114 protein-coding genes, 1 tRNA gene, 2 pseudogenes and 1 riboswitch (2 of these 118 cut by a window edge) are annotated in these 110,934 nt (G+C 60.2%); of the genes and pseudogenes, 71 read left to right on the forward strand and 46 right to left on the reverse strand.

Going from position 1 to position 110,934, the window contains the following annotated elements:
- The 3 genes from PSCI_RS03715 to PSCI_RS03725 form a co-directional block, all read left to right on the forward strand.
- Positions 1–271: the 3' portion of a mannose-1-phosphate guanylyltransferase/mannose-6-phosphate isomerase gene (locus tag PSCI_RS03715; RefSeq protein ID WP_045482980.1), read on the forward strand. 1,181 nt of this gene lie to the left of the window's left edge; 271 of the gene's 1,452 nt are visible here — the last part of the coding sequence; its start codon lies off the left edge, out of view; its stop codon occupies positions 269–271.
- A gap of 111 nt (positions 272–382) precedes the next feature.
- Positions 383–844, forward strand: coding sequence for a hypothetical protein (locus tag PSCI_RS03720; protein WP_045482984.1), 462 nt, complete (start codon positions 383–385; stop codon positions 842–844).
- 343 nt (positions 845–1,187) lie between these two features.
- On the forward strand, positions 1,188–2,006 hold the full coding sequence (locus PSCI_RS03725) for an SDR family oxidoreductase (protein WP_045482987.1): 819 nt from the start codon (positions 1,188–1,190) through the stop codon (positions 2,004–2,006).
- Between the two features lie 20 nt (positions 2,007–2,026).
- Here PSCI_RS03725 and PSCI_RS29700 read toward each other — a convergent pair whose 3' ends face one another.
- A complete protein-coding gene (locus PSCI_RS29700) occupies positions 2,027–2,506 on the reverse strand; it encodes an RNA-guided endonuclease InsQ/TnpB family protein (RefSeq protein WP_331711512.1) in 480 nt (159 codons plus the stop codon).
- A 612-nt stretch (positions 2,507–3,118) separates the two neighbouring features.
- Here PSCI_RS29700 and PSCI_RS29705 point away from each other — a divergent pair.
- Positions 3,119–3,322: pseudogene (locus tag PSCI_RS29705) on the forward strand (IS200/IS605 family transposase); the annotation flags it as partial.
- A gap of 208 nt (positions 3,323–3,530) precedes the next feature.
- On the opposite strand, the gene PSCI_RS03735 reads toward PSCI_RS29705, so the two are convergent.
- From PSCI_RS03735 to PSCI_RS03750, 4 genes are read right to left on the reverse strand one after another with little or no spacing between them, the layout of a single operon-like run.
- A complete protein-coding gene (locus PSCI_RS03735; RefSeq protein WP_045482989.1) occupies positions 3,531–4,388 on the reverse strand; it encodes an efflux RND transporter periplasmic adaptor subunit in 858 nt (285 codons plus the stop codon).
- 21 nt (positions 4,389–4,409) lie between these two features.
- Positions 4,410–4,610: a DUF1656 domain-containing protein gene (locus PSCI_RS03740; protein WP_045482991.1), complete on the reverse strand. Its 201-nt coding sequence runs from the start codon at positions 4,608–4,610 to the stop codon at positions 4,410–4,412.
- Positions 4,600–6,783, reverse strand: a complete 2,184-nt coding sequence (locus PSCI_RS03745) for an FUSC family protein (protein WP_045482993.1) — start codon at positions 6,781–6,783, stop codon at positions 4,600–4,602. The genes PSCI_RS03740 and PSCI_RS03745 overlap by 11 nt, the downstream gene beginning before the upstream one ends.
- A 24-nt stretch (positions 6,784–6,807) precedes the next feature.
- Positions 6,808–8,307 (reverse strand): efflux transporter outer membrane subunit, encoded by a 1,500-nt coding sequence (locus tag PSCI_RS03750; RefSeq protein ID WP_045482995.1) that lies wholly within the window; start codon positions 8,305–8,307, stop codon positions 6,808–6,810.
- Positions 8,308–8,507: 200 nt separating this feature from the next.
- Here PSCI_RS03750 and PSCI_RS03755 point away from each other — a divergent pair, with 200 nt between their 5' ends.
- The 3 genes from PSCI_RS03755 to PSCI_RS03765 all read left to right on the forward strand — a co-directional run bounded on the left by PSCI_RS03755 (position 8,508) and on the right by PSCI_RS03765 (position 10,997).
- A complete protein-coding gene (locus tag PSCI_RS03755) occupies positions 8,508–9,446 on the forward strand; it encodes a LysR family transcriptional regulator (RefSeq protein ID WP_045482997.1) in 939 nt (312 codons plus the stop codon).
- Positions 9,447–9,497: 51 nt separating this feature from the next.
- The gene (locus PSCI_RS03760; RefSeq protein ID WP_144403188.1) at positions 9,498–9,911 is read left to right on the forward strand and encodes a hypothetical protein; all 414 of its coding nucleotides are present in this window, start codon (positions 9,498–9,500) and stop codon (positions 9,909–9,911) included.
- A gap of 111 nt (positions 9,912–10,022) precedes the next feature.
- On the forward strand, positions 10,023–10,997 hold the full coding sequence (locus PSCI_RS03765) for a 2-hydroxyacid dehydrogenase (RefSeq protein ID WP_045483002.1): 975 nt from the start codon (positions 10,023–10,025) through the stop codon (positions 10,995–10,997).
- Here PSCI_RS03765 and PSCI_RS03770 read toward each other — a convergent pair whose 3' ends face one another.
- A complete protein-coding gene (locus PSCI_RS03770) occupies positions 10,998–11,900 on the reverse strand; it encodes a DMT family transporter (RefSeq protein ID WP_045483005.1) in 903 nt (300 codons plus the stop codon). It lies immediately after the preceding gene.
- A 134-nt stretch (positions 11,901–12,034) separates the two neighbouring features.
- On the opposite strand from PSCI_RS03770, the gene PSCI_RS03775 reads away from it, so the two are divergent.
- A complete protein-coding gene (locus PSCI_RS03775; protein ID WP_045483008.1) occupies positions 12,035–12,955 on the forward strand; it encodes a helix-turn-helix domain-containing protein in 921 nt (306 codons plus the stop codon).
- Between the two features lie 113 nt (positions 12,956–13,068).
- Here PSCI_RS03775 and PSCI_RS03780 read toward each other — a convergent pair whose 3' ends face one another.
- Genes PSCI_RS03780 through PSCI_RS03790 form a run of 3 tightly spaced genes read right to left on the reverse strand, consistent with a single transcriptional unit; the run spans position 13,069 to position 15,358 of the window.
- Positions 13,069–13,398, reverse strand: a complete 330-nt coding sequence (locus PSCI_RS03780) for a DUF3325 domain-containing protein (RefSeq protein ID WP_045483011.1) — start codon at positions 13,396–13,398, stop codon at positions 13,069–13,071.
- Complete coding sequence (locus PSCI_RS03785; protein WP_052483345.1) at positions 13,398–15,014, reverse strand: PepSY-associated TM helix domain-containing protein; 1,617 nt, start codon at positions 15,012–15,014, stop codon at positions 13,398–13,400. The genes PSCI_RS03780 and PSCI_RS03785 overlap by 1 nt, the downstream gene beginning before the upstream one ends.
- The gene (locus tag PSCI_RS03790; RefSeq protein WP_045483014.1) at positions 15,011–15,358 is read right to left on the reverse strand and encodes a DUF3649 domain-containing protein; all 348 of its coding nucleotides are present in this window, start codon (positions 15,356–15,358) and stop codon (positions 15,011–15,013) included. Before PSCI_RS03790 ends, PSCI_RS03785 begins: the two co-directional genes overlap by 4 nt.
- A gap of 193 nt (positions 15,359–15,551) precedes the next feature.
- Between PSCI_RS03790 and PSCI_RS03795 the strand changes: the two genes are divergently transcribed.
- The 5 genes from PSCI_RS03795 (at position 15,552) to PSCI_RS03815 (ending at position 20,775) form a co-directional block, all read left to right on the forward strand.
- Positions 15,552–16,055: a sigma-70 family RNA polymerase sigma factor gene (locus PSCI_RS03795; protein WP_045483016.1), complete on the forward strand. Its 504-nt coding sequence runs from the start codon at positions 15,552–15,554 to the stop codon at positions 16,053–16,055.
- 2 nt (positions 16,056–16,057) lie between these two features.
- Positions 16,058–17,029, forward strand: coding sequence for a FecR domain-containing protein (locus PSCI_RS03800; protein WP_442965442.1), 972 nt, complete (start codon positions 16,058–16,060; stop codon positions 17,027–17,029).
- 97 nt (positions 17,030–17,126) lie between these two features.
- Positions 17,127–19,475 carry a TonB-dependent Fe(3+) dicitrate receptor FecA gene (gene fecA / locus PSCI_RS03805; protein ID WP_045483022.1) on the forward strand — a complete coding sequence of 783 codons (2,349 nt, stop codon included), beginning with the start codon at positions 17,127–17,129 and terminating at the stop codon, positions 19,473–19,475.
- A gap of 264 nt (positions 19,476–19,739) precedes the next feature.
- Entirely contained in the window at positions 19,740–20,165 is a 426-nt protein-coding gene (locus tag PSCI_RS03810; protein ID WP_045483025.1) for an HPF/RaiA family ribosome-associated protein, read from the forward strand.
- Positions 20,166–20,430: 265 nt separating this feature from the next.
- Entirely contained in the window at positions 20,431–20,775 is a 345-nt protein-coding gene (locus PSCI_RS03815; protein ID WP_045493773.1) for a DUF3509 domain-containing protein, read from the forward strand.
- A gap of 63 nt (positions 20,776–20,838) precedes the next feature.
- Here PSCI_RS03815 and PSCI_RS03820 read toward each other — a convergent pair whose 3' ends face one another.
- Entirely contained in the window at positions 20,839–21,312 is a 474-nt protein-coding gene (locus tag PSCI_RS03820) for a phosphate-starvation-inducible protein PsiE (RefSeq protein ID WP_045483028.1), read from the reverse strand.
- Positions 21,313–21,550: 238 nt separating this feature from the next.
- On the opposite strand from PSCI_RS03820, the gene PSCI_RS03825 reads away from it, so the two are divergent.
- On the forward strand, positions 21,551–21,814 hold the full coding sequence (locus PSCI_RS03825) for a YebG family protein (RefSeq protein WP_045483031.1): 264 nt from the start codon (positions 21,551–21,553) through the stop codon (positions 21,812–21,814).
- A gap of 64 nt (positions 21,815–21,878) precedes the next feature.
- Here PSCI_RS03825 and PSCI_RS03830 read toward each other — a convergent pair whose 3' ends face one another.
- Genes PSCI_RS03830 through pdhA form a run of 3 tightly spaced genes read right to left on the reverse strand, consistent with a single transcriptional unit; the run spans position 21,879 to position 25,077 of the window.
- Positions 21,879–22,982, reverse strand: a complete 1,104-nt coding sequence (locus PSCI_RS03830; RefSeq protein WP_045483034.1) for a dihydrolipoamide acetyltransferase family protein — start codon at positions 22,980–22,982, stop codon at positions 21,879–21,881.
- Between the two features lie 18 nt (positions 22,983–23,000).
- Entirely contained in the window at positions 23,001–23,987 is a 987-nt protein-coding gene (locus tag PSCI_RS03835) for an alpha-ketoacid dehydrogenase subunit beta (protein WP_045483037.1), read from the reverse strand.
- Positions 23,980–25,077 (reverse strand): pyruvate dehydrogenase (acetyl-transferring) E1 component subunit alpha, encoded by a 1,098-nt coding sequence (gene pdhA / locus PSCI_RS03840; RefSeq protein WP_045483040.1) that lies wholly within the window; start codon positions 25,075–25,077, stop codon positions 23,980–23,982. Before pdhA ends, PSCI_RS03835 begins: the two co-directional genes overlap by 8 nt.
- 346 nt (positions 25,078–25,423) lie before the next feature.
- Here pdhA and PSCI_RS03845 point away from each other — a divergent pair, with 346 nt between their 5' ends.
- Positions 25,424–26,224: a SirB1 family protein gene (locus PSCI_RS03845; RefSeq protein WP_045483042.1), complete on the forward strand. Its 801-nt coding sequence runs from the start codon at positions 25,424–25,426 to the stop codon at positions 26,222–26,224.
- Here PSCI_RS03845 and PSCI_RS03850 read toward each other — a convergent pair.
- Positions 26,221–26,784, reverse strand: coding sequence for a hypothetical protein (locus PSCI_RS03850; RefSeq protein WP_045483044.1), 564 nt, complete (start codon positions 26,782–26,784; stop codon positions 26,221–26,223). The genes PSCI_RS03845 and PSCI_RS03850 overlap by 4 nt on opposite strands.
- Before the next feature lie 353 nt (positions 26,785–27,137).
- Here PSCI_RS03850 and PSCI_RS03855 point away from each other — a divergent pair, with 353 nt between their 5' ends.
- Complete coding sequence (locus PSCI_RS03855; protein WP_045483046.1) at positions 27,138–27,581, forward strand: hypothetical protein; 444 nt, start codon at positions 27,138–27,140, stop codon at positions 27,579–27,581.
- Positions 27,582–27,677: 96 nt separating this feature from the next.
- Positions 27,678–29,288 (forward strand): hypothetical protein, encoded by a 1,611-nt coding sequence (locus PSCI_RS28150; RefSeq protein WP_144403189.1) that lies wholly within the window; start codon positions 27,678–27,680, stop codon positions 29,286–29,288.
- Between the two features lie 19 nt (positions 29,289–29,307).
- Here the strand turns inward: PSCI_RS28150 and PSCI_RS03865 are convergent, their stop codons facing one another.
- A complete protein-coding gene (locus PSCI_RS03865; protein WP_045483048.1) occupies positions 29,308–29,760 on the reverse strand; it encodes a flavodoxin in 453 nt (150 codons plus the stop codon).
- 257 nt (positions 29,761–30,017) lie between these two features.
- Between PSCI_RS03865 and PSCI_RS03870 the strand changes: the two genes are divergently transcribed.
- From PSCI_RS03870 to PSCI_RS03900, 7 genes are all read left to right on the forward strand, one after another.
- Positions 30,018–30,623 carry a hypothetical protein gene (locus tag PSCI_RS03870; RefSeq protein ID WP_045483051.1) on the forward strand — a complete coding sequence of 202 codons (606 nt, stop codon included), beginning with the start codon at positions 30,018–30,020 and terminating at the stop codon, positions 30,621–30,623.
- A 171-nt stretch (positions 30,624–30,794) separates the two neighbouring features.
- The gene (locus PSCI_RS03875) at positions 30,795–31,361 is read left to right on the forward strand and encodes an antibiotic biosynthesis monooxygenase (RefSeq protein ID WP_045483054.1); all 567 of its coding nucleotides are present in this window, start codon (positions 30,795–30,797) and stop codon (positions 31,359–31,361) included.
- 178 nt (positions 31,362–31,539) lie between these two features.
- The gene (folM, locus tag PSCI_RS03880) at positions 31,540–32,247 is read left to right on the forward strand and encodes a dihydromonapterin reductase (RefSeq protein ID WP_045483056.1); all 708 of its coding nucleotides are present in this window, start codon (positions 31,540–31,542) and stop codon (positions 32,245–32,247) included.
- A 20-nt stretch (positions 32,248–32,267) separates the two neighbouring features.
- Entirely contained in the window at positions 32,268–32,831 is a 564-nt protein-coding gene (gene folE, locus PSCI_RS03885; protein WP_045483060.1) for a GTP cyclohydrolase I FolE, read from the forward strand.
- On the forward strand, positions 32,831–33,202 hold the full coding sequence (gene folX, locus PSCI_RS03890; protein ID WP_045483063.1) for a dihydroneopterin triphosphate 2'-epimerase: 372 nt from the start codon (positions 32,831–32,833) through the stop codon (positions 33,200–33,202). The genes folE and folX overlap by 1 nt, the downstream gene beginning before the upstream one ends.
- Before the next feature lie 29 nt (positions 33,203–33,231).
- Positions 33,232–33,540 (forward strand): DUF1244 domain-containing protein, encoded by a 309-nt coding sequence (locus PSCI_RS03895; protein ID WP_373568499.1) that lies wholly within the window; start codon positions 33,232–33,234, stop codon positions 33,538–33,540.
- Entirely contained in the window at positions 33,533–33,874 is a 342-nt protein-coding gene (locus PSCI_RS03900) for a HopJ type III effector protein (protein ID WP_045483066.1), read from the forward strand. The genes PSCI_RS03895 and PSCI_RS03900 overlap by 8 nt, the downstream gene beginning before the upstream one ends.
- A gap of 86 nt (positions 33,875–33,960) precedes the next feature.
- On the opposite strand, the gene trxB is transcribed toward PSCI_RS03900, so the two are convergent.
- Positions 33,961–34,923 carry a thioredoxin-disulfide reductase gene (gene trxB / locus PSCI_RS03905; RefSeq protein ID WP_045483069.1) on the reverse strand — a complete coding sequence of 321 codons (963 nt, stop codon included), beginning with the start codon at positions 34,921–34,923 and terminating at the stop codon, positions 33,961–33,963.
- Between the two features lie 122 nt (positions 34,924–35,045).
- Complete coding sequence (locus PSCI_RS03910) at positions 35,046–35,645, reverse strand: peroxiredoxin (protein ID WP_045483072.1); 600 nt, start codon at positions 35,643–35,645, stop codon at positions 35,046–35,048.
- Between the two features lie 262 nt (positions 35,646–35,907).
- On the opposite strand from PSCI_RS03910, the gene cysZ reads away from it, so the two are divergent.
- The 4 genes from cysZ (at position 35,908) to PSCI_RS03925 (ending at position 39,685) form a co-directional block, all read left to right on the forward strand.
- Entirely contained in the window at positions 35,908–36,669 is a 762-nt protein-coding gene (gene cysZ, locus PSCI_RS03915) for a sulfate transporter CysZ (RefSeq protein WP_045483075.1), read from the forward strand.
- A gap of 206 nt (positions 36,670–36,875) precedes the next feature.
- Positions 36,876–37,355, forward strand: a complete 480-nt coding sequence (locus PSCI_RS28155; protein WP_052483347.1) for a hypothetical protein — start codon at positions 36,876–36,878, stop codon at positions 37,353–37,355.
- A 261-nt stretch (positions 37,356–37,616) separates the two neighbouring features.
- Entirely contained in the window at positions 37,617–37,964 is a 348-nt protein-coding gene (locus PSCI_RS28935) for a hypothetical protein (RefSeq protein ID WP_144403190.1), read from the forward strand.
- 548 nt (positions 37,965–38,512) lie between these two features.
- Complete coding sequence (locus tag PSCI_RS03925; protein WP_045483078.1) at positions 38,513–39,685, forward strand: glycosyltransferase family 4 protein; 1,173 nt, start codon at positions 38,513–38,515, stop codon at positions 39,683–39,685.
- A 24-nt stretch (positions 39,686–39,709) separates the two neighbouring features.
- Here PSCI_RS03925 and PSCI_RS03930 read toward each other — a convergent pair whose 3' ends face one another.
- Together PSCI_RS03930 and PSCI_RS03935 are read right to left on the reverse strand one after the other, a co-directional pair.
- Positions 39,710–40,192 (reverse strand): glutathione peroxidase, encoded by a 483-nt coding sequence (locus tag PSCI_RS03930; RefSeq protein WP_045483081.1) that lies wholly within the window; start codon positions 40,190–40,192, stop codon positions 39,710–39,712.
- Positions 40,193–40,302: 110 nt separating this feature from the next.
- Positions 40,303–40,788 (reverse strand): FKBP-type peptidyl-prolyl cis-trans isomerase, encoded by a 486-nt coding sequence (locus PSCI_RS03935; RefSeq protein WP_045483084.1) that lies wholly within the window; start codon positions 40,786–40,788, stop codon positions 40,303–40,305.
- Between PSCI_RS03935 and PSCI_RS03940 the strand changes: the two are divergent.
- From PSCI_RS03940 to PSCI_RS03950, 3 genes and pseudogenes are all read left to right on the forward strand, one after another.
- Positions 40,757–41,108 (forward strand): annotated as a pseudogene (locus tag PSCI_RS03940) (DUF3565 domain-containing protein). The gene PSCI_RS03935 and the pseudogene PSCI_RS03940 overlap by 32 nt on opposite strands.
- Positions 41,109–41,198: 90 nt before the next feature.
- The gene (pta, locus tag PSCI_RS03945; RefSeq protein ID WP_045483087.1) at positions 41,199–43,289 is read left to right on the forward strand and encodes a phosphate acetyltransferase; all 2,091 of its coding nucleotides are present in this window, start codon (positions 41,199–41,201) and stop codon (positions 43,287–43,289) included.
- Between the two features lie 61 nt (positions 43,290–43,350).
- A complete protein-coding gene (locus PSCI_RS03950; protein WP_045483090.1) occupies positions 43,351–44,268 on the forward strand; it encodes an acyltransferase in 918 nt (305 codons plus the stop codon).
- A gap of 29 nt (positions 44,269–44,297) precedes the next feature.
- Here PSCI_RS03950 and PSCI_RS03955 read toward each other — a convergent pair whose 3' ends face one another.
- Entirely contained in the window at positions 44,298–45,029 is a 732-nt protein-coding gene (locus PSCI_RS03955) for an OmpA family protein (protein ID WP_045483092.1), read from the reverse strand.
- Between the two features lie 455 nt (positions 45,030–45,484).
- Here PSCI_RS03955 and PSCI_RS03960 point away from each other — a divergent pair, with 455 nt between their 5' ends.
- Entirely contained in the window at positions 45,485–46,663 is a 1,179-nt protein-coding gene (locus tag PSCI_RS03960) for an HD-GYP domain-containing protein (protein WP_045483095.1), read from the forward strand.
- Here the strand turns inward: PSCI_RS03960 and PSCI_RS03965 are convergent.
- The 5 genes from PSCI_RS03965 to PSCI_RS03985 all read right to left on the reverse strand — a co-directional run bounded on the left by PSCI_RS03965 (position 46,656) and on the right by PSCI_RS03985 (position 55,619).
- Positions 46,656–49,340: a LuxR C-terminal-related transcriptional regulator gene (locus PSCI_RS03965; RefSeq protein WP_045483098.1), complete on the reverse strand. Its 2,685-nt coding sequence runs from the start codon at positions 49,338–49,340 to the stop codon at positions 46,656–46,658. The two genes, PSCI_RS03960 and PSCI_RS03965, sit on opposite strands and share 8 nt — an antisense overlap.
- Before the next feature lie 196 nt (positions 49,341–49,536).
- Positions 49,537–50,895: a DUF1329 domain-containing protein gene (locus tag PSCI_RS03970; protein WP_045483101.1), complete on the reverse strand. Its 1,359-nt coding sequence runs from the start codon at positions 50,893–50,895 to the stop codon at positions 49,537–49,539.
- A gap of 25 nt (positions 50,896–50,920) precedes the next feature.
- Positions 50,921–52,858 carry a DUF1302 domain-containing protein gene (locus PSCI_RS03975; RefSeq protein ID WP_045483104.1) on the reverse strand — a complete coding sequence of 646 codons (1,938 nt, stop codon included), beginning with the start codon at positions 52,856–52,858 and terminating at the stop codon, positions 50,921–50,923.
- Positions 52,859–53,201: 343 nt separating this feature from the next.
- Entirely contained in the window at positions 53,202–54,884 is a 1,683-nt protein-coding gene (locus PSCI_RS03980; RefSeq protein ID WP_045483106.1) for a fatty acid--CoA ligase, read from the reverse strand.
- A gap of 105 nt (positions 54,885–54,989) precedes the next feature.
- Positions 54,990–55,619, reverse strand: a complete 630-nt coding sequence (locus tag PSCI_RS03985; RefSeq protein WP_045483107.1) for a LysE family transporter — start codon at positions 55,617–55,619, stop codon at positions 54,990–54,992.
- 101 nt (positions 55,620–55,720) lie between these two features.
- Here PSCI_RS03985 and PSCI_RS03990 point away from each other — a divergent pair, with 101 nt between their 5' ends.
- From PSCI_RS03990 to PSCI_RS04000, 3 genes are all read left to right on the forward strand, one after another.
- A complete protein-coding gene (locus PSCI_RS03990) occupies positions 55,721–56,686 on the forward strand; it encodes a 2-hydroxyacid dehydrogenase (protein WP_045483108.1) in 966 nt (321 codons plus the stop codon).
- Positions 56,687–57,113: 427 nt separating this feature from the next.
- Positions 57,114–58,112, forward strand: coding sequence for a class I SAM-dependent methyltransferase (locus PSCI_RS03995; protein WP_045483110.1), 999 nt, complete (start codon positions 57,114–57,116; stop codon positions 58,110–58,112).
- A gap of 39 nt (positions 58,113–58,151) precedes the next feature.
- Positions 58,152–58,273, forward strand: a riboswitch (yybP-ykoY riboswitch).
- Positions 58,274–58,359: 86 nt separating this feature from the next.
- A complete protein-coding gene (locus PSCI_RS04000; protein ID WP_045483111.1) occupies positions 58,360–58,944 on the forward strand; it encodes a TMEM165/GDT1 family protein in 585 nt (194 codons plus the stop codon).
- A 3-nt stretch (positions 58,945–58,947) separates the two neighbouring features.
- Here PSCI_RS04000 and PSCI_RS04005 read toward each other — a convergent pair whose 3' ends face one another.
- Positions 58,948–59,766 carry a M48 family metallopeptidase gene (locus PSCI_RS04005; RefSeq protein WP_045483112.1) on the reverse strand — a complete coding sequence of 273 codons (819 nt, stop codon included), beginning with the start codon at positions 59,764–59,766 and terminating at the stop codon, positions 58,948–58,950.
- 291 nt (positions 59,767–60,057) lie between these two features.
- Between PSCI_RS04005 and PSCI_RS04010 the strand changes: the two genes are divergently transcribed.
- Positions 60,058–60,510: a methyl-accepting chemotaxis protein gene (locus PSCI_RS04010; protein ID WP_045483114.1), complete on the forward strand. Its 453-nt coding sequence runs from the start codon at positions 60,058–60,060 to the stop codon at positions 60,508–60,510.
- A 3-nt stretch (positions 60,511–60,513) separates the two neighbouring features.
- On the opposite strand, the gene PSCI_RS04015 is transcribed toward PSCI_RS04010, so the two are convergent.
- Genes PSCI_RS04015 through PSCI_RS04025 form a run of 3 tightly spaced genes read right to left on the reverse strand, consistent with a single transcriptional unit; the run spans position 60,514 to position 61,583 of the window.
- Positions 60,514–61,137 (reverse strand): SOS response-associated peptidase, encoded by a 624-nt coding sequence (locus PSCI_RS04015; protein WP_045483116.1) that lies wholly within the window; start codon positions 61,135–61,137, stop codon positions 60,514–60,516.
- A 3-nt stretch (positions 61,138–61,140) separates the two neighbouring features.
- A complete protein-coding gene (locus tag PSCI_RS04020; RefSeq protein WP_045493784.1) occupies positions 61,141–61,401 on the reverse strand; it encodes a putative signal transducing protein in 261 nt (86 codons plus the stop codon).
- Positions 61,401–61,583, reverse strand: a complete 183-nt coding sequence (locus PSCI_RS04025; protein ID WP_045483118.1) for a CPXCG motif-containing cysteine-rich protein — start codon at positions 61,581–61,583, stop codon at positions 61,401–61,403. Before PSCI_RS04025 ends, PSCI_RS04020 begins: the two co-directional genes overlap by 1 nt.
- A 138-nt stretch (positions 61,584–61,721) precedes the next feature.
- On the opposite strand from PSCI_RS04025, the gene PSCI_RS04030 reads away from it, so the two are divergent.
- Together PSCI_RS04030 and PSCI_RS04035 are read left to right on the forward strand one after the other, a co-directional pair.
- Positions 61,722–62,891 carry a 1-acyl-sn-glycerol-3-phosphate acyltransferase gene (locus PSCI_RS04030; RefSeq protein ID WP_045483120.1) on the forward strand — a complete coding sequence of 390 codons (1,170 nt, stop codon included), beginning with the start codon at positions 61,722–61,724 and terminating at the stop codon, positions 62,889–62,891.
- Between the two features lie 148 nt (positions 62,892–63,039).
- On the forward strand, positions 63,040–63,261 hold the full coding sequence (locus PSCI_RS04035) for a hypothetical protein (protein ID WP_045483122.1): 222 nt from the start codon (positions 63,040–63,042) through the stop codon (positions 63,259–63,261).
- A 69-nt stretch (positions 63,262–63,330) separates the two neighbouring features.
- On the opposite strand, the gene PSCI_RS04040 is transcribed toward PSCI_RS04035, so the two are convergent.
- A complete protein-coding gene (locus PSCI_RS04040; protein WP_045483125.1) occupies positions 63,331–63,912 on the reverse strand; it encodes a YajG family lipoprotein in 582 nt (193 codons plus the stop codon).
- 179 nt (positions 63,913–64,091) lie between these two features.
- Here PSCI_RS04040 and PSCI_RS04045 point away from each other — a divergent pair, with 179 nt between their 5' ends.
- Together PSCI_RS04045 and mqo are read left to right on the forward strand one after the other, a co-directional pair.
- A complete protein-coding gene (locus tag PSCI_RS04045) occupies positions 64,092–64,325 on the forward strand; it encodes a hypothetical protein (protein ID WP_045483128.1) in 234 nt (77 codons plus the stop codon).
- A gap of 664 nt (positions 64,326–64,989) precedes the next feature.
- On the forward strand, positions 64,990–66,501 hold the full coding sequence (gene mqo, locus PSCI_RS04050; protein ID WP_045483131.1) for a malate dehydrogenase (quinone): 1,512 nt from the start codon (positions 64,990–64,992) through the stop codon (positions 66,499–66,501).
- A 128-nt stretch (positions 66,502–66,629) separates the two neighbouring features.
- Here mqo and PSCI_RS04055 read toward each other — a convergent pair whose 3' ends face one another.
- Positions 66,630–67,526 carry a homocysteine S-methyltransferase family protein gene (locus PSCI_RS04055; protein WP_045483134.1) on the reverse strand — a complete coding sequence of 299 codons (897 nt, stop codon included), beginning with the start codon at positions 67,524–67,526 and terminating at the stop codon, positions 66,630–66,632.
- A gap of 109 nt (positions 67,527–67,635) precedes the next feature.
- Between PSCI_RS04055 and PSCI_RS04060 the strand changes: the two genes are divergently transcribed.
- Together PSCI_RS04060 and PSCI_RS04065 are read left to right on the forward strand one after the other, a co-directional pair.
- Positions 67,636–68,457, forward strand: a complete 822-nt coding sequence (locus PSCI_RS04060; protein WP_045483136.1) for an ABC transporter substrate-binding protein — start codon at positions 67,636–67,638, stop codon at positions 68,455–68,457.
- Complete coding sequence (locus tag PSCI_RS04065; protein ID WP_045483138.1) at positions 68,454–69,287, forward strand: amino acid ABC transporter permease; 834 nt, start codon at positions 68,454–68,456, stop codon at positions 69,285–69,287. Before PSCI_RS04060 ends, PSCI_RS04065 begins: the two co-directional genes overlap by 4 nt.
- 53 nt (positions 69,288–69,340) lie before the next feature.
- Here the strand turns inward: PSCI_RS04065 and PSCI_RS04070 are convergent, their stop codons facing one another.
- The 3 genes from PSCI_RS04070 to PSCI_RS04080 all read right to left on the reverse strand — a co-directional run bounded on the left by PSCI_RS04070 (position 69,341) and on the right by PSCI_RS04080 (position 70,785).
- Complete coding sequence (locus PSCI_RS04070) at positions 69,341–69,634, reverse strand: PA4642 family protein (RefSeq protein WP_045483140.1); 294 nt, start codon at positions 69,632–69,634, stop codon at positions 69,341–69,343.
- Between the two features lie 65 nt (positions 69,635–69,699).
- Positions 69,700–70,179: a hypothetical protein gene (locus tag PSCI_RS04075; protein ID WP_045483142.1), complete on the reverse strand. Its 480-nt coding sequence runs from the start codon at positions 70,177–70,179 to the stop codon at positions 69,700–69,702.
- A 48-nt stretch (positions 70,180–70,227) separates the two neighbouring features.
- Complete coding sequence (locus tag PSCI_RS04080; RefSeq protein WP_045483145.1) at positions 70,228–70,785, reverse strand: hypoxanthine-guanine phosphoribosyltransferase; 558 nt, start codon at positions 70,783–70,785, stop codon at positions 70,228–70,230.
- A gap of 200 nt (positions 70,786–70,985) precedes the next feature.
- Here PSCI_RS04080 and upp point away from each other — a divergent pair, with 200 nt between their 5' ends.
- The gene (upp, locus tag PSCI_RS04085; RefSeq protein WP_045483148.1) at positions 70,986–71,624 is read left to right on the forward strand and encodes a uracil phosphoribosyltransferase; all 639 of its coding nucleotides are present in this window, start codon (positions 70,986–70,988) and stop codon (positions 71,622–71,624) included.
- A 4-nt stretch (positions 71,625–71,628) separates the two neighbouring features.
- Positions 71,629–72,906 (forward strand): uracil-xanthine permease family protein, encoded by a 1,278-nt coding sequence (locus tag PSCI_RS04090; RefSeq protein WP_045483151.1) that lies wholly within the window; start codon positions 71,629–71,631, stop codon positions 72,904–72,906.
- Between the two features lie 244 nt (positions 72,907–73,150).
- Here PSCI_RS04090 and hemH read toward each other — a convergent pair whose 3' ends face one another.
- Both hemH and PSCI_RS04100 read right to left on the reverse strand, forming a co-directional pair.
- Complete coding sequence (gene hemH / locus PSCI_RS04095) at positions 73,151–74,176, reverse strand: ferrochelatase (RefSeq protein WP_045483154.1); 1,026 nt, start codon at positions 74,174–74,176, stop codon at positions 73,151–73,153.
- An 8-nt stretch (positions 74,177–74,184) separates the two neighbouring features.
- Complete coding sequence (locus tag PSCI_RS04100) at positions 74,185–75,093, reverse strand: TIGR01777 family oxidoreductase (protein WP_045483157.1); 909 nt, start codon at positions 75,091–75,093, stop codon at positions 74,185–74,187.
- A 306-nt stretch (positions 75,094–75,399) separates the two neighbouring features.
- On the opposite strand from PSCI_RS04100, the gene PSCI_RS04105 reads away from it, so the two are divergent.
- From PSCI_RS04105 to PSCI_RS04155, 11 genes are all read left to right on the forward strand, one after another.
- Positions 75,400–76,389, forward strand: coding sequence for an NAD(P)/FAD-dependent oxidoreductase (locus PSCI_RS04105; RefSeq protein ID WP_045483161.1), 990 nt, complete (start codon positions 75,400–75,402; stop codon positions 76,387–76,389).
- A complete protein-coding gene (locus PSCI_RS04110; RefSeq protein WP_045483164.1) occupies positions 76,386–76,601 on the forward strand; it encodes a TIGR02450 family Trp-rich protein in 216 nt (71 codons plus the stop codon). The genes PSCI_RS04105 and PSCI_RS04110 overlap by 4 nt, the downstream gene beginning before the upstream one ends.
- Before the next feature lie 328 nt (positions 76,602–76,929).
- The gene (locus tag PSCI_RS04115; protein ID WP_045483167.1) at positions 76,930–77,892 is read left to right on the forward strand and encodes a YbgA family protein; all 963 of its coding nucleotides are present in this window, start codon (positions 76,930–76,932) and stop codon (positions 77,890–77,892) included.
- 3 nt (positions 77,893–77,895) lie between these two features.
- Positions 77,896–78,828 carry a MerR family transcriptional regulator gene (locus PSCI_RS04120; protein WP_045483170.1) on the forward strand — a complete coding sequence of 311 codons (933 nt, stop codon included), beginning with the start codon at positions 77,896–77,898 and terminating at the stop codon, positions 78,826–78,828.
- A 20-nt stretch (positions 78,829–78,848) separates the two neighbouring features.
- A complete protein-coding gene (gene phrB / locus PSCI_RS04125) occupies positions 78,849–80,288 on the forward strand; it encodes a deoxyribodipyrimidine photo-lyase (RefSeq protein ID WP_045483173.1) in 1,440 nt (479 codons plus the stop codon).
- A complete protein-coding gene (locus PSCI_RS04130) occupies positions 80,288–80,710 on the forward strand; it encodes a nuclear transport factor 2 family protein (RefSeq protein ID WP_045483176.1) in 423 nt (140 codons plus the stop codon). The genes phrB and PSCI_RS04130 overlap by 1 nt, the downstream gene beginning before the upstream one ends.
- Positions 80,707–81,498, forward strand: a complete 792-nt coding sequence (locus PSCI_RS04135; RefSeq protein WP_045483179.1) for an SDR family NAD(P)-dependent oxidoreductase — start codon at positions 80,707–80,709, stop codon at positions 81,496–81,498. The genes PSCI_RS04130 and PSCI_RS04135 overlap by 4 nt, the downstream gene beginning before the upstream one ends.
- On the forward strand, positions 81,495–82,742 hold the full coding sequence (locus PSCI_RS04140; protein WP_045483181.1) for an NAD(P)/FAD-dependent oxidoreductase: 1,248 nt from the start codon (positions 81,495–81,497) through the stop codon (positions 82,740–82,742). Before PSCI_RS04135 ends, PSCI_RS04140 begins: the two co-directional genes overlap by 4 nt.
- The gene (locus PSCI_RS04145; RefSeq protein WP_045483184.1) at positions 82,739–83,545 is read left to right on the forward strand and encodes a DUF1365 domain-containing protein; all 807 of its coding nucleotides are present in this window, start codon (positions 82,739–82,741) and stop codon (positions 83,543–83,545) included. The genes PSCI_RS04140 and PSCI_RS04145 overlap by 4 nt, the downstream gene beginning before the upstream one ends.
- Entirely contained in the window at positions 83,526–84,794 is a 1,269-nt protein-coding gene (locus PSCI_RS04150) for an SAM-dependent methyltransferase (RefSeq protein WP_045483188.1), read from the forward strand. The genes PSCI_RS04145 and PSCI_RS04150 overlap by 20 nt, the downstream gene beginning before the upstream one ends.
- A complete protein-coding gene (locus PSCI_RS04155; protein WP_045483191.1) occupies positions 84,787–85,254 on the forward strand; it encodes a DUF2878 domain-containing protein in 468 nt (155 codons plus the stop codon). Before PSCI_RS04150 ends, PSCI_RS04155 begins: the two co-directional genes overlap by 8 nt.
- Positions 85,255–85,370: 116 nt before the next feature.
- Here PSCI_RS04155 and PSCI_RS04160 read toward each other — a convergent pair whose 3' ends face one another.
- The 6 genes from PSCI_RS04160 to hemA form a co-directional block, all read right to left on the reverse strand.
- Positions 85,371–85,889 (reverse strand): acyloxyacyl hydrolase, encoded by a 519-nt coding sequence (locus tag PSCI_RS04160; protein WP_045493787.1) that lies wholly within the window; start codon positions 85,887–85,889, stop codon positions 85,371–85,373.
- Positions 85,890–86,004: 115 nt separating this feature from the next.
- Positions 86,005–86,820, reverse strand: a complete 816-nt coding sequence (gene murI, locus PSCI_RS04165) for a glutamate racemase (protein ID WP_045483194.1) — start codon at positions 86,818–86,820, stop codon at positions 86,005–86,007.
- On the reverse strand, positions 86,817–87,563 hold the full coding sequence (locus tag PSCI_RS04170; protein WP_162484332.1) for a molybdopterin-synthase adenylyltransferase MoeB: 747 nt from the start codon (positions 87,561–87,563) through the stop codon (positions 86,817–86,819). Before PSCI_RS04170 ends, murI begins: the two co-directional genes overlap by 4 nt.
- Entirely contained in the window at positions 87,557–88,390 is an 834-nt protein-coding gene (gene prmC / locus PSCI_RS04175; protein WP_045483200.1) for a peptide chain release factor N(5)-glutamine methyltransferase, read from the reverse strand. Before prmC ends, PSCI_RS04170 begins: the two co-directional genes overlap by 7 nt.
- Positions 88,391–89,473: a peptide chain release factor 1 gene (gene prfA, locus PSCI_RS04180; protein WP_045483203.1), complete on the reverse strand. Its 1,083-nt coding sequence runs from the start codon at positions 89,471–89,473 to the stop codon at positions 88,391–88,393. It abuts the gene before it with no gap.
- Positions 89,470–90,747, reverse strand: a complete 1,278-nt coding sequence (hemA, locus tag PSCI_RS04185; RefSeq protein ID WP_045483205.1) for a glutamyl-tRNA reductase — start codon at positions 90,745–90,747, stop codon at positions 89,470–89,472. The genes prfA and hemA overlap by 4 nt, the downstream gene beginning before the upstream one ends.
- A 214-nt stretch (positions 90,748–90,961) precedes the next feature.
- Between hemA and PSCI_RS04190 the strand changes: the two genes are divergently transcribed.
- The 8 genes from PSCI_RS04190 to ychF all read left to right on the forward strand — a co-directional run bounded on the left by PSCI_RS04190 (position 90,962) and on the right by ychF (position 98,243).
- Complete coding sequence (locus PSCI_RS04190; protein WP_045483208.1) at positions 90,962–92,689, forward strand: tetratricopeptide repeat protein; 1,728 nt, start codon at positions 90,962–90,964, stop codon at positions 92,687–92,689.
- 208 nt (positions 92,690–92,897) lie between these two features.
- Positions 92,898–93,515, forward strand: coding sequence for a lipoprotein insertase outer membrane protein LolB (gene lolB / locus PSCI_RS04195; protein WP_045483211.1), 618 nt, complete (start codon positions 92,898–92,900; stop codon positions 93,513–93,515).
- Positions 93,516–93,519: 4 nt separating this feature from the next.
- Entirely contained in the window at positions 93,520–94,368 is an 849-nt protein-coding gene (ispE, locus tag PSCI_RS04200; protein ID WP_045483214.1) for a 4-(cytidine 5'-diphospho)-2-C-methyl-D-erythritol kinase, read from the forward strand.
- A 39-nt stretch (positions 94,369–94,407) separates the two neighbouring features.
- Positions 94,408–94,482: transfer RNA gene (locus PSCI_RS04205), tRNA-Gln, on the forward strand.
- A 45-nt stretch (positions 94,483–94,527) separates the two neighbouring features.
- Complete coding sequence (locus PSCI_RS04210) at positions 94,528–95,469, forward strand: ribose-phosphate pyrophosphokinase (protein ID WP_002552145.1); 942 nt, start codon at positions 94,528–94,530, stop codon at positions 95,467–95,469.
- Between the two features lie 139 nt (positions 95,470–95,608).
- On the forward strand, positions 95,609–96,205 hold the full coding sequence (locus tag PSCI_RS04215) for a 50S ribosomal protein L25/general stress protein Ctc (RefSeq protein WP_045483216.1): 597 nt from the start codon (positions 95,609–95,611) through the stop codon (positions 96,203–96,205).
- A gap of 190 nt (positions 96,206–96,395) precedes the next feature.
- Complete coding sequence (pth, locus tag PSCI_RS04220; RefSeq protein ID WP_045483219.1) at positions 96,396–96,977, forward strand: aminoacyl-tRNA hydrolase; 582 nt, start codon at positions 96,396–96,398, stop codon at positions 96,975–96,977.
- Between the two features lie 165 nt (positions 96,978–97,142).
- Positions 97,143–98,243 carry a redox-regulated ATPase YchF gene (ychF, locus tag PSCI_RS04225; RefSeq protein WP_045483222.1) on the forward strand — a complete coding sequence of 367 codons (1,101 nt, stop codon included), beginning with the start codon at positions 97,143–97,145 and terminating at the stop codon, positions 98,241–98,243.
- A gap of 475 nt (positions 98,244–98,718) precedes the next feature.
- On the opposite strand, the gene PSCI_RS04230 is transcribed toward ychF, so the two are convergent.
- Positions 98,719–99,306, reverse strand: coding sequence for a TetR/AcrR family transcriptional regulator (locus tag PSCI_RS04230; protein WP_045483225.1), 588 nt, complete (start codon positions 99,304–99,306; stop codon positions 98,719–98,721).
- Positions 99,307–99,471: 165 nt separating this feature from the next.
- Between PSCI_RS04230 and PSCI_RS04235 the strand changes: the two genes are divergently transcribed.
- The 4 genes from PSCI_RS04235 (at position 99,472) to PSCI_RS04250 (ending at position 103,782) form a co-directional block, all read left to right on the forward strand.
- Positions 99,472–100,572, forward strand: a complete 1,101-nt coding sequence (locus tag PSCI_RS04235; RefSeq protein ID WP_045483228.1) for an alkene reductase — start codon at positions 99,472–99,474, stop codon at positions 100,570–100,572.
- 52 nt (positions 100,573–100,624) lie between these two features.
- Positions 100,625–101,407 (forward strand): SDR family NAD(P)-dependent oxidoreductase, encoded by a 783-nt coding sequence (locus PSCI_RS04240; RefSeq protein ID WP_045483231.1) that lies wholly within the window; start codon positions 100,625–100,627, stop codon positions 101,405–101,407.
- A 219-nt stretch (positions 101,408–101,626) separates the two neighbouring features.
- On the forward strand, positions 101,627–102,625 hold the full coding sequence (locus PSCI_RS04245; protein ID WP_045483234.1) for an NADP-dependent oxidoreductase: 999 nt from the start codon (positions 101,627–101,629) through the stop codon (positions 102,623–102,625).
- A gap of 149 nt (positions 102,626–102,774) precedes the next feature.
- Positions 102,775–103,782, forward strand: coding sequence for an aldo/keto reductase (locus PSCI_RS04250; RefSeq protein WP_045483237.1), 1,008 nt, complete (start codon positions 102,775–102,777; stop codon positions 103,780–103,782).
- A gap of 114 nt (positions 103,783–103,896) precedes the next feature.
- Here PSCI_RS04250 and PSCI_RS04255 read toward each other — a convergent pair whose 3' ends face one another.
- The 3 genes from PSCI_RS04255 to PSCI_RS04265 all read right to left on the reverse strand — a co-directional run bounded on the left by PSCI_RS04255 (position 103,897) and on the right by PSCI_RS04265 (position 105,561).
- Positions 103,897–104,133: a helix-turn-helix domain-containing protein gene (locus PSCI_RS04255; protein ID WP_045483240.1), complete on the reverse strand. Its 237-nt coding sequence runs from the start codon at positions 104,131–104,133 to the stop codon at positions 103,897–103,899.
- Positions 104,134–104,906: 773 nt separating this feature from the next.
- On the reverse strand, positions 104,907–105,158 hold the full coding sequence (locus PSCI_RS29415) for a hypothetical protein (protein ID WP_045483242.1): 252 nt from the start codon (positions 105,156–105,158) through the stop codon (positions 104,907–104,909).
- A gap of 115 nt (positions 105,159–105,273) precedes the next feature.
- Entirely contained in the window at positions 105,274–105,561 is a 288-nt protein-coding gene (locus PSCI_RS04265; protein WP_045483244.1) for a helix-turn-helix domain-containing protein, read from the reverse strand.
- Between the two features lie 128 nt (positions 105,562–105,689).
- Here PSCI_RS04265 and PSCI_RS28945 point away from each other — a divergent pair, with 128 nt between their 5' ends.
- The 4 genes from PSCI_RS28945 to PSCI_RS04285 all read left to right on the forward strand — a co-directional run.
- The gene (locus tag PSCI_RS28945) at positions 105,690–106,022 is read left to right on the forward strand and encodes a hypothetical protein (RefSeq protein WP_144403193.1); all 333 of its coding nucleotides are present in this window, start codon (positions 105,690–105,692) and stop codon (positions 106,020–106,022) included.
- Between the two features lie 225 nt (positions 106,023–106,247).
- Positions 106,248–107,888 carry a methyl-accepting chemotaxis protein gene (locus PSCI_RS04275; RefSeq protein WP_045483246.1) on the forward strand — a complete coding sequence of 547 codons (1,641 nt, stop codon included), beginning with the start codon at positions 106,248–106,250 and terminating at the stop codon, positions 107,886–107,888.
- Between the two features lie 216 nt (positions 107,889–108,104).
- Complete coding sequence (locus PSCI_RS04280; RefSeq protein ID WP_045483248.1) at positions 108,105–110,195, forward strand: AAA family ATPase; 2,091 nt, start codon at positions 108,105–108,107, stop codon at positions 110,193–110,195.
- Positions 110,196–110,286: 91 nt separating this feature from the next.
- Positions 110,287–110,934: the 5' portion of a helix-turn-helix transcriptional regulator gene (locus PSCI_RS04285; protein ID WP_084709838.1), read on the forward strand. It continues 417 nt past the right edge of the window; only the first 648 of its 1,065 coding nucleotides appear in the window; the start codon lies at positions 110,287–110,289; its stop codon lies off the right edge, out of view.

The raw sequence follows: 110,934 nt of genomic DNA on the forward strand, positions 1-110,934 counted from the left end.
CCACCACCGCGCCGAGCACTGGATCGTGGTCTCGGGCACCGCCCAGGTGACCTGCGACGAGAACGTGTTCCTGCTCACCGAAAACCAGTCGACCTACATCCCGATCGCTTCGGTGCACCGCCTGAAAAACCCCGGCAAGATCCCGCTGGAAATCATCGAGGTGCAGTCGGGCAGCTACCTGGGTGAGGACGATATCGAGCGCTTCGAGGATGTCTACGGGCGCACCGACTCCATCGAGTCGGGGGTCAAGACCCAGACCATCGCACGCTGATTCAGCACCGCAACACCTGCAGCATCTGATAACGCCCTGCCTTTGTGCAGGGCGTTGTCGTTATGCCGATGGTAGGATGACCCGCATCATCACGTGCGAGGACACTCTTCCATGCTGATCGGCATCCTGTTGATCCTGACCTGGTTCATCTTGCTACTGCGCTATCCGGCCAAGGCTTTGCCGGTATCACTGGTGGCCGCCGTGGCGCTGGGTATCGTGGCCGCCACGGTCATCTGGCAAGACAGCCGGGAAACCCGCCAGCTGGAGCGCCTCGACCTGCGTTTGAATCTAGCGCAAAGCTGCCCGGCCGACCGGCCGTTGCAGGTGAGCATCACCAATACCAACAAGACGCCGCTGCGTGAGTTGCGCTGGCGGGTGGCGGTTTATGTGCCGGGCGACACGGTCAACCTGGCGGATAACACCTACAATTCGGCGCGTTATCGTGGGCCGGGTGAGTTGCAGGCTGGCGCTTCGTGGCAGGAGTGTTTGCCATTGCCGACATTGCGCAGTGGCTATCGGGCGCAGACCCTGGAGTTTCGGGCCGAGCATTTGCAGGGGAGTTTTTCCAACTGATTTGAGTGGCCAGGTAGGAGCGGCTTTAGCCGCGAATTGGTCTTTAAACTGGTGCATGGACCATTATTGCGGTTGCCTATTCGTCAGGGTCCGCCCTGGGGCGAACTTCCCTGCGTCCGGCATCGATTCGGGGGCCGGCGCGATGGGCGTCCTGCCCAGCGCACCTGCCCTTCATATCAAGAGCAGTGGCATCCCTGCCAGTTTCTCCCCCGAATCGACGCCTACCCTCGGCCAGCGCCCAAGTCGCGATTCGCGTCGTCTGTGCCATCTCGGTTTGAAAAGCAAGAGCAGATCGGCAGCGGCAACGGCAGACATTAAAAGCAGTATTTTATAAGGACTCTATATGCCCATTACTCTGATCACCGGTTGTTCCAGCGGCATTGGCCGTGCGTTGGCTGATGCGTTGCATGCCGCCGGTCATGAGGTTTGGGCCACGGCGCGCAAGGCTGAGGATGTCACGGCGCTGGCCGCTGCGGGTTTCACTGCTGTGCAGCTGGACGTCAACGATGCCGCCGGGCTGGCGCAATTGGCTGCACGGCTGGAAAACCACGGGCTGGATGTGCTGATCAATAACGCCGGTTACGGTGCGATGGGGCCGTTGCTCGATGGCGGTGTCGAAGCGATGCAGCGTCAGTTCGAAACCAATGTCTTTGCGGTGGTTGGGGTGACCCGTGCGCTATTCCCGGCATTGCGGCGCAATCGCGGCCTGATAGTGAATATCGGCAGTGTCTCGGGTGTGCTGGTGACGCCGTTTGCCGGTGCCTATTGCGCCTCCAAGGCGGCGGTGCATGCGCTTAGCGAAGCGTTGCGGCTGGAGCTGGCACCGTTTGGCATTCAGGTGATGGAAGTGCAGCCGGGCGCGATTGCTTCAAGCTTTGCGAAAAACGCCAGCCATGAGGCCGAGCAGTTACTTGATGAACAGTCGCCCTGGTGGCCGATCCGCGAAGGCATCCGCGCCCGTGCGCGTGCCTCCCAAGACAAGCCGACACCCGCCGAAGACTTCGCCCGTGGTGTGGTCGCCGCCCTGCAACGCCCTCGCCCGCCGCGCCTGTTACGGCTTGGAAATGGCTCGAAAGTCATGCCGCTGATGGCCTGGCTACTGCCTGGCAGCTTGCTTGGGTTTGCCTTGAAGAAGCGTTTTGGATTGGATCAGCGGTTGTAGCACTTGACATCCTCCCCGCCCTAAAGAGCGGGGATTCCTACAGCTAGACGGCGATGCCCCGCCGCAAGAATGTTCCGGGCCGCGTTCACATCGCGGTCGTGGGCTGTACCGCAGCACACGCAAGTCCATTCTCTTATTCGCAAACCGGCTCTACCTTTCGGACTGCTGGTGGAAATGCTTCCACAGCACGAACACGTCTGGGTGGTATAGCGCTCGGCTACAACCTCAAAAACAACGCCTGCCCGTTGGCACTTCTGCTCCAGCATTGTCTTGAGTTGGCCCCATCCTGCATCAAGCGTGGATTTGGCCATTTGAGTCTTTACGAGTTTTGCGCTGGCTACATCGCCAACGAAAATGGCGGCGCAGCACTCAACCAGGGCGGTTGAGAACTTGTGTTGCGCATCTTTGCGCCGGTTCCTGATCCTGGCATGGAGGGCGCGAACACGTGCCCTCTTGCCAGCACGCTGAGCGATGCCCAGCTTCTGCTCCAGGTGCGATATTGGCGCCCTATCAGCACTTGGCCCTCAGACGTTGTCGCCGCCGCTTTAAGGCCCAGGTCGATGCCAACTGCGGCAGTGCCGATGCACAGCTTGCTCTGAACCTGCACGCAGATATTGAGATACCAGCGCCCCCTGGCATCTTCACTGAAACTGCCGGCCCGCAGGGCATACTGACTTAAACCGTAGCTGTCCCACAGGCCAAACCTGAACCCGGCGAACTGAATCTGAGCATTCTTGTATTGCAAGGCACGCGCCTTGAATGGAATCCAGCCCAGACTGTATTTGGGGTTGCTCCTGCTGGACACCCGCCAATTGAGCCTGGAACGCTTGAACTGCTTACGGACCTTGGCGTAGTCCTCGCAAACCTGCTGCACGGTGGGCGAGCCGATCTGCACGCCGTCGCATTTGCTTAATCCATTGGTCAGCTTTTGCAGGTCAAAACCGGAGAGCCACTGGTGGCGTTCCCGGATGGCGCGATGACTCGTTTCATTGCAGTAGTTCCACACCAGATTGACCTCGCGCGCCATCGCAAGCAGCGTTTTCGCGTGCTTGTCTTTGATTCGGAGCTTGAGGGTCCTGGTGTGGTTCATGGCATGAATTATGGTTTGGTCTTTCAAGCCATGGGTGGCGTTGTCGAATCGGGTGGCTTCACTCAAGAGGGTATCATCCAGACTGCTGCGTAAGCAGTTCGGGGATTTCCACCCTTGGCTCAAGCGAAGGGGTGTCCTCTGGTCGCCATCCTGCTTCGCCTCTAGCTGCGGCGGTGCGCCGATTGAAATCCTGCGCCAATACATCGAAGAACAGCAGACTCCCAACCAGGACGCCTGCGGCGTCCGCGCTCTCGACCTCGGGCTAAACCCCGAGGCTTCTCGCGCATATGGTGACGGGGGCGACAGTCATTGCTTCGAACAGCTTCGTGGGCAAGCCGACTCCCACCGGATGAGAGTCGTGCTTGCTAATCGCGTTACACACAAACTCTGTGGGAGGCTCTGCTGGCGAACAGCATTCAACGCCGATACGTGCTTTACGGCCCCGCCTTGAGAATCACCGTACACGTCATCCCCGCCGCCAGCACAAAATCCTCCGGCCACGGATCAAGCCGGATGCGTACCGGCACCCGCTGGGCCAGGCGTACCCAGTTGAAGGTCGGGTTGACATCGGCCAGCAGCTCACGGCTTTGCGGGTTGTCGCGGTCGTAGATGCCGCGGGCGATGCTGTCGACCCGGCCGGTCAGGCGCTCGCCGCTCATCATCTCCAGTTCTGCCATATCGCCGACCTGCACATGGGGCAGTTTGGTTTCTTCGAAGTAGCCGTAAACCCAGAACGAATGCCGGTCGATCAGCGCCAGCTTGGCCTCGCCGGCATGGGCATAGTCGCCGCGATGCACGTTGAGGTTGGTTATGTAGCCGTCCACTGAAGCGCGCACCTGAGTGCGTTGCAGGTTCAGTTCGGCGATTTCCAGACGGGCCTGGGCCTGCCGGTAATCGGCTTCGGCGCTCAAGGCCAGATGCCCTGTATCATCGCGGTTTTCGGCAGAGATCACCCGTGTATCCATGTCGGCGCGGCGCTTGGCATTGCTGGCGCGCATCTGCCAGGCGGCCTTGCGCGCAGCCACTTCGGCGCGGGCCTGCTTGACCGCCAGTTGGTAATAATCGGGGTCGATCTGCAGCAGCAGATCGCCCTTTTTCACTGTCTGGTTATCGCGCACCGCAACATCAACTACTCGCCCGGACACCTCCGGCGCCACGTTGATGATGTCGGCCCGCACCCGGCCATCGCGGGTCCAAGGGGTCTGCATGTAATGCACCCACACCGCACGCCCCAGCGCAATCGCCACGGCCAGGATCAACAAGGTAGCGGCGACACCGAACAGCTTTTTCATCCCAGGTTCTCTCACCAGGCATCAACGATAGAGGCCCAGCGCCAGAGCGCCGAACACACAGACAAACAGGCTCAGGCGCAACAACGCCGGGTGCCAGAACAGGCGGTACAGGTCCAGGCTCGCCAGCAACCGGTCCAACAGCCAGGCAAACAGCATGGCCAGCACAAACAGCAAGCCCATGCCCGGCATGTACAGGTCGAACACAGCGATCTCACGCAGCATCTGGCCCCCCCGCAACAGGCAGTGGCTGACCGAACCCCGCCAGCGGCGATTGCGGATCGAGCAGGCAGGTGCGAATAAAGTGCAGATAACTCTCGACCCGGCGCAGTGGCGAGGTCTCGAAATGCGAGGCAAATGGCTCTTCGGTGTGCCTGACCCTGGCAATCGCCCGGTCCACGGCTGCCAGGCTGTGTCCCAGGTTGCGTGCATCGGGCTGGATGAACAGGCGGATCAGCGCACGGCCCATGACCCGGATCGACAGCCGCCACGAGCGATGCTGCGCATAGCTGGGATGGACCGGCAGCAGCGCCTGTTCGCGGCGCAGCTCGATGATCGCGTGGCCGATCTCCAGCACCACGAACATCCAGCGCAACAACTCGCGCTGCACCTGCGGCTTACCAGCGGCCAAGGCGTCAGCCTGGTGCATCACGTCGCGGGTCTGGCTTTCGAAGCTCGACCCCAGACGCTTGAGCGGCGCGCTGATGGCAAACACCACCTGGCGGCGCAGGTCGTCCTCCAGATGGCGCCACATCCAGCGGCTGTTGGGCGGCAGGATCACTGCGCCGGCCGCTGTGCAAACCAGCATGGCCACCAGCATGGCGAGGTAATCATTGATAAACGCCGACGGGTCGTAATGGGCCAGATTGCCCGGCAGTGAACCCATGCAGAAAAACAGCAACAGGCCCAGACCATAGCCGCTCCACTGCGCCCGTGAGGACAGAAAGGTCCCGACCACAAACACTGGCGCCAGCACCATGCATAGCAGCGCGAAACCGTCGATATGCGCAAAGACCACAAAGGTCTCGACAAAGCCGAGCAGCGCCGCCAGTGCCGTACCGCAGCCGATCTGCAGCGACAGACGCCAGGGGTTGGCGTTCATCGAGGACAGCGCCACGGTCACCGCCGCGACCACGATCATGGTCGCGCCACTGGGCCAGGCGGTCAGCACCCACCCGGCACTGAGCAGGCCGACCACCAGGCTGGCGCGAACCCCGGCGCCCCATGCCGCCATGGCGTTAGTGCGATTGACGAAGGGTTCTTGCCACTGTTCACGCACGTGGTTGTGGTCGGCCAGCGAGGCGTGGGTCTGCGCATAGTTGTGCAGGTCGCAGACCAGCCGGTACAGCAGTTCGAACGCCGTGTGAAAGTCCAGCCGCTCGGCTTCACTGGGGCTATCGGCCTCCAGTTCGCGGCGCATCTGCCGTACCCGTGGCGGCAGCTCTTGTTTCCAGTATTCCAGGCCAATCACCAGCCGCGCCGCCGCTTCCAGAGTCAGGGCATGGTCGGCGCAACTTTCCAGCAAACTCGCCAGGCTGAGCACGCCCGGTTCGATGCGTTTGAGCACCCTCGTCAGTTGCTGGCTGCGCAGGCGCTCCAGCAACTGATGCAGAGCATTGAAGCGCGTGGTGACGGCCATGAACTCGCTGTTAAGGCGGTTGATCCGGCCATTGCGCCGCCGCATGTACGGGTCTTCGAACAGGGTCACACTGCGCAGCCCTTCCAGGCCGATAGCCTCTGCAACGAAGCGCAGATTGCCGGCCTCGAAGGCGTCTGGCGGATGGCCCTCACGCAATCCGTCCACGGCAAAGCGGGCAAAGCGGCCAAAGCGCTGGAACAAGCTGTTGCGCAGCGCGGCGCCAGCGCTCTGCGGCAGGATCGCAGCGCTGACCAGGGTGGAGCAGACGATGCCGAGAAAAATCTCCAGCACGCGCCAGACCGCCGCCATGAACGCGGCCTCCGGATGCGCCAGGCTCGGCAGGCCGATCAACGCGGCGGTGTAGCCGGCCAGTACGAAGGCGTAGGCGCGAAAGTTGCGAAAGCGCGCAGCCCCCGCCGCACACAGCCCCACCCACAAGGCCAGGCAACCGAGAAACGGCACTGAGTCCTGCCCGAATAGCGCCATGAGCAGCACCATCATGCTCGACCCCACCAGGGTGCCGAGCAGCCGATAGAAGCTCTTGGCAAACACCTGACCACTTTGCGGCTGCATGACCAGAACCACCGTGATTACCGCGATGCGCGGCTGCGGCAACTCCAGACGCAAGGCCAGCCAGTAAGTCAGATACACCGCCAGCAAGACCTTGGCGATATACACCCAGGTAACGCCGTCGCTGCGCAACCACACATCAAATTCCCGGCGCCAGGGCAAGGCAGCTTCGGGCACGCTAACGCTCATCAGGTCTATGTCCAGAGGTGATTTCTAGTTGTGGTTTGTCGCCAGGCCGGCAGGTATCTGCGGGGCCTTTAACTGCGGTTCGGCAGGAGAATCCTGGCCGGCCTGCAGGCCCCCACCCAAAGCGATCGACAAGTCTGCATAAGCGCTTAACCGCGCGGCCTCGACCTGTTGCTCGATACCCTGCAGGCGCCACAGGCGGGTCTGGCTGTGCAGCACACTCAGGTAGTCGACCAGCCCGCGCTGCCAGGCCAGGCGCGCCAGGGCGCACAGCTCATTGGCCTTGGCCACTGACTCGGCAGCCAGACGTTGTTGCTGCTCAAGGGAGTGACGCCGCACCAGTTGGTCAGCGATGCCTTGCAGGGCGCTGACCAGGGTCTGCCGGTAATGCGCCACCGCCAGGTCGTAAGCGGCGCTGGCCTGACCCAACTCGCCGCGCAGACGCCCGCCGTCGAAGATCGGCAGGCTGATGGCAGGGCCTGCGTTGTACGCCAGCTTACTGGCGGTCAAGAACTCCAGCATGCCGCCACCGGTGGCCATATAGCCGAGGCTGGCAGTCAAATCGACATTGGGATAGAAGCCCGCTTGCGCCACGGCGATGCCCCGCGCCTGGGCGGCGACCTGCCAGCGGCTGGCAACCACATCGGGGCGCTGACCCAGAAGTTGCGCAGGCACAGCAGTGGGCAATGGCAACGGCTGGTGGAGTGTCAGTAACGGCCGCTTGAGGCTCGCCGCGTGCTCCGGCCCAAGCCCGGCCAGCGCGGCCAGTTGGTGGCGGCTCAGCTCAATGGCTTCATGCACGCCGTCGATCTGCCGATGAGTCTCCGGCAGCGATGCTTCGGCCTGGCTCACCTCCAGTTGGGTGCCGATACCGGCTTGCAGACGCTGCCGGGCCAGCTCGGCAATCTGCACCTGCTGGGCCAGCGTCGCCTCAAGAATGTCGAGCTGCGCATATTGCAAGGCCAACTGGATATAGGCGTGGATGACATTGCCCTGCAATTGCAGTTGCGCCTGACGCTGCTCGGCGGCGCGTTGCTGAGCGATATCCAGTGCCCGCTCGCTGGCGTTACGCTCACGCCCCCAGAGATCAAGATCCAGGCTCAGGTTCAGGCCGGCATTGTTGTCCCAGGTGTGGGAGTCAGCCAGATTGCCAGGGCCATAAAAGCCATCGTCGGGCCAGCCTCTACGGGCCAGGCGGCCACCGCTAGTGAGCTGCGCAGCCTCACGTGACTGGGCAACACCGGCCATGGCCTGAGCCTCGCGAACCCGCGCAGTTGCCGCTTGCAGGCTCGGGCTGCCACGGCTGGCGCGTGCGATCCAGGTGTCTAACTGCGGGTCGCCATAGGCACGCCACCACTGCGTCGCCGGCCAGTGGGCGTCACGGTTGGCCAGGTCAATGGCCAGTTCGGCGGTGGGTAGCAGATCGGTGTGCGGCTGGATGCCTTGGGTGGAAATGCAGCCGTTGAGTAACACGGATACTGCCAGGACATTGAACGTTTCAAGCGCTCTGATGAGGCAACGCGGCAAGGCTGCAAATTCCCGGAGAAATAACGCGACTGTCTGAATGACGGCGATTCTAGGGCGGGCTCAGGAAAGCGATAAGCAGGGTAAAAAGGGAATCTTTGTTACCGAAACGGAAATAATCGCCAAAGGAGGATGGACAGAGGCTGGTTACTTCGTGTCACAATTTGCTACAACCGTGATTGACGTTGCTTCCGAGAAGTTCCATGGACACCCTGCAAAACATGCGCGCCTTCAGTTGTGTGGCGCAAGCGGGCAGCTTTACTGCGGCCGCTGCACAACTGGACACTACCACTGCGAATATTTCCCGTGCGGTCTCCAATCTCGAAGCGCACCTGCAGACCCGCCTGCTGAACCGCACCACGCGGCGCATCGCGTTGACCGAAGCCGGCAAGCGCTACCTGCAACGCTGCGAGCAGATTCTGGCGTATGTCGAACAAGCCGAAGCCGAGGCCAGTGATGCCCATGCGCGACCGGCCGGGTTGCTCAAGGTGCATTCGATGCCTGGTATTGGCCAGCACTACGTGATCGACGCCATCGCCCGCTACCGCAGTGACCATCAGGATGTGGCGTTTGACCTGACCCTGACCAATCGGGTGCCGGATCTGCTGGAAGATGGCTACGACGTGTCGATCGTGCTGGCCAGTGAATTGCCGGACTCGGGCTTTGTATCGCAGCGTCTGGGCATCACTTACAGCATCGTCTGTGCCTCACCTGCGTACATCAGGGCGCGGGGCATGGCGCATAAGCCCGCAGACTTGCTGGGGCATGACTGCCTGCGGCTGGTGAGCCCGGTGTTTCCGCTGGACAAGTGGCCGTTTACCGGCCCGGATGGCCAGGAGATGGTCACGCTGAAGAGTTCACCGTTTCTGGTCAATTCGGCCGAAGCGATGAAGACAGCGATTGCCAGCGGCATGGGCGTGGGGATTCTGCCAATCTACTCGGCCATCGACGGCCTGCGTGACGGCACGCTGGTAAGGGTCTTGCCGCGCTATCGCTTCCAGGAGCTGAATCTGTATGCGGTGTATCCATCGCGGCAGTACCTGGATGCCAAGATCAAGACCTGGGTGGAGTATCTGCGCAGCACCTTGCCGGAGATTCTGGCGGCCGATGAGGCGGATTTGCAGGTGTATACGCTGGATTGAGGCTATGCGGTGCGCTGGCCGCTTTCACAGAGGCGGCGTGATGAGTACCTCTTGAGTACGACACAAGTCCGGTGGGAGTGGCCGGCCGGCGCTCCGGTTGCCGACGAAAGCGCCGAAAAGTTTGCAGTCAGGTTCTTTGCCGCGGTTGTCTGGACTGCGGGTTTCGCCCCGACGGGCGACCCCATTTTGAAAGCAGCAAAATGGGGGAAAACTGCTTGCTCCTGGTTTGGGTCCGCCCTGCGGGCGGACTTCCCTCTGTCCGGCGCCGATTCGGGGGCCGGCGCGATGGGCGTCCTGCCCAGCGCACCTGAAACCGACATCCATGTCGGTTTCTCCCCCAAATCGACGCCTACCCTCGGCCAGCACCCAAGTCGCGATTCGCGTCATCTGTGCCATCTCCGCTCGAAAAGCAAAAGCAACATCAACGGCACCAGCACAAGCCCTGAGGTTGTCGCAGCAGCTTGAGGTCCTCGATGTGTTTTGCCACTCATCGGTTGTACGACAAGAAAACGGCTGACCTGTGCGCGGGGGAATGTTAGCGTGCTACTCATTCATCCGCTCAAGAGTGAACGCACAATGAAAAAAACCGTACTCGCCTTCAGCCGTGTCAATCAGGAGATGGCCGAACGCCTGGCGCAGGACTTCAACGTGATTATTCCCGACCCGAAGAAGGGCGATATCAATGCTCAGTTCAACGAGGCATTGCCCGAGGTGCACGGGTTGATCGGTTCGGGGCGCAAGCTGGGGCGTGAGCAGCTGGCGACGGCTGAGCGTCTGGAAGTGGTGTCGAGCATTTCGGTGGGTTACGACAATTATGATGTCGAGTACCTCACTGAGCGCGGTATTGCGCTGACCAACACCCCGGACGTGTTGACCGAAAGTACCGCCGACCTTGGTTTTTCGCTGATCATGAGCAGCGCCCGCCGCGTTGCGGAGCTCGATGCCTACACCAAGGCCGGTAACTGGAAGCGCAGTATCGAGCCGCCGCATTTCGGCACTGATGTGTACGGGAAAACCCTGGGTATCGTCGGCATGGGCAACATCGGCGCAGCCATCGCCCGACGCGGTCGGCTGGGTTTCAACATGCCCATCCTGTACAGCGGCAACAGCCGTAAAAGCGCACTGGAACAAGAGCTGGGCGCGCAGTTCCGTAGCCTGGATCAACTGCTGGCCGAGGCTGATTTCGTCTGCCTGGTGGTGCCGTTAAGCGACAAGACTCATCACTTGATCGGCAAGCGTGAGCTGGGGTTGATGAAGAAAAGCGCCATTCTGGTGAATATCGCCCGTGGACCGGTCGTAGACGAGCCGGCGCTGATCGAAGCCTTGCACAACGGCACCATTCGCGGCGCAGGCCTGGACGTCTACGAGAAGGAGCCGCTGTCGGAGTCGCCGCTGTTCAAGCTCAGCAACGCGGTGACCCTGCCGCACATTGGCTCGGCCACCACCGAGACCCGCCAGGCCATGGCTGACCTTGCCTACCAGAATCTGCGCAGCGCCCTGCTCGGTGAGCGGCCGCAGAATCTGGTCAACCCGCAAGTGTGGAAGGGCTGATCAGGCCAGCTTGCCCGCCGCCGTGCCCGGCACGGCGCGCGGCTTGCTGAACACCAGCACGTTACCGGCCATCACCAACACCAGCCCGAACAGCGCCGGCAGGGTCCACTGGTAGCCTTCGACAAACACCGAGATATTCAGCGCCACCACCGGAAACAGCACGGTGCAGTAGGCCGCGCGCTCCGGGCCCATGCGGCCGACCAGGGTCAGGTAAGTGGTGAAGGCAACCACCGAGCCTGGGATGACCAGATACAGCAGTGAGCCGACATAGCGTACGTTCCATTCGAAGTGCAGCGGCACACCGCTGACCAGGCAATACAGGCTCAGCAGCAACGCGCCATAGAGCATGCCCCAGGCATTGGTCGTCAGCGGCTTGAAACCGGCCTTCTGCTGCAGGCTGGAGAGCATGTTGCCGGCCGAGAAACACAAGGTGCCCAGCAAGGCCAGGCCCAGGCCGATCAGGGTCTCGCGGCTGGCCGTATGCCCGACCAGCTCAGGCCAGAACAGACACGCCAGACCACTGAGGCCCAGCAGCGCGCCCAGCAGCACATTACGGGCAATGCGCTGGCCGAAGAACAGCCGTGCATTGAGCGCGTTCCACAGTGTGGAGGTGGAGAACACCACGGCAATCAGGCCGCTGGGGATCCACTGGCTGGCCGTGTAGAAGCACAGGAAGTTCAGGCAGAACAGACAAAGACCTTGAGCCATGCAAATGCCTTGTCCGCGACGGCTCAGTGGTTGCAAGCGGCCGCTGAGCAGCAAAAAGGCGAACAGCACCAGCGCGGCCAGTGCAAAGCGATAGGCAATCGACAGGGCAATTGCCACTTCGCCCAGTTGCAGCTTCAAGGCGATCCAGGTGGTGCCCCAGATCAGTACGGTGGCCAGATAAAGCGAGAGATTCATGACGCAGACTCCTGAATGAGCCTTGAGTCTGCGTAGCGGCGAGCTGACCCGCTTGCACAATCTTGCGCATTTGTACGAAGGCCCGATGGCAAGCACCCACGTGCGGCGTAGGATAGCGCCATAGAGGAGTCATCATGTCCGCGCTCGACACCATTCAGGTCTTCCAGTCATTGAACAGTTCACCCCACGCCCGCCTGGAGCGCAGTGCGTGGCTGGGCGACGGTTTGATTGCGGCGCAATGGAACAACCACCATGACCTGCGCGAATACCACTCGCCAAGCCACCACACCCTGTCGTGCTATATCGCCGATGGGACTGGCACCTTTCGCCGGGATCAGCCCGACCAGAAGGGTGCACCGGGCAAATTATGTGTGCTGCCGGCTGGCCACGAATCAGCGTGGGTCATCAACGGCCAGATCCGCCTGGCGCATCTGTATGTCAGCCCTGAGCAATTGGCGCTGGGCTGCGTCACCCTGCTGGACCGCGAACCTCGGGAGCTGCAACTGCAGGAAAACACCTTTCTCGATGACGCCCGGCAGACCGCGCACTTTCAACAGTTGATCAGCCTCAACTGGCAAGAACCGGGCGAACGTCTGCTGACCAGCAGCCTGGCTCATGAAATGCTCAGCCATGCGGTACTGACCCAGGTCGGCCTGCGTGCAGGGCTGCAACTCAAAGGCGGTCTGGCTCCGCACCTGCGCCGACGTGTACGCGAGTTCATTGAAACGCAACTGGACCAGCCCCTGAGCCTGGGGCAACTGGCCGGGCTGTGCGCCCTGTCGGAGTATCACTTTGCGCGAATGTTTCGCGAGAGCTTCGGCACGCCACCACATCGCTATGTATTGCAGCGTCGTTTGCAGCGGGCTTGCCGGTTATTGCGCGAGACCACCCAGCCGCTGGGTGAGGTGGCGCTGGCCTGCGGATTTGCCAGTGCCAGCCACTTCACCAACCGGTTTCGTCAAACGCTGGAGGCAACACCGGGTGAGTATCGCCAGGTCTTTCGCACGTCCTGCGAAAGGACCTTGCAGACGCACACAGACGGCGCTCCGCTCTAGCCGCGAAGAGGCCAGTAAAGTCACAACATCTGCTACCAATGCAGTGTTCTTACTGGCCTCTTCGTCGGAATGCCGCCCAGACCAAGGTCGCTCCCACCGACGACATGAAGCACTTAAGTGACCAGTATTGCGGCTAAAGCCGCTGCTACCAGCAATCCGGCGCTCGCCAGCGGCAGGATCCAGCGCGGTTTGTAGGGCATCAGAAACACCAACAGCACTGCGCTGCCCATCAACGCTGCCGTCCATTCGACCAGCCCCATCGCCCAGCCACGGGTAGCGACTGCCAGCCAGCCGGCCACGACCAGCAACAGCCAGCCGGTGATTTTCAGGCCACGGCGTCGCTGCATTGAAGGTTTGCCAGCCAGCAGGTCGCTGTAATGGCGCTCCATGGACAGGCACAGCGCCGTAAAGCCCGAGTAACACAGCAAGGCAGGCAGCAGCATCAGTTGGCCTCCTTGATCACGGCACCGGTCATGTCCGTCGGCTCCGGTAACGCAGCCGCCGGGCGTGGGGCCTTGCGCACCTTGGCCGCAGCTTCAGGGCGGTTCCTGAATTTCAGCGCCGCCCAGCCGAGCAGCAGGCCGGTGGCCAAGGCCGTCAGGTCGAAGCCGATCAGCACCCAGCTGCCGCCTTTGAGCGAGGTCAGCAGGTACTGGCTGCTGGTCACAATATCCAATAGCGGCAACGCGCCAAACAGCAACGCGCCCAGCCCCAACTGCTCACGCCAGGCGGTTTGCCCATTGCGTAATGCGGCGTGCAGCACTGACAGCGCCCAGATGATGAAAAATGCATTGACCTCCCAGTCTTCGCGCCCTGGCATGCCCACCGGCAATAGCCGATTGGCCCAGAACACCACGACCACGGCAAGCATCAGCCCGGCCATGCTGGAGATATTGAGGATCTGCACCAGCCGCAACTCGAACGGCAGCACACCGCTCTTGGCATGTTTAAGCACCCGCTTGCCGAGCCACATCACCAGCCCCGTGCCGATCATCGCGGTGCCGGCGATGCCGAATACGAAGTACAGCCAGCGCACCACGATATTGGCGAATTGCCCCATGTGCAGATCCCAGAAGCCTTCGGTAATCAGCGATGGTGCGGCTTTGGCAGGGAGGCTGTCAGACAACAGCGCACCGCTGGTGGCATCGAAGACCAGGGTATCGCCTTGCTGGCGGGTCACTCGGTCATGGCCGTTACGGTAGAGAGTCGCTCTGGCATTGGCATCACCCGGATTGTCGATGGTCACCCGGGAAATCATGTTCTCGCCCCAGCGCTCGTCGGCCATGCTCAGCAACGAATCCAGGCGAATCAGCGGTGCCGCCACACCTTGCGCCTTGGGGGCCGCCGAGGCCGGGTACAACTCGTCATAGAAGGCTCTGGTGTTGTCACCGTAGGTGGTGATGATGCTCGCCGGCATCACCAGCGAGGCGAAGAACAACAGGCTGCTGTAGGTGATCATCAGGTGGAACGGCAGCACCAGAACGCCTAACGCATTATGGCCGTCCAGCCAGGAGCGCTGGCCCTTGCCGGGCCTGAAGGTGAAGAACTCCTTGAAGACTTTCTTGTGCACGATGATGCCGGTGATCAAGGCGATGAACATCACCATGGCCGCGATCGTGGTCAGCCAGCGGCCCCATGGGTAAGGCATTTCCAGTTGGTAATGGAAACGGTAGAAGAAATCACCGCCACGGGTTTCGCGTGCCTGTATTTCAGTGCCGGTCAGCGGGTCGAGGGTCACCCGCTCGAACTTGCCACGCTCACCCGGCTTGGCGGGCTTGCCGACCGCGACCACGTTCATCGTCGGATCGCGTTGTTCGGGCAGGTTGATGAACCAGCGCACGGCGCTCGGCGATTTCTCCTGCAGATAATCCTGGGCCACGCGGACACTTTGCGCGGAGTCCAGCGCCCGCACCTCAAGCTCCGGGGTCATCCAGTGAGTGATCTCGGCACGAAAGTACGACAGCGTTCCGGTCAGGAAAATCGCAAACAGCAGCCAGCCAAAGATCAGCCCGAGCCAGGTGTGCAACCAGGCCATGGCCTGACGCAAGCCCTCTTTCATGACAACCACCGCGTCGCAGCCCAGGCCGCCCCCAGCAATGCGCAAGGCAGCAGCGTGCCGACCCAGGCATGCCAGGCGCTGCGGCACGAGAAGCACCAGATGAACGCGCCCAGATACGCGAGAAACGACAACATCATCCCTGCCAGTACCGCCTCGGCACGGGGCAACGGCAGCCAGAGGGCCAGGCAGATGCTCGACAGCGAGGCCAGCAGGTAGCCACCGAATGTTGCGACAATAAAGCGTGAAGCCACGGCCAGCCGGTAAGCAACCGGGACGCCGGTCTGTTTCGGCCGGGGCGCGCGGGCTGCGGCCTTGGGCGCAGGGTTGGTAACGGTGCCGTCCATCTAAGGGGCTCGCGACAGAGATGAATAAGGATCCAGAACAGCATTCACAAGTGCCTGTTACTGGCCGGTCAAACACACCACACCCATAAAGAATGCGGAAAAAACCCGGCAATAGTAATGATAAATATTCTCACAAGCAAAAGAGTCTGACAGAATCGCCACCCTTTCTCGCTCGTCGTGGATTGTCTACGCCATGCCCATCGCCCAGCCCAGCGTAAACCAGACTGTCGCAGGCCTGTATCAGGAGCATCACGGCTGGCTGACCGGCTGGCTGCGGCGCCGCCTGGGGTGCCCGGACAATGCCGCCGACCTGGCCCAGGACACCTTCGTCAAGGTGCTGCTGGCCCGTGACACAGCGCAGTTGGTAGAGCCCCGGGCGTTCCTGACCACCATTGCCAAACGGGTGTTGAGCAATCACTACCGCCGTCAGGATCTGGAACAGGCCTGGTATCAGGCGCTGGCCGACTTACCCGAGTGCTACGCGCCGTCTGAAGAAGAGCGGGCAATCATCTTTGAGACCCTGGTCGAGCTTGATCGTCTGCTCGACGGTCTGGCCATGCCGGTCAGGCGCGCGTTCCTGCTGTCGCAGATCGACGGCCTGAGCCATGGTGAAATTGCTGCCCAGCTGGGCATCTCTATTGCCACGGTCAAACGCCACCTGAACAAAGCGGCGCTACGCTGCTATTTCGCGCTCTGAACATGAACGGCGAATCGCTCAATCGCTCCGACATCTCCCCCGCCGTGGCGCAGCAAGCGGTCGGCTGGCTGATTGAAATGCAGGACGGCGCGCTCAGCCCGACACGCCAGCTAGCCTGGCAACAATGGCTCAACGGCCATCCCGAGCATCAGCGTGCCTGGGCGCATATTCAGCGCGTCAATCAGCGCCTGGGCGGGCTGTCGTCGCCACTGGCCCATGCCACCCTCGGGGCGCCGAAGTCCGCCGGGCGGCGCCAGGCGCTGAAACTATTGATACTGCTGGGCGGCGGCAGTGCGCTGGGCTGGAGCCTGCGTGATGAGTTGCCGGTGCAGGCGTTGCTGGCTGACTATTCCAGCCGCGTGGGTGAGCAACGCAAAATCGCCCTGGACGACGGCAGCCAGTTGCAGTTGAACACCGCCAGTGCCGTGGATGTGCACTTTGATACGCAAGCGCGGCTGATTCGCCTGCGCCAGGGCGAACTGCTGATCAGCACCGCCGTCGATCATCGCCCGCTGAATCTATTGACTGCCGAAGGCCGCATCGAGGCTGGCAACAGCGCCAACCGCTTCAACCTGCGCCAGCTCAATGGCCGTACGCACCTGGCGTTGCTGGCCGGCAGCGTGCAGATCATCCCGCATGAGCATCCGGGGGCGCCGCTGCTGCTCAAGGCCCGTCAGCAAGTAAGTTTCGAAGCGAACGGCTGGGGCAAGGTGCAACCGGTGGATGCCGGCAACGGCGCCTGGGCCGACGGCATGCTGGTCGCTTCGCGCATGCGGCTGGCCGACTTTCTGCTGGAGCTGGGGCGTTACCGCCATGGCCGCCTCAAGTGCGACGAGCGTATCGCCGACCTGCTGATTTCCGGCAGTTACCCGCTGGCCGACAGTGAACGCATTCTCGACATGCTCGAAGTAGCACTACCGGTGAAGGTGCGGCGTTACACCCGTTATTGGGTGAGTGTGCAGGCCAACGTTTGAAGGCCGAAAAATAGATGAAAAAACCTGAGCCGTTTTGCCCGGCTCGCGTGACAGACAGGGAAAGCACCACTCAATCCTCATCAAAAGGACACCCCGAATGTCTGCCCGCCCTGCCCCTTTGCACCCATTGGTACGCACCCTGCGCCACGTCATCTTTGGTGCCAGCCTGGCGCTGACCGGTGTGTTGCCGGCCTACGCCGAAGCACCCGCCAAGACTTACCACATCGCCGCCAGCGAACTGGAAAGTGCGCTGAATCAGTTTGGCCGTGAGTCCGGCGTGCTGATTTCCTATGGCTCGCAATTGACCAATGGCCTGCGCAGTCAGGGCCTGCAAGGCCAGTACACACCGCAACAGGGGCTGGCCGCGTTGCTGCAAGGCACCGGCCTGCAAGCCCAGGCCGATGGCCAGGGCGGTTTCACCCTGCAAGCGGCCAGCCCGGCAGTCAGCGGCCCGATCGAACTGGGCGCGTCGAGCATCGTCGGCGACTGGTTGGGCGAAGCCAAACAAGACAACGTTTTCGAGCATGCCGGTGCCCGTGATGTGATCCGCCGTGAGGAATTTGAGCGCAGCGGTGCCAGCAGTGCCCGCGAAGTGCTCAACCGCATTCCCGGCGTCAACGCCCCGGAGAACAATGGCACCGGCAGCCACGATATGGCGCTGAACTTCGGCATTCGTGGTCTCAACCCGCGCCTGGCGGCACGCTCCACGGTATTGATGGATGGCATCCCGGTGCCGTTCGCGCCCTATGGCCAGCCGCAGTTGTCGCTGGCACCGGTCAGCCTCGGCAACATGGACGCGGTGGACGTGGTGCGTGGCGGCGGCGCGGTGCGCTATGGCCCGCAGAACGTCGGCGGGATCGTCAACTTTGTGACCCGTGCGATCCCCGATGAGCCGACCGTCAAAGCCAGCGTGCAGACCCAGGTCAGCCCGTCGTCCAGCCAGGACGGCTTGAAAACCACCGGCAACCTGCTGGCCGGTGGCACCGCTGAAAACGGCCTGGGGGGCGCGATTCTGTACTCCGGCGTGCGCGGCAGCGACTGGCGCGAGCACAGCGATACGCAGATCGACGACCTGATCCTCAAGGGCAAGTACCAGATCGATGAGGCCAACAGCCTCAACGCCATGGCCCAGTACTACGAAGGTGAAGCCGACATGCCCGGTGGCCTGAGCACGGCGGCCTACAAGGAAGATCCGTACCAGTCGACACGCCTGAAAGACAAGTTCTGGGGCCGCCGCACGCTGGTGAACTTCGGTTACCGCTATGAGCAAGACGCCCGGGTATTCACTGCCAATACGTTCTTCACCAAGACCCTGCGCAGTGGCTATCTCGACCAGGCTTCGTTCGTCTCGCTGTCGCCGCGCGAGTATTGGGTGCGCGGCCTGGAAACCCGCTTCTCACAAGGTTTCGCACTGGGCGAAAGCTGGCATGAAGTCGGTGTGGGCTATCGCTATGTCAACGAAGCGGGCCATGAGTTGCGCTTTCGCGAACCGGTGACCGGCGCCCTGCCGACCACCGCCAGCCGCAACGACCGTGATACCCGCGGCGCCACCGAAGCCAATGCGTTCTACATCGACGACCGTATCGACATCGGCAAATGGACCATCACGCCGGGCATCCGCTACGAGATGATCGACACCGCGCAGACGAACAAGCTGACCAGCGTCAAATACCAGGGCGATTACAATACCGCGCTGCCGGCCCTGAACGTGGTGTATCACGTCACTGACGAGTGGAACCTGTATGCCAACACCGAAGGCTCGTTCGGCAGCGTGCAGTACAGCCAGATGCCCAACCGGGTCGCCGGTGGCGAAGTCAAACCCGAGAAAGCCCGCACCTGGGAGCTGGGCACGCGTTACGACAATGGCCCTCTGCGGGCCGAGATCGGCGTGTTCCTGATCAACTTCGACAACCAGTACGAGAGCAACCAGACCAACGACAGCGTGATCGCCCGCGGCGAAACCCGTCATCAAGGTATCGAGACCAGCGTCAACTACGCGCTCGACGCGCTCAACCCGGCGCTGGCCGGCTTCGACGTCTACGCCAGCTACGCCTATGTTGACGCGACCATCCGCGAAGACGGGCCGAACAAGGGCAATCGTGTGCCGTTCTCGTCCAAACACAAAGGTACGCTGGGCCTGAGCTATACCGAAGGTCCATGGAAGCTCAATCTCGACAGCGCGTTCCAGAGCGACCAATTCGCTGACAACGCCAATACCTCAGCCGAAAGCGCCGACGGCAGCACCGGACGGATTCCGGGTTACATGCTGTTCAGCACCCGCGCCGCCTATGATTTTGGCCCGAAACTGTCTGACCTGAACGTGGCAGTAGGGGTGAAGAACATCTTCAACCGCGAGTACTACACCCGCTCGTTCGACGACAACAACAAGGGCAAATACGTGGGCGAACCACGCACGATTTACCTGCAGACTTCAGTGGCATTCTGACGCAGCTCGTCTCCAGGCGCAGGAGCGGCTTTAGCCGCGAATTTAGGTTTTTTTGCCGAATTTAGCGGCTGAATCCGCTCCTGTGGAGACAGATCTTAAGCCATATGAATTTTTTGCAGCGAAATATTTCTTCCACACAGGGGCTTGAAATATGAATCGATTAGCGCCAACACTGTGATTGAGCGCGGCCGAAATGTGACTGATTGCTCAGGAGCAAACGTGCCGCCTCGCTCAAGCACGAGTTAGCCCTAGTAAGGATCGACTATGCAAATCCAGGTCAATAGCGACAACCACATCGAAAGCAGTGTCCGACTGGAGAGTTGGGTTCGTTCTACCCTTGAAAGCACGCTCGAACGCTACGACGATTACCTCACTCGCGTTGAAGTCCATCTGCGCGATGAAAACGGCGACAAATCCGGCCCTGATGACATTCGCTGCCAGATCGAAGCTCGCCCCAAAGGCCATCAGCCTATTTCCGTGACCAGCAAAGCCGGCTCTGTCGATCAGGCCGTTGAAAGTGCTGCGACCAAACTCGACAGTGCCCTGGAGCATCTGATCGGCAAATTGCGTGACAAACACCGTAGCGCTGCGCAAAACGGATTCCCGCTGGCATCTGAAAACACCGATGCTCTGTTGCAGGAAGAATTCCTCGAAAAAGAACAGGAAAAAGAAGCCGAAAAACTGGTCTGATCAATTCACCGAGCAGCCAGAAGCGGGCCCGCAAGGCCCGCTTTTTTGTGCCTGCGATTTACCGGCACCGTTGGTCGCAACTGGCTTGAAGCATGCATGCTGTTACGTCGTCTGCGGCATCAAACCGGTCGCTCATGTGCCACTGCATCATGAACATTACCGCTACCTTGCCATGACGGCCAATTGCTGACCGCTTATCCGTCGCTGAGAACCAAAGGATATGAGCCCGGTCAACTTATGCAGAATCCATGAGCAGGTACCGATGATGGACACCCCCGACAATCCCTTTCAGTTGATCACTGACACGTTTGCCCCGCAGTACCGGGTGAACCTCAGCATTCAAGGGCTGGATGGCAGCATCATGCTGACCCTGTCGAACGAGTCTGGCGTGGTCGCCAAGCGGCTGATCAGCCCGCAGCAGCGCAATGAACCCAAACGCCTGCAGCGGCTGATAGAAAGCGTGCAATTCGGCATTGCCATCGAACAGGGCCACAGCGCCGTGACTCTCCTTGAAGCCATGACCGACCAGGACCGCCTCAAGCAACTTGCAGCGCCAGCTCCACAGCGCAACTGGCTGAGCAACCGCCCAAGCCTGGCGGTCGGCGTCTGAAACCATGCTCCATAACAAAGCCCGCTGCTCCAACAGCGGGCTTTTGCTAAAGGTGATCGTGCCTCACTTCTCCGTCACGTTATCGCCCACCTCTTCTCCCGAGGCATCGATCGCCTTGCTCGACGGGAATTGATAGGACGCATAACGCACCGCCAGCACCGACAGCGCCAGGAAGAAAATACCGCCACACAGGTACAACAGACCGATGTCCGGCGCCTTGTGGTGGGACACGTCGCCAATCAGGTAGCGGGTCAGCGCGGTGATGGCGATGTACAGCAGAAAGCGGATTGGCAGGTGGTTGGTCTTGAAGTAAATCCCGACCATCGCCCCCAGCTCCAGATAGATGAACAGCAGCAGGATGTCATCGACACTGGCGTGGCGTTTGTCGACCATGTCCATGAACGCCATGATCGAAGCCCATGCCGTCACGGCGCCAATGGCAAACAGACCGAGATAGTGAAACCCCTCCACCAGCAGGTTGCCGATGGAGTTGGCACCATCGTGCATACGTTTACGGCTGTTGTTCGCCCATTTCATGCTCTGTTTCCTTAAAAACCAATCACAGTGTTGGCGCGGGCTTTGTAAAGCAGGAACAAGGCCATATCCAGTCCTTTGGGCGCGGTCAGTTGTCGCAAGGCAAAGCTTTGCCTATAAAAAGTGGTGTCTGGAAAAGAATGCACGGGCCACTTTCCACAAACGCAAAGATGGCTTATTCTTACCACTGTATAAAAATACAGTTAACCCATATCTGTCTGGAAGGCTTGTGAGGTGGTGAATGGCCGTCGAAGTGGTATACCGCAGCAGCCGAGATCTGGAGCGCCTGTTCATGGATAAAGCCGAAGCTGATCGTCATGACAAGATGCTCGAACTCGCCGAGTTGCTGGCAACAGTGTTGAGCAAAGCCGTACCTTCGCTGAGCGAAGATCAGGTAGAAGAGGCCGGTATCTACATGGCCAAGAACCGTGATGTATTCGCCCGCGCCTTCAAGAGCCAGCCGGACGCCTTGAACGAGCTGTTCAATGATGCCGAATCCGAGTGACGGTTTGGCGACACGGTTGATCCGTCAGCGTCACACTGGCTGACGGATCAACTGGCCATGGCCGTTACTCAGGCTGCTCCAGAGCCTGCACCAGCGCTTTGAAGAACCGCGCGGCCTCGCCGCCAGTCACTGCCCGGTGATCGAAAGACAGCGATAACGGCAGGATTGGATGAATCACCACAGCCCCGTCAACCGCCACCGGTTCATCACGAATGCCACCGGCGCCGAGTATCGCCACCTGTGGCGGCACCACGACCGGGTTGGCGTAGCGGCCGAACAAGGTGCCGAAGTTCGACAGGGTGATGGTCGCGCCCATCATTTCCTGAGGCGGAATAGAGCGCGCCTTGACGTCTGCACGCAACCGGCTCAGCCCCTCCTTAAGGTCATCCGCCTGGCGATTGCCCACATCACGCAACACCGGCACGAACAAGCCATCCGGCGTGTCCACGGCAATGCCCAGGTCCAGATGCTCGTGCTGGCGAATCGACAATGACTTGCCATCGAACCAACTGTTGAGCACCGGCTCGACCTTGCACGCCTCAGCCATGGCCTTGCCCAGCCGCACCAACGGGTCACGGGCCTTGTCCCAGCGATGCAGGTCAGCATCGGCATACAGGGTCACTGGCACCACTTCAGCATGCGAGCGAGCCATATTGATCGCCATGCTGCGCCGTACGCCGCGCAGCTTCTGGCCACCAAAGCGGTCACGCTCGGCCTGGGCGGCGCGTTCAACATCGGCGCGGCTGATCAGCCCGTCGCCACCAGTACCTGTCAGGCTGGCCAGTTCTACCCCCAATTGCCGGGCCAGTTGGCGGACTGCCGGCGTGGCGCGGGTGGCCAGGTGTTCACGGGTAGAGGGCGCCGCGCCGACAAAGAATTGATCCTCAAGGCTGCCACCGGCTTCAAGCTTGCCCACCACCGTACCGTTATCGCCCTCGCCTTCAAAGCCGATCAACGGTTCGCCCACATGCAGAATGTCGCCATCGCCACCAAACAGTTTACCTACCACGCCGTCATAGGGCGCCGGAATGTCCACCAGCGCCTTGGCAGTCTCAACCGATACCAGCAACTGGTCAGCCTTTACGCTATCGCCCACCTTGACGTGCCACTGCACCACTTCGGCTTCTTGTAAACCTTCGCCCAGATCGGGCAGTTTGAAAAATTTCATCGCAAACCTCCTCGGGTCTCAGGCGTATTCCAGCGCGGTGTCACAGGCGTGAAGAATGTCCTCGACACCAGGCATGTACAGCTGTTCCAGCCGGTACAGCGGCGGCGGGATGTCCGGGGCGGTGACGCGCTGGATCGGCGCATGCAGGTCGAGCAAGGCCCGTTCGTAAAGGCTGGCGGCGATCTCGGCGCCGACCCCGCAGGAACGCGGCGCCTCGTGAACAATCACACAGCGGCCAGTCTTGCGCACCGATGCTTCCAGAGTGTCGAGGTCCAGTGGCTTGATGCACGCCACATCAATGACTTCCGCCGACACCCCGCGCTCGGCCAGCGCCTGGGCGGCCTGCAGGGTCTCATGCACACTGGCGCCCCAACTCACCAGGGTGATATCGCTGCCCTCACGCAGGGTGAAGCAAGTGTCCAGAGGCAGGCGTTTGCCGTCATCGACCAGTGCTTGCGGGTTCATGCGATAGAGCCGGGTCGGCTCCAGGAAAATCACCGGGTCCGGGTCGTCGATAGCGGCCAGCAGCAGCCCGTAAGCGCGAGCCGGCGAAGAAGGAATCACCACGCGTAGACCGGGAATGTGCGCAAACAGCGCCTCGGTGCTTTCACTATGGTGTTCCGGGGCACGAATACCCGCGCCCATTGGCGCACGCAGCACCATCGGGCAGGTCAGCCGGCCACGGGTACGGTTGCGCAGCCGGCTGGCATGGGACACCAGATGTTCCATGGCCGCATAGATAAAGCCCAGAAACTGGATTTCCAGCACCGGCTTGAGGCCCTGCGCCGCCATGCCCACGGCCAGACCGCCAAGCATGGTTTCGGCCAGCGGCGAGTCGATCACGCGCTTGAAGCCAAAGCTCTCGCGCAGCCCTTGTGTGGCACGGAACACCCCGCCATTGACCCCGACATCTTCGCCCAGCACCACAATGTTTTCGTCTTCTGACATGGCCCGGTGCAAGGCCAGGTTGACCGCTTCGAGCAAGGTGATTTTTTCATTACTCATGGTGTTCGCCTCCGCCACGCCGTGCGACCCGCTCCAGGAACCACTCACGCTGCTCGGCCAAGGCTGCCGGCCAGCGGGCATAGACGTGGTCCATCGCCGAAATGGCAGGTTGCAGCTCATGCGCCTCATAAGCATTGACCGCCTCCTGGATCAGCGCCTGGCACTCGCTGACCAGCGCCTGCTCACGGCCTTCGTCCCAGATGCCCTGGACGGCCATGAAACTCTGCAGACGCTTGATCGGCTCTTCGTTCCAGGCCTGGCGCACTTCATCAGCCGAACGGTAACGGGTGGCATCGTCGGCCGTGGTGTGGTCACCCAACCGATAACTCAGGCATTCCAGCACCACCGGGCCCTTGCCCTTGCGCGCCCGGTCGAGCGCCACCTGCATACGGTCGTAGACCGCGAGGATGTCGTTGCCATCGACCTGTTCACCCTGAAAGCCGGCGCCTATGGCCTTTTGCGCCAGGGTCGGTGCGCCGCACTGAATGCGCCGCGGCACAGAAATCGCCCACTGGTTGTTATTGATCACGAACACCACCGGCAACTGCCAAGCGCCAGCCACATTAAGCGCTTCTAGAAAGTCGCCCTTGCTGGTCGCGCCGTCACCACAGGTGGTGACCGCCACTCGATGCTCGCCACGCACCTTGAAGGCGCTGGCCACGCCACAGGCATGCAGCGCCTGGGTCGCAATCGGCACGCACAGCGGAAAGTCCTGGGCGACGCTGGGCTCGGCGTAGGCGCTACCGCGCTCGTCACCGCCCCAATACAGCAAAATCTCATCCATGCGCACCCCGCGCATCAGTTGCACGGCGGTGTCGCGGTAGTAAGGCACCAGCACGTCTTCGCCGCGCATCAGGCTGCCAATGGCCACGCCGATGGCTTCCTGACCAAGACACGGGGCAAAGGTGCCGATCCGGCCAGTGCGTTGCAAAGCGATGGTTTTCTGATCGAACAGCCGGGTCAGGACCATCTGCCGATAGAGGCGGGTCAGCAGATTGAAGTCGTCAGCCCAGGCGGGTAAAGGGGCAGTCAGTTGGCCGTCGGGGGCCAGGTAGCGGGTGTACGCCAGCTCACTCTTGTTATTGGACATTGCCTACTCCAGACACGCAGGTCATGCGTGATAGTCGTGGTTCGCGGCTTGTGGCTGCATGGAACCGTCGACAGCACCGGGTAATGGCGCCAGCCGACACTCATAAGGTGTTATGCCAAGGCCTGAGTGCTGCGCGCTTGGGAATCGGCATAGACCTATGTCAATCGTAGTCCGGTTCGGAAAATATGCGCGCTGGTGCTTGCGTCGAGATCCGCACGAGGCCTGATTCAGCGCACAACTTTTGAAAGCATTTAAACGCCGTGCTGAATGCATCTGGCGCTGGACGAATATTGACCAGAGGACTAAAACAGAGGCGTGTCTGCAAACAATCACTGGGGGAACGGTCATGACGCCACGCCAACACTGCCTGAGGTGTTTGCAACGGACCCCGCCTGCGGTGTTCGAAGCCGCGCTATGGATCGGCGCCGAACACGACCCGACGTTTCTTCCCGACCATATCAATGACGATATGGATCATCTGCTGCACGACATCAGCGTTGCATTGCCGGCGTTGCCGGCGGCAGAACTTGCCCAGCCACTGCTGCGTGAAATGAGCCATCTGGGCTTTCAGCGTGACGAATGGAACCCGCCCAAAGCCGAGTCTGCCCTGCTGCACCGGATCATCCAGCGGCGTCGCGGTCAGCCCTTGGGTATCGCCCTGATCGCAATGGAAATCGCACGACGCTTGAACATCGAGCTCGAAGGGGTGAATTTTCCCGGACACTTCCTGCTGCGCGTGCCGGGTGCCGATCATGTACTCGACCCATGCAATGGCCGACGCCTGTATCCCAAAGATTGCCGTGAGCTGCTGGTCCGCCAGTTCGGCCCGGACATGCCGCTGCGCGCCGAACACATGATGCGCGCCAGCCCTTTGAGCCTGTTACAGCGCATGTCACGCAACCTGCGTCACCTGCATCAGATCAACGACGACTTTCTGGCCTCGCTGATGGATGCCAACCGGATCATGGAACTGGGCCAGGCGACCAGCAGCGACCACATGGCCCGCGCCAGCCTGTACCAGACCCTCGACTGTCCGCAGGCGGAACGCTTCGACCTCGAGCATGCCCTGCTGCTGAGCGAAGACCCGTTGCAACGCCTGCGGCTGACCGAGCGTCTGAGCCAGCTGCCGGCCAGCCGCCTGCATTAAGGCGCCGTGGCATTGCGCGTCACCGGCCTCGTGCCGTTGCGCTCCTGTGCCTTGATCTTGACCATCTCCGGGCTATCGCCGGACTCGGCAAACACCCGCAGGTTCTGGACGATGTGAATGGTGCGGATGTAATCGGGCAACAGCGCCTCGGCATAGCGATCACCCCAGAGTGTTTTCTCCTTCATCTCGACGATGCGCTGGGCCAGAAACTCCAGAGCATTGATCGGCTGATCGGCATTGATCACCTTGCCATTCTTGTCGAACTCCGCCCCGGCGCGGCTCATCAGGTCGGCAGTCAGGTTGTCGATCAGCCCGAACTTGTACAACACCATGCCGGCTTTGCTGAGCTCTTTGGGAGTGATCTGTTCAGGATTGAAGTCCTTGAACAACGGCTTCATTCGTTGCCGCTCCATGGCCGGGGTATTGAGTGCAATCGCGTTTTCACCGATTTCACGTAGTACCTGTCGGGCCTGTTCAGAAGAAGCGACGGGGGCGGTTTCGCGTGCCTTGGGCGTTCTGATCTCGACTTGCGGCATTTCACCCCATATGGAACTCACCATGAGAGCACTCCTGATCGCTAAAAGGATTCTCCTGTTCTATCGGCGCTTAGTACTTTTCGTGAACGCCACTTTTAAAATCAAGACCGTACGTACAGCCCCGCCAGAAACTTCCCACGCAAAAACCCAGCCCACAATAAAAACCACCTGAACACGAAGCATGCCAAGTCTTTTGATAAGCACTGCACAACATCTAAAATCGAAGAATATTCCTACTAAATCTTCAGAGAGCGGACTACAACATTTTTTCGGAGAATATGTTTAAAGATAAATTATCTCTCGACGCAAATAATTGCGTTGATCTATCCCCCGCCCACTGATGGGCCTGCAGCGCGAATAAAAACAAGGCATAAAAAATGAAAAAAGCACTGTTCATCACATTGATTCTCGCATCGACTTACGGCCACGCCGCCCAAGACCGCATTGAAAAAGTCGCCAATCCCGGACAAATCAACATTGTAAAGGACGGTAGTAGCGTCTCTCTCTTTTACATTCGGGTTTCAGACTTCCCGAAAGGAGTCGGAAGCAAGCCCAAAAAACTGAGCAAGATCGAGTGGCACACAACTCATTACCCGGAAAACCTGAATGAAAAGGTCGAGCTTTGCTATTACCCACACGGCAGTACAACGGTAGAACTCTGTGAAAATATTAGCCCCAATGCCTCTGACCATACCGAAATCTTCAACCAGCATGTCTTTGACTACTACTCTCGAGCAATGATCAGGCACAAGATAAAGGGAGGAAAAAAACCTGGGCGACCTGCCGGACAAGACAAAATTGTTTTCCATTATACCTATTGACTCACCCCGAGGCCCGGTAGCTTTACCGGGCTTCATTCACAAGTAGTGCCACCAAAAATCTCACAAGGGTGCTCCCTTCATCAATGAGTAATCACAATGATAAGAATCAATGGCGATACCTCATCCGTCACCCGAACAACATCGCAGCCAGTGCCCACAAGCTCTGATACCGGAAATATAGAGAAATTCGAACGCTCGCCCCATGAATCAAATACTTTCTCAAGTCTCGCCCAACAACTGAGTGCAGCGGCCACGCACGCTTTAAACCGAGAGAGTCGCCTCACAAACGATGAGGTAAAAGCCGAATCTCATCGTTTAGTTTTACAACTTACTGACCGTAATGACCAAGGCCACCAAACCAGATCAGTGGACGGGATGACTGCCACACTATCGGAGCAAGCGCGTCGAGCAGTAAATTTTCTTGCCGGCAAAGGCAGTAATCCGTTTCAGGGTCTACCCAACAGCAGCCTGACACTGATTATCTGGGACGACAGCCAGACGTTCAGCCTGAGTGAGCGCAAGGCTGCCTGGCAAGAATACAAAGCGTTGCAAGGTGCGCAGCAGCAAACGTTCGTGCGCGCGGCACAAATGGAACTGAGCGTACACGGCCGGATTGGTGACACGACACGCCAGGCGCAGAATCACTTCAGACAACTGTCGGCCATGGCGCAAGCACAATACCCGGAAGATTATGCCCAGCGTCTGGAGTCGATTGGCAGTCAGAAGAACCTTTCAGATAAGCTTGAGCACGATAAGACGGACACTGGCCGCTTAATCGAGCAGATGTTCACATCAGACCGTTCTGAGCCAAAAACAACTGAAATCTCAGCGACCGTGGTTACATCTGGAAAGTCAGCTAATGCGCAGCAAAAAACTGGCTATCAAACGTTGATATTGCGTCTGTATGGCAATTTTGAACATCCATTGATCGAGCCCGGCCAGCGCAGAAGCGAAGTCAATATGCGGCGTGGCACCTATGACTTTCTGACCAAAGAAGATCGTACCCTAGTAGCCGATATGTATGAGTACAGTCAGCGACAAGGCGTCGATCTAAAGTTTGTCGATGACTTGGCCTATGACCTCGCGGAGTATCGACAGTTGGACAATGGCCGGGTTTTGATCAACCAGAATCACATTAACAAATTTGATCGTGATGGGTATCGGATTTCATTCAGCCACAACAAAGAAAATGCTCTGACAATCAAAAACATCCTGAACAGCACTCATTTCAAAAGCACTCGTCTTGATAAGGGTTTTCTAAAATTCGCATTTGATCCCGGCTTCCAGCCTTACAGCAACGGCAGTGATCTGCAGTTCATGGCACAGATGATCAACCACTTTTCAGCGCAAGGCACTGAACATGACCAGCTCGATCGCCGTTTCGAGAAATATGATCGGGATACGCGTATCAAAGACAAGATCGTACACAGGTCCAGCACCGTTCAGCGCCAACCGTTACCGGAGCCCGACTACGCCCATAACAACGGCGTCTGGACCATCACGCCCAAAGGCAAAGCCGCCGGCTACGTCATGGATCCGCTGACCGGCACTCCCATGCTGGCCAAGCCGAGTGCCAACGCCGAGAGCAAGCCCGGCCATGTTCTAGACGGCTTTTTCGACACCGCAAGCAACAAGCGCAGCCTGCTGACCCCCTTCAACCTGTGGTTCATGAAATACAAACTGCAGGGCCGGGTACGCAGGCCCTGAGTCTGGAGCAGGCCCGCCGTCAGGCGAGTTTGCCAATCAGCTCAGCCAGCCAAGGCTCGGCGTCGGTGTCCGGGGTGACGCTCTCACTGGCATCCAGGCGCAGCATAGGCTGCACCTCATTGACGCCCAGCTCGCCGAACAACTCGCGCAGTTGTTCGCCACCGCCACAGAACGTGTCATCGTAGGCGCTGTCACCCAGCGCGATCACTGCGCCCGGCAGGCCGCGCAGGCTGGCGGGCAGTTCATCGCGCAGCTGGTAGTACAGATCCTGGATATTGTCGGGCAGTTCACCCATGCCGGTGGTGGAGGTCACCGCTAACAACGCCTGAGGGGCAAAGCCCAGCAGTTCGGCCTGGGTCAGGCGCGAATTGAGCAGCACTTCGTGGCCGGCACTGCGCAGCAGGCCGCTGGCATGCCGGGCAACGTCTTCTGCTGCGCCGAAGACAGAACCGCAAAGGATGGCAATTTTCATAAGTAGTCCCATGACCCGGTAAAAATTCAGGCATTATGCACCATCACGTCGGCCTGTTTGTTCAGCCAGGATGCAAAGCATGACTTGCCGACTTTAATGATGAGCACCGGGCCTGCGTTCTGACGTACGGTCAGCCCCCTCAAAACCATGTGATCCGGGCCTGAGACAGAATCGCCGGTGCTTTACGACCAACGGTATGAACATTACCGGGAATCAATGGTCTCCTTACACAATTGCGGACTCGTCCGAGCTTCGATATGAACCCTGACGCCTTACTGACGCAGGATGAACTGGATTTCATCCTGGACATGCAGCACAACCCGAAACTCAATGTGCGTGACAACACGCGCAATTTGATGATGAACGGTGGTGCCCAGATTCAGGAACTGTTGGCGCGCTTGGCGGCGAGCGAGCAGGTGACCATCCAGGCGCAGTTCAATAACCAGCAGATGACCTTCCCGCTTCATCTTGTGGAAGACGAGTTCCATGCCTTGCACCTTGAGCTGGGCACGCCGAGTATCTACGAAGAAGGCCCGCAGATTCGCCCATGGCGTCTGATATTGCCCAAACCACAGCCGCTGGAAACCGAGGATGGTGCGCTGACGGCCCTGTGGATACACGAAATATCCTTTAAAGGCGTATTACTGGAGCAGCGCCGCCCCGGTGATTTCCCCCAGCGTTTTTCAGCCTGGTTCGCCCCTGATGATTACGAGCCGATACCGTTGCGCGGCCGTTTCGAACGCCTGACCGAAAATGGCATGGCAGCCTATCGGCTGAGCCAGAGCAATCCGTTGCATGCCGAGCGCCTGCGCCAGTACATGCTTCATGAGCATCGCAAGGCCAATCCCGACCTGCACGCCTGAACATACCTTGGGCGCGAACTCAGCCGACCCAAACTCCCTCTGGATTGTTTTGCAAATTCAGGAATAATCCTTGCTTGCTTTCAAGCGAAGCCGTCGCGGTTCCACCACCCCGGAGCCATGACTTGTGCGCGTCCCTACCCGGGAGGCTCATGCATCTATTGGAGATACACAATGTCTACTGCTCCCGTCACCTTGATGGTGGCCCGCCGTGTGACCCACGGTCGCTATCAGGAGTTAATCGCCTGGCTGCATGAAGGCGAACGCCTGGCCACTGATTTTCCCGGTTACCTCGGCTCTGGGGTGTTGGCACCGCCACCGGGCGATGATCAATTTCAGATGATATTCCGCTTCACCGACGCGCAGACCATGCACGCCTGGGAGCATTCTGCGTCACGACGCGCCTGGTTGGTGCGCGGCAGCGGCCTGTTCGACAGTCCATCGGAGCAGCGCGCCAACGGTATCGCCGGCTGGTTTGGCAGCGCCGGTACACGCCCGCCGCGCTGGAAACAGGCCGTGGCCATCTGGCTGGCATTTTTCCCAGTGTCGCTGCTGTTCAATTATGTTCTCGGACCGCTGCTGAGCCAGCTTGAACTGATGCCACGCATCATGCTCAGCACCCTGATGCTTACACCGTTAATGGTCTATCTGTTCATTCCACTGTCGACCCGCCTGCTGTCCAGCTGGCTCAATGACAGCCCGCAGCGCAGCAATCGCGCCGGATCGACGGCTCCGCACTGAGAGACCACCCACCACGCCTGGAGCCGGCACAGCCCTCCAGGACGTGCAAGCCTGCCCCGCAGGTTGTACAGCGCACGGCATTGGTATAACTTCGCTCGTTACACCAGTTTCCAACCTGTACGCAGATGTGATCCTTGTATCTCATCCTGCTGCGCAGATCTGACTCCGTGAGCTGTCCATGGCCTCCACTGCACCGATACTGATCACCGGCGCCAGCCAGCGCGTCGGCCTGCACTGTGCGCAGCGCCTGCTCGAAGAAGGTCAGGCGGTGATCATCAGTTACAGAACGCCACGACCTGCAGTCGAGCAGTTGCGTGCGGCAGGGGCTGTTACCCTGCACGCCGATTTTTCGTCGCAGACCGGCATCATGGCGTTTATCGACACCCTGAAGCAGCACACCGACTGCCTGCGGGCCATTGTGCATAACGCTTCAGAGTGGCTGGCCGAAACACCGGGGGACGAGGCCGAGGTCTTCACCCGGATGTTCAACATTCACATGCTTGCGCCCTACCTGATCAACCTGCATGGGGCCAGGCTTTTGCAACGCAGTGCGGTCGCCGACATCGTGCATATCAGCGATGACGTGACCCGCAAGGGCAGCAGCAAGCACACCGCTTACTGTGCCAGCAAGGCTGGCCTGGAAAGCCTGACCCTGTCGTTCGCCGCGCGCCTGGCGCCGCAGATCAAGGTCAACGGCATTGCCCCGGCGCTGCTGATGTTCCAACCCGATGACGACGCGGCATACCGCGCCCAGACCCTGGCCAAGTCGGCCCTGGGCATCGAGCCTGGCCCGGAGGTGATCTATCAGAGCCTGCGCTACCTGCTCGACACGCCCTACGTGACCGGCACCACCCTGACCGTAAACGGCGGACGGCATCTCAAGTAAGCCGCCCCGAGGACCCTGAAATGAGCGAACCCCTGTCACAGCAGTACCGAGACATTCTCGTGGGCCTGGGCGAAGATCCGCAGCGTGAAGGCCTGCTCGATACCCCCAAGCGGGCCGCCAAGGCCATGCAGTACCTCTGCCACGGCTACAATCAGAGCCTGGACGAAATCATCAATGGCGCGCTGTTTGCCTCGGACAACGACGAGATGGTGATCGTCAAGGACATCGAGCTGTACTCGTTGTGTGAACACCACCTGCTGCCCTTCATCGGCAAAGCTCATGTGGCCTATATTCCCACCGGCAAGGTCCTGGGCCTGTCGAAGATCGCCCGGGTGGTGGATATGTTCGCCCGCCGCCTGCAGATCCAGGAAAACCTGACCCGACAAATCGCCGAAGCCATCCAGAGCGTCACCCAGGCCGCCGGTGTGGCGGTGGTGGTCGAAGCGCAGCACATGTGCATGATGATGCGCGGTGTCGAGAAACAGAATTCACTGATGAACACTTCAGTCATGCTCGGTGCATTCCGTGAGTCGAGCACCACGCGCATGGAGTTTCTGCAACTGATCGGACGGAGCAAGGGCTGATGGCGAAACTGGAACCAGGCACCGCGCGCATCCGGGTCAAGGACCTGCGCCTGCGCACATTCATCGGCATCAACGAAGACGAGATTCTCAACAAGCAGGACGTGCTGATCAACCTGACGATCTGCTACCCGGCCCAGCAAGCGGTGCGCGACAACGACATCGATCACGCGCTGAATTACCGCACCATCACCAAGGCAATCATCCAGCACGTCGAAGGCAATCGCTTCGCCCTGCTCGAACGCCTGACCCAGGAAGTCCTGGATCTGGTGATGAGTAATGAAGCGGTGACCTACGCCGAGGTTGAAGTCGACAAACCTCACGCCCTGCGTTTTGCCGAGTCGGTGTCGATCACCCTCTCTGGCCAGCGCTGATATCATCGCGCGCTTCAACGGAGCCCATCATGACCGAGCCACAATTGACCGAACAGCAACGCCTGGAACTCGAAGCGGCCGCCTTCCGCCGCCTGGTTGCCCATCTGGACAGCCGCAAGGACGTGCAGAACATCGACCTGATGAACCTCTCGGGTTTTTGCCGCAACTGCCTGTCGAAGTGGTACAAGGCCGCCGCTGACGAGCGCAGCATCGAGGTCAGCCTCGACGACGCCCGCGAGGTGGTCTACGGCATGCCGTACAACGAGTGGAAATCGCTTTACCAGAAACAAGCCAGTGCCGAGCAACTTGCGGCCTTCAAGGAACCCAAGCATGACTGATCTGAACACCCTGCGCGCCAGCCTGCGCAGCGGCCAACACGCATTCGCAGAGACCCTGGCATTCATTGCCGAAGGCTACGACTACCAGCCACAGGCCTTCCGCAATGGCGAGGTGGAAAACGTTGCCGGGCAGAACGAGGGTTCGTGCAAGACCCTGGGCCTGGCCCTGCTTGAAGGGCTGAGCGACGAAGAAGCCCTGCTGGCCTTCGGCGAACACTATCGCTCGGTACAGGCCACTCCTGAAGGCAGCGACCACGGCAATATTCGCGCCCTGATTGCCCATGGCCTGGCCGGCGTGAAGTTCGAAGCCGAACCGCTCAAGCGCAAAGCCTGATCTGCGCCGCTGAAGCGGCTCTTACGGGCGCGCAAGGCACAAAAAAACCGGCTATCGAAGCCGGTTTTTTTGTGGGTCAGACGCAATCAGAACGAGGCGTTGGCCAGGCCGTCCAGGTAGCGTTCGACGTCCAGGGCCGCCATGCAGCCGGCACCGGCCGAGGTGATCGCCTGACGGTACACGTGGTCAGCCACGTCGCCCGCCGCGAACACACCCTCGACACTGGTCGCCGTGGCATTGCCTTCACGGCCGCCATTAACCACCATGTAGCCGTCCTTGAGCGCCAGTTGGCCTTCGAACAGCGAGGTGTTCGGTGTGTGGCCGATGGCGATGAACACACCGTCAACCTTCACATCTTCCTGACTGCCGTCGTTGTTCTTCAAGCGCGCACCGGTCACGCCCATGTTGTCGCCCAGCACTTCGTCCAGGGTCGCGTTGAGCTTGAGTTCGATCTTGCCCTCGGCGACGCGGGCGTGCAGCTTGTCGATCAGAATCTTCTCAGCGCGGAAGGTATCGCGGCGGTGTACCAGCGTGACCTTGCTGGCGATGTTGGCCAGGTACAGGGCTTCTTCCACAGCGGTATTGCCACCGCCGACCACCGCCACAGGCTTGTTGCGGTAGAAGAAACCATCACAGGTCGCACAGGCCGAAACGCCCTTGCCCATGAATGCTTCTTCGGACGGCAGGCCCAGGTAGCGGGCGCTGGCACCGGTGGCGATGATCAGCGCGTCGCAGGTATAGGTGCCGCTGTCGCCCTTGAGGCTGAACGGTTTGCCGGCCAGGTCCACAGAGTTGATGTGGTCGAAGACGATCTCGGTCTCGAAGCGCTCGGCGTGCTCACGCATACGCTCCATCAGCGCCGGGCCGGTCAGGCCGTGGGGGTCGCCCGGCCAGTTGTCGACTTCAGTGGTGGTGGTCAGCTGACCGCCTGCCTGCATGCCGGTGATCAGCAGCGGCTTGAGGTTGGCACGGGCGGCGTAGACCGCAGCACTGTAACCGGCAGGGCCGGAGCCGAGGATAATCACTCGGGAATGACGGACATCGGACATGACACACTCCTGTCGACCGGCCACTAACGCCGGAGTTGCAACGATTGAACGGGTGGGGCCCCGCAACGCATGCGCTGCCCCTGAATTCGGTTGGCCGCAACCGGGGTCACGGCCAGAGGGCCTTACAGGCCTTTGGCGTTCGAAGCCAGGTAATCAGCAACGCCCTGGGCGTCTGCTTTCATGCCTTTCTGGCCTGGGCGCCAGCCGGCCGGGCAAACTTCGCCGTGCTCTTCGGTGAACTGCAGGGCTTCGACCAGACGGACCATTTCGTCGACGTCACGGCCCAGTGGCAGGTTGTTGACCACCTGGTGCTGAACCACACCGGACTTGTCGATCAGGAACGAAGCGCGCAGGGCCACGCCAGCGTCGTGCTCGATGCCGTAGGCGCGAGTGATCTCGTGCTTGACGTCAGCGACCATGGTGAACTCGACTTCGCCAATGCCGCCCTTCTCGACCGGCGTGCTGCGCCAGGCGTGGTGAGTGAACTGCGAGTCGATGGAAACGCCGACCACTTCAACACCCAGCTCGCGAAAGCGCGCAATGCGGTTGTTGTGGGCAATGATTTCCGAAGGGCAAACGAAGGTGAAGTCCAGCGGCCAGAAGAACAGCACCACGTATTTGCCACGCAGCGAAGACAGCTTGAAGCTGTCGACGATCGAACCGTCGCCCAGCACTGCTGCGGCATCGAAATCAGGGGCTTGCTTGTTTACCAGTACGCTCATGGATGACTCCAGTCAGAAATGGAAAAGGATAGGTGAGGAAATTGGTCATCAGCCTATCGGGGTGGCGAAGATTAAGGAAATTTCGTTTCACAATCCACCTCATAGACTTCTCCTATTCAGAAAAGTACCGAGGCCATTACTTTAACCCCTGCTACGTCGTAGCGGCGAATCCGGGCCATGCCGGACACACAGGCTGGCCAGCCTCTTTAACCACTGCCACAAAGCCGGTAAGGTCGCCGCAGACCCTGATTCGGAGGCTGTCATGCCCGCACCCGCCCTCACCGGCCCGCAATACCTCGCCGAAGGCCTGAAACTGATCCTCAGTCCTGGCCTGCGCCTGTTTGTCCTGCTGCCCTTGAGCATCAACCTGCTGCTGTTCGGGGGCCTGGTGTACCTGGCGGTGCATCAGTTCGGCATGTGGGTGGACACCTTCATGCCGACCCTGCCGGACTGGCTGAGCTTTCTGAGCTACATCCTGTGGCCGCTGTTCGTGTTGCTGGTGCTATTGATGGTGTTCTTCACCTTCACCATGCTGGCCAACATCATTGCCGCACCGTTCAACGGTTTTCTGTCGGAAAAGGTCGAGGCCGTGGTGCGCGGTGAAGACACCTCACCACCGTTCAGTTGGGGTGAACTGGCCGCCATGATTCCCCGCACTCTGGCTCGTGAAGCTCGCAAGCTGGGTTACATGTTGCCGCGGGTTATAGGGCTGTTCATCCTGTCGTTCATTCCGGTGGTCAACCTGATCGCGACCCCGCTGTGGCTGTTGTTCGGTGTATGGATGATGGCAATCCAATACATCGACTATCCCGCCGACAACAACAAAATGAGCTGGCAGGACATGCTCGCCTGGCTGCGCAGCAAACGCTGGGCCTGTTTGAGTTTTGGCGGCACGGTGTATGCCGCGTTGCTGATCCCGTTCGTCAATATTTTCATGATGCCGGCAGCGGTGGCCGGGGCGACGTTGTTCTGGGTCCGGGAGCGGGCCGAGGCAGGTTTGTCACAGGCTAATACTGGCCGTTAAAGGCAGATTGTTGCCGGGCAGCACAGGGGTGATCACCCGCTGCCCGGCAGCTTTACAGGGCCCCAGCCCTCTTACGCCACTATGGCATCGGTCTTGCTCAAGGGATCCGGCGCAGGGAACCAGATTGCCACGGCGGCGTTACGTGCTGTCATCGTCAGCCGCCTCCTGGTCACACCCGGCGCGCCCACAACCATTGAGGACAGAACATGCGCATTGATGCCACTTCACCCATTGCCGCGCTCACCGGCCAGCAAAACCCGACAAGAAAATCCGAGGCTGATACGCAACAATTCAATGTCCAGGCTGTGCAAGCACAAGCCGCCCTGCCGACAGACAAGCCAACTGACAGTGTCAAATCTGAAAACATGTACGTAAAAATGGCCAGGCAATCCCCGGACAAAGCCGAAGAAACCGCATATTCACTGGTCAACGACTCCATGAAAGATCCACTGCTGAACATTTCCAGCTGGCCGGTGATTCGCTATTCGGTCTCAGGGCAGTTGGTGACAGATGAGTCCAACGCCTACTTCCAGAAACTCTCGGCTGATTCATTGAAACTGCGTACCGACCTCTACAACTCGGAAAAAGCCAAAGGCACTTCCGCACTCGAAATTGTTGAAAAGCTGGTCGCATTAAATAGCAGTTTGCCCAAAAGTTTTCAGGACATGGCCAACTGGCAAGCATAACGCTGTAGGCAAGGCGGTTTTCGCTTCGGCAACCGCCTATCGCCCCACAAATCCAGGAACATTCTTACATTGCTTGGGGAACAATTCGATTTTCCGGCAACGCGTAATTAATAGCGGCAATCGATCTCCAGCACTGGCAAATAGTTGCCATCAGAAAAACACCAAAGACATGTAAGAATATTCCCAACCAGACCAACCAGCGCACTTCCCACTCTTTATTTATAGCCCCATCGCCGCGACAGCATAAACCTGGCATTCAGTTTGCTCTTCACTATCGTGTCCACAGAAGAGGAACTGACCATGACAACTGATTTATCCATTTCGAATTCATCCGGCTACACCCGTGCGCCCGCAGCGCTTGAGAGCGTTCCGTCATCACGCGCAGGCCGATTCAGCCAGATCCTGAAAAATGCCAGTAACGACGCCCCCAAGCCACCGCCAGAACCTGCCGCCGCTACGCTCATACCTCTTCAGCTAATGCGCCCGGCGACCTTCATGCAGAACAAGAATGTGCAACAACAAGGGTCGGTCGTGCAGGACGACAACTTTGTACCGGCGCCAGCGGCATTGGAGCGTATCCCTGGCAAAGGGCGAGTGCTCAAAAACTAGCGATGCACCACCCTGGTTTGTTTGACGCACATCGCAAGAGGATCTTTTCCATGTTCTTTTCCACAACCGCCGGTTCTGACCGCCTCATTCACGCCCACTCAATTCTGAAACACTATAAGTTGAAGGGCGCAACCTTGAGGGACAATGACCGACGAGCAATCAAGGCAGCAGAATGAACTCATGAAAGGCACGCCTGCCATCAGAACTCTGGAAAAAACCTGAACTTCAACAATGTGCTGTCTCAACGATATCCGTGACATGGCCAATTGGTGAATAATGGGGCTCTGGGTGTTGCCAGAGCTCCACACTTTTTAATCAAGCCAATTATTCGATAATACAACGCTATTCAGAATAGCTTTCACGCCCCCCAAAATCCCTAACTGAAACTCACAGAAACGTCCTACAACATCTTCAGCGCTTGAAAAGTTTTATGTAGTCCTGCTGCCGTCTTCAAGAAATTTGACGGGCGCATACCTCTCACCCTGCCCGTCATAAAACCACCACAAAAACCTCACACAAACGCAACCGCTCAGGTCAACACTGAGGTAATGAGCACATTCCTGCATGTCACCCTGGTCACCGAAACCTATGCTCCCGAAATCAATGGCGTGGCCAATACCCTCGGGCGGCTGTGTGAAGGTTTGCGTCTGCGCGGTCACAAGGTCGAACTGGTCCGGCCCCGTCAGGGTCACGAGCCGGCACCTGCCGAGCCTGATGAGCTGATGCTCTGCCGTGGCTGGCCGATTCCGGGTTATCCGGGGCTGCAATGGGGCCAGGCCTCGATGCACAAGCTGTTACGCCGTTGGCAGCGCAAACGGCCAGACGTGCTGTACATCGCCACCGAGGGTCCTTTGGGGCTGTCTGCATTGCGCGCGGCAAGGCGGCTGGGTATCGCGGTGGTCAGCGGTTTCCACACCAACTTTGCGCAATACACCCAACAGTACGGCATGAGCTTCATTACCCGGGCGCTGACGCATTACCTGCGCTGGTTCCACAACCGTTCGCACTTCACCCTGGCCCCCAGCGTCAGCCAGCGCCTGGAGTTGCAACGCCGTGGCTTCGAGCGGGTCGAGCTATTGTCGCGTGGCGTGGACAGCCAATTGTTCAACCCGTCGCGGCGTTCGGCCGCCTTGCGCGCCGAATGGGGCCTTGAAGAAGATGCAATCGCCGTGCTGCACGTCGGTCGGCTGGCAGCGGAAAAAAACCTCGGTTTGCTCAAGACCTGCTTTGAGGCGCTGAGCCAGAATTATCCGCAGTACACGCTGCGTCTGGTGATCGTCGGTGATGGCCCACAGCGTCAGTGGCTGCAACGCGAACTGCCTGAGGCCATTTTCTGTGGGGCGCAACGCGGAGAAGCGCTGGCCGAGCATTTCGCTTGCGGCGACATGTTTCTGTTTCCCAGCCTGACCGAGACGTTTGGCAATGTGGTGCTTGAGGCGCTGGCGTCAGGACTGGCGGTGGTGGCTTATGACGAAGCGGCAGCCGGTCAGCACATTCGTCATGGACATAACGGTGCGCTGGCCATGCCGGGCGACGAGGATGCTTTCGTCGATGCCGCCTGCTGGCTGCTCGAAGACAGTGAAACCCTGCGCCGGGTGCGGCTTAACGCCAGGCAGCACGCCAGCCGCCAGGGCTGGAACAGCATCATTGATCAGTTCGAAGGGCAGTTGTTGAATGCCTGCGCGCAAGACAGTGCAGTGCCGGTAAAGCCCGTGCCTTGAGGGCGCGGGCCATTGAGCGCGGACTCAGGCCAGGGCCTTCTCGATCGCCTGAATGACAGCCTGATCATCCGGCGCAGTGCGCGGCGAAAACCGCGCGACCACCGCGCCTTTGCCATTGACCAGAAATTTCTCGAAATTCCAGGTGATGTCACCGGGAAACTCCGCTCCTTCGCCGGCCAGCAGACGGTACAGCGAATGACGATGCGCGCCGTTGACCTCAAGCTTCTCACCCAGCGGGAAGGTCACGCCGTAATTGAGCTGGCAGAACGACTGGATCTCGGCGTGGGTGCCTGGCTCCTGCCCGGCGAACTGGTTGCACGGCAGGCCCAACACGCTGAAGCCTTGGTCTTTATAGTGCTGATAGAGCGTTTCAAGCGCTGCGTACTGAGGTGTCAGGCCACATTTGGAGGCCACGTTGACCACCAGTACCACCTTGTCCTTGAACGGCGCCAGAGGCAGAGCCTGCCCGTCGAGCCCGGTCAGGGTGATGTCGTGAAAAGCACTCATGGATGGAACCCCCCTTCAAGCCATACCCGCAAAAAAGGGCGGCCCGCAGGCTGCACAACGCGCAGAACTGCCGGGACGCCCTTGCGGTTATCTGAGCTTAGCAGCCCAAATCAGTGGTGATGGCCACCTTCGCCATGAATATGGCCGTGGGCCAGTTCTTCCTGGCTGGCATCACGAATATTGATGACCTTGACCTTGAAGTTCAGGCGCTGACCGGCCAGCGGGTGGTTGCCGTCGACCGTCACGTCGTCGCCGTCCAGATCACGGATGGTGACGATCTGCATGCTGCCGTCCGGGCCGGAAGCGTGGAACTGCATGCCAACTTCCAGTTGGTCGACACCTTCGAACATGCTGCGGCTCAGGGTGCTGATCAGCTCGGCAGAGAACTCGCCGTAAGCGTCTTCAGGCTCGATGGAGACGCTCAGCTCGTCGCCTACATCTTTGCCTTCCAGCGCTTTTTCCAGGCCTGGAATGATGTTGCCGGCACCGTGCAGGTAGACCAGCGGCGCGCCGCCGGACGAGCTGTCGATGACCTCACCAGCGTCGTTGGTCAGGGTATAGTCGATGGAGACAGCCTTTTGGGCAGCGATAGGCATGAGTGCAAGACCTTTGCTTGATATGGATGAACGCCCAAGTCTAACCAAGCCATGCCCTGAAAGCTAACGCAACACCGACAGGAGGGTTTATGAACACGACACCGGTACTGACAATCCTGACCGGCTGGCGCCAGGATGAAGAAGGTAACTGGGTCGCGATCCTGGCTTGTGGCCATACCCAACACATGCGCCATCAGCCGCCATGGCAATCGCGTGCCTGGGTGCTGGACCCGCAGTTGCGCGCTGAAAAAATCGGCGAGCCGTTTGCTTGCGGATGGTGCGCACGCCCCCCCGATGACGATAGTCTTGGCTCCAGTTAGAGCGCTGCGACAGACAGCGTCGGTATTTTCGGGATCATCCGGCAGCCATAAGTGCCGGGGACCCTTGCACTGCTCAATTCGGAAGCCCCCATGCAGACTTTTTTCATTGCGCCCACGGACTTCGGCGTGGGACTGACCTCCATCAGCCTGGGTCTGGTCCGGACCCTGGAACACGCCGGGCTCAAAGTCGGGTTCTTCAAGCCCATCGCCCAGCCACACCCTGGCGACACCGGCCCGGAACGCTCCACCGAACTGGTCGCCCGTACTCACGGCCTCAAGCCGCCCACTCCACTGGCGCTGTCGTATGTCGAGCGCATGCTGGGCGACGGCCAGCTCGATGAGCTGCTCGAAGAAATCATCCGCCTGTATCAACAGGCCGCAGTCGGCAAGGATGTACTGATCGTCGAGGGCATGGTCCCGACCCGGCACGCCAGCTACGCCGCACGGGTCAACCTGCATCTGGCCAAAAGCCTGGATGCCGAGGTGATACTGGTATCGGCACCGGAAAACGAAGTGCTGACCGAACTGTCCGGCCGGGTTGAATTGCAGGCCCAGATGTTTGGCGGCCCGAAAGACCCGAAGGTTTTAGGCGTGATTCTCAACAAGGTGCGCACCGAAGAAAGCATGGAGGCTTTCGCTGCCCGCTTGAAAGAGCACTCGCCCTTGCTGCGCAGCGGTGACTTTCGCTTGCTCGGCTGCATTCCTTATCAAGCCGACCTGAATGCCCCGCGTACCCGCGATGTGGCTGAACTGCTCGGCGCCGAGGTGCTCAATGCCGGCGATTATGAGCAGCGGCGCATGGCCAAGATCATCATTTGCGCACGCACCGTGGTCAACACGGTGCACTTGCTCAAACCTGGCGTGCTGGTGGTCACCCCTGGCGACCGCGACGACATCATCCTGGCCGTCAGCCTGGCCACCATGAACGGCGTACCGCTGGCCGGCATGCTGCTGACCAGCGATATCGTGCCCGACCCACGCATCATGGAACTGTGCCGTGGCGCGCTGCAGGCTGGCCTGCCAGTGCTGTCGGTGAGCACCGGCACCTACGACACCGCCAACCGGCTGAACCAGCTCAACAAGGAAATTCCTGTCGATGACCGGGAGCGGGCCGAGATCATCACCGATTTCGTGGCCGGCCATCTGGACGCCGAATGGCTGCATCAGCGCTGCGGCACGCCACGGGAACTGCGTCTGTCGCCGGCGGTATTCCGCTATCAGTTGATCCAGCGCGCTCAGGCCAGCAACAAGCGCATCGTATTGCCTGAAGGCAGCGAGCCGCTGATTATCCAGGCGGCGGCCATCTGCCAAGCTCGCGGCATTGCGCGCTGCGTCTTGCTGGCAAGGCCCGCTGAAGTCCAGGCCGTGGCCAAGGCGCAAGGTATCGAGCTGCCAGCGGGGCTGGAAATCATTGATCCGGACCTGATTCGCCAGCGTTATGTCGAACCGATGGTCGAGCTGCGCAAGAGCAAGAGCCTCAATGCACCGATGGCCGAGCAGCAACTGGAAGATCCGGTGGTGATCGGCACCATGATGCTGGCCCTCGATGAAGTCGACGGCCTGGTCTCGGGTCTGGTGCACTCTACCGCCAACACCATTCGCCCGGCCCTGCAACTGGTCAAGACCGCACCGGGCTGCAGCCTGGTGTCTTCGGTATTTTTCATGCTGTTCCCGGATCAGGTGCTGGTCTATGGCGACTGCATCATGAACCCGCACCCCAGTGCCCAGGCGCTGGCTGAAATCGCCCTGCAAAGCGCCGACTCGGCGCAAACCTTTGGCATTGCGCCACGGGTGGCGATGATCAGCTACTCCAGCGGCCACGCGGATAACGATGAAGAAGTGGCAAAGGTCCGCGAAGCCACGCAATTGGCCCGTGAGGCGCGCCGTGGCCTGCTGATCGACGGCCCGTTGCAGTACGACGCAGCGGCCAACGAAAACGACGCCCGGCAACTGGCGCCCAATAGCCAGGTGGCAGGGCGCGCCACGGTGTTTGTGTTTCCCGATCTCAACACCGGTAACACCACCTACAAGGCCTTACAACGCAGTGCTGACTGCGTGACGCTGGGGCCGATGCTGCAAGGCCTGCGCAAGCCGGTCAATGACCTGCCGCGTGGTGCACAGGTCGATGATATTGTGCACACCATCGCCCTGACCGCCATTCAGGCCGACACATTGTCCTGATACACCGAGTGATGCCGGAACGCTCCGGCATCATCTTCAATACCCGGAGTTGTTCACTACCATGGCTTTCCTGCCTGCCCCTTTGCGTGGCGTTGTTGCCGCGCTGCTGTTGGCGCTCAACACGCTGGCCTGCTGTATTCCGCTGTTTGTGGTGACCGTGTTCAAGCTCTGCCTGCCGTTCGCCGCTGCCCAGCGCTTGAGTAACAGGGTCATGAATCTGATCCAGGAAAGCTGGATCGCCAACAACAACGCCTGGATTCGCCTGCTGACCGGCACCCGCTGGCACCTGAGCGGCCTGGAAGGTCTGGATTACCAGCACTCCTATCTGGTGACCAGCAATCACCAGAGCTGGGTCGACATCATGGTGCTGCAATTCTTGCTTAATAAACGCATTCGGCCGTTGAAGTTCTTTCTCAAGCAAGAGCTGATCTGGGTGCCGGTGATCGGTCTTGCCTGGTGGGCACTGGGCTTTCCGTTCATGAAGCGCTATTCCAAGGCTTACCTGGCCAAACACCCTGAAAAGCGCGGCAAAGACCTGGAAACCACGCGACGCACCTGCGCGAAGTTTCGCGACAACCCGGTAAGCATTTTCAACTTCGCCGAAGGCACCCGCTTTACCCCGGCCAAACACGCCGAACAGCAGTCGCCGTTTCGTCACCTGCTAAAACCCAAGGCTGGCGGTATCGCCTTTGTGCTCGATGCGATGGGCGAACAACTTGAGTCGATCGTCAACGTGACCCTCTATTACCCCAATGGCCAACCTGGCTACTGGGACCTGCTGTGCGGGCGGGTCGGTCAGGTGGTCGCGCATTTCGATGAGGTGCCTATCCCGGCCGGGTTCATCGGCAAAAGCTACGATCAGGATCAAGCCTACCGCCAGGCCTTCCAGCAGTGGATCAATGCATTGTGGGAAGAGAAAGACCGGCTGCTGGATCAATTGGCAATCGAGCACCCCGCCACAGGCCGTCAGCGCCGATAAGTCACTCGGCGCTGGGCAGGCTGCAGCAATTACTGCTGATACTGATCGTACTGCTGGCCCGGAATCGGCTTGAGATTGACCTCGACCCGGCGGTTCTGGGCACGGCCATTGGCATCGGCATTGCTGGCAATCGGTGAGTCAGGGCCGGCACCGCGCACCGACAAGTGCGTCGGATCGACCCCTTGGGAAGTCAGGTAAGTCGCCACGCTCTGCGCGCGCTGCTGGGACAGGTCCATGTTGTGCTGGCGGCTGCCGGTGCTGTCGGTGTAACCGATGATCTCGATATTGTTCTGGTTGAACTGCTTGAGTGAGCCCGCCAGGTTATTAAGCGGCGAATAGAAGCTGCTGGCGATGGCGGCCGAATCGGTGGCGAAGGTAATGTTGCCAGGCATGATCAGCTTGATCTGGTCACCCTGACGCTGCACCTCAACCCCGGTATTGGCCATCCGCGCGCGCAGCGCAGCTTCCTGACGGTCTGCGTAGTAGCCGTAGCCGGCCGAAGCGGCACCGACCACCGCCGCACCGATCAGCGCCCCCTTGCCACGGTTGTTATGGTCAATGGCAGCACCTGCCACAGCGCCTGCGAGGGCGCCGAGCCCGCCATACTTGGCGGTACGGCTCATACCCTGTTGCTCCTGGTTGCCGTAACCGCCTTGATTGCCGCCATAACCTCCCTGGTTATCGTAGGGGTTGGGCGAGGCGCAGCCGGCCAGCAGGGCAACGGCAGTGGCGGCAATAATCAGTCGGGGCGTGATCAACATTCAATGTGCTCCTGATTTTTTACATTTCTTTGTACATTGCAACGAACGCTTATTGCCGATTTAGAACGCAAAAGGTGCGGAAAATTCCTGGCCGAACGGCATCATTCGAGGTTGGCCAGGCGGCACTGACGGCACATTGATTGAAGCAAAAACGGCCACCCAAAAGACCTTGTAAAAAAAATTTAAGCCAGCCTCTGACGCCATTAAACCAGCACGTTACAACAAGCTGATTTATCTAAGAAAATCAAATACAGCAAGGCGTTGACGCCTGAACATTGTCATACAAACTCATTAATTGCTCCGTATACTGGCATAACGCGACCATCGGATTTTATGGTCTTGAGAACAAGGCAGATGTGAGGTTGCCAACCGCACGCGCCTCTCTTGCTTTACACCATTTTCTGAACGACCCGGCACGGACCGCTGCATCCACCTCCTAGAAAGGGTGACCAGCCATGCTAAGAAAAATACTGGTATCCGACCTCGCCCTGGGCATGCATATCCACGAATTCTGCCGGCCCAGAACCAACGATCCGTTCTGGATCGGACAGGTCGAGGCTGTGCTGCGTGATATCGAAGTTCTCGAACGCATCAAGCGTTCTGACACGCTGGAAGTGTGGATTGACACCTGCCGCGGCAAAGCCCCTGACACTTGCTCGCCTGTGCAGAATGCGGATGTCGCACCGGTCAGCCTCGATAAAGAGCTGCTGCGCGCCAGATTGATTTGCGGACGTGCGAAAAACGCCGTCATGTCCATGTTTGCCGAAGCCAAGATGGGCCACGCACTCAATACCGACGATATCGAACTGCTGATCGAGGAGATTTCCGGCTCGGTCATGCGCAACCCGCATGCGCTGATCAGCCTGTCGCGCCTGAAAAACTCCGATGAATATACCTACATGCATTCGGTGGCGGTCTGCGCCCTGATGGTCGCACTGGCCAGGCGCATGGACCTGCCCGAAGACCAGGTGCGTGACGCCGGGGTTGCCGGTCTGATGCATGACGTGGGCAAGATGATGATGAACCCGGACATTCTCAACAAGCCCGGACAACTGACCCGCGAAGAGTTCGAGGCGATGAAATCGCACCCGGAAGCCGGGCTGAAAATCCTTGAAGGCAGTTGCCAGGTTACCCGTGCAGTGATGGACGTCTGCCTGCATCATCACGAGAAATTCGACGGCAGCGGCTATCCCCATGGCCTGGTGGGTGAAGAGATCAGCTTGTTCGCCAGAATGGGCGCGGTGTGTGATGTCTACGACGCCATAACCTCTGACCGGCCCTACAAGAAAGCCTGGGGAGCCGCCCGGGCGATCCGTGAAATGGCCACCTGGAAAGGCCATTTCGACGACAAGATCTTCCAGCACTTCGTCAAGACCGTGGGCATCTACCCGGTGGGCGCGCTGGTGCGCCTGGAAAGCGGGCGGCTGGCAGTGGTCATGGAACAATCCGAACAGTCGCTGCTGACCCCCAAGGTCAAGGTGATCATGTCGGCGCGCACCGGCAAGCCGCTGGAGCACCGCATCGTGCACCTGGGCAAGAGCCAGGAAGCCGACAGCATCATCAAGTTCGAATGCCCCCATGAATGGGGGATCGAGAAATTCAACGAATTGTGGGCCGGGGCGCCGCTCAACTAAGCAACCCCAACGCCTTGGCCCGGGCCACCGCCTGGGTACGTCGTTCGACACCGAGCTTGCCGTTGATATGGCTGGCGTGGCTCTTGACCGTGTGCAACGAGATGAACAACCGCTCGCTGATCTGCTGATTGGAAAAGCCCTGGGCGATCAACTGTAGAACACCCAGCTCACGTGCACTGAGGCTCTCGCCCGACAGCGTTGTGCATTGCGGGTTATCCCCGCCAGGCAGGTGCTCCAGCAGCGTGTCACGGACCTCGCTGACCGCCACCTTGTGCAATTGCTGACGTAACCACGCCGCGTGCCGCTCGATCAAGGGCTCAAACGCCAGTAGCCCGCCACGTTCACTGATTGCCAGACTGCGAGCCAGCAACCGCGTGGCACATTCCTGTCGCCCCTGATCAAGCAGCACCGCCATGCGTCTGGTCAGGGTATTGAGCACCAGCCACTGGGCGTCGATGTCCGCCGCACGTTGCTCGAGCGCCTGCAAGGCGCTCAGGGCAGTCTCCCCATTGGCCAGTTCAGCACGCTGCAGCTCGACCTGTAGCGGCAATTGCGGCTGACATTCAGGCGCGGCCAGCGACAGCCCGGCACTGTAGGTCTGGCTCAGGCGTAACAACCACGGGCCGGCCAGGCCAATGCGTCCTTGGCCCTGCCACAGCTCGCATTTGACCAGGGTTATCATCGCCAGATAGTGCACCGGCGGCACGCCCCAGCCATGCATCAGGCGCTCGACCTCGGCCAGTTCGGCGAACGCTTCGGCGTGGCGCCTGGCGCGTCCGAGCAGCGAAGCCAGGGTGCAATAACCGGTCAATACACTGATGTCCCGACAATCACGGGCTTCGGCCAACCCGCTGCGCAAGGTCTCGAAGGCCTCATCGGTCCGCAGGCACAGACTCAGCAGATAGCCATGGTAAAGAGTCAAGCGGGCACGAATGGGATAACGTCGCGCAGGATCCAGTTTGGTGAGCAATTGCAATCCCGTGCGCACCTGTTCCAGGGCGCGGAAAATCTCGCCACGGGCCTGTAGAACCTGCGCACGGTCGTGGCAGGCCAAGGCTTCGAACAACGGGTTGGCGAGCCGCTGCGCCAGCTCCAGCGCATCGCGACTCAAGGCCCGGGCACGCAGCAGGTCACCGTCGGTGATCGCCAGGTTGACCAGCGTCGACAGACACACCAGACGTTGCCCATAGCGTCTCTCTGGCAAGCTGAGCAAGGCTTCGCTGCAATAACGCCGCGCCGTATCGGCATCTCCCCTGCCCCGGGCAATGATGCCGCTCAGCGCCAGCCATTGGGCGAGCATTGATTGTTGCGCCGTGGCCGAAGGCGCCGGCAGAAAACGCGCCAGATGGCTGGCCAGTTCTTCGGCAGCATCAGGCTGGCAAGCCAGCCCCAATGCCCAGGCATACAGCACGATCAGGCGCGGCGTGCTGGCCAGCAGGCTGTCGGGCAAGTCCATTTTCCAGCGCAACAACATGACCACGTTCTGTTCGGCCAGCAGCTTTTCTTCGGCCAAGTGCTGCGCCAGGCTGGCTGCAGTATCGGCATCGCCGGCCAGCAGTGCCTGTTCAACCGCCTCGTCGAGCATGCCGTGTTCATGGAACCAGCGGCAGGCATTGAGATGCAGGCGCGTGGCGGCCTCCGGGCGGCGGCTGCGCAAAAAATCAGCAAACAGATGGTGGTAACGCAACCACTGCCCCTGCTCATCCAGCGGTATCAGGAAAACCTGGTGAAGTTGCAGGTAATCGAGCATCGCGGCGCTGTCATCACGATCACGCAGGGCGTCACACAGCCCGCTGCAGAAACGCTCCAGACAGGCCGTGTCATACAGAAATGCCTGCACCTGCTCTGGCAGGTAGTCGATGACTTCCTCAAGCAGGTATTCGCTGACCAGCGCCTCACTGTCTTGTGCGGCATGCCCCTGAGTGGCCAGCAACCAGAAACGCAGCCCCGCTACCCAGCCTTCGTTGCGTTCGATCAATCGCTGCCGGGCCGGGCCATCGGCAACCAGGGCATGGCGCGCCAGCAAGGCCTGCGCTTCAGCGCAGGTCAGGCGCAGATCCTGTTCGTTGAATTCCAGAATATGCCGCGCCAGGCGCAGCCGAGACAGCTGCCAGTCCGGACGCTGGCGGCTGGTGACCAGCAATACCAGCCCGCCTGGCAGATGATCAAGGAGCATTTGCAAACAGCGATCCAGCACCGGCCCCTGAACCAGGTGATAGTCGTCCAGCACCAGCAGCAGCGGCCGGCTCAGCACCAGGTGCATGGCCAGTTCGTCGAGCAAGGCATCGAGCCAGGCTTCCAGCGCCTGTGGCTCCTGGGCGTTGCGCAACCTCAGCGAGGCCAGCGGCTGGCCACCGAGCTGCGGAAAAAAGCCCTGCAGCGCACACAGCAGCCGCTCCATGAAGCGTCCGGGCTCTGCATCTCGTCTACCCAGTCCCAGCCAGGCACTTTGCCATGGTGCCGGCAATGATTCGCAGAACTCCACTGCCAGCGAACTCTTGCCGAACCCGGCGGGCGCGCCGACCAGGATCAGCCGCCCGGACAACCCTTGGCGCAGCCGCTCGCACAGACGCGGGCGCGGCACATGGTCTTCGGATAACGGGGGACGAAAGAAACGCCGCTCCAGCGTATGGGTGGCGTGATCGACGAATCCTTGCATGCGGGACAGATCAGTCATGGCCGGCTCTTGTAATTGTCTTGGCAAGACATTTATTCGGCATCGCAGATGTCCGCAGCCTAACGGCTGCTTGAGCGCTTTTGAAGGACATACCCTAAAGATTCGTAACAAAATTCCTACAAGGATTAAAAAACGTCTGCGCCGCCAATGAAAAAGCCCCCTGACGGGGGCTTGATCACAGCGAACGTTCAGATGCTCAGCGCACACCGTCCTGACGCAGGGCGCCAGAGCTGAATTCGCTGGCGCTGGCCTCGAAGCCGAACTCGTAGGCGCGACGCTCTTCGTTCTTCATGCCCAGCGCCATATAACGGCCGGACTGCAGATCGTACAGGGTTTCGATCACGTACCACGGCACTTGCTTGTCGTAGTAGTTGACGGCATGAGCCTCGGCCACCCGCCACAACTGACCACGACCGTCGTAGTGGTCGATGACCGCAGCCTGCCAGGTGTCTTCATCAATGAAGAAGTCACGTTTGGCATAGATATGCCGCTGGCCGGATTTCAGGGTTGCCGTGACATGCCAGACCCGACGCAGCTCATAGCGGGCCAGGTCCTGATTGATGTGCCCGGCCTTGATGACGTCGTCGTACTTGAGCGAGGTGTCATCGAGCTTGTGACTGTTGGCGGCGATGTACATCTCCTGCTTGCCTACCAGCTTCCAGTCGTAGCGGTCCGGCGCACCGTTATACATGTCCAGGTTGTCCGAGGTCCGGGTGCCATCGGCCGCAGTACCCGGACCATCGTAGGAAACCTCCGGCGCCCGGCGTACACGCCGCTGACCGGCGTTGTACACCCACGCCATGCGTGGTTCCTTGACCTGGTCGATGGTCTCGTGGACCAGCAGCACACCACCGGCCAGCCGCGCAGGCGCGGTGACCTGTTGCTTGAAGTAGAACAGGATGTTCTCGGAAATACCGGTGCCCTTCATCTGGTCACGGAACACGAACTGGTCACTGAACTTGACGATCGAGTAAGAGCCGTTGGGCTGCGGAGTGGCCTGAGTGACCTGACGTTTGACGGCACCACCGCGATAACGGGTGATGTGGTTCCAGATCACCTCGACGCCACTGGCGGGGATCGGAAACGGAATGGCGGTCTGGAAGTTCTCCAGACCGTTGCCGCCAGCGGTCAACTTCGCGTTGGTGGCATTGCGCTTGGCCGCAGCGGCGACTGAATCGGGCACCGTCGCGCCACGGTGGCCGGGGTAGACCACAATCTTGTAGCTCTGCGGATAGCGCTTGAACAGCGCGTACTGCCCCGGCGCGAGTTTTTCCTTGTACTGCTCGACATTGCTCGCGGTGATGGTGAACAGCGGCTTTTCACTGGCATAAGGGTTGGCCAGGAAACCCTTGCCATCGATGGCCCCGGCATTGGTCGGCATCGGGCTCCAGGCCGGGATGCTGTTGTCGGCATTACCGGCCTTTTCCCCGCCCAAGGGAGTCAGGCTGGTCCCCAGCTTGGCGGCTTCGGATTCCGATACCGCCGCCATTACCCCGGTCGCCAGCATCGACAGCCCCAGCACACTGGCTTGCAACAGACCTTTGGTCATTTTCATGTTCGTCGTCCTGAAATACCGATTCTTAGAAGTTCACACCAAAGCTCAGTGCCACAAAGTCGCGGTCGTCGACCGTGGTGTACTTGCCATCGAAGAAATTGGTGTAGGAAAGGCTTGCGGTGTAGGTGTTCTGGTATTCGGCATCCAGACCAAGGCTGACCGCCTTGCGACCTTCCTCGAAGTTGCCGCCAGGACCTGGCGAGTAGCCTTTGACGTCATGCGACCAGGCAACGCTGGGCCTGAGGTTGACCCCGGCGAAGACGTTGTTGTAGTCCCAGATCGCCCGGGCGCGGTAGCCCCACGAGTTGCTGGTCGTGAAGCCGTCGTTCTCGCAGTAACGGCTCAGGTTGTTTTGCGCAGCACCAGTCAGAGTACCCGAGTTGAGAATGCCGCACTGACCGCGTGGCAGCGGACCAGGCCCGTACACCGGGTCGCGGCCATAACGGATTTTCGAGGTGCTCTCCAGCCCGCCGACGTGGGTCCAGCCCACCTCGCCCACCACGGTCAGACGCTCGGCGCCCATTACCTGGTCGAAGAAGTGCGTGAAGGTGGTCTGCAGCTGGGTGATTTCCTTGCGCCGGTAACCCGGCTGGTCGGTGTTGGGCCGACCGGTCAGCACTGACACATCAGGGTTGAGCGGCGACAGCCCGGAATACAGGATGTCAGTGGTGTTGATCTGCACCGGCGCGTTGGGCCGGTAGCTGATTTCACCGCTCCACGCCGTGCCGGTAGGCAACGAGGTCGAGAAGCTCAAGCCATACAGGCGGATGTCTTCGGGGTACTCGACGTAGTAGCTGGAGTTGCCCGCCACCACCACAGGCAGCAGGGTCGGAGCCAGCGCCGTGGCGGTGGCCAGCGGAATACCGTTGCCCACCAGCGAGCCGACCAGGCCGGAGGCGCTGAAGGATGACGGCGCACCACCGCGACCGCTGAAGATCGGCGCACGGCTGTGGTAGTTCATCATGTAGGCACCGAACTCGGTGTTCAGTGGCTCGAAGTTGTAACGCACGGCAAAGCCGAACTGGCCGCTGTCGCGGGCATCGCGATCCGGACCGCGCCGCACGATGGCGCCTTCGTCGGGCGATCCGAACAGCACGCCCTGCTGGGCCAACGAGTTGAATATCGCGCCGCGGGCTGCTGCTGGCAGGCCCGATGCGGCCAGCCCGGCGTTCAGGCCATTACGGCTACGCAGCACTGCCAGGTTATTGTTACAGCCGTCGGCGATCACATCCGGCTGAGAGAAGAAGGTACCGCAGTTATCCACTACGGTCTGGTCCCACTCCAGCTGATAGAAGCCCTCGACGGACAGATTCTGGGTAATGCCCTGCGACAGGTAGAACATGTTGACCGGAATCAGGCCTTCCTTGACCTCGGAACCGGGCCGGCGGAACGCCGAAACGTCGATCGGGTTCACGCTGTTGATGCCGCCACCAATGAAGGTACTTTCACCCCAGCTGACCACCTGCTTACCGAACCGCACCGTGCCAGGCTCATCGCCAATCGAGTAACGGTGGTAGATAAAGGCATCGAGCAACTGTGCGCCAGACGACTTGGCGCCTTCCTTGCGGTTGGAGTCGCTGATGTCCTTGAACTCGCGGCCTTCGTCCTTGAGCTCAAAGTCATACCAGTACTTGCCACGCACGAAGACCCCGGTGTCCCCGTATTTCAGCTCCAGGTCGTGGATACCTTTGAAGACCTTGGAAAAGGTCTCGCCGCGCTTGAAGTTCAGGTGGCCGTCGTCGGAAGTCTGGGACAGGCCACGCCCGCCGTTATTGGCACCGATCAGGTTCTTGTTGGGGCTGGCGGTCGACCAGCTTGCCCCCACCGAAAGCGAGGAGTCGAAGCTGCCTTCGATTTCGCCAATATTGAAACTGACACCGAACGCGGGGCCAGCGAGCGTAGAGGCGAGGCTGACCGCCAAAGGCAGTCTGGCCCTGCGCCAGAACGGGGTTGCTGTAGTCATCAACGCTACTCCATGTGCTTTTATTTTTATGGCAAGAGGGACTTCGAAAACGACTCGGTGCTCCAGACATATCCGAGTGGCAGCGCGTAGGTCTGGCGTGGGCTCCACCACGCCGTTGCGCTTTGATGCCAGATCCCCTGTGCCGACTATAGCCAGCCGTCTGTAATGCTTGATCACTCTAAAGTGTGATTTAGGGCATCAGACTCTCTGGCCCGCCCATTCCCGCCCGACAGCGTGACAGGCTTCGGGGAGAATGGCTGGTTTTGGCAATTTGGCAAGCCACGCGTGTGGCTGGCCAGACAGAATGCCTGCCGCCCTTGATACAGACGACAGGCATTCGACCTCAGAGTGTAGACAGCAAAACGCTATTACTGCTTTGCCATTCGACGATATCCAGACGCATACGTTTTTTGTCGAGTTTGCCAACGCTGGTCTTGGGGATTTCCGGCACCACGGCAATCTGCTGCGGAATCGCCCATTTGTTGATATGCCCCTGCTCAACGAACGGCGTAAGGTGCGCCTTGAGCAGCGCGGCATCGATAGGCTGCCCTTCATGGGCAACGATCAGGGCAAACGGACGCTCGCCCCATTGCGGGTCAGGAATGCCGACCACCGCCACTTCACGCACGGCGGCATGGCGACTGCAAAGGTCTTCAAGGGCCAGGGATGACAACCATTCGCCGCCGGTCTTGATCACATCCTTGATCCGGTCACGAATATCGATGAAGCCAAAGCCGTCGAGGGTGGCGACATCGCCGGTGTGCAACCACCCGCCGGCCCACAGCTCAAGGCCCTTTTCCGGCTCACGGAAGTAATTCTCAGTCAGCCAAGGTGCGCGTAGCACCAGTTCACCTTGGGTCTGGCCATCAGCCGGCAGGAAATTGCCCTGTTCGTCGACGATCGCGGCCTCCACCAGCATGCCCGGCACACCGGCCTTGATCCGGAAGCGGATCTGCTCGTCATCACTGCTGGCCAGCAGCTCTTCGTTCAAATGCGCCACGGAAATCAGCGGCCCGGTTTCCGACATGCCATAGGCGGCGGTCAGTTGTATGCCCTTGGCCTTGGCTGCCTGATACAGGCTACGGTTCAGCGAGCTGCCGCCGATGATGATCTTCCAGCCGCCAAAGTCCTTGTCCTTGGCCGACTTGGCATTGAGCAACATCTGCAGGATGGTCGGCACACAGTGTGAGAAGGTGACTTTCTCGGTTTCCCACAGCCGGACCAGAAACTCAGGGTCGTAACGTCCGGGATAGACCTGTTTGACCCCGAGCATGGTCGCGGCATAGGGCACGCCCCAGGCGTGCACATGGAACATCGGGGTGATGGGCATGTACACATCATTGGTGCCCAGCAGCCGCACACTGTCGATACTGCCCATGATCGCTGCCACGCCCATGGTGTGCAGCACCAGTTGCCGGTGGGTGAAATACACGCCCTTGGGGTTACCGGTGGTGCCGGTGGTGTAGAAGGTGGTGGCCACCGAATGCTCGTCGAAATCCGGGAAGTCGTACTCCGGGCTGGCCGCTGCCAGCAACGCTTCGTACTCGCCGATCAGGCCTGGCAGCTCGACGGGCTGATCCGGCGTGTCGGTCAGCAACAGGGTCTTCTCCACCGTGGTCAGATGCCCGGCAATCCCTTGATACAAGGCGGCGAATTCGCTGTTGACCAGCACGAGCCGGTCATCGGCGTGATTCATGGTGTAGACAATTTGCTCCGCGGACAGACGCACGTTGATGGTATGCACCACCGCGCCGATCATCGGGATGGCGAACATGCACTCAAGATAACGATGGCTGTCCCAATCCATGACTGCCACGGTGTCGCCGGCCTTGACGCCGGCCTCGGTCAAGACATTGGCCAGGCGGCGCACGCGCTCATTGAGGGTCGGATAGGTGTAGCGGACCAGGTCGCGGTATACGATCTCGCGGGTTCTTTCATAGCGAGTGCCGGAAAGCAGCAGGCTTTTGATCAACAGAGGATATCGATAGGCGCCTTCAGCGGGCGCCAGAACGCGAGTCTGCAACATAAGAGTCCCTTTCCAGAGTTCACAGGCGAAGATCCAATATGGACGCTAGAGCGCTTGCTCGCCAGTGTGCATCAGTCAAAGGGACGATTTATCGACCAATACCCGTCATTGGCTCTGGGTGAACGCCAGCTTGACCCCAAGGGCCACGAGTACGCCCCCCATCGCACGATCAAACCAGTGCCCCATGCGCGCAAAGCCAGCGCGCACCCGCGCCTGGCTGAACAGTCGCGCGACCATGACGAACCAGGCCGCGGTAGCAATCGCCAGATACACGCCGTAACCGCCCTGCACCGGCAGCGGCGTGTGCGGATCGATGACCACGGTGAACAGCGACAGGAAAAACAGCGTGGCCTTGGGGTTGAGGCCGTTGGTGACAAAGCCGCTGACGAAGGCGCCGCGTGCCGAACGTTGCACGGCACCGGCCGCCAATGGCTCGGCCGAGGCACTGGCCGGTCTGGCGCGCAAGGCCCTGATGCCGATGTACAGCAGGTAGGCCGCCGCCGCCCATTTCAGGGCATTGAACAGCACGATCGACTGAGACACGATGATGCCGATGCCCAGCAACGAATAGCCCACGTGGAGGAAAATCGCCGAACCGACGCCCAACGCGGCCCAGGTTCCAGCCTTGCGTCCATGGGCCACGCTCTCGCGCACCACGACGGCGAAATCCGGACCGGGACTGGCAACCGCCAGCAGATGAATCAGGGCAACGGTGAGAAACTCGGTCCAGTACATGCAGCGCTCCAACGAACAAAACCGCCAGCGCCAGGCGCAGCGTGTGATAGAAAAGATTGGTAACACTACAACCCTCAACCCCGACACGGAAGGTACAGCTGATGAGTAATAACGGCAGAGCAGTTTTTCTCGACCACACTTCACTGGATCTGGGCGATCTGGACCTTGGTATCCTGCGCGACAGCTTTGCCGATCTGATCCTGCACGCCAGCACCACCCCTGACCAGGTGATCGAACGCCTGCAAGATGCACAGGTGGCGATTACCAATAAAGTGTTGATCGACGCAAAAACCTTTGCCGCCTGCCCACAGCTCAAACTGGTCCTGGTCGCCGCCACCGGCACCAACAACGTCGACCTGGCAGCGGCCCGTGAACACGGGGTGAGCGTATGCAACTGCCAAGGCTACGGCACGCCATCGGTGGCGCAGCACACCCTGCTGTTGCTGCTCGCTCTGGCGACACGTCTGCCGGATTACCAGAACGCTGTACAGCAAGGGGCGTGGCAGCAATCTTCGCAGTTCTGCCTGCTGGATTTCCCGATCGTCGAACTGCAAGGCAAGACCCTCGGCCTGCTGGGCCACGGCGAACTGGGCGGTGCGGTGGCGCGCCTGGCCGAAGCCTTCGGCATGCGGGTACTGAGCGGCCAGTTGCCCGGCAGGCCGGCCCGTGCCGACCGCCTGCCATTGCATGAGCTGCTGCCGCAGGTCGATGCTTTGACCCTGCACTGCCCGCTCAACGAGCACACCCGGCATATGCTCGGCGCCCACGAACTGGGCCTGCTCAAGCCTCATGCACTGGTGGTCAACACGGCACGTGGCGGGCTGATTGATGAACAGGCGCTGGCCGATGCCTTGCGTAATGGCCACCTGGGCGGTGCGGCCACTGACGTGCTCAGTGTCGAGCCGCCGGTCAATGGCAACCCGTTGCTGGCGGGCGACATTCCGCGCCTGATCATCACCCCGCACAGCGCCTGGGGCGCCCGCGAAGCGCGGCAACGGATCGTTGAACAGATCGCCGAAAATGCCCGCGGGTTCTTTACTGGTGCACCGCTGCGGGTTGTCGCGTAGGACGTTGGCTTATCGGCGATGCTCTTTCGAGCGATGGAAAATCCCTGATCGAGTTGTCTGAACTGCAGGTTTCGCCCTGCTGGGCGATCCGATTTTGTCTTGGCAGAACCGGGGAAAACCGCTTGCTCCTGGTTTGGGTCTGCCCTGCGGGCAGACGTCCCTCCGTCCGGCGCCGATTCGGGGGCCGGCGCGATGGGGGTCCTGCCCAGCGCACCTGAAACCAGCTTCCCTGCTGGTTTCTCCCCCAAATCGACGCCTACCCTCGGCCAGCACCCAAGTCGCGATTTGCGTCGTCTGTGCCATCTCGGCTCGAAGATCAAGATCAACGGCAACGGCAACGGCAACGGCACTTGCAGCTTATGGCTTGAAGCTTGCGGCTAGCGCCTGCGGCGCTGTTAAACTGCGCCCTTTTTTCAGGAGTCAGGACATGGACCCGCGCAGTGAGGTGATTCTTCGCCAGGCCGAGTTGTTTCAGGGCAATCTGCTGCTGGCCGGGCTGCCGGCCGACGACTTGCTCGGCAAACTGCCGAATGCGCAGGGCTGGTGCTGGCATGCCGGTGACATGGCCGCGCTGGAGGGTCGCTTTGCCGGGCGCCTGCATTTCGGAGTCGAGCCGCCGGCAGCGGACTTCGATGCCGCCGTGGTGTTTCTGCCCAAGGCCCGGGACCTCAGCGACTACCTGCTCAACGCCCTGGCAGCACGCCTGAGCGGCAAGGATCTGTTCCTGATCGGCGAAAAACGCGGCGGGATCGAAGCGGCTGCCAAACAACTGCACCCACTGGGCAAACCGCGCAAGCTCGACAGTGCACGTCATTGCCAGCTCTGGCAGGTGACCGTTGAACATGCACCACAAGCCAAACCGCTGAACAGCCTGGCGAAGACCTTTGAAGTCGCTCTGGAGGACGGCGTGCTGAACGTTGTCAGCCTGCCGGGCGTATTCAGCCATGGCCGACTCGACCGCGGCAGCGCACTGCTGCTCAAGCATCTGGCTAACCTGCCAGAGGGCTCGTTGCTGGACTTCGGCTGTGGCGCAGGCGTGCTCGGCGCTGCGGTCAAACGTCGCAACCCGGCCCTTGAAGTGGTCATGCTGGATGTCGACGCGTTTGCCACTGCCAGCTCCGCGCTGACCCTTGCCGCCAATGGCCTGCAGGCACAAATCATCACTGGCGACGGTATCGATGCCGCCCCGGACGGGCTCGATACTATCCTCAGTAACCCGCCGTTCCATACCGGCGTGCATACCGACTATAAAGCCTCGGAAAACTTGCTGAAAAAAGCCCGGTTACATCTGCGAAAAGGCGGTGAACTTCGGTTGGTCGCCAATAGTTTCCTGCGCTACCAACCTCTGATCGAGGAGCATGTCGGCGCCTGTGAAACCCTGGCCGAGGGCGATGGTTTTCGGATTTATCGCGCCAGACGCAACTGAAAATAAGCGCTTGCCCAAACCGTGCGAGCTAGGCAGAATCCGCTCCGTCCTAGGGGAGTAGTCTCCCGCGAGCCACCGGCTCGTCCGGCATGCATCAACATACTTGGCCCGCAGGCCATGGTGCGTGCGACCCGCAATCCGCGTCAGACGGAGCAGGGTTTGACAAGACCTATGACACGCACAACCTTACCCAGGGCGGGGAGGCTGTACGTGTCATTAGCCGTGTCGACCCGCCCTTGGAAACCTGATGCTGGAATCTCTTCTTATCCCCACCGCCATCGTGGCTCTCGCCGAAATAGGCGACAAAACGCAACTGTTGGCGCTGATCCTTGCCGCACGATTTCGCAAACCCTGGCCGATCATTGCCGGTATCGTCGCTGCGACCCTTGCCAACCATGCCGCAGCAGGTGCCGTAGGCGCCTGGGTCGGGCAGTTTTTCTCGGATGTCGTACTGCACTGGATCCTGGCTGCCAGCTTTGCCGCCACGGCGCTGTGGACCCTGGTACCAGACAAACTGGACGATGACGAAACCAGTACCGCGCGCAAGTTCGGCCCGTTCATGACCACCCTGATTGCCTTCTTCATCGCCGAAATCGGCGACAAGACCCAAATCGCCACGGTGATGCTCGCGGCCCAGTACAGCTACCTGTGGCTGGTGATTCTGGGCACCACCCTCGGCATGTTGATCGCCAACGTGCCGGTGGTGCTGGCCGGTAATTTCGCCGCCGAGAAACTGCCCCTGACCCTGATTCGTCGCCTGGCAGCCAGCGCCTTTCTGGTCATGGCGCTGGTTGCGGTGTACAAGGCGATGCAGATCAGCGGCTGGCTGTAGTACTCAGGACTTCTTCGCTTGCTCATAAAGCGGCATGACCTTGGGAATTGCCGCCTGCAGCGAGGCAATGCGGTTCTGCGAGGCCGGGTGGGTACTCATGAATTCCGGCGTCGAACCGCCGGCCTTCTGGGTCATTTTCTGCCACAGCGTGATCGCCGCGTTGGGGTTGTAACCGGCGCGGGCCGACAATTCCAGGCCCAACAGGTCGGCTTCATTTTCGTTGCTGCGGCTGTTGGGCAGGGTCAGGCTGTAATTGACCACGGTATCGGCCAGCGCCAGGCTGTCCTGGCCCAACCCCAGCAACGCGCCAGCGCCCTGTTTGGCCATCGCCACACCATAGGCCTTGGACATCGCCTCGCGGCCATGTTCACGCAGGGCATGGGCGATTTCATGGCCCATAACGGCTGCGATCTCATCGTCAGTGAGGTTAAGGTTCTCGATCAGCCCGGTATAGAAAATGATCTTGCCGCCCGGTCCGCAGTTGGCATTGAGTTCGTCGCTTTTGATCAGATTCACTTCCCACTGCCACTGCGCCGAATCGGCACGCAACTTCGGCGCCTGGGCGATCAGCCGGTCAGCGATGGCATGCACGCGCTTGGCATTGCTGCTGGTGGTATCCAGCACGCCCTTGCTTGAGGCCTCACCGACCGTCTGCTGATAAGACTGGGCATACATGTTGTTGACCTCTTCGGTCGACAGCATGCTGAACATGTACTGCTTGCGCTCTACCCCTACCGAGTCACCGGTGGTGGTGTTAACTGCCTGGCAGCCGCCCAGCAGTACGGCAGCGCCAACGGCGCAAATGGCAAAAGACTGACGCATCACGTAACTCTCCTTACAGGCTTGGCGGTCATCCTAGGCCGTACAGAGCTTGTGCGCCAGCGCTCCGCCAATCGCCCCTTGGTCCGCAAAAAACGCCCGATAGTTCCCTGGCCTGTAACAGACTTGCTGGATCATGCTGCCAGGGTTCGTCGTCGGCCAGGCTTCATGATTTTCCGGCAGCGGGCGATAGTACTAAGAGGGTGTTTACAAAATAGGCGAACGCCGTATTGCCGAGTGCAGCCATTTTGTGGACACCCGCTAAAGAACGGGGCTGTTCGGTCTGGAGTTGCCATGAAGCGCAAGTCGATCCGGTTTTCCATCGCGTCACTGACAGGCACACTGACGCTAGGCATAGCGGCGTTGCCCGGTAGCAGCCTGGTCGGGCTGCTGCCCGGTGTGGCAGGGTTGCTGCTGATCTGGCTGGCCGCCAGCAGGGTCGCGCGCCGCCCACAGCAACAAGCCGACCGCCATGAGGGCATCGCTGATGCCATGAACCTGATACAGCGCCTGCCACACACAGACGTCAATGCTGACGCCCTTCGCCCCCGGATGCGCAACCTTGCCGACCAGGCCAACCTGCTGGCCCTCAACAGCGCCATCCACGCCGCAACGCGGCAGGTACAAGGCCGGGATGTTACCCAAACGCCCGGCCGCACGCGCCCGGTGGTGCCGCGTCAGGACGACACCGACCCGATCCGCCTGGCAGAGCAGCAACGGCGGTTGATCAATCAGTTCAAGGTCTGAAAGCTAGAGAGGCGTGAGGCACTGCGGCCCATTCAGAGCCGGATCATTGATCAGGTTGGCCAGCGGCCGCTCGCGCAGTTGCGTCTGCCGCGCAGCCAGCAAGCCTTGCAAGACGTGCTCCGGGGTCTTCGGGTCTAGCCAGGCGCGCTGGCCGTCTTCGTCGAGTATCAGCGGCCGGCGCTGATCCATGGCCGGCTGAGTGACCACCGCAACGCTCAGCCACTCCTGCTCCTGCACCGGGTAGCGTTCCCAGATGGCCGCGAAAAACAGCGAAGAGCCTTCGGCGGGCGTCAGCCAGAAGGGCTGCTTGCGGGCATTGCCGCGCCATTCATAGAAGCCGTTGGCCGGCAGCAGGCAGCGCCGCTGAGAAAACGCCTCACGAAACATCGGCTGCTCGGCCACGGTTTCGGCGCGGGCATGGGCCGGGGTGCGGCTCAAATCGGTCAGCCAGGCCGGCGTCAGCCCCCAGCGCGCGCGCGCCAGGGTAGGAGCGCCCTGTTCATCGGCACGCAGCATCAAGACCCATTGCGTCGGGGAGATGTTCCACTGTGGCTGCTGATCGGATGGAAACCCCGGTATGGCGGCAAAGTCACGATTCCAGCGAAACAGGGCATAGCGTCCACACATAGTTCAGCACACCAGTACATCAGGAAAACTGTCGGGCTCGTCAGCGTCGACAGGCAAGGCGGCATTGTACGCATTGATCAGCTGCAGTGCCTGTTGCACCTGTTCATCGCAGACCACAATGCCCAGCAGGCCGCTGACCGGCAGATGCCCTGCCCCACCGAGCAGGTCACGGCCGGTCATATGCGCCTCGATGCCCTCGCTGGCCAGCATCGCCAATAGCAGCTCCCCTTCCAGCAAATGCTCAGGTTCGTAGATTCGCTGCATCATTCATTCTCGCTGCGCACATCCAGACTCCAGTGCTCACCATCAGTGCGCAGGTCGAAAACAATCGGCCGACAGCACACCTGGCAATCTTCTATGTACTGCTGATCACCACCAGAAAGATCCAGCAGCGTCTCGACCGGCTCGCCACAATAGGGGCAGTCATAACTCTGTAATTCCTGCATCAGGTCTGCTCCGTAAGATTTGCGTATAATCAGCGTCCGTTCGAAGGCTGATCCTTTTTTGAATCCGGATTTTGCTATCTGTTTATTTCAGACCAGCCTTTTCATACCTGTATCCGTTCCCACCCCCTACAAGAGAGCATGATGGGCGAATTTGATGCCATCCGACCTTATGACGACGCCGAGGTGCCTGCTGTACTGGCGCGTCTGCTTAGCGACAAGGCCTTCCTCGCGACCCTGACCAAGTTCCGCTTTCCGCGCCTGGCCAACACCTTCGGCTGGTTCCTGCAACCGGCCCTGGCCCGCAAACTGCGCAAGGAGTTCGCCGGCATCAATTCGGTGGCGACCCTGCAGGACAAGATCGAGGTGTACGTCGATCACACCATCGAGCGCGCCACCGACGGCGTGACCTACGCCGGCGTTGAACAGCTCAAGTCCGGCAGTGCCTATCTGTTTTTGGCCAACCACCGCGACATCGTGATGGACCCGGCCTTCGTCAACTATGCGGTGTATCACGCCGGCCTGCCCACGCCGCGCATCGCCATTGGCGACAACCTGCTGCAAAAGCCGTTCGTCAGCGACCTGATGCGCCTGAACAAAAGCTTCATCGTGCACCGCTCGATCAGCGGCCGCCGCGAAAAGATGGCTGCCTACCAGTTGCTGTCGGCCTATATCAACCATTCGATCACTCACGATACCCAGTCAATCTGGATCGCGCAGGCCGAAGGGCGGGCCAAGGACGGCGACGACCGTACCGAGTCGGCAATCCTCAAGATGTTCCACATGAGCCGCAAGGACGAGCCGTTCGGTGAGGTGATTCGCTCCTTGAATCTTAGCCCGGTATCGATCAGTTACGAGTACGACCCGTGCGACCAGGCCAAGGCCCGTGAGCTGTACATCCGTGCCACCACTGGCAGCTACGCCAAGACCCCGGGCGAAGACGACATCAGCATTGCCCTGGGCATTACCGGCTACAAAGGCCGGGTGCATGTGAACTTCGCGCCGCCGATCAGCGACCAGTTCGAAGACACCAAACAACTGGCCGCAGAAATCGACCGGCAGATTCTTACCGGTTACCGGCTGTTCCCGGTGCATTACCTGGCTTGGGCGCAGTGGAGCGAGCGCGACGCAAGCCTCAGCGTGCCGCAGGCTCATGAGCTGTTTGGCGCCGAAGAACTGGCCAAGGCCAAAGCTGAGTGGGAAACGCGCCTGGCAGGCTGCCCTGCCGAGCATCGCCCGTATCTGATCCAGCAATATGCGACTCCGGTGCGCAATCAGTACCGGATCAAGGCCGGTCTGGCCCTGCCTTGAGGCTCAATGGCAGCCGCCCGGAGGCTGCCATTTTCTGCTCCGCTGTCACCGGCTTGTCATCCAGCCACGCCATTGTATGGCCCTTCAAAACGGAGCCTGGCACTTGCCAGGCATTTTGCAGGGAACGCCCGTACATTCTGGAGTCGACATGCTGCACGCCAACAATCAGGACCGTCTCTACCTCATCGCCCAAAGCGATGAGCAGCAGGAGCTTATCGACGGCCTGGCCTTCAATGTCCACGACCGCCGCTGGCTGGTCTATTGCGCTCTGGGCGGTCATCAACATCACGACCTGCCTGAGCAAGACCCGGACACCGGCCTGAGCTTTCTGGATTTTTCCGTGGCCACCGCAGCGGCGGTGAATCACTGATCAACGCAGCCAAAACGAAAAAGCCCGGCCTCTGATCGAGAGCCGGGCTTTTTTACATCTGCAGCACGGTTACTGAGACAGCGTGCTACCGATGGTCGGGTCCTGGAACACCCGGGTCAGGGCATCGCTCAACACATCGCCAACCAGCTTGGTGTTGGTTTCCTGGTTCGGCGCCATGCCAAAACGCTGGTCCAGCGACGCTGCATAACGGCCGTTGTAGCTGCGGCCGTTGTTGCGCACGTCAGCGCGGAACGTCGAGCTGATGGTCGCCTCGGTTACATACATGCCTTCTTTGGGCGACTGGTAACGCAGGTCGGCCAGGGTCACGGTCAGTTGCGGGGCGTTACCGCCCTGGGTCGGAGTGAAGCCCAGCAGGCGGACGGCGGCTTCGGCCTGGGCCTGCAGTTTAGGCAGCAGGTCGGCGCCATTGACGGTGATCGAACTGGTTTCAGGGTACATGCCGCCGCGCGTGCCCAGAGTCTGGCTCTGACGACCATCCACCACCCGTACCACGACCGGCTGGCCATGCCCCACCGGCGCCAGTTGCGCGGTGATACGCGGCTGCGGGCTCAGTTGTTGCGGGCTGTGGGCACAACCGACCAGAGTCAAACTGCTTACAGCAAGCAGACCAAACAAAACGCGACGCAGCATGTTTATTTCTCCATGGGGGCCAGCAATCGATGCCGGGAGTATAGCGGCGCACCGCAACTGCCTGATAGCTGAAAATCCGACCACCGGTTCGCGCTGATGGTTCCGGTCTGGCCGGGCTGTAATCAGGGTGTCACGTCAAGCCGCCAAGCTAGCCTCAATCAACAAACGAGAGCACCGTCATGGGCTTTTTCCAGTCTCTGTTCAGCGTCCGCCCTGCCCTTCGCCACTATGCCCGCATCGACCAGCAGGGTATCTGCCGTGCACTGAAGCACTGCAGCCAGGCTCCAGCAGGCAATGAATGGGTCGAAGTGACTGAACAACGCATGGCGTGGCTCGGCCAGCCACTGCCCGCCAGCGCCCGGATTGCACCGCGTGCAGACCGTTTGGTAGCACGTGAGCTGCTGGCTGCCTGAATTAATCGCGATAAAAGTCAAACAGGCCGATCAATTCCCGATGTTTCATCGCTATAATCTCCCCCCGATTATAAGGACGTCTCCTGATCGGGCCTCGCTGCATCGCTAATCCACGAAATTAGCTCCCCCGCAACGCCCACAGAGAGCCGCCCACGCAGTCCGCTTGCATCGCGATAATTCGATGGCTGGTAGGCAATGGCTCGAATCCGATCGAACCTTTCCCGCCGCCGCCGTCTCATCTGTGATAGCCGGGCATGCCAGAGCTGCCCTCGCAGCCCTTTTTGAGGTTTGGTTCGCGTGTCCAAAAGAGCGCGAAATAACGGGTTTCACAACTTCCAAGAGTGTGGCGAGCACATGAACAGGTTTGAAGATGTACCTTTAATGTTTCCGTCGGCCTCACCCGGCAGGGTCGAACGTCGCTGCGCAGCGTCCTGACGATGGTCGAATGGCCCGGCATGCTGGAAAATGCGTTCATAGTCATTATGAACCCTTGAACAGTCTGACCGGGGCCTGCGCGAGAGATGCAAAACATTGCGAAGAATCGGACCCTCGATCCCGGCCAGGACGTGCGTAGCATGAATGCGGTTCATGCCCTCAATACCTGGCATCCAGCCTCGGGATCGCAGGCCGTCAATTGGGTGCAGCAGATTTTGGAGACGCGTTAATGGCGCATAACGAAGCAGTCGACGTGGTATTGGTCGGAGCCGGCATCATGAGTGCCACTCTGGCGGTACTGCTCAAAGAGCTCGACCCCAGCCTGAAACTGGAGGTCGTCGAACTGATGGACTCCGGCGCTGCGGAAAGTTCCAACCCGTGGAACAACGCCGGCACCGGTCACGCCGGGCTGTGCGAACTGAACTACACCCCGCAGGCTGCCGACGGTTCGGTCGACATCAAAAAAGCCGTGCACATCAACACCCAGTTCGAGGTTTCGAAGCAATTCTGGTCCTATCTGGTGCGCAAGGGCAGCTTCGAAACGACCCGCACCTTTATCAATCCCGTCCCGCACCTGAGCTACGTGCAGGGCGAGAAAGACATGTCCTTCCTCAAGGCGCGTTTCGAGGCCCTGCGCCAGCATCACGCCTTCGCCTCGATGCAGTACACCGAAGACCACAGCAAGATGACCGAGTGGATGCCGCTGATGATGGCCGGCCGCCCAGCCGATCAGAAGCTGTCCGCCACCCACATGGCCAATGGTACTGACGTCAACTTCGGCGCTCTGACCAACCAGCTGCTCAAGCACCTGGCCAGCGAGCCCGATGCCCAGGTCAAGTACAACAAGCGCGTCACCGACCTGACCCGCAATGGCAAGGGCTGGACCGTCACCGTCAAGGACGTCAACAACGGCAGCAGCCGTGAGATCGACGCCCGCTTCGTATTCCTCGGTGCCGGTGGCGCTGCGCTGCAACTGCTGCAGATGTCCGGTATCGAAGAAGGCAAAGGCTTTGGCGGCTTCCCGGTCAGCGGCCAGTGGCTGCGCTGCGACAATCCTGAAGTGGTCAAGAATCACCAGGCCAAGGTCTACAGCCAGGCCGCCGTAGGTTCGCCGCCGATGTCGGTTCCGCACCTCGACACCCGCGTGGTGGACGGCAAGACTTCGCTGCTGTTCGGCCCGTTCGCCGGCTTCACCACCAAGTTCCTCAAGCACGGCTCGTTCATGGACCTGCCGTTCTCGGTGCGCCTGTCGAACATCAAGCCGATGCTGTCGGTGGCCCGCGACAACATGGACCTGACCAAGTACCTGATCAGCGAAGTGCGCCAGACCATGGAACAGCGCCTGGATTCGCTGCGACGCTTCTACCCGCAGGTCAAGGCCGAAGACTGGCGCCTGGAGATTGCCGGCCAGCGCGTGCAGATCATCAAGAAAGACGCCAAAAAAGGCGGCGTGCTGCAATTCGGCACCGAGCTGGTCTCGGCCGCTGATGGCTCGCTGGCCGCCCTGCTCGGTGCGTCGCCGGGTGCATCGGTGACCGTATCGATCATGCTCGACCTGATCGAACGCTGCTTCCCTGAACAAGCCAAGGGTGCGTGGAGCGCCAAGCTCAACGAGATCTTCCCGGCTCGCGAAAAAGAGCTGGCCAGCGATGCCCAGCTTTACAAGCGCATCAGCACCCAGAGCGACAAGGCCCTGGGGCTGATCGAGCAGCAGCAGACCGAGGCACAAAGCATCGCCTGATGCCTTTAAAGCCTGATAAACAAAACCCCGTGCGCTCAGTGAGCCACGGGGTTTTGTTTTTTATGCTGGATTCGCGGCTGAAGCCGCTCCTACCAGACCCGAGTGAGCGCCTGTCACATCGCGGGCTTTCAGAGGCTCTCGGATAACACAGCGATGTGCTCCGGGCCGATTCCGCAGCAGCCGCCGATATGGGTCGCGCCCCGTTTGACCCAATCGGCGGCCCATTGCTGGTAGCCCTGCGGGTCGAGGTCTTCGCGCAGTTCATCCAGACCATCGTTGGCGGTGGCGTCCTTGGGCTGTGGCGGGAAGGCGTTGGCATAGGCCCCTACCCCGATTTGCACATTCAGCTCGGCAAACACCGCGCGGGCGGCATCAATCGCCGCGCCGATCACTTCCGGCTGGCTGCAGTTGAACAGCAGAGTCGCCGCACCCAGCTCGGCCGCCGCTCGCGCGGCATCGGCCACCGGCTCGCCGGAGCGCAGCCGCGGGGTGTCATCGGTGTCTTCATCCTGCAGAGTGAACGACAGCCAGAACGGCTTGCCGTCAGCCGGCAGGCCAGCGCGGATAGTCCGCGCTTCGACAATTGCGCTCTGGGTTTCTGCCAGCCACAGGTCGACGTGCGCCGCCAGGCCACGCACCAGTGGCTGGAGGATCTCGTCGGCACGGCTGGCATCGAACAGGTCCGGACGGTAGGAGCCAAACAGTGGCGGCAAAGAGCCGGCCACCAGTGCCCGGCCGCCAGCGGCATCAGCGGCCTGGCGCGCCAGTTGCCCGGCGGTGGTGGCCAGCGCCTGGCCTTCACGAGCGAAACGCTCCTCACCGATATGAAACGGCACCACCGCATAGCTGTTGCTGGTAATCACCCGCGCACCGCTCTGGATGTACGCCGCATGCACCGCCACTACCGCCTCGGGCGCCTCGGTCAGGGCCAGCGCCGACCACTCCGGCTGACGGAACGGCGCACCACGACGTTGCAGTTCCCGGCCCATGCCGCCATCAAGAATTACCATCGAACCTTGAGTCATATTTGACCTGCTTATATACATATGAAAAAGACTCATTAGAATTGAGCCCTATATAACGTATTTAATACGCGCCTTTATCCAAACAACAACCATTTTTTGAGGATCTGACGTGAAACTACGTGCGCTTGCAGCTATCGGCCTGTTTGCCCTGACCGTCTCCAGCCAGGCTCTGGCGGGCGCCACTCTGCAACGGGTGCAGGACAACAAAGAGCTGGTCAATGTGCTGATGGAAAGCTACCCGCCGTTCTCGTTTCTCAATGATCAGAACCAGCTTGATGGTTTTGACGTCGATGTCGCCAAGGCCGTAGCCGCGAAGCTGGGCGTCAAGGCGCGCTTCGAGACCCCCTCCTGGGACGTGATCGCCGCCGGCCGCTGGAGCGGTCGCTATGACATCTGCATCTGCTCGATGACCCCGAGCCAGGCCCGCGCCGAGGTCTTCGACTTCCCGGTGGAATACTACGCCTCGCCAGCGGTAATCGTGGTCAACGCCAAGGATGAGCGGATTCATGAGGCCAAGGATCTGAGCGGCAAGAAAGTGGGCCTGACCAGCGCTTCGAGCTACGAAAGCTACCTGAACAAGAACCTGGTGATTGAAGGCAGCACCGGCAAGCCGCTGGAGTACCCATTCGAAAACGTACAGATCGCCCCTTATGACAACGATAACGTGGCGTTTCAGGATCTGGGCCTGGGTGCCGGCAAGCGCCTGGATGCCGTACTGACCAACCTGGTTACCGCCCAACCGCGTCTGGATCAGGACAAGCGCTTCAAGCTGGCCGGCGCGGCGCTGTATGAAGAGCCGAATTTCGTCGCCATCGAGAAAGGCGATGCCGAATGGAATGCCAAGGTCCGCGAGGTGTTCGAAGAACTCAAGAAGGACGGCACCCTGAGCAAGCTGTCGCAAAAGTGGATCGGCGCCGATATCAGTAAATGACCCAGTTTCCTTCACAACGCCCACCTGAGCAGGCCAAGACCAGCCTGCTCAAGCGCGTGTTCGGCTTCCGGACCCGGCTGTACCTGACCTGGGCGACGATGTTCGCCCTGTTTGCCGGTTTTTTCCTGAGCTTCGATCTGAAGTTCTCGATCATCCTCGACAAGTTGCCGAACCTGATCGGCCTGAGCCTGGCCCCTAACGGCTTTCTGCAAGGCGCGGTGCTGACTCTGTTCGTGTGCCTCTGCTCGATTGCGGTGTCGGTGCTGCTGGGTTTTGTTGCCGCGCTGGCGCGTTTATCGCGCAGTGCGGTGGCGTTCGGGATCGCCAGTTTCTATGCGTCGTTCTTTCGCGGCACACCGCTGCTGATCCAGATTCTGTTGATTTATCTGGGGCTGCCGCAGATTGGCGTGGTGCCGGGGGCGGTGACCGCCGGGATCATTGCGCTGTCGTTGAACTACGGCGCGTACCTGAGCGAGATTTTCCGGGCGGGCATCATCGGCGTTGCGGCCGGGCAGCGTGAAGCAGCCATGGCCATGGCGCTCACGCCACTGCAGGTGTTCTGGCTGATTACCCTGCCTCAGGCGATGCGCACGATTATTCCGCCGACCACCAATCAGTTCATTTCGATGCTCAAGGATTCATCGCTGATTTCGGTGATGGGGGTTTGGGAGGTGATGTTTCTGGCGCAGTCGTACGGGCGGTCGAGTTATCGCTACATCGAGATGCTGACCACCGCGGCGGTGTTGTACTGGATCATGTCGATCGGGCTGGAGTTGTTGCAGGCAAGGATGGAGCGGCATTACGGCAAGGCGTATCAGCCGCGCAACTGAACGCTTGCAGAAGGGGCTTGAGCTCAAGCCCCTGCCACGAGTCCGCCTGCCGCTCAGGCTGCTGCGCGGGCTTGTTCGATCAGGGCGATGTAGTCGTCGGCGTTGCGCTGGTCCTTGATCAGGTCGACGAAGGTGTTGCCTTGTTCGTCTTTGCCGTTCAGGTCCAGGCCAGCTTCGCGGAAGAACACCAGAAACCGCTCGAAGTCGTCGATACGCAGGCCACGATAGGCTTTGATGAGTTTGTGCAGCGACGGCGAAGTGGCGTCGAACGGTTTAAAGTCGAGGAACAGTTTGATCTGCTCGTCGCCGATTTCGTCACCAATGATCTGCTTCTTGTCTTTACGCATTGCGGGCTCCAGCTGTCGCGCTCACTTTCACGGGGCAGGCAGTTTATATCTGCCAGCCAAACCACTCAACGCGGCTTTGTGCCTGCGGTATGCAGATCGGCCCAGACGTGGCCGTTGGCGTAGGTCAGAAACTGGCAATAGACCTTCTCGTTGCGCAGCAGGTCCACCAGAGTGCGGTAGTGCGACTGCGGGTAAGACAGGGTCAGGGTACGGGTCGCCGGATCAAAGCTGGGCTTTTTCAGGCTTTTGCTTTCACCGTCGAAATGAATCTGCACCTCGCTAAGGGTCGCGCCTTTATTAAGCGGTTTGCCTTTGAGGCTGATCGACAGCGGCGCGGTCACAGGTATCGGCTGCTGATTGGACGGTCGCTGGTTGCCGACCACCACCGAGTACTCAGTGACCAGCATCAGCTGTTGCTGCTCCGGCTGCCCCTCACGCAGGTTCAGGTCGTCAGGCGGCAGGTATTGCTCGTGCATCGGCGCGGCCAGTGCCGCATCCGCCAGCAGGGCCAGCGTCAGTGCACCGGTCATCATCAACGATTTCATTTACCTGTCTCTCCTTATCCCTGACCTGCCATGCAGTCAGGCCGTCAATTACATTCCTTTGACCGCATAAATGCCTGCGGCGTTACGCCAGTAGCCTTTGTAATCCATGCCATAGCCAAAGATATAGCGGTCAATGCACGGCAGGCCCACATAGTTGGCTTTCAGGTCAGGCCGTGCTTTGCGGTCATGATCCTTATCGATCAGCACGGCAGTGTGAACTGCACGGGCACCGGCATGGCGACAGAAATCGATGATTGCGCCCAGGGTGTGACCTTCATCGAGGATGTCGTCGATGATCAGCACGTCACGGTCGATGAACGACACTTCCGGCTTGGCCTTCCAGAACAGCTCGCCGCCGCTGGTTTCGTTGCGGTAGCGGGTGGCGTGCAGGTACGACGCTTCCAGCGGGAAGTTCAGGTGAGTCAGCAGTTTGCCGGAAAAGATCAGGCCGCCGTTCATCACACAGAACACCACGGGATTGCTGTCGGCCAGTTCGGCATTGATCTGCGCGCCGACCCGGGCGATGGCAGCCTCGACTTCGGCTTCGGTGTACAGGCAGTCAGCCTCGCGCATGATTTGACGGATATGCTCGAGATCAGCGGACATGAATCGCTCCAGATAACAATGAGAAAAACCGGCAAAGGTACGCAAGCAGGTGACTCGGAGCAAGCAGATATCGACTAACGTTGCCGATGTTGCTCAATTGAAGGCCAAGTGCGTCAGACAATACTGCAAGCGGCGTAAGACAGTCACCGCTTGATCGATTAATCTAGGCCGTTTTTTGCCCGTATCCAGGAGCCTTTCCCATGCCCATCCGTGAAATCCGTCATCCGCTGATCCGTCACAAGCTCGGCCTGATGCGCCGCGCCGATATCAGCACCAAGAATTTCCGCGAGCTGGCTCAGGAAGTTGGCGCTCTGCTGACCTATGAGGCAACCGCCGACCTGCCGCTGGAAAACTACGAAATTCCGGGCTGGGCCGGCCCGGTGCAAGTCGAAAAGATTGCCGGCAAGAAAATCACCGTCGTGCCGATCCTGCGTGCCGGTATCGGCATGCTCGACGGCGTGCTCAGCCTGATTCCCGGTGCCAAGGTCAGTGCCGTAGGCGTTGCCCGTAACGAGCAAACCCTGCAAGCGCATACCTATCTGGAGAAGCTGGTCGACGGCATCGACGAGCGTCTGGCGATGATTATCGACCCGATGCTGGCCACTGGCAGCTCGATGGTCGCCACCATTGACCTGCTGAAAAAGGCCGGTTGCCGCGAGATTCGCGCCATGGTCCTGGTCGCCGCGCCAGAAGGCATTGCCGCCGTCGAAAAGGCTCACCCGGATGTGCTGGTGTACACCGCCTCGATTGACGAGCGCCTGAACGAGCACGGCTACATCATCCCGGGCCTGGGCGATGCCGGCGACAAGATCTTCGGCACCAAGCAGAAGGACGCCTGAGCCGATGAAACACGATGAGTTCAACGACCCGCTGTGGCGCACGGTGCTGTCTGGGGCGCAGATGCTGTTCGTGGCGTTCGGCGCCCTGGTGCTGATGCCGCTGATTTCAGGACTCGACCCGAACGTTGCGCTGTTTACCGCAGGTTTGGGCACCCTGCTGTTCCAGCTGGTCACTGGCCGTCAGGTGCCGGTGTTCCTGGCGTCGAGCTTTGCCTTCATCACCCCGATCATTCTTGCCAAGGGCCAGTTCGGCCTGGCGGCGACCATGGGCGGGGTCATGGCGGCAGGCTTCGTCTACACCTTCATGGGCATCGCAGTAAAGATCAAGGGCACCGGTTTCATCGACCGCATGCTGCCGCCGGTGGTGATCGGCCCGGTGGTGATCTCCATCGGCCTGGCCATGGCGCCGATCGCGGCCAACATGGCGATGGGCAAGGCCGGTGACGGCGCCGAACTGATTCATTACCAGACGGCCATGTGGATCTCCATGCCGGCGTTGCTGACCACGCTGATCGTGGCGGTGTTCGGCAAAGGCATCTTCCGCCTGGTGCCGATCATCGCTGGCGTGCTGGTGGGCTTTGGCATGTCGTTCTGGTTTGGCGTGGTCGATACCGCCAAGATCGCCGCCGCACCTTGGCTGGCGATGCCGCACTTCACCGCGCCGGAATTCAACTGGCAGGCGATCCTGTTCATCGTTCCGGTGGCCCTGGCTCCGGCCATCGAGCACATCGGCGGGGTGATCGCGGTGGGCAGCGTGACCGGCCGCGACTACCTGAAAAAGCCCGGCCTGCATCGCACTCTGCTAGGTGACGGTATCGCCACGACCTCAGCCGGCCTGTTCGGCGGTCCGCCCAACACCACCTATGCCGAAGTAACCGGCGCAGTGATGCTGACCAAGAACTACAACCCGAAAATCATGACCTGGGCGGCGATCTTTGCCATCAGCCTGGCGTTCGTTGGCAAATTCGGCGCGCTGCTGCAGAGCATCCCGGTGCCGGTCATGGGCGGTATTTTGTGCCTGCTGTTCGGATCTATCGCCGCGGTGGGGCTCAACACCATGATCCGCCATCAGGTGGACATGGCCGAAGCACGCAATCTGGTGATTGTCTCGGTAACGTTGGTGTTCGGTATCGGCGGCGTACTGATCGGCACCGGCACCGGCCCTGATGATTTTGGCCTCAAGGGCATCGCCCTGTGTGCGATCACCGCGATCTTCCTCAACCTGATCCTGCCGGGTAATGACGGCTGGAAGAAGAAGCCGCTGGAAGACCAGGCACCCTGAAGGCGCTGAGCGATAGCCTCGTAGGAGCAGCTTCAGCTGCGAAAGCTTCGCGGTTAAAACCAATACTGGTCAGTTAAGTGCCTTATGTCCCCGGTGGGAGCTACCTTGGTAGCGAAGAGGCCGGCACATTCGCAGCAGATGCTGTGACTTTACCGGCCTCTTCACGAGCAAGCTCGTTCCCACAAAGATTTGCGGCGCCTAAACGAACGGTATTGCGGTTAAAAACGCCCCTGCGGCCGCGCGCTTACAAAGGCGCGGCAGTTCGCTCACAGAGCGCATTGAGCGCCACCGCCCAACGCTCATCGTCGTTCAGGCACGGCACCAGTACCAGTTCATCACCGCCAGCTTCCTTGAACTGTTCGGCACCGCGGTCGCCAATTTCTTCCAGGGTCTCGATGCAGTCAGCGACAAACGCCGGGCACATGACCAACAGGCGCTTGACACCTTTGCTGGCCAATTCATCCAGCCGTTGCTCAGTGTAGGGTTCAATCCATTTGTCGCGCCCCAGACGCGACTGGAACGACACTGACCATTTGCCATCCGCAATGCCCGCCAGTTTGGCAAACGCCGCTGCCGACTGGATGCACTGCGCCCGATAGTTGGTGGCCAGTACCTCAGCCGGGGCATTCATGCAGGCTTCATCATCCTGAAAGCGGAATTTACCGGTAGGGTCGAGCTTGCGCAGGTGGCGCTCCGGCAAGCCGTGGAAGCTCAGCAACAGGTGGTCGTAAGGCTGCTCGAGGTACGGACGGGTGGTCTGCACCAGTGCCTCAAGGTATTCAGGCTGGTCGTAGAACGGCGGCAGCAGGTTGAACTGCATGTCCAGACCTTTGTCGCGCACCACCCGCTTGACCTCTTCAATCGCCGTGGTCACCGTGCTGTCGGCAAAGTGCGGGTACAGCGGCGCCAGCGTCACCTGGCGGATGCCCTGGCCGGCCAGGCGCTCAAGTACCGACTCAATGGACGGCTCGCCATAGCGCATGGCCAGTTCAACCGGGCCATGCTGCCACTGCGCCTGCATCTTCGCCTGTAAACGCTTGCTCAGCACCACCAGCGGCGAGCCCTCGTCCCACCAGATCGACGCATAGGCATGCGCCGACTGCTCGGGCCGCTTGATCAGGATCAGCGACACCAGCAGGCGGCGGATCGGCCACGGCAGGTCGACCACATAAGGGTCCATCAGGAACTGATTGAGGTAACGGCGTACGTCAGCCACGCTGGTGGAGGCTGGCGAGCCCAGGTTGATCAGCAACAGCGCATGATCGGTCATGCAAGGTCCTATTTCGAAGAGGAAGCCAGCACGTTACCCAAGGCATCGTGCAGTTCAGTAAAACGGAAAACAAACCCGGCCTCGTGCAGGCGTGCCGGGCGCGTGCGCTGACCGCCGAGCAACAGGTCAGACATTTCGCCCAGCACAATACGCAGGGGCAGCGCCGGCAGCGGCAGCAACGCCGGGCGGTGCAGCACTTTACCCAGGGTCTTGGCGAACTCGCGGTTGCGCACCGGGGCTGGCGCGCAGAGATTATAAGGACCGCGGGCTTCGCTGTGGTTCAACAGAAAATCTATCGCCGCAATCTGGTCGTCGATATGCACCCACGGCATCCACTGCCGGCCATTGCCAATCGGCCCGCCCAGACCGCAACGAAACGGCGGCAGCATGCGTTTGACAAACCCGCCGTCAGCCGACAACACCAGCCCGGTGCGCAGCAGCACCACCCGCATCCCGAGCGGCTCGGCACGCTGGGCAGTTTCTTCCCAGGCCTGACACAAATGACTGGCAAAATCGTCCTTGACCGGTTGCTGGCCCTCGTCCAGTTCACGCTCGCCGCCATCACCATACCAACCCACCGCGGAACCTGAGAGCAGCACTCGCGGCCGCTGCGTCTGGCGTTCAAGCCAGGCCAGCAACTGTTCGGTGAGGCCAATCCGGCTTTCCCAGAGCAGCAAGCGCCGCTTGCGCGTCCAGGGCCGGTCGGCAATCGGCGCACCGGCCAGGTTGACCACCGCATCCACCGTCTGGCCATCGAGTTCTGCGAGCTTGGCGATACCTCGCACCCCATCACCGCACACCTTGCGCACCTCGGCGGGGCGACGGCTCCAGACCGTGAGTTGATGTCCTTGCTGCTGCCAGAACTGGCAAAGCGCTTTACCGATCAATCCTGTACCACCGGTCAGCAAGATGTGCATGAGGGGTATCCTTGAGTGGCGTTAATGGCCTTGAAGTAGTCTATTTCTTGCAGGCTGTGCTTGTTGATGTTCTGCAGTGAACCCTTTTGCTGAACCATAGGCCACACCTGAAAGGATTGGAGCTTTACTGCCCGAACCGTGGCAGTTGGCCCATTGTCTATTAGCTACAGACTGACCGTTACGGACCGTACGAGTTGCAGTGCCTTCATGCCCTTATATGTGAACGGCTGCAACTTATACCAACGAAGAAGATTGTACAGGTTTTCAGGACGGCGTAGTCTGTGCAGACAAGGTAACGAGGCCCCTATGACTGTACCTATCGCAATCATCGGTACCGGTATCGCCGGACTCTCCGCCGCCCAGGCCCTCTCCAGCGCCGGGCATGCCGTTCACCTTTTCGACAAAAGCCGCGGCAGCGGCGGACGCATGTCCAGCAAGCGCAGTGATGCCGGCTCGCTGGACATGGGCGCGCAGTATTTCACCGCCCGCGACCGTCGTTTCGTCGCCGTCGTCAACCACTGGCAAGCCAATGGCTGGGTCGAGCAATGGAAACCTTCGCTGTACAACTACCATGGCGGGCGGCTCAGCCCGTCCCCGGATGAACAGGTACGCTGGGTCGGCAGCCCCGGCATGAGCACCATCACCCGCGCCATGCTCGACGATCTGCCGGTGACGTTTTCCTGCCGCATCACCGAGGTATTTCGCGGCAGCCGTCACTGGAGCCTGCAGGATGCCGAGGGCAAGACTCATGGCCCGTTCAGCCACGTGATCATCGCCACGCCAGCGCCGCAGGCCACCACCTTGCTGGCCGGGGCACCGAAACTGGCCTCGGTTGTGGCCGGGGTCAAGATGGACCCGACCTGGGCGGTGGCACTGGCGTTCAGCACGCCCCTCGACACCCCGCTGCAAGGCTGCTTCGTGCAGGACAGCCCGCTCGACTGGCTGGCCTGCAACCGTAGCAAGCCAGGGCGTGAGGGCCAGCTCGATACCTGGGTGCTGCACGCCACCAGCACCTGGAGCCGCGAGCACGTCGACATGCCCAAAGAGCAAGTGATCGAGCACTTGCATGGCGCCTTTGCCGAACTGATCAGTTGCGCTATGCCAGCGCCAGTGTTCAGCCTCGCGCATCGCTGGTTGTATGCGCGGCCTTCCGGTACGCATGAATGGGGCGCACTGTCCGATGCCGACCTGGGCATCTACGTGTGTGGCGACTGGTGCCTGTCGGGCCGCGTCGAAGGGGCCTGGCTCAGTGGCCAGCAAGCGGCAAACCGACTGATTGAGCATCTGGCCCGTTGAACCGCATCAACCCCCGCAAACTGCTGCTGTCGAAGTGGACGGCAGCAACCCCGCAGAATCGCGAAAAGCACTTTCTGGTCACCGAACTGTTCCGTGACGAGGAAGGCACGGTGCTGGAGATCGAGTTGCAGGCTGTGCTGACTCAACGTACTGAGCGCCTGGCCTGGCAGGTGTTGCAGGATGCGCAGCGCTGGCGGATGGGTTGGAAGTAGGAGCGGCCGGGCGGCGATTCGCTTTAGCCGCGAATTGGTATTTAGACCGATGGAAAATCCTGCATCGCGTTGACTGATCTGCTGGTTTCGCCCTGCTAGGCGAGAAGCTGGCTTCCCTGCCAGTTTCTCCCCCGAATCGACGCCTACCTTCGGCCTGCACCCAAGTCGCGATCTGCGTCGTCTGTGCCATCTCGCTTCGAAGATCAAGATCAACGGCAACAACCGCACCCTGTACAAAAAATTTGACTTGTACAACCCCACATCTAAGATGAACTCAGATTGTACAAGCAATGTCATCTGTACAAGTTCTTGAGTTCTGAGGTGTGCAATGCTCCAGCCTGTGACCGATAAACCCAAACTGGGCGTCAGTGCCTGCCTGATGGGCGTTGAAGTTCGTTACAACGGTGGCCACAAACAATCGGACCTGTGCACCCGCACACTCAGCGATTACTTCGACTTCATCCCCGCCTGCCCGGAAGTGGCGATCGGCATGGGCATCCCGCGCGAGACGATCCGCCTGGTCGGTGACCCCGACGCGCCGCAGGCGGTGGGCACCGTACACACAGACCTCAACGTGACCCGTGAGCTGGCCGAGTATGGCCAGCACATGGCCGGGGCAATGACCGGGATCAGCGGCTACATCTTCATGCAGAAGTCGCCCTCCTGCGGCCTGGAGCGGGTCAAGGTCTACCGCGACAACGGCGCGCCATTCGAGACCGGCAGCCGGGGGATTTACGCCCAGGCATTCTGCGCGCAGCATCCCGACCTGCCGGTGGAGGAAGACGGCCGCCTCAATGACCCGGTGCTGCGCGAGAATTTCATTACCCGGGTTTACGCCTACACCGCCTGGCAGCAATTGCTCGCACAGGGCCTGAGCCGCCGCGCCCTGACCGAATTTCACTCACGCTACAAGTACCAGCTCATGGCCTGTGACGTGCAGCAATACCGGGCGCTGGGCAAGCTGCTGGGCAGCATGGGCCGCAGCGACCCCGACCAGGTCGGACCGGATTATTTCAGCCAACTGATGCAAGCCCTGAAGAAGTGCGCCACCCGCGGCAGCCACACCAACGTGCTGCAGCACCTGAGCGGCTACCTCAAGCAGACCCTGGATGCCGATGCCCGGCAAGAATTGCACGACCTGATCCTCCAGTACCGCCAGGGCATCGTGCCGCTGATCGTGCCGCTGACCCTGCTCAAGCATCATTTTCGTCAACACCCGGACCCGTATGTGGCGCTGCAGGTTTATATGCAACCGCACCCGGAACCGCTCAGCCTGCGAAACGCTATCTGAATCATGAACACACTCGCACTCGACGACGCCGCGCAACAACCGCAACCGGAGCACTTGCCCAACGACTGGCTGCCCATTCGTGAAGTGGCCCGCCAGACCGGGGTCAACGCTGTGACCTTGCGGGCCTGGGAGCGACGCTACGGGCTGATCGTGCCGCACCGCACCGCCAAGGGTCACCGGTTGTACTCCGATGAACACGTGCAACGGGTCATGGCCATCCTCACTTGGCTGGACCGTGGCGTGGCGGTCAGTCAGGTCAAGGCCTTGCTCGACAGTAAAAGCCCGGCCCCGGTCAGCCCCGGTAACGACTGGCAAACGCTGCGTCAGACGCTGCTGCAGGCCATCAGCGAACTGGCCGAACGACGCATCGATGACCTGTTCAACCGGGCCATGTCGCTGTACCCGCCACGCACCCTGTGCGAGCAATTGCTGATACCACTACTGGCCGATCTGGAACAGCGCTGGCAAAGCCAGTTCGGCAGCCAGATGCAGCGGATGTTTTTCCATTCCTGGCTACGCAGCAAGTTCGGCGCCCGCATCTATCACAACAACCGTCAGCTCAGCGGCCCGGTGGTGTTACTGGTCAACCAGTCGGACCGGCCCATGGAGCCGCACCTGTGGCTGGCGGCCTGGCTGGTCAGCAGCGCCGACTGCCCGGTGGAGGTGTTCGACGGCCCGTTACCGGTGGGTGAACTGGCCCTGGCCTGTGAATACCTGAGCCCTCGCGCCGTGCTGCTGTATGCCAGCAAAACCCTGAACCTGCCACAACTGCCCAAACTGCTGGGCAACATCCATTGCCCAATCCTGCTCAGCGGGCCGGCCGTGGTGATCCATCATGACCAATTGCCCGTATACACCCACGGGATCGCCAATCTGAGCCTGGCCCGTGACCCGCTTGAGGCTTATGGCGAGTTGAACAGACTCGGCCTTATCTAACCCGATCCTGAGGACTTTTCATGCAACTGCTCTGGCTGCGCAGCGACTTGCGCGTACATGACAACACTGCCCTGAACGCTGCGATGGCTAAAGGCCCGACTGTGGCGCTGTTCCTGCTCAGCCCTGCCCAATGGCAGCGCCATGACGATGCCGGCTGCAAAGTGGATTTCTGGCTACGCAACCTGGTCGAGCTGGAAAAAGCCTTGGGCAAGTTGAATGTACCGCTGCTGATTCGCCAGGCCGATACCTGGGACAAGGCGCCGCAGGTGCTGCTCAAGTTGTGCGAAGAACTCAAGATCGAGGCCGTGCACGCCAACGAGGAATATGGCGTCAATGAGAGCAGCCGCGACCAGGCGGTGCGCCAGGCGCTGGAAAAAGCCGATATCGGCTGGCACAGCCACCTGGACCAGTTGCTGTTCCCGCCGGGCAGCGTTCTGACCAAAAGCGGGCAGTATTTTCAGGTCTATAGCCAGTTCCGCAAGGTGTGTTACGCACGCCTGCACACCTCGATCCCCCAGCCGCAGCGCCTGCACAAGGCGCAGCCGCCGTTGCAGATCAGCAGCGATGCAGTGCCGGACCAGGTCAAGGGCTTCGACACCCCCTCGCAGGCACTGCGCGAGCTATGGCCGGCCGGCGAGGCCGAAGCCCGGCGGCGGCTTGACCAGTTCAGTGACGAGCAAATTCACTACTATCTGAGCGAGCGCGACTTTCCGGCCAAGCCTGGCACCAGTCAGCTCTCGGCGTATCTTGCCGCCGGGGTAATTTCCCCCCGCCAGTGCCTGCATGCCGCGCTTAACAGCAACCAGGGTGAGTTCGAGAGCGGTAACGAAGGCAGCGTCACCTGGATCAACGAATTGCTGTGGCGCGAGTTCTACAAGCACACCCTGGTGGGTTACCCGCGGGTGTCCAGGCACCGCGCCTTCCGCCTGGAAACCGAAGCCCTGCGCTGGCGCAACGCGCCCAGGGATCTTGAAGCCTGGCAGCAGGGCCGCACCGGGATACCTATCATTGATGCGGCGATGCGCCAATTGCTGGAAACCGGCTGGATGCACAATCGCCTGCGCATGGTCGTGGCAATGTTTCTGACCAAGAACCTGCTGATCGACTGGCGCGAGGGCGAGCGGTTTTTCATGCGTCATCTGATCGACGGCGATCTGGCCGCCAATAACGGCGGCTGGCAGTGGAGTTCGTCCACCGGCACTGATTCGGCGCCGTACTTCCGTATTTTCAACCCGCTGTCGCAGTCAGAGAAATTCGACCCCGAGGGCCGCTTTATCAAACAGTGGTTGCCGGAGCTGGCCGGGCTGAACAAAAAAGAGGTGCATAACCCCTCGGCGGCAGGCGGCCTGTTTGGCGTGCAAGGCTACCCACAACCGATTGTCGACCTGAGCGCCAGCCGCACCCGCGCCCTGGAGGCATTCAAGAATCTTCCTCACCGGCAGGTCAGCCAGGAGCATTGATGAGCGATTTCCTCCAGCAGTTCGCCCACGGCTTTGCGGCGCTGAACAAAGACAACCTCGACCGCCTTGGCCAGTTGTACAGCGAGGACGTGTGCTTCAGCGACCCGTTGCACAACCTGCAGGGGCTGGGACAGATGCGCGAGTATTTCGACCAGTTGTACGCCAATGTCAGCGAGCTGAGCTTTGACTTTCATGGCTTCGATGAAGTGCGCCCCGGCGCCGGTTATCTGCTGTGGACCATGCATTACCGGCATCCGCGCCTGGAAGGCGGCAAGCTGCTGCAGGTCGAAGGCTGCTCGCATCTGCTGTGGCACGACAAGGTGTATCGCCACCGCGATTACTTCGACGCCGGCGCCCTGCTTTATGAACACCTGCCAGTGCTGGGCGGGGTGATTGGCTGGTTGAAGCGGAGGCTGGCATGAAGCGGCGTGTCTGGTTGACCGGTGCCAGCAGCGGCATCGGCCATGCGTTGGCGGTGCAACTGCTGCAAGACGGCCACCAGTTGGCCTTGACCGCGCGCAACGTCGAGCCGCTGGAGGCATTGGCGCGGCGCTTTCCCGGCCAGACGCTGCTGGTGCCCGGTGACCTTACCGATGCCGCCCAGGTAAAGGCGATGGGTGAGCGTATCCAGCAGCACTGGGGCGCGCTGGACAGCGCCATCCTCAACGCCGGCACCTGTGAATACCTCGAGACGTCCAGCTTCGACGCCCGTCTGGTGGAACGGGTGATCCGCACCAACCTGATCGCCACCAGCCTGTGTATTCAGGAGGCGCTGCCGCTGTTACGTCAGGGCCAGCGGCCGCATCTGGTCGGTGTCGCCAGCGCGGTAACCTTTCTGGCCCTGCCAAGGGCCGAAGCTTATGGCGCGTCCAAGGCCGGCCTGCGCTACCTGCTCGAATCGCTGCGCGTCGACCTGGCCCATGAGCAGATTGACGTCACCGTGGTCAGCCCAGGTTTTGTCGACACGCCACTGACTGCCCGTAATGACTTCCCGATGCCGATGCGCTGGTCGGTCGAAAAAGCCGCACGGCACATTGCCCAGCGCCTGCAACGGCCCCGCCGCCCACTGGAAATCGCCTTTCCGTGGCTGTTTATCTTCAGCCTGCGGCTGCTCGGGTTGCTGCCGGCCCGCCTGCGTCTGATGCTGGGCAAACGCATGGCCCGGCCAGCCGCCTCGCCCTCTTCGTCTGAGAATAAGGACATTCAATGAAAATTGCCGTGATCGGCTCTGGTATTTCCGGCCTGACCTGCGCCTGGCTGCTTGACCGCCGCCATGAAGTGACGGTCTTCGAAGCCTCCAGCTGGATCGGCGGGCACACTCACACAGTGGATGTGCAGGTCGGCGGCCGTGATTACGCCATCGATACCGGCTTCATTGTGTTCAACGACTGGACTTACCCGAACTTCATCCGCCTGCTCGGCCAGTTGGGCGTGGCTTATCAACCGGCAGAAATGAGTTTTTCGGTGCATGACCCGAAAACCGCCACCGAATACAACGGTAATAACCTCAACAGCCTGTTCGCCCAGCGCAGCAACCTGCTGTCGCCGGCGTTCTGGGGCATGCTGCGCGACATTCTGCGGTTCAATCGCGAGGCCATTGCCGACCTGGAGCAACAGCGGATCGCCGCCGACACCACGCTGGGCGAGTACCTGCGCGCCAAGGGCTATGGCACGCGCTTTATCGAGCACTACATCGTGCCCATGGGCTCGGCGATCTGGTCGATGTCGCTCAACGAGATGCTCGGCTTTCCGTTGCAGTTCTTTGTGCGTTTCTTCAAGAACCACGGTTTGTTATCGGTGACAGATCGTCCGCAGTGGCAAGTCATCCAAGGCGGCTCGCGCAGCTACATCGAGCCCCTGACCGCCCGTTTTCGTGAGCGGATCCGCCTGGACTGCCCGGTCCAGCGTGTCGAGCGCGACGATGGCGGGGTGACCGTGCACAGCGCCGCCGGCATTGAGCGGTTCGATCAGGTGGTGTTTGCCTGTCATAGCGACCAGGCGCTGCAAATGCTGGCCGCACCGACCGCGGCCGAGCAGCAGATCCTTGGCGCCCTGCCCTATGCCGAGAACGACGTGGTGCTGCACACCGACACCCGCCTGCTGCCCGACCGCCGCCTGGCCTGGGCCAGCTGGAACTACCGGCTCGGCGGCGACCCGCAGCAGATGGCTGCGGTCACCTACAACATGAACATCCTGCAAGGGCTGCACAGCGACACCACGTTCTGCGTCAGCCTCAACCAGACGAGCGCCATCGATCCGGCGAAGATCCTCGGCCGCTACCGCTACGCCCACCCGCAATACAGCCTGGCCGCCGTAGCGGCGCAAGCACGCTGGGCCGAACTCAAAGGTGCCAACCACAGCTGGTATTGCGGCGCCTACTGGGCCAACGGGTTTCATGAGGACGGCGTCAGCAGCGCGCTGCGGGTGGCCGAAGCCTTTGGGGAAACGTTGTGAACAGCGCCCTGTACAGCGGCTGGATCGCCCACCGGCGCTTCGTGCCGCGCGGGCATCAGTTTCGCTACCGGATCGGGCTGCTGTACCTGGACCTCGACGAGCAGGACGCGGTACTCGGCCTTTCCCCGCTGGCCGGCAAGCGGCGCTTGATGCCGTTCTCGTTCCGCGAAACCGATTACCTCAAGGCCTGGACCGGCCGCGGCGTACCGCTGATCGATGCGGTACGCGAGCGCGTCGCAGAGGCGCTGGGCAAAGTGCCCGACGGGCGCATCTGCCTGCTGACCCAGGCGCGCAGTTGGGGCCTGGCGTTCAACCCGGTGAGTTTCTTCTATTGCCATGACCGCAACGGCGCCTTGCAAGCGATTCTCTGTGAAGTCAGCAATACGCCCTGGCGTGAGCGTTATCACTATGTACTCCCGGCTCAGGGTACGGGGCATCAACAGTTTGCCGTGGCGAAGGCCTTTCATGTCTCGCCGTTCATGCCCCGCGATCTGGAATACCGCATGAAATTCAGCCCGGCCGGCGAACGCCTGGGCGTACATATGGCCGACTGGCAAGGCGAACAGAAGGTCTTTGATGCAACCTTGACCCTGCAACGCCAGGCGCTCAGCCGCAGTGCCCTGCACCGCTACCTGCTGGCCTTTCCATGGATGACCGCCAAAACCTGCCTGGCCATCTACTGGCAAGCCCTGCGCCTGCTGCTCAAACGGATCCCGATTGTCGACCATCAACCTGCCGAAGGCGATTACCGCACGGCCACAACGCCTCCCAAGGAAAGACCTCATGAAAAGCCTCAGCAGTAGTTTTTCCGCGTCACGGACCACCTATGGCCTGACCGCAGGTCTGTTGCGCAAGGGCGTACTGCGCCAGTTGGGTAACTTGCGTCAGGGCCAACTGGTGATCGTCGAAGGCAATGAGCGTCAGGTATTCGGCCGCGCCGGCGCGTTGCTGCAAGGCGAGATTCAGGTGCTCGACAGCGCGCTCTGGGGCATGGTCGCCAGCAATGGCTCGATTGGTGCCGCCGAGGCGTTTATCCACGGCTATTGGACCACCCCGGACCTTACCGCCGTGGTACGCATCTTCGTCAGCAACCTCGATGTGCTGGACGCCATGGAAGGTGGGCTTGCGCGCCTGACCCGACCACTGTTGCATGGCCTGCACTGGCTCAACCGCAATACCCGCCAGGGCTCGCGGAAAAACATCGAGGCGCATTACGATCTGGGCAACCGGCTGTTCGAACAGTTTCTCGACCCGACCATGATGTACTCGGCGGCGCAGTTTCGCAGCGCCGACGACACTCTGGAACAGGCGCAGCTCAACAAGCTGGAGCGCATCTGCCAGAAGCTTGACCTCAAGCCCGAAGATCATCTGCTGGAGATCGGCACCGGCTGGGGCAGCATGGCGATCTATGCCGCGCAGCACTACGGCTGCCGGGTGACCACCACCACCCTGTCCAAAGAACAGTTCGCCTATACCGAACAGCGCCTGATTGATCTGGGCCTGCAGGACCGGGTGACCCTGCTGCTGGAGGACTACCGCGACCTGAGCGGCGAGTACGACAAGCTGGTGTCCATCGAGATGATCGAAGCCGTGGGCCACCGCTTTTTGCCTACCTATTTCAAGCAATGCGCCAGCCTGCTCAAGCCCGACGGGCTGATGTTGCTGCAGGCGATTACCATCCGCGAACAACGCTACGAGCAGGCACGGCGCAATGTGGACTTTATCCAGCGCTATATATTTCCCGGCGGCGCGCTGCCTTCGGTACACAAGATGCTGGAAATCGTCGGCAGCGACACCGACATGAATCTGCTGCACATGGAAGATTTCGGTCTGCACTACGCCCGAACCCTGCGCCTGTGGCACGACAACTTCCGCCAGGCCCACGCCCAGTTGAAAGAACTCGGCTACGACGATTACTTCCTGCGCCTATGGGAATTCTACCTGTGCTACTGCGAGGGCGGCTTTATCGAACGAACCATCGGCACCGCACAACTGCTGCTGGCCAAGCCACAGGCACAACGCTCGCCACTGCTCGGCAAACTTGATGCGTGACAAGCTCATCAACGGGCTGCTGTTCCAGGCGGGCTGGTTCGCCTGTGTGCTGGGCTGGTTGTGGCTGGCGGCGCTGATTCTGGGCGTGCACATTCTGCGTCACGGGCAAATACGCCTGCTGCTCAGCGTAATGCTGTTCGGCACCTTGCTCGACAGCGCCCTGACCTGGCTTGGGGTGTTCGATTTCAGTACGGGCAGCCAATGGATACCGCTCTGGCTGATGCTGCTCTGGGCACTACTGGGCACGACCTTGAACCACTGCCTGGCCTGGACAGCAAAGCCGTGGTGGCTGGGGAGCTTGTTGGGTGCAGTGAGCGGGCCACTGTCGTATTACGCCGGGGCGCAACTGGCGGGGGTGGGGTTGCCGCTGGGGCTGTGGCCGAGCCTGTTGCTGCTGGCCGCAATCTGGGCGGTAGTGTTGCCGTTGCTACATGGGCTGGCGCGGCGTGTTCGCGGTTGAAGCGGTTCGCTGCCCGGCTGTTACGGGGTTGCGTGTAAACCCCGCAGGAGCGGCTTCAGCCGCGAAAGCTTTCGCAGCTGAAGCTGCTCTCCTACAGAACCGGGCAACGGGCGGTATCAGAACGGCAGCTTGTAATGCAGCGCGTAGCTTTCAATCCCGTCGTTCGGCTGTTTGAGGCCGGCGTTGGAGTAATGAGTGGCGCGGATGCCCACTTCATGACCACCGGCAAAACGCAGGCCGAAGCCGATGCGGTCTTCAAAGTTGAACGAACTGCCCAGCTTGTTACCTTCGATCTGGGTATTGGAGAAGCCCGCAATACCAATACCGGCCTCAATGTAAGGCTTGACGCTGTTGCCGGCGAATTCATACACAAACACTGGCGAGAACGACAGCGAGTGGTTGTCCTTGTATTTGTCACCGTCCCAGAACGTATAGGCCGCATCCCAGTAACCGGTCAGGCGGCCGACATCGCTTTGCAGCCAGCTCTTGTCCCAATCGAACTGCACGCCCAACCGATAGGTCATGGTCGACTCACCGGTATAACCCACGGAGAACTCCGCACCATCAGCCTGTGCAACGCAAACCTGCCCCATCATGGCAGCTGCAAACACAGCCACGCTAAAAAGTCGTTTCATCAGAAACATCCCTGAATAATCACGCCGTTATAGTTTTTTGAAGCTTGCAGACCGGTAAATAGAAATCTGTAACCAAACATTAGTTCAGTCGCGCCAACAGAATTTCACATTTTTTTTACAAGTTGAAGCTTTGCACACTGTCGGCGCTTTTCCATAGGGTAGGTAAGATTTTTCTGAAATTGTCCGAATCGCCACTGGTCCAGAACCGGGTTGGCCGAGCCGGCCCCTGCGCCGTCAGCTCACGCTGCTCCAGCAGGCGCTGCAACTGGCGGGCAACCGCAGCCCCGGTGTCGATCAGGCTGATGTGCGCTGGCAGCATCTGGCGCAGCAGCGGTTTGAGAAACGGGTAGTGGGTACAGCCCAGAATCAGAGTGTCACAACCTTGTCCCAGCAGCGGCTCGACATAGCGCTGCAGCAGCCGGGTAATGGCCGGGCCATGCAGCTCGCCGGTTTCGATCAGCTCCACCAGTCCGGGGCACGGCTGGGTCACGACCCGCACATCCCCGGCAAAGCGGTCGAGCAAGGCGGCGAATCGAGCACTCTGCAACGTACCGGTGGTCGCCAGCACCCCCACCACGCCACTGCGGGTCGCGGCGGCCGCCGGTTTGACGGCAGGCTCCATGGCCACCAGCGGCCAGTCCGGGTAGCGCTCACGCAGTTGCGCAGCAGCGGCGGCAGTGGCCGTGTTACACGCCAGCACCAGCGCCTTGGCGCCCTGGGCATGGAAAAAACCGGCGATGCTCATGCAGCGCTGGACAATGAACTCGGGGCTTTTCTCGCCGTAGGGCACATGCCCGGCATCGGCAAGGTAATACAACGACTCGGCCGGCAACAGGCGGCGGATCTCGGCCAGCACCGACAGGCCGCCAACCCCGGAGTCGAACACCGCCACCGGCGCTTGGCGAGCATGGCTCATCTGCACCTCAGTCATGAACCACACACGGCACAAGCCGGATCACGGCGCACTTTCAGCTCGCGAAAGCGCGTGCCCAGCGCGTCGATCAACAACAACCGGCCGACCATCGGCTCGCCAAAGCCGGCCAATAGTTTCAGCGCCTCAAGGGCTTGCAGGCTGCCGACCAGCCCCACCAGCGGGCCGATGACCCCGGCTTCGCTGCAGGTCAGTTCGGTATCGCTGCCGTGGCCGTACAGGCAGTGGTAACACGGACTCTCGGCACGGCGTGGGTCAAATACCGAAAGCTGCCCTTCCTGACGAATCGCCGCCCCGCTGACCAGCGGTTTGCCGGCGGCGACACAGGCGGCATTGACCGCCTCGCGGGTGGAGAAGTTGTCGCAGCAATCGAGTACCAGATCGACCCCGGCGATTACGGCCGCCAGCGAATCGGCATCCAGTGCCTGACGATGCGGCACCAGCGTGACCAGCGGATTGATCGCCGCCAGCCGGGTCATTGCCGAGTCAACCTTGAGCACCCCGACACTGTGGCTATCGTGAATGACCTGGCGTTGCAGATTGGTCAGGTCGACGCTGTCGAAGTCCGCCAGATGCAACTCGCCGACCCCTGCCGCCGCCAGATACAGCGCCACCGGCGAGCCCAGCCCGCCCAGGCCGACGATCAGTACACGGCTGGCCTTCAGGCGCAACTGCCCATCGATATCCACGTGTTGCAGGAGAATCTGCCGGCTGTAACGCAGCAGCTCTTGGTCACTCAGCACGGCAGGCATCCGAAGCTGATGCGCTCGTGATCACCCAGATCGCGGCGGGTCTGTACGCGCTGATAGCCATGCTCGACCAGCAACTCGCGCACCGCAGCGCCCTGGTCATAGCCGTGTTCAAGCATCAACCAGCCAGCGGGGTTCAGATGCTCCACGGCCTGGGCAATGATCACCCGGATGTCATCCAGGCCATCGCCACCGGAGGTCAGCGCGCTGCTGGGTTCAAAGCGCACGTCGCCCTGGCTCAGGTGCGGATCGGTATCGGCGATATAAGGTGGATTGCTGATGATCAAATCGAAACGCTCATCACCCAGCGCCTTGAACCAATGACTCTGCACAATCCTGGCATTGTCCAGGTGCAGGCGCTGGCGATTGCGCTCGGCCAGCGCCACCGCTTCCGGTACGCGGTCGACAGCGGTAACCCGCCAGTTGCGCTTTTCATTGGCCAGCGCCAGGGCGATCGCACCGCTGCCGGTGCCCAGATCGAGCACACTGGCCGACGCGAAGGGCGGGACCTGCTCCAGAGCGGCCTCCACCAGCATCTCGGTTTCAGGACGCGGAATCAGCGTATGCGGCGCCACCTCCAGATCCAGCTTCCAGAAGCCTTGCTGGCCCAGGATATAGGCCACCGGCTCACCGCTGCGGCGGCGCTCCAGGTAACCCGAGAACGCCTGGGCCGCCTCGCTGCTGACGATCCGCTCTGGCCAGGTGTGCAGAAAGCTGCGCGGTTTGCCCAGTGCCGCTGCCAGCAGCAACTCGGCGTCCAGACGCGCCGTCGGAGAATCGGGAAGTTCAGCACTTCTTAACAGGCTGGCGATGATGGTCATTTATTCACCCAGTGCCGCGAGTTGGTCTGCCTGGTATTCGGCAAGCAATGGTTCTATCACTGCATCGACTCCACCGGCCAAAACTTCATCCAGCGAATACAAGGTGAGATTGATCCGATGGTCGGTCACCCGGCCTTGCGGATAGTTGTAGGTGCGAATGCGCTCGGAACGGTCGCCTGAGCCGACCAGCAGCTTGCGCTCGGTGGCAATGGCGTTGGCCGCCGCACTGCTTTGCATGTCGTTGAGTTTGGCAGACAACCACGACATTGCCCGGGCGCGGTTCTTGTGTTGCGAACGCTCTTCCTGGCACTCGACCACGATACCGGTAGGCAAGTGGGTGATGCGGATCGCCGAATCGGTCTTGTTGACGTGCTGACCACCGGCCCCCGAAGCACGGTAGGTGTCGACGCGCAATTCTGCCGGGTTGATCTCGATGGCCTGCTGTTCATCAGGCTCGGCGAGCACTGCCACGGTGCAGGCCGAGGTGTGGATGCGACCCTGGGATTCGGTTTCCGGCACGCGCTGGACACGGTGCGCACCGGACTCGAACTTGAGCTTGCCATAGACACTGTCGCCCTCGACGCGGGCAATGATTTCTTTGTAGCCGCCGTGCTCGCCTTCGTTCTCGGACAAAACCTCGACCCGCCAGCCACGCCGCTCGGCGTAACGCGAATACATCCGGAACAGGTCGCCGGAAAAAATCGCCGCCTCGTCACCGCCGGTGCCGGCGCGAATTTCCAGAAACACGTTACGCCCGTCGTTAGGGTCTTTGGGCAGCAACATGCGTTGCAGTTGCTCTTCGAGCGCCTGCAATTGCAGCTTGCCTTCGCGCACCTCTTCGACGGCCATTTCACGCATGTCCGGGTCGCTGTCCTTGAGCAGCGCCTGGGCGCCGTCAAGATCAGCCAGCACCTTCAGACGCTGCTTATAGGTCTCGATGACCGGCTCCACTTCGGCGTACTCACGCGAATAGGCACGGAATTTGGTCTGGTCGCTGATGACTTCCGCGTCGCCGAGCAGCGCGGTCAGTTCCTCGAACCGGTCGTTGAGCACGTCCAGCTTATTGAGCAGTGAAGCTTTCATTGCGGGGATTTATCCGTCGAGCCCTCACCGAGGGCGAATAGTTCCTGGGCCATGGCCAGCGCATCGAGGCGGCCTTCGGCAGACAGCTTCTTGAGCTGCACACTTGGCGCATGCAGCAGCTTGTTGGTCAGGCCACGGGCCAGTTGCACAAGGATTTCCTCGGCATTACCGCCATTGGCCAGCAGGCGCTGGGCCTTGCTCAGTTCTTCATCGCGCAGGCGTTCGCTCTGCTGACGATAGGCCTTGAGCACATCGACCGCCGCCAGTTCGCGCAGCCGTGACATGAACTCTTCGGCACCGACCTCGACCAGCGCTTCGGCGGCCAGCGCGGCGCCCTGGCGTGACTTGAGGTTTTCCGCGACCACTTCGTGCAGGTCGTCGACGGTATACAGGTAGACGTCGTCCAGCTCACCGACCTGAGCCTCGATATCCCGTGGTACGGCGATATCGACCATGAAGATCGGCTTGTGCTTGCGCAGCTTCAGTGCACTTTCAACCGCGCCCTTGCCCAGAATCGGCAACTGACTGGCGGTGGAACTGATGACGATATCGCTGTTGACCAGTTCGGCCGGGATATCCGAAAGCAGCACCGCATGGGCGCCGAACTCGGCGGCCAGAATGCTGGCGCGCTCCAGGGTCCGGTTGGCGACCACGATACGTTTGACGCCCAGATCGCGCAGGTGGCGAGCAACCAGGGTGATGGTCTCGCCGGCGCCGATCAGCAACGCTTGGCTGCGTTGCAGGTCACTGAAGATCTGCTTGGCCAGGCTGACCGCAGCAAAGGCCACTGACACCGGGTTTTCACCAATGGCCGTGTCAGTACGCACCTGCTTGGCGGCGCTGAAGGTGGCCTGAAACAGCCGGCCGAGCAGCGGCCCCACCGTACCGGCCTCACGGGCCACGGCATAGGCGGATTTCATCTGGCCGAGAATCTGCGGCTCGCCCAGCACCAGCGAGTCGAGCCCGGAGGCGACGCGCATCATATGCCGTACGGCGGAATCATCCTGATGCACATAGGCACTCGCCTGTAACTCTTCGAGGCTAAGCTGGTGGTAACTGGCCAGCCAGCCCAGCACGGCGTCGGCGCTCAGGTGTTCATGGGCGATGTACAACTCGCTGCGGTTGCAGGTCGACAGGATTGCTGCTTCGCTGCTGTCAGTCAGGCGGCAGAGCTGTTGCAGGGCCTCAACCAACTGCTCAGGCGTAAATGCCACGCGCTCGCGCACGTCTACTGAGGCAGTCTTATGGTTGATACCAAGTGCAAGGAAGGCCATTCAGGGTCGCTGGTGGTGACGTGAAGCCAGCAATTGTCCTACTTAGCCAGGATTAGAACAACCACCGTAGATTATTGTCCCACTAGAAATCCGGCCAATTGCCCCTGAAATACCGGCACCGGCGGGGGCTCCGGTTTTTTAAAGCCGCTGTGGGTTTTGCCGACAGCCTTGTGTCATGATGGTCCAAACCGCAGGTAAGCCGCCTCTCTTATATATGAATAAATCCCCCGCGTTGTTCCTCGCCCTCGTCATGCTCGGCGGATGTCAGTCTTTGGCTCCGGTCGACACACCTTCGGCGCAGGCCCAGAAAGAACCGACCCCGGCACCGGCTGAAAAGCCGGTGGTGTACGGCTCGTTCACCCAGGAGACGATGTACAGCCTGCTGGTGGCCGAACTGGCTGGGCAACGCAATCGCTTCGATATTGCCCTGGACAACTACGTGTCCCAGGCGGCGACCACCCAAGATCCGGCCGTCTCCGAACGCGCTTTTCGTATCGCAGAATACGTCGGTGCCGATGACGCGGCGCTGGATACCGCACTGATCTGGGCGCGCAATAACCCGGAAAATCTCGAGTCGCAACGCGCAGCCGCCATTCAACTGGCCCGCGCCGGTCGTTACGACGACTCGATGCGTTATATGGAGCGGGTTCTGCAGGGGCAGGGCGACACGCATTTCGATTTCCTTGCGCTGGCGGCCGCCGAAACCGACTCCGACACTCGCAATGCACTGATCAAGAGCTTCGACCGGCTGCTGGCCAAATACCCCAACAATGGCCAACTGGTGTTCGGCAAGGCCCTGCTGCTGCAGCAGAACGGCGACTCTGAACAGTCGCTCAAGCTGCTTGAAGACAACCCGCCCAAAGACGGCGAGATTGCCCCGATCCTGTTGCGTACCCGCCTGCTGCAAAGCCTGGGGCGCGGCAAGGAAGGCTTATCGATCCTGGAAAAAAGCCTCAAGAAATACCCCGACGAGAAGCGCCTGCGCCTGACCTACGCGCGCATGCTGGTCGAACAGGACCGCATGACCGACGCCAAGGCGCAGTTCGCCAACCTGTTGCAGCAATACCCTGACGACGATGACCTGCGCCTGTCGCTGGCACTGGTGTGTCTGGAAGCCAAGGCCTGGGACGAAGCCGCCGGTTATCTCGAAGAACTGGTCGCCCGCGACGCCCATGTCGACACCGCGCACCTGAACCTGGGGCGTATCTTTGAAGAGCGTGACGACCCGCAAAGTGCCCTGGATGAATATGCGCAGGTAGGGCCGAGCCAGGAGTTTCTGCCGGCGCAGTTGCGCCAGGCCGATATCCTGATCAGCAATGGCAACGCTGCCGAGGCCTCGCGGCGCCTGAAAGAAGCGCGCGACAACCAGCCGGACTACGCCATCCAGCTGTACCTGATCGAGGCCGAGACCCAGACCGCCAACAATCATCCCGAGCGTGGCTGGCAGGTGCTCAACAGCGCACTGAAACAGTTCCCGGACGACATGAACCTGCTGTATACCCGAGCCATGCTCGCGGAAAAACGCGACAATCTGGCGCAGCTTGAAACCGACCTGCGGGCCATCCTCAAGCGCGACCCGGAAAACGCCATGGCGCTCAATGCGCTGGGCTACACCCTGGCCGATCGCACTACCCGCTATGAAGAAGCCAAGGCCCTGATCGAAAAAGCCCACATCATCAACCCTGATGACCCGGCCGTGCTCGACAGCCTCGGCTGGGTGAACTTCCGCCTCGGCAACCTCGAAGAAGCCGAGCGCCTGCTGCGCCTGGCACTGGAACGTTTCCCCGATCATGAAGTCGCCGCCCACCTGGGCGAAGTACTGTGGGCGCGTGGCAAAGAGCGCGAGGCGCGCCAGGTCTGGGCCAAAGCCTTTGAAGAGCAACCCGACAGCCCGGTTTTGCGCAGCACCGTGCAACGCCTGACCGGCTCCGAAAAACTCTGAACCCAAGGCTGAGGTGAACCTCGTAGGAGCGGCTTTAGCCGCGAAAGGCTTCGCAGCTAAAGCTGCTCCTACGAGGCCCCGTGTTTGCTACGCGACAGCGCGGCACCGGGGCGATAGACGAGTTCCTACCGTCGAATCAAGCTACATCACGGTTGGAACCGAACGCCGGCCAGTCGCTCCAGATCAATCTCATAACCCAGAGATGACTATGTTTTTACGCAATCTCATCGTATTTAGTTTCATCGCCCTGCTCGCCGGCTGCGCCGGTATTGGCTCGCGCGAAGCCCTGCAAGGCAAAGGCAACTCCCAGCAGTGGGGATTGCATAAACAACAGCTCAGCACCCTCGATGGCTGGCAGATCAACGGCAAGGTCGGCATTCGCGCGCCTAAAGATTCGGGCAGCGGCACGCTGTTCTGGCTGCAACGCCAGGATTACTACGATATCCGCCTGTCCGGCCCGCTGGGTCGCGGCGCGGCTCGTCTGACCGGCCGCCCTGGCAGCGTAGCCCTGGAAGTTGCCAACCAGGGGCGCTTCGAAGCGACCACCCCGGAAGGCCTGCTGGAGGAGCAACTGGGCTGGAAACTGCCAGTCTCGCATCTGGTCTGGTGGGTGCGCGGCCTGCCAGCACCGGAGACCAAGAGCCGCCTGACCCTGGATGACGACAGCCGACTGGCCAGCCTCGAACAAGACGGCTGGCAGGTCGAGTACCTCAGCTACATCGAGCAGAACGGCTTCTGGCTGCCCGAGCGGGTCAAGCTGCACGGCCAGGATCTGGACGTGACCCTGGTAATCAAAGACTGGCAACCACGCAAGCTGGGGCAGTAAACCAATGACTGACGCACCACTGTGGCTGCCCGCCCCGGCCAAGCTCAACCTGATGCTGCACATTCTCGGCCGCCGCGCCGACGGCTACCACCAGTTGCAGACCCTGTTTCAGTTCGTCGACTACGGTGACGAGCTGGGTTATGCACTGCGCGATGACGGCCAGATCATCCTCAACACCGAAATTCCCGGCGTGCCTCACGACAGCAATCTGATCGTGCGCGCCGCCCGCGCCCTGCAAGCGCAGTCCGGTTGCCCGCTGGGCATCGACATCTGGCTGGAGAAGCGCTTGCCCATGGGCGGCGGCATCGGCGGCGGCAGCTCCGACGCCGCCACCACCCTGCTCGCCTTGAACCACCTCTGGCAACTGGGCCTGGACCATGACGCGCTGGCAAAACTGGGCCTGAGCCTGGGCGCCGACGTGCCGGTGTTCGTCCGTGGTCACGCGGCATTTGCCGAAGGCGTGGGTGAAATCCTCACCCCCGTGGAACCCGACGAGCCCTGGTATCTGGTGGTTGTGCCACAAGTCTCTGTAAGTACAGTAGAAATATTTTCCGATCCATTGTTGACACGTGATTCCAAGCCCATTAAAGTGCGCCCCGTTCCCGAGGGAAACGGTCGAAATGACTGTCAGGCAGTGGTTGAAAGACGTTATCCAGAAGTACATAACGCCTTGAAATGGCTAGGTAAATACACCGAAGCCAAACTGACTGGAACTGGAGGTTGCGTGTTTGGGGCCTTCCCAAACAAAGCTGAAGCTGATAAAGTCTCGGCCCTTCTTTCAGATCCCCTTACAGGATTTGTAGCCAAAGGCAGCAACGTTTCGATGTTGCACCGCAAGCTACAGGGTCTTTAGAGGAACAGAGTGCCAGGCACTCGAGAGCACCACCACTACAGGGGCGTCGCCAAGCGGTAAGGCAGCAGGTTTTGATCCTGCCATGCGTTGGTTCGAATCCAGCCGCCCCTGCCATTTTCCTATCTCATCCAGGTTACTCACAGCCTCCAGGTACTGCGCGTGTCCAAGATGATGGTCTTTACGGGGAATGCCAACCCCGATCTGGCTCGGCGTGTTGTACGTCAGCTGCATATCCCTCTCGGTGACGTCTCTGTCGGTAAATTCTCCGACGGCGAGATCAGCACTGAGATCAATGAAAACGTTCGCGGTAAAGACGTCTTCATTATTCAGCCGACTTGCGCTCCGACCAACGATAACCTGATGGAACTCGTCGTGATGGCTGATGCCTTCCGCCGCTCCTCAGCATCGCGAATCACTGCTGTGATCCCCTACTTTGGTTATGCCCGCCAGGATCGCCGTCCGCGTTCCGCACGTGTGGCAATCAGTGCCAAGGTCGTCGCCGACATGCTCACCGTTGTGGGTATCGACCGCGTTCTGACCGTTGACCTGCATGCTGACCAGATCCAGGGCTTCTTCGATATTCCGGTAGATAACATCTACGGTTCGCCAGTTCTGGTGGACGATATCGAAGACCAGCGCTTCGAAAACCTGATGATCGTTTCCCCGGACATCGGCGGCGTCGTGCGTGCACGTGCTGTTGCCAAGTCGCTGGGTGTCGATCTCGGCATCATCGACAAACGCCGTGAGAAAGCCAATCACTCTGAAGTGATGCATATCATTGGCGACGTTGAAGGACGCACCTGCATCCTCGTCGACGACATGGTCGATACTGCCGGTACCCTGTGCCATGCAGCCAAAGCTCTGAAAGAGCACGGCGCGGCCAAGGTATTCGCCTACTGCACACACCCTGTGCTGTCGGGTCGGGCCATCGAAAACATTGAAAATTCCGTGCTCGACGAACTGGTGGTGACCAACACCATCCCGTTGTCTGCCGCAGCACAAGCCTGCAGCCGTATCCGTCAACTGGATATCGCGCCGGTGGTAGCTGAAGCGGTTCGCCGCATCAGCAATGAAGAATCGATCAGCGCGATGTTCCGCTAAGAGCCAACAGCTTTCAGCGTGCATCTCGTCGACGAAAAGCGCCCCGCCCTGGTCATCTGGCCAAGGCGGGGCTTTTTTGCCCATATCGCCTGACGCTGGTCGCAAACGTCAGGATGATTGGCTACTTTGGAGATCCAAAATGACTGATTTCAATCTGAATGCTGAAGCGCGTTCCGACCTGGGGAAAGGTGCGAGCCGCCGCCTGCGTCGTATCGCCAGCCTGGTTCCAGCTGTTGTCTACGGTGGCGACAAAGCCCCTGAGTCGATCAGCATCCTGGCTAAAGAACTGGCCAAACTGCTGGAAAACGAAGCGTCCTACGCTCACGTTATCGCCCTGAACGTTGGCGGCCAGAAACAAGACGTGGTCATCAAGGCCCTGCAACGTCACCCAGCCAAGGGTCACGTACTGCACGCTGACTTCGTTCGCGTTGTAGCTGGTCAAAAACTGACCGCTAAAGTACCGGTTCACTTCATCAACGAAGAAGCTCCGATCAAGAAAGGCGGCGAAATCTCGCACACTACCACTGAGCTGGAAGTGAGCGTTCTGCCGAAAGACCTGCCTGAGTTCATCGAAGTTGACCTGGGTAACGCCGAAATCGGCACCACTATCCACCTGTCCGACCTCAAAGCACCTAAAGGCGTTGAGTTCGTAGCACTGGCACACGGCACCGACCTGGCTATCGCCAACGTCCACGCGCCACGTGTAGCTGCTGAAGAAGAACCTGCTGCCGAGTAATTTCATTAGGGTGCCTCTAAAAACGTCGGCGAAGCAGCCAGTTTTAAGAGCTACCCGTTACCCGGTAACGCGCAGTTGTTCAGATAGCATCGTGATAAAACAGCGTTTACACCGGTAAATGAGCCCGTTTTGTCCACAGCCGCCTTAGAGCGGCGATGTTATCCACAGCTGTAAGAAGGAAGCCCCTGCAGTGACCGTAAAACTGATCGTTGGCCTGGGAAATCCAGGCGCCGAATACGAACAGACCCGGCATAACGCAGGGGCTTTTTTCGTCGAGCGTATTGCTCAGGCGCAACGGGTCAATCTCGTCGCCGAGCGCAAATTCTTTGGCCTGACCGGACGCTTCACGCATCAGGGTCAGGACGTTCGTCTGTTGATTCCCACCACCTACATGAACCGCAGCGGCCAGGCCGTGGCGGCACTCGCCGGCTTCTACCGTATCGGTATCGACGAGATCCTGGTGGCCCACGACGAACTCGACTTGCCGCCGGGCGTCGCCAAACTCAAGACGGGCGGCGGTCATGGCGGCCACAACGGCCTGCGCGACATCATTGCGCAAATGGCCAACCAGAACACATTTCATCGCCTGCGGCTCGGCATTGGCCACCCAGGGGATGCCAGCAAGGTGTCAGGGTTTGTCCTGGGTCGCGCGCCACGCGCCGAACAGGAAAAGCTCGACGCCAGTATCGACTTTGCCCTCGGCGTGCTGCCGGATATCCTTGCCGGCGACTGGAGCCGTGCGATGCGTACCCTGCACAGCCAAAAGGCCTGACAGGGGGAGTCTCTAAAAACGTAGGCGAGGCAGTCAGCGCAAGGCAAAAACAGGCGAACAAGCGCAGTTGACTGACGGTCAATGAGCATTGTGAGCCTGTTTTAACGCAGCGATGACAACGCAGGTAGTTTTTAGAGCCTCCCCCAAATAACTGAGGGGAACACCATGGGATTCAATTGCGGCATCGTAGGCCTGCCTAACGTCGGCAAGTCCACCCTGTTCAACGCCCTGACCAAGTCGGGCATCGCGGCAGAGAACTTTCCCTTCTGCACCATCGAGCCGAACAGCGGCATCGTACCAATGCCCGACGCGCGCCTGGCGGCCCTGGCAGCCATCGTCAACCCCAAGCGCATCCTGCCGACCACCATGGAATTCGTCGACATCGCAGGTCTGGTAGCCGGTGCCTCGAAAGGCGAAGGCCTGGGCAACAAGTTCCTGGCCAACATCCGTGAAACCGACGCCATCGCCCATGTGGTGCGCTGCTTCGAAGACGAGAACGTGATTCACGTTGCCAACAGCGTCGACCCCAAGCGTGACATCGAAATCATCGACCTGGAACTGATCTTCGCTGACCTCGACAGCTGCGAGAAGCAGGTCCAGAAAGTTGCCCGCAACGCCAAAGGCGGCGACAAAGACGCCGTGGCCCAGAAGGCCCTGCTGGAACAACTCATCGCCCACTTCACCGAAGGCAAGCCAGCGCGCAGCCTGATGAAGAACATGAGCAGCGACGAGAAAGCCGTGATCCGTGGCTTCCACCTGCTGACCAGCAAGCCAGTCATGTACATCGCCAACGTCGCTGAAGACGGCTTCGAGAACAACCCGTTTCTCGACGTCGTCAAAGCCATCGCCGAGGAAGAAGGCGCGGTAGTGGTGCCGGTGTGCAACAAGATCGAAGCCGAAATCGCCGAGCTGGACGAAGGCGAAGAGAAGGACGAATTCCTCGAAGCCCTGGGCCTGGAAGAACCTGGCCTGAACCGCGTCATCCGTGCCGGTTACGAGCTGCTGAACCTGCAGACCTACTTCACCGCCGGCGTGGAAGAAGTACGTGCCTGGACCGTGCGGGTCGGCGCTACTGCGCCGCAGGCGGCCGGTGTGATTCACACCGACTTCGAGAAAGGCTTCATTCGCGCCGAGTGCGTGGCGTATGCCGACTTCATTCAGTTCAAGGGTGAGGCTGGGGCTAAAGAGGCTGGCAAATGGCGCCTGGAAGGCAAGGATTACATCGTTAAAGACGGTGACGTGCTGCACTTCCGCTTTAACGTTTGATGTTCAGCCCCGTGGAGTGACACGCGGCTTGATGCAATGACCAAACCCCCGGTTCGCGTTGGCGACCGGGGGTTTTGTTTTTTTGCCGCAAAGCGTTATTGCACTAGTGGCTGTTGACGTTTCAGCGCAGGCCGCGTTGCAGCGCCAAATCGTGTCAGGCGAGGCGAAGGACGCAGGAAATGGTCGCTCCCTTTTCAAGTCCTTCAACGACGCATGGCGCGATTTGGGGCGCAACCCGCAGGGCCGTGGCTGTTTTGTCACACACACTTCAACAGACTGAAGCCTATGCAGGCCGACAAAACAGACCTCGGCGCGGTTGTGATGAAACGTCATCAGCCCCTAGACCCAGCGCATGCAGACACCGCACTCAACAGCGCCGACAAAGTTTCCACACCCAGATCCATCACGACCCGGCCAGTAGCGACTGCCCGTGCGGCTGCACCTTCAAGCGAATCAGCGAGGACGTGGGCAATGCTCAGACGCCACTTTGTTTATTCGCTGGCAAAGATGCAATTATGTCGGCACGGCAAGTTTCCAGTATTTCATCCGCGAGAGCCGAGTCATCCGGACACGCCCGAGACAGGATGACCGCACCGACTGCATGGGCCAGCAGGTCGATCATTCTCGCCCTGGCGTCCTGCTGCGGCGCATCCAGACCTGCCTGAAATTTTTCCTCAAGCGCTGCCAGCATCTTTTCAACGCCAACGGCAAAGGTCGCCTTCAATTGCTCTGATTGGCGAGCCGCGTCACCGCACAGCGCTGCCATCGTACAGCCCTCACCCCGTCCGTCTCGATGACCCCGAGAAACGTACCTGTTTACGAAACCTGCAACATCAAGGTCGCGGGTACGGTCAAGCGATTGCGAAAGGCTATTTTCAGCGGCTTCAGCCATCAGATCAGCCTTGGAACCGAAGTGCTTGTAAAAGCCCCCCTGAGTAAAGCCAGCAGTGGCCATCAGCTCCGTCACACCGACCCCATCGTATCCACGCTCACGAAACAGCTCTGAAGCCGTATCCACAATGCGAGCCCGGTTGGCGAGTGATTGCGTCTTGGTGATCTTCATTGCGCACTCCTGAGCCTGGCAAACATAGGCCGCACTATACTCTGATGTCGATCATAATCAAAACAGTTGACACTTTTGATTACGATCGACATCATAAAAGCCAGCAGCATATCTTTGCCTCCTGGGCGCAGATGGCGGTCCTTGATCAACGAGTATGGAATCAATATGAACGACAAGACCTTGTTTGAGCCCTACACCCTTGGCTCACTGACGCTTTCCAACAGACTCGTCATGGCGCCGCTGACGCGAAACCGCGCTGGGGCGGGTTTTGTGCCGCAGCAGCTCACTGCAACCTACTACGCGCAACGAGCGTCCGCAGGCCTGCTGATTGCTGAGGCCACTCAGATCTCACAGCAAGGACAGGGCTATCAAGATACGCCCGGTATCTATACAGCGGCGCAGATAGAGGGATGGCGCGCTGTGACCGAAGCAGTTCACGCCGAAGGAGGACGCATTTTCCTGCAGTTGTGGCATGTCGGGCGCGTTTCTCATGTTGATCTTCAGCAAAACGGTGCAGCGCCAGTAGCGCCTTCTGCCCTTCAGGCCTCGACGAAAGTCTTCGTCAACAACGGCTTCGCCGATGCCTCAGTCCCTCGGGCCCTGGATATCGAAGAGTTGCCCGGGATCGTTAATGACTTTCGCCAAGCGGCAAAAAACGCCATCACTGCGGGGTTTGACGGCGTAGAGATCCACGGCGCCAACGGCTATTTGCTGGATCAGTTCCTGAAAGATGGCGCCAATGTTCGTACTGACGCCTACGGTGGCTCGGTTGAAAACCGTGCACGCCTGCTGCTCGAAGTCACTGATGCCGTGCTCAGCGAGATCGGTGCTGAACGAACCGGAATTCGTATCTCTCCAGTGTCACCTGCCAATGGCGTTTCAAGCAGCGATCCGCAAGCTCAGTTCGACTACCTCGTTGACCAACTCAACGCCCGAAGCCTGGTTTACCTGCACGTGGTCGAAGGTGCGACTGGCGGCCCCCGTGACGTCGCCCCCTTTGATTTTGGCTCCCTGCGCCAGCGCTTCAAAAATACCTACATCGCCAACAACGGCTATGACATTAACCTGGCGACTTCCCGACTCAACGATGACAAGGCCGATCTGATCGCCTTCGGACGTCCGTTTATTGGCAACCCGGATTTGGTAGAGCGACTCAAGACTGATGCCGCTTTGTCCGCATTCGACCCTGCCACTCTGTATGGCGGAGGTGCAGCCGGCTACATCGACTACCCGACGCTTGCAGAATCCCGCGATGCGCACAACTGAACAACCTCAAACACTGAATCGTTAATCGACGTCCATTCAAGAGCATCTATTTATGAGCATCTCTGAAACCGTACTTATTACTGGCGCCTCTACAGGCATTGGCGCAACTTACGCCGAGCGCTTTGCCCAGCGCGGGCACAACCTGGTACTGGTTGCCCGCGACAAAAGCCGATTAGACGTACTGTCGGCCCGTCTGCGTGAGAAATACAGCGTTGTGGTTGACGTGATTCAGGCTGACCTGACTCAGACCAGCGAACTGGCAACCGTAGAAGCGCGTCTGCGTGAAGACGCTCGCATCGGGATTCTTGTGAATAACGCGGGAGCCGCCCAATCAGGCAGCTTCGTTGATCAATCCACCGACAGCATTGCCAACCTGGTCGCCCTCAACACGACCGCACTGGTCCGACTCTCCAGCGCTATCGCCCCTCGGCTCGCGCAAGCCGGTAGTGGTGCGATTATCAACATTAGCTCGGTCGTCGGGCTGGCACCGGAATATGGGATGGCGGTCTACGGTGCGACCAAGGCGTTTGTGCTGTTTCTCTCGCAAGGGCTGAACCTCGAACTCTCACCCAAAGGTGTGTACGTCCAGGCCGTACTGCCAGCCGCGACCCGTACAGAGATCTGGGAACGTGGAGGCTACGACATCAATACCATCAGCGAAATAATGGAAGTCGCAGACCTGGTCGATGCCGCACTGGTTGGTTTTGATCGCCGCGAACCGGTGACCATTCCACCTCTGCAAGAAGGCGCTCGTTGGGATGCCCTACAGGCTGCCCGCCAAGGCTTACTGTCAGATATCCGCCAATCCGCAGTCGCCGAACGCTACAAAAACTGAGGTGCGATTGTCATGCAGCAAACGTTCATATGTTGCTCTAAAGACCGAGCGTTTGCTGCGCATTGTCCCCTCTTGCCAATCTGACTCTGGATTGGACACGCTGCGCAAATGATCACTGAAGCCAACAACAATCTCTCTTGGACGCCTGAGCAAGCACCTCAAGACGCGTTGGTGCCACTGGCCGGCGCGCCGCTTTCTGCCACTAAGGGTTGAATAATCATGAAGGCTTTTTTTATCAAGCAATACGGCAAGCGCAGTGGCAGTATCGGTGAGTTACCGGAGCCAAAAGTAGGCGCCAACGACGTTCTGGTGCAAATAAAGGCCACCAGCATAAATCCTCTGGACGCCAAGATCAGATCAGGGGAATTCAAACAGATTCTTCCCTACACATTCCCTCTGATATTGGGAAATGATTTGGCTGGCGTTGTGGTTCGTGTTGGGCCTGGTGTTCGCCAGTTCAAACCTGGCGACGAAGTCTATGCACGGCCTGCGCAAGATCGAATCGGGACATTTGCCGAGCTTATTTCTGTCGACCAGGACTCGTTAGCTCTGAAGCCTCACAACATCAATATGGAGCAAGCGGCGTCATTGCCTCTAGTTGCGCTGACGGCATGGCAAGTGCTGGTTGAAACTGCCCAATTGAAGAAAGGCCAAAAGGTGCTCATCCATGCAGGGTCTGGAGGCGTAGGTAGCGTTGCCATTCAGCTTGCCAGGCATCTGGGTGCTTTCGTTGCCACGACGACAAGCACGCCGAATGTTGAGTGGGTAAAAGCACTCGGGGCTGACATCGTTATTGACTACAAAAAGCAGGATTTCGAGACTGCCCTGAATGACTATGACGTTGTAGTTAACAGCCTGGATCCGGTTGTTCTCAAAAAGTCGGTGAATTGCCTCAAGCCGGGAGGTCTGCTCGTATCGATCTCCGGGCCACCAACTCCTGAGTTTGGCGATGCACAAGGTTTGTCTTGGCCGATCAAACAGATCCTGCGCTTGCTTAGTTTCAGGATCCGGAAAATTTCACACGCAGCCGGGGTCAAATATTCATTCGTTTTCATGCGCGCCAATGGCGCGCAACTGAAAGAAATCACGTCGCTGGTTGAATCGGGCGCCATCAAACCGGTTATCGACAAAGTCTACCCATTTACATCGATCGCTGACGCACTCACGTATGTCGAACAGGGAAGAGTCAAGGGAAAAGTCGTGATTAACCTTGCGTAACCCGGAGTGGGCGAGGATCCAGAAATGGGCCGTAGAAACATCGAAACATCGGGCTCAGTCGTGGGAATGCCAGATGAAGCTTTTTACCGGCAGCGGCAGCCGCAGCGTTCGTGGACTCAAGTGCATCAACATCCCATGTGGAGATAACTATGAACTACCAAACGTTCGGCAATACAGGGCTGCGTGTCTCAGAACTCGCACTCGGCACAGGCAACTTCGGTACTGGCTGGGGCTATGGCGCAGATCCCGACTCCAGTGCGGCGATCTTCAACGCTTACGCAGAGGCCGGTGGCAACTTCATCGACACCGCAGATATCTATCAATTTGGCCAGTCCGAGGAGTTGCTCGCAACGCTGCTTGAGGGACGACGCGACGACTTCGTGCTAGCCACGAAATTCACCAACGGTGCGGCAGCCAGCCCTAACAGGCTTGCGACAGGTAACAGCCGTCGTGCTTTGGTGAGCTCGGCAGAAGCGAGCCTGAGACGTCTTAAAACAGACCGGATCGACATTTACTGGGCCCATCACCCAGACGGTGTAACTCCGGTGGAAGAAATTGTCAGAGGCTTCGAGGATTTGGCACGCGCAGGGAAGATTCTGTACGCGGGCCTGTCCAACTTTCCGGCGTGGCGACTTTCCCGAGCCGTCACGTTAGCCGAGCTCACCCATGCGTTGCCTATTGCAGCGGCTCAATTCGAGCACAGCCTGGTCCACCGTGAGCCCGAAGCTGATCTGTTCCAGGCTTCATATGCTCTGGGTCTTGGCATCGTGACGTGGTCGCCGTTAGGCGGAGGCATGCTGACCGGTAAATATCGACAAGGCGAAAAGGGTCGTGCCGAAGGTTTCGGTGGCAAAGTATTTCAAGCTGAAAACTCCCCTCAGCGCAGCTTGATCCTGGATACAGTTCTGGAGATTGCAGGTGAAATCGGCGTCAGTGCTGGCCAGGTTGCGATTGCATGGGCTGGCACCCACGGGTCGATTCCAATCATAGGGCCGCGCTCCAAGCAGCAACTTACCGACAACCTGGGCGCATTGTCTGTGAACCTCACACATGAACAAATTTGCAAGCTCGATGCGGTCAGCAGCGTGGTTCCTTGCGCGCCGTTGAGGCTGTCAGGGTATGAAGCGGACCGGTCTCGCGCAAGGGTCGTTGCTTGAGGTAATGGGAAAGTAACCGCAGGCCCGGCCAAGCCTCCGTGTTTTGGCCGATCCCGAACGCTCAAGGCAATCCAATTCGCGACGCAGTGCGTCGCGCATTGATGAGCCACCAAATTAAAAAGGACTCACCTGTCCACACTCAGGCGCCACGTCCCCCGTGGTAAGCCACAACGCATATTTCCTGAACCGCTCATGATTGGCGACTTTCAGGAAAGGCTGCAGCCCCATCTCAGTGATCGCAGCTTCGTACTTTTTCCAGCTACTGATACTGATGCCAACAACCTCACAAAACTCACCCTGCGTCAGGCCCTCCCGGGCGCGGATGGCTTTCATTTTTTCAGGCAGATCCACGCTTCGACATCTCCATTGACAAGTTCCACCCCGCCCCGCCAGCGCCATTGATCATACCGGCATGCGTCGCGGCAAGGTGACGGCCATTGCCTGGTATCGTCGCAGCCATTCCGGCAAGGCCACGGTCTGGCTGTGCCGCTGCGATTGCGGGCTGTTTGAATACCGGCGCCCCGGCACCTGGGTTGCCCGGCCTTTCCCTGATGATATGTGTCGTGCGTGTCTGCGAGGCAAAGGCCCCAATGCCCGGCATACAGCCCCGAAGCGTTTGCTGCGATGGCGTGAGGAACTGCACAGCCTTGGCCTGAGCGATGTGGAGATAGCGCGGATTCAGGCACCGGGTGCGAATGTGGAGACCAGGGGCAGGACTGTGGTTGAGATACGGGAGCAGCTTTAGCTGCAACAGTGTTCACCAAGGTACTGGATGACCGCAGTGGGAGCTACCCTGGTAGCGAAGAGGCCGGTAAAGTCACAGCAACTGCTGCGAATGTGCTGGCGTCTTCGCGAGCAACCGGAGCGCCGGCCGGCTGCTCCCACCGGGGGCATACGTGCTTAAGTGAACAGCCTTGCGGCTAAAGCCGCTCACAAATTGCTGAGGCCCAGCCAAGCGATTATCCGGCCCCACTCAATCCGCTATGCATTGAATTCCGGATCGGGAGCGCCGGCTAGAACGCATGCAATGTCCCGGTCTACTTCGGGTTCTGGAACTGGCCGATCAATGATCAGTTGCTGGACGAGCTATCGGCCATGACCGGGCATCGCTATCGTCTGATGCATCAACACACCTGAATCGGGAGCACACACTGGATCTCGACAACCATGCGTACCTGACGACCTCCGAGGCGCTGGCGCAGCTCTGCGGCGCCGTGGCCCGGCCTTCCATCCTTAAGGAAGTCGATCACCTGATTGATGGCGAAGCCTATGATAAGGCGCTGCCTGGGCGTATTGCCGCCAGCTTGTATCAGGCTTGCAGAAACAGTGATTGGACCCGCTGCCAGTGCTCTGGAAAATCGGGTCGCAAGATTCATTTACTTCAGTGCTTGCTGAACGCGCCCGATCGAATACGCTGAAAAAACTGACCCACTCATCAACTAACAAGTGCGGGTTTCATAACTTCCTTACCATCGAGATATAAAGCCTGCTTCACGTTATCTTTCCCATACGGACGTTTAGCCTTTCCAGAAGAAGCTTGACCACCTCCTCCTGACTGAGCGCACCGCGCTTTGCGTAGCACACGACCAATAGTTCCAGCGGATGGACGCCCATCCTCGCTGCCAGTTGATCGAGCTTCTCCAGCGTGGGGCTTTTCAAGCCCCGTTCGATTTCAGAAAGGTAGGTCCGGCCGCTGACCCCGACAAAATCTTCCTGGGTCAGTCCTTTGGACTCTCGAATTTCTTTCAGCGCAGCACCGACGGCTTTGCTCAGCTCCATGGCGTGCCCCTTTACAAAAGAAAGGGTTTTCGCTTGAATGCATGCAATAGCACTACACGCTATAGCAGTCGCACCTAAAATTTATCCCCTCAGTTTTAGTACCGCCCCCAGCAGGAAGCAACTCGCTCATGATCACCAAGGACTTGCAAACGCAACTAACGGCCCATCTTTTTTCATTATTGTCCCCCGATTCCCCGTCAGGCTCAGCGCTCGAAACTTGCACCACAAATGAACAGGCCCATGTGCGTGCCGAAATGGTCAGCGCGCTCTGCTGCTATTTAATGAAAGACTGGGAACAGCTGCCCGAGTACAGCAAGCGCCCAATCGATTTCAACTTCGTGGCCGGCAGCGAGGCTGAGGAAGTCGCCCTGAAACAACTGGCCAGGGTCTTCATGGAATACGCGGAGATTGCCTTGAAAAACGCGCTGGCTTCGCAGCGCGAGCGGCAGGCAGACAAGTAACCAAACGTTTCTTTGCGCACAGCGCCCGGTGCTGCCCCGCCAAGCCACAACAGGTTCAGGCTGGGGCTTTCGGCTCGTTGCTGACGGGAGTTCTGCGAACATCGCTTGATCTGGATCAGCTCGTAACGCGGCGCCGCCGTTAATCTTGGCAAAATGCCACTAAAGTTTTCGCACTTCTGTTCGAGACACTGGCTACAGAAAATAATTCAGCCTGGATGCTGCACTATGCCTTTGCGTAATTTCAGTTTGCAAACCAAGCTGCTGCTGGTGTTGACCGTGGTCAACCTGATCAGTGTGGTGTCGTTCATCAGCTACGCCCAATACGCCAAGACTCAGGACATCCGCCAGCAGATCGACAATCGCCTGCGCACCGCAGCTTATGCGGTGCCGCGAGTGCTGGGCGACAACTACCTTGACCGCGCGCGCAAGGCCGATGGCCTCAAGGAAGGCGAGTACCTCAGCCAGGTGCGCAACCTGGGCGAGTACGCCGGGGATGTGGATCTCAAGTATGCCTACAGCATGATGGTCGATGCGCAGGGCCAGGTGTATTACCTGGCCGACGGCTCCAGCGCTGCCGACATTGCCAATAACAGCTATTCCAAACACCTGCAGCATTACACCGATGCCAGCCCGGCAGTGCTGGAGGCGGCGCGCAGCGGGCAAGCGCAGTTTGATGAGTACACCGACAGCTATGGCAGTTTCCGCTCGATCTTCCTGCCACTGCGCACCGCCAGCGGTCAGGCCTATGTGGTCGGTGTGGATGTCACCCTGACCGCCCTGCAACAGGCTATCAGCGCCAGCCTGTACAGCCTGTTGCTGATCGGCGCCGCCACCTTCGGTATCGGTTTGCTGCTGTCGTGGCTGGCGGCGCGGATGCTGGTGCAGGGCATTCACCACCTGACCGGCCAGCTCAACCATATTGCTGACAAACGCGACCTGTCGACCACCGTGACCGTCATCACCGGCGATGAAATGGGCCAGATGGGCAAACGCCTGTCGAGCCTGTTGCAGGACGTGCGCCAGACCCTGGGCAGCGCCTCGGGCATGGCTGACAACAACCAGCGGCTGGCCGCGACCTTTCTGTTGCTGGCAGAAGACATTGCCAGGCGCATCCAGCAAGCCGGTGGCCAACTGGCCGATATCAACCAGCACGGCCAGTCGATTCGTCAGTCGGCCGAGCAGTCGTCCAATCTGGCCGGCACGGTGCGCGGTTACCTGGAATGCGCCACCAGCGAACTGACCCGCACCCATCAAGACCTCAAAAGCCTGATCGGCGATGTGCACCACAGCACCTCGGCCAATATAGAACTGGCCGGTGACCTGAACCGCCTGAGCAGCGAAGCCGAACAGATCGGTCAGGTGCTGCAGATGATTGCCGGGATTTCTGACCAGACCAACCTGCTGGCACTCAACGCCGCCATCGAAGCTGCGCGTGCCGGTGAAGCCGGGCGCGGCTTTGCGGTGGTGGCCGATGAAGTGCGCAAGCTGGCCGGCCAGACCCAGAGCGTGCTGACCGACGCCCAGCAAGTGATCAGCGCTGTAACCCAGGGTATCCGCCAGACCGCCCAGCGCATGGGCAGCGCGGCCGAACAGTCGCGCAACCTAGCCACCGCCTCGGACGGTACCCTGGATGTGATCGACGGGCTGGTCAAACAAATGGGCCAGGTCAGCGACACCATGGACCGCGCCCTGGCCAGCAGCGAAGAAATCCAGCACGCGGTGACCGACATCGCCGGCCGCCTGGGCGGCATGCATGAAACCTTCGAACAGACGCATCAGGGCGTGACCGAGATCCACGACTCGGCCACCACCCTGGGCAACAATGCTCAGGCGCTGAAGGTGGGGCTTGGCGTGTTCATGACCTGAGTAGTGGGTCTGAGTAGCGAGCTTTGCTCTCTCAGAATGCGGTTCCGTCTGCTGGAGCAAACATCGCTTACCAAAGCATCCATTCTGCAAGACCGGCTGCGGCGCAGTAGCCGGATTGTCAGAGCACCGGGCTGATTCCCGAATACAGACTCGCTGCGACACATCCTGACCATTGCCTGCTGCAAGCTGTCTCTACTGCCCCTCAGGAGAGACACCATGCCCACCAAGGCCCTTGCCCCCATCGCCCACAACAGCCCGCGCGCCGAGGACACCTGCGCCTTGTCATTGAAGTGGTGCTATCAATTACTGCTGGAGCTTGGCGGGCATCGGACTTTTATCAGCCGGCATGGCCTCAACGACGACGATCTGGCCGTCGAGTTGGGCCTTGGCAAGTGGCTGGACGCCGATGAGGCCAGCCCGGTCCAGTTGCGCCGCGCCCTGCGCGGGGCGGCGCGGCAGTTCGATGTGGATCATCCGTGCCTGACCTATCCCGACCGCCTGGCCGCTAACCTGATGGCGCTGGGCGAACTGTTGGCCTTGAACGAGACCGAGTTGCAGGTGCTGGGTTTCTGCGTGCTGATGTGCAGCGACCCGATTCTCAACGACACCACCGATCAACTGGGCATGCTCGGTTTCAACCGCGCTGTACGGGTCTTGTCGGTATTGTTGGGTTTGCCACAGCCCAGGATCGAAGCCTGCCTGAGCAACGACAGCGCGCTGGTGCGCAGCGGTTTGCTGGAAGTCAGCACCTCGGCCCGGGCCTCAATGGTACTCACGGCGATTATCTCGGTGGCTAACCCGGAACTGCCGGGGCTGCTGCGCCACAGCCAGGGCACGGCTCTGGAGCTGTTCAGCTATGCCTTTCGCCTGAGCCCGTCGGGTAACCTGGCTCACGAACATTACAGCCACTTGCGCCAGCCGCTGACCATTGCCGAGCGCTATCTGAACAAGGCGCTGATCAATAAACGCCGGGGCGTGAACATACTGCTGTACGGCCCGCCCGGTACCGGCAAGACCCACCTCAGCCGTCTGTTGGCGGCCAGCCTGCGCACACCGCTGTACGAAGTGGCCTGCACGGACAGCGACGGCGACCCGGTGTCCTCCAAACAGCGCCTGTGCTCCCTGCGCGCCGCCAACAGTGTGCTCGGTGCACAGCGGGCGATGTTGGTCATGGATGAAATCGAGGATGTGTTCCAGTCCACCCGACACGATCCACAAGGCCGGGCACAGAAGGCCTGGATCAACCGTATGCTGGAAGAAAACCCGCTGCCGTGCTTCTGGCTGAGCAACAGCATCGAAGCCATTGATGCCGCTCATGTGCGCCGCTTCGACCTGGTGATCGAGGTACCCAACCCGCCCTTGGCGCAGCGCAAGCGCATGTTGCGCGAATGCGGCAGCGGCAAGCTCAGCGAAGACCTCATCACCCAGCTCTCGGCCAATGAGCAGGTCACTCCGGCGGTCCTGGAGCGCGCCGTGCGGGTCGGGCGCAGCGTCTCGCAGCGCGCGGGCAAGAGCCTGGACAACGCCATTCGCTGCATTGTCGACGGCACGCTGAAAGCTCAAGGCTTCGACAGGCTGGAAAGCGCAAACAGCGATCTGCCGGCCTTCTACTCGCCGCAGTGGGTGAACACCGACCAATCCCTGGCCACGCTGACCGAAGGCCTGCGCAGCCACCCGCAAGCGCGCTTGTGCTTCTACGGCCCTCCCGGCACCGGCAAGACCGCCTTCGGTCGCTGGCTGGCACAGGCGTTGGGCAAGCCGTTGCTGGCCAAGCGGGTGTCCGACCTGGTCTCGCCCTACGTGGGTATGACCGAGCAGAACCTCGCAGGGGCCTTCGAGCAAGCGCAACAGCAAGATGCAGTGTTGCTGCTCGATGAGGTCGACAGTTTCCTGCAAGACCGACGCAAGGCTCGCCAGAGCTGGGAGATCACTGCAGTAAACGAAATGCTGACGCAAATGGAGAGTTATCGCGGACTGTTCATTGCCTCGACCAATCTGATCGCCGATCTGGACCAGGCGTCGCTGCGCCGCTTCGACCTAAAGGTGTACTTCGGCTACCTGAGCGCGCAGCAGGCGCAGTCGCTGTTCGCCACGCACCTCAAGGGTCTGAATCTCAAGGATCCACAACAGACCGCCGCCAGCCGCCTGCGCGGCGAAGCGCACCTGACGCCGGGCGACTTTGCCGCGGTGACCCGCCAAGCGCGCTTCAAGCCCTTCGCCACGGCCAACGAGCTGGCCACTGCCCTGCTCGCCGAGTGCCGCCTGAAACCTGCGGCGCAGCAACGGCCGATCGGTTTCATTCATTGATTGACACTCAAATTTTCGGGCTCTGCGCCGATAGCCCGCAAACCGGAATTATTAGACGGCTTACTGCCGCCTGGCCACAAGGAAGAATGCTTTGCCCTCTGCCAAAACGAAGTCGGCTTTGAGCCGCCAGTGGGACTTGCTCAAGCTGCTGCCACGCACCTCGCCAGGTTACACCGTGGCCGACCTGCACAAACGTCTTATCAGTGGAGGGCATGAAATCACCCGGCGTACCGTCGAGCGCGACCTTCTGGATCTGTCCTTCGCGTTCAACCTGCACAGCGAGGAAAGCACTACCCCACGCGGCTGGTTCTTGCCTCGCGGAGCTGATCTGGCACTGTCAGGGATCAGCCTACCCGAAGCCGTCAGCCTGCGCCTGGTCGAAGATGCCGTACGCCCGCTGTTGCCAGCCAGCATGCTCAGTATTCTGGACTCACGCTTTAATCTTGCCCGTAGCAAGCTTGAGGGCGTTGAGGATGGCAGCCCTGGCGCACGCTGGCCCGAGAAAGTCGCCAGTGTGCGCTCTGACTTCAACCTGTTGCCGCCACAGATCAATGCCAGGACGTTGGAAACCATCCAGCAGGCGCTGATCACCGAAAAGCAGCTCCGCTGTCGCTACTACTCGGCGCATTCAGACAAATCCAGCGAACTGACCCTCAACCCGCTGGCCATCGTGCAAAGGGGCCAGATCACTTACCTGATCGCTACGGCCGAAGGCTACAGCGACATCCGTCAGTACGCG

Origin of the sequence: Pseudomonas sp. StFLB209 (genome assembly GCF_000829415.1) — a bacterium.
Taxonomy (GTDB): domain Bacteria; phylum Pseudomonadota; class Gammaproteobacteria; order Pseudomonadales; family Pseudomonadaceae; genus Aquipseudomonas.

Excerpts from the sequence above, each read along its gene's own strand:
- PSCI_RS03720 (WP_045482984.1), top strand. The coding sequence starts at position 383 with ATGCTGATCGGCATCCTGTTGATCCTGACCTGGTTCATCTTGCTACTG.
- PSCI_RS03725 (WP_045482987.1), top strand. The coding sequence starts at position 1,188 with ATGCCCATTACTCTGATCACCGGTTGTTCCAGCGGCATTGGCCGTGCG.
- PSCI_RS03735 (WP_045482989.1), bottom strand. The coding sequence starts at position 4,388 with ATGAAAAAGCTGTTCGGTGTCGCCGCTACCTTGTTGATCCTGGCCGTG.
- PSCI_RS03740 (WP_045482991.1), bottom strand. The coding sequence starts at position 4,610 with ATGCTGCGTGAGATCGCTGTGTTCGACCTGTACATGCCGGGCATGGGC.
- PSCI_RS03745 (WP_045482993.1), bottom strand. The coding sequence starts at position 6,783 with ATGAGCGTTAGCGTGCCCGAAGCTGCCTTGCCCTGGCGCCGGGAATTT.
- PSCI_RS03755 (WP_045482997.1), top strand. The coding sequence starts at position 8,508 with ATGGACACCCTGCAAAACATGCGCGCCTTCAGTTGTGTGGCGCAAGCG.
- PSCI_RS03765 (WP_045483002.1), top strand. The coding sequence starts at position 10,023 with ATGAAAAAAACCGTACTCGCCTTCAGCCGTGTCAATCAGGAGATGGCC.
- PSCI_RS03770 (WP_045483005.1), bottom strand. The coding sequence starts at position 11,900 with ATGAATCTCTCGCTTTATCTGGCCACCGTACTGATCTGGGGCACCACC.
- PSCI_RS03775 (WP_045483008.1), top strand. The coding sequence starts at position 12,035 with ATGTCCGCGCTCGACACCATTCAGGTCTTCCAGTCATTGAACAGTTCA.
- PSCI_RS03780 (WP_045483011.1), bottom strand. The coding sequence starts at position 13,398 with ATGCTGCTGCCTGCCTTGCTGTGTTACTCGGGCTTTACGGCGCTGTGC.
- PSCI_RS03785 (WP_052483345.1), bottom strand. The coding sequence starts at position 15,014 with ATGAAAGAGGGCTTGCGTCAGGCCATGGCCTGGTTGCACACCTGGCTC.
- PSCI_RS03790 (WP_045483014.1), bottom strand. The coding sequence starts at position 15,358 with ATGGACGGCACCGTTACCAACCCTGCGCCCAAGGCCGCAGCCCGCGCG.
- PSCI_RS03795 (WP_045483016.1), top strand. The coding sequence starts at position 15,552 with ATGCCCATCGCCCAGCCCAGCGTAAACCAGACTGTCGCAGGCCTGTAT.
- PSCI_RS03800 (WP_442965442.1), top strand. The coding sequence starts at position 16,058 with ATGAACGGCGAATCGCTCAATCGCTCCGACATCTCCCCCGCCGTGGCG.
- fecA (WP_045483022.1), top strand. The coding sequence starts at position 17,127 with ATGTCTGCCCGCCCTGCCCCTTTGCACCCATTGGTACGCACCCTGCGC.
- PSCI_RS03810 (WP_045483025.1), top strand. The coding sequence starts at position 19,740 with ATGCAAATCCAGGTCAATAGCGACAACCACATCGAAAGCAGTGTCCGA.
- PSCI_RS03815 (WP_045493773.1), top strand. The coding sequence starts at position 20,431 with ATGGACACCCCCGACAATCCCTTTCAGTTGATCACTGACACGTTTGCC.
- PSCI_RS03820 (WP_045483028.1), bottom strand. The coding sequence starts at position 21,312 with ATGAAATGGGCGAACAACAGCCGTAAACGTATGCACGATGGTGCCAAC.
- PSCI_RS03825 (WP_045483031.1), top strand. The coding sequence starts at position 21,551 with ATGGCCGTCGAAGTGGTATACCGCAGCAGCCGAGATCTGGAGCGCCTG.
- PSCI_RS03830 (WP_045483034.1), bottom strand. The coding sequence starts at position 22,982 with ATGAAATTTTTCAAACTGCCCGATCTGGGCGAAGGTTTACAAGAAGCC.
- PSCI_RS03835 (WP_045483037.1), bottom strand. The coding sequence starts at position 23,987 with ATGAGTAATGAAAAAATCACCTTGCTCGAAGCGGTCAACCTGGCCTTG.
- pdhA (WP_045483040.1), bottom strand. The coding sequence starts at position 25,077 with ATGTCCAATAACAAGAGTGAGCTGGCGTACACCCGCTACCTGGCCCCC.
- PSCI_RS03845 (WP_045483042.1), top strand. The coding sequence starts at position 25,424 with ATGACGCCACGCCAACACTGCCTGAGGTGTTTGCAACGGACCCCGCCT.
- PSCI_RS03850 (WP_045483044.1), bottom strand. The coding sequence starts at position 26,784 with ATGGTGAGTTCCATATGGGGTGAAATGCCGCAAGTCGAGATCAGAACG.
- PSCI_RS03855 (WP_045483046.1), top strand. The coding sequence starts at position 27,138 with ATGAAAAAAGCACTGTTCATCACATTGATTCTCGCATCGACTTACGGC.
- PSCI_RS28150 (WP_144403189.1), top strand. The coding sequence starts at position 27,678 with ATGATAAGAATCAATGGCGATACCTCATCCGTCACCCGAACAACATCG.
- PSCI_RS03865 (WP_045483048.1), bottom strand. The coding sequence starts at position 29,760 with ATGAAAATTGCCATCCTTTGCGGTTCTGTCTTCGGCGCAGCAGAAGAC.
- PSCI_RS03870 (WP_045483051.1), top strand. The coding sequence starts at position 30,018 with ATGAACCCTGACGCCTTACTGACGCAGGATGAACTGGATTTCATCCTG.
- PSCI_RS03875 (WP_045483054.1), top strand. The coding sequence starts at position 30,795 with ATGTCTACTGCTCCCGTCACCTTGATGGTGGCCCGCCGTGTGACCCAC.
- folM (WP_045483056.1), top strand. The coding sequence starts at position 31,540 with ATGGCCTCCACTGCACCGATACTGATCACCGGCGCCAGCCAGCGCGTC.
- folE (WP_045483060.1), top strand. The coding sequence starts at position 32,268 with ATGAGCGAACCCCTGTCACAGCAGTACCGAGACATTCTCGTGGGCCTG.
- folX (WP_045483063.1), top strand. The coding sequence starts at position 32,831 with ATGGCGAAACTGGAACCAGGCACCGCGCGCATCCGGGTCAAGGACCTG.
- PSCI_RS03895 (WP_373568499.1), top strand. The coding sequence starts at position 33,232 with ATGACCGAGCCACAATTGACCGAACAGCAACGCCTGGAACTCGAAGCG.
- PSCI_RS03900 (WP_045483066.1), top strand. The coding sequence starts at position 33,533 with ATGACTGATCTGAACACCCTGCGCGCCAGCCTGCGCAGCGGCCAACAC.
- trxB (WP_045483069.1), bottom strand. The coding sequence starts at position 34,923 with ATGTCCGATGTCCGTCATTCCCGAGTGATTATCCTCGGCTCCGGCCCT.
- PSCI_RS03910 (WP_045483072.1), bottom strand. The coding sequence starts at position 35,645 with ATGAGCGTACTGGTAAACAAGCAAGCCCCTGATTTCGATGCCGCAGCA.
- cysZ (WP_045483075.1), top strand. The coding sequence starts at position 35,908 with ATGCCCGCACCCGCCCTCACCGGCCCGCAATACCTCGCCGAAGGCCTG.
- PSCI_RS28155 (WP_052483347.1), top strand. The coding sequence starts at position 36,876 with ATGCGCATTGATGCCACTTCACCCATTGCCGCGCTCACCGGCCAGCAA.
- PSCI_RS03925 (WP_045483078.1), top strand. The coding sequence starts at position 38,513 with ATGAGCACATTCCTGCATGTCACCCTGGTCACCGAAACCTATGCTCCC.
- PSCI_RS03930 (WP_045483081.1), bottom strand. The coding sequence starts at position 40,192 with ATGAGTGCTTTTCACGACATCACCCTGACCGGGCTCGACGGGCAGGCT.
- PSCI_RS03935 (WP_045483084.1), bottom strand. The coding sequence starts at position 40,788 with ATGCCTATCGCTGCCCAAAAGGCTGTCTCCATCGACTATACCCTGACC.
- pta (WP_045483087.1), top strand. The coding sequence starts at position 41,199 with ATGCAGACTTTTTTCATTGCGCCCACGGACTTCGGCGTGGGACTGACC.
- PSCI_RS03950 (WP_045483090.1), top strand. The coding sequence starts at position 43,351 with ATGGCTTTCCTGCCTGCCCCTTTGCGTGGCGTTGTTGCCGCGCTGCTG.
- PSCI_RS03955 (WP_045483092.1), bottom strand. The coding sequence starts at position 45,029 with ATGTTGATCACGCCCCGACTGATTATTGCCGCCACTGCCGTTGCCCTG.
- PSCI_RS03960 (WP_045483095.1), top strand. The coding sequence starts at position 45,485 with ATGCTAAGAAAAATACTGGTATCCGACCTCGCCCTGGGCATGCATATC.
- PSCI_RS03965 (WP_045483098.1), bottom strand. The coding sequence starts at position 49,340 with ATGACTGATCTGTCCCGCATGCAAGGATTCGTCGATCACGCCACCCAT.
- PSCI_RS03970 (WP_045483101.1), bottom strand. The coding sequence starts at position 50,895 with ATGAAAATGACCAAAGGTCTGTTGCAAGCCAGTGTGCTGGGGCTGTCG.
- PSCI_RS03975 (WP_045483104.1), bottom strand. The coding sequence starts at position 52,858 with ATGACTACAGCAACCCCGTTCTGGCGCAGGGCCAGACTGCCTTTGGCG.
- PSCI_RS03980 (WP_045483106.1), bottom strand. The coding sequence starts at position 54,884 with ATGTTGCAGACTCGCGTTCTGGCGCCCGCTGAAGGCGCCTATCGATAT.
- PSCI_RS03985 (WP_045483107.1), bottom strand. The coding sequence starts at position 55,619 with ATGTACTGGACCGAGTTTCTCACCGTTGCCCTGATTCATCTGCTGGCG.
- PSCI_RS03990 (WP_045483108.1), top strand. The coding sequence starts at position 55,721 with ATGAGTAATAACGGCAGAGCAGTTTTTCTCGACCACACTTCACTGGAT.
- PSCI_RS03995 (WP_045483110.1), top strand. The coding sequence starts at position 57,114 with ATGGACCCGCGCAGTGAGGTGATTCTTCGCCAGGCCGAGTTGTTTCAG.
- PSCI_RS04000 (WP_045483111.1), top strand. The coding sequence starts at position 58,360 with ATGCTGGAATCTCTTCTTATCCCCACCGCCATCGTGGCTCTCGCCGAA.
- PSCI_RS04005 (WP_045483112.1), bottom strand. The coding sequence starts at position 59,766 with ATGCGTCAGTCTTTTGCCATTTGCGCCGTTGGCGCTGCCGTACTGCTG.
- PSCI_RS04010 (WP_045483114.1), top strand. The coding sequence starts at position 60,058 with ATGAAGCGCAAGTCGATCCGGTTTTCCATCGCGTCACTGACAGGCACA.
- PSCI_RS04015 (WP_045483116.1), bottom strand. The coding sequence starts at position 61,137 with ATGTGTGGACGCTATGCCCTGTTTCGCTGGAATCGTGACTTTGCCGCC.
- PSCI_RS04020 (WP_045493784.1), bottom strand. The coding sequence starts at position 61,401 with ATGCAGCGAATCTACGAACCTGAGCATTTGCTGGAAGGGGAGCTGCTA.
- PSCI_RS04025 (WP_045483118.1), bottom strand. The coding sequence starts at position 61,583 with ATGCAGGAATTACAGAGTTATGACTGCCCCTATTGTGGCGAGCCGGTC.
- PSCI_RS04030 (WP_045483120.1), top strand. The coding sequence starts at position 61,722 with ATGATGGGCGAATTTGATGCCATCCGACCTTATGACGACGCCGAGGTG.
- PSCI_RS04035 (WP_045483122.1), top strand. The coding sequence starts at position 63,040 with ATGCTGCACGCCAACAATCAGGACCGTCTCTACCTCATCGCCCAAAGC.
- PSCI_RS04040 (WP_045483125.1), bottom strand. The coding sequence starts at position 63,912 with ATGCTGCGTCGCGTTTTGTTTGGTCTGCTTGCTGTAAGCAGTTTGACT.
- PSCI_RS04045 (WP_045483128.1), top strand. The coding sequence starts at position 64,092 with ATGGGCTTTTTCCAGTCTCTGTTCAGCGTCCGCCCTGCCCTTCGCCAC.
- mqo (WP_045483131.1), top strand. The coding sequence starts at position 64,990 with ATGGCGCATAACGAAGCAGTCGACGTGGTATTGGTCGGAGCCGGCATC.
- PSCI_RS04055 (WP_045483134.1), bottom strand. The coding sequence starts at position 67,526 with ATGACTCAAGGTTCGATGGTAATTCTTGATGGCGGCATGGGCCGGGAA.
- PSCI_RS04065 (WP_045483138.1), top strand. The coding sequence starts at position 68,454 with ATGACCCAGTTTCCTTCACAACGCCCACCTGAGCAGGCCAAGACCAGC.
- PSCI_RS04070 (WP_045483140.1), bottom strand. The coding sequence starts at position 69,634 with ATGCGTAAAGACAAGAAGCAGATCATTGGTGACGAAATCGGCGACGAG.
- PSCI_RS04075 (WP_045483142.1), bottom strand. The coding sequence starts at position 70,179 with ATGAAATCGTTGATGATGACCGGTGCACTGACGCTGGCCCTGCTGGCG.
- PSCI_RS04080 (WP_045483145.1), bottom strand. The coding sequence starts at position 70,785 with ATGTCCGCTGATCTCGAGCATATCCGTCAAATCATGCGCGAGGCTGAC.
- upp (WP_045483148.1), top strand. The coding sequence starts at position 70,986 with ATGCCCATCCGTGAAATCCGTCATCCGCTGATCCGTCACAAGCTCGGC.
- PSCI_RS04090 (WP_045483151.1), top strand. The coding sequence starts at position 71,629 with ATGAAACACGATGAGTTCAACGACCCGCTGTGGCGCACGGTGCTGTCT.
- hemH (WP_045483154.1), bottom strand. The coding sequence starts at position 74,176 with ATGACCGATCATGCGCTGTTGCTGATCAACCTGGGCTCGCCAGCCTCC.
- PSCI_RS04100 (WP_045483157.1), bottom strand. The coding sequence starts at position 75,093 with ATGCACATCTTGCTGACCGGTGGTACAGGATTGATCGGTAAAGCGCTT.
- PSCI_RS04105 (WP_045483161.1), top strand. The coding sequence starts at position 75,400 with ATGACTGTACCTATCGCAATCATCGGTACCGGTATCGCCGGACTCTCC.
- PSCI_RS04115 (WP_045483167.1), top strand. The coding sequence starts at position 76,930 with ATGCTCCAGCCTGTGACCGATAAACCCAAACTGGGCGTCAGTGCCTGC.
- PSCI_RS04120 (WP_045483170.1), top strand. The coding sequence starts at position 77,896 with ATGAACACACTCGCACTCGACGACGCCGCGCAACAACCGCAACCGGAG.
- phrB (WP_045483173.1), top strand. The coding sequence starts at position 78,849 with ATGCAACTGCTCTGGCTGCGCAGCGACTTGCGCGTACATGACAACACT.
- PSCI_RS04130 (WP_045483176.1), top strand. The coding sequence starts at position 80,288 with ATGAGCGATTTCCTCCAGCAGTTCGCCCACGGCTTTGCGGCGCTGAAC.
- PSCI_RS04135 (WP_045483179.1), top strand. The coding sequence starts at position 80,707 with ATGAAGCGGCGTGTCTGGTTGACCGGTGCCAGCAGCGGCATCGGCCAT.
- PSCI_RS04140 (WP_045483181.1), top strand. The coding sequence starts at position 81,495 with ATGAAAATTGCCGTGATCGGCTCTGGTATTTCCGGCCTGACCTGCGCC.
- PSCI_RS04150 (WP_045483188.1), top strand. The coding sequence starts at position 83,526 with ATGAAAAGCCTCAGCAGTAGTTTTTCCGCGTCACGGACCACCTATGGC.
- PSCI_RS04155 (WP_045483191.1), top strand. The coding sequence starts at position 84,787 with ATGCGTGACAAGCTCATCAACGGGCTGCTGTTCCAGGCGGGCTGGTTC.
- PSCI_RS04160 (WP_045493787.1), bottom strand. The coding sequence starts at position 85,889 with ATGAAACGACTTTTTAGCGTGGCTGTGTTTGCAGCTGCCATGATGGGG.
- murI (WP_045483194.1), bottom strand. The coding sequence starts at position 86,820 with ATGACTGAGGTGCAGATGAGCCATGCTCGCCAAGCGCCGGTGGCGGTG.
- prmC (WP_045483200.1), bottom strand. The coding sequence starts at position 88,390 with ATGACCATCATCGCCAGCCTGTTAAGAAGTGCTGAACTTCCCGATTCT.
- prfA (WP_045483203.1), bottom strand. The coding sequence starts at position 89,473 with ATGAAAGCTTCACTGCTCAATAAGCTGGACGTGCTCAACGACCGGTTC.
- hemA (WP_045483205.1), bottom strand. The coding sequence starts at position 90,747 with ATGGCCTTCCTTGCACTTGGTATCAACCATAAGACTGCCTCAGTAGAC.
- PSCI_RS04190 (WP_045483208.1), top strand. The coding sequence starts at position 90,962 with ATGAATAAATCCCCCGCGTTGTTCCTCGCCCTCGTCATGCTCGGCGGA.
- lolB (WP_045483211.1), top strand. The coding sequence starts at position 92,898 with ATGTTTTTACGCAATCTCATCGTATTTAGTTTCATCGCCCTGCTCGCC.
- ispE (WP_045483214.1), top strand. The coding sequence starts at position 93,520 with ATGACTGACGCACCACTGTGGCTGCCCGCCCCGGCCAAGCTCAACCTG.
- PSCI_RS04215 (WP_045483216.1), top strand. The coding sequence starts at position 95,609 with ATGACTGATTTCAATCTGAATGCTGAAGCGCGTTCCGACCTGGGGAAA.
- ychF (WP_045483222.1), top strand. The coding sequence starts at position 97,143 with ATGGGATTCAATTGCGGCATCGTAGGCCTGCCTAACGTCGGCAAGTCC.
- PSCI_RS04230 (WP_045483225.1), bottom strand. The coding sequence starts at position 99,306 with ATGAAGATCACCAAGACGCAATCACTCGCCAACCGGGCTCGCATTGTG.
- PSCI_RS04235 (WP_045483228.1), top strand. The coding sequence starts at position 99,472 with ATGAACGACAAGACCTTGTTTGAGCCCTACACCCTTGGCTCACTGACG.
- PSCI_RS04240 (WP_045483231.1), top strand. The coding sequence starts at position 100,625 with ATGAGCATCTCTGAAACCGTACTTATTACTGGCGCCTCTACAGGCATT.
- PSCI_RS04245 (WP_045483234.1), top strand. The coding sequence starts at position 101,627 with ATGAAGGCTTTTTTTATCAAGCAATACGGCAAGCGCAGTGGCAGTATC.
- PSCI_RS04250 (WP_045483237.1), top strand. The coding sequence starts at position 102,775 with ATGAACTACCAAACGTTCGGCAATACAGGGCTGCGTGTCTCAGAACTC.
- PSCI_RS29415 (WP_045483242.1), bottom strand. The coding sequence starts at position 105,158 with ATGAATCTTGCGACCCGATTTTCCAGAGCACTGGCAGCGGGTCCAATC.
- PSCI_RS04265 (WP_045483244.1), bottom strand. The coding sequence starts at position 105,561 with ATGGAGCTGAGCAAAGCCGTCGGTGCTGCGCTGAAAGAAATTCGAGAG.
- PSCI_RS28945 (WP_144403193.1), top strand. The coding sequence starts at position 105,690 with ATGATCACCAAGGACTTGCAAACGCAACTAACGGCCCATCTTTTTTCA.
- PSCI_RS04275 (WP_045483246.1), top strand. The coding sequence starts at position 106,248 with ATGCCTTTGCGTAATTTCAGTTTGCAAACCAAGCTGCTGCTGGTGTTG.
- PSCI_RS04280 (WP_045483248.1), top strand. The coding sequence starts at position 108,105 with ATGCCCACCAAGGCCCTTGCCCCCATCGCCCACAACAGCCCGCGCGCC.